This window comes from Kitasatospora sp. NPDC032757, assembly GCF_055579305.1.
In genome coordinates this window covers 56,050-139,603 of record NZ_JBVINN010000021.1, presented here as the reverse complement: position 1 = coordinate 139,603, position 83,554 = coordinate 56,050, and the positions used below count along the sequence as shown (strand labels likewise).

Annotated in this window: 81 protein-coding genes and 4 pseudogenes (1 of these 85 cut by a window edge); 41 read left to right on the top strand and 44 right to left on the bottom strand. The window is 74.0% G+C overall.

What is annotated here, in order from left to right; translation table 11 throughout:
- Positions 1-86, top strand: a pseudogene (locus ACZ5WK_RS23115) (transglycosylase family protein); the annotation flags it as partial.
- 272 nt (positions 87-358) lie between these two features.
- Complete coding sequence (locus tag ACZ5WK_RS23110; protein ID WP_465549567.1) at positions 359-988, top strand: DinB family protein; 630 nt, start codon at positions 359-361, stop codon at positions 986-988.
- Positions 989-1,008: 20 nt separating this feature from the next.
- Here the strand turns inward: ACZ5WK_RS23110 and ACZ5WK_RS23105 are convergent, their stop codons facing one another.
- Entirely contained in the window at positions 1,009-1,593 is a 585-nt protein-coding gene (locus ACZ5WK_RS23105; protein ID WP_465549565.1) for a pyridoxamine 5'-phosphate oxidase family protein, read from the bottom strand.
- 202 nt (positions 1,594-1,795) lie between these two features.
- On the bottom strand, positions 1,796-2,230 hold the full coding sequence (locus ACZ5WK_RS23100; RefSeq protein ID WP_396323446.1) for a CBS domain-containing protein: 435 nt from the start codon (positions 2,228-2,230) through the stop codon (positions 1,796-1,798).
- Between the two features lie 139 nt (positions 2,231-2,369).
- Between ACZ5WK_RS23100 and ACZ5WK_RS23095 the strand changes: the two genes are divergently transcribed.
- The 5 genes and pseudogenes from ACZ5WK_RS23095 (at position 2,370) to ACZ5WK_RS23075 (ending at position 6,190) form a co-directional block, all read left to right on the top strand.
- On the top strand, positions 2,370-3,254 hold the full coding sequence (locus tag ACZ5WK_RS23095) for a helix-turn-helix domain-containing protein (protein WP_465549563.1): 885 nt from the start codon (positions 2,370-2,372) through the stop codon (positions 3,252-3,254).
- A 45-nt stretch (positions 3,255-3,299) separates the two neighbouring features.
- A complete protein-coding gene (locus tag ACZ5WK_RS23090) occupies positions 3,300-3,722 on the top strand; it encodes a VOC family protein (RefSeq protein ID WP_465549561.1) in 423 nt (140 codons plus the stop codon).
- A gap of 132 nt (positions 3,723-3,854) precedes the next feature.
- Positions 3,855-4,154 carry an MmcQ/YjbR family DNA-binding protein gene (locus ACZ5WK_RS23085; protein ID WP_465549559.1) on the top strand — a complete coding sequence of 100 codons (300 nt, stop codon included), beginning with the start codon at positions 3,855-3,857 and terminating at the stop codon, positions 4,152-4,154.
- Between the two features lie 206 nt (positions 4,155-4,360).
- A pseudogene (ligD, locus tag ACZ5WK_RS23080) lies at positions 4,361-5,242 on the top strand (non-homologous end-joining DNA ligase); the annotation flags it as partial.
- 96 nt (positions 5,243-5,338) lie between these two features.
- A complete protein-coding gene (locus ACZ5WK_RS23075) occupies positions 5,339-6,190 on the top strand; it encodes an ATP-dependent DNA ligase (RefSeq protein ID WP_465549573.1) in 852 nt (283 codons plus the stop codon).
- A gap of 24 nt (positions 6,191-6,214) precedes the next feature.
- On the opposite strand, the gene ACZ5WK_RS23070 is transcribed toward ACZ5WK_RS23075, so the two are convergent.
- The 6 genes from ACZ5WK_RS23070 to ACZ5WK_RS23045 all read right to left on the bottom strand — a co-directional run bounded on the left by ACZ5WK_RS23070 (position 6,215) and on the right by ACZ5WK_RS23045 (position 10,161).
- Positions 6,215-6,865, bottom strand: coding sequence for a type 1 glutamine amidotransferase domain-containing protein (locus ACZ5WK_RS23070; protein ID WP_465549557.1), 651 nt, complete (start codon positions 6,863-6,865; stop codon positions 6,215-6,217).
- A 6-nt stretch (positions 6,866-6,871) separates the two neighbouring features.
- Positions 6,872-7,300: a hypothetical protein gene (locus ACZ5WK_RS23065; RefSeq protein ID WP_465549555.1), complete on the bottom strand. Its 429-nt coding sequence runs from the start codon at positions 7,298-7,300 to the stop codon at positions 6,872-6,874.
- A gap of 5 nt (positions 7,301-7,305) precedes the next feature.
- On the bottom strand, positions 7,306-7,755 hold the full coding sequence (locus ACZ5WK_RS23060) for a hypothetical protein (protein WP_465549553.1): 450 nt from the start codon (positions 7,753-7,755) through the stop codon (positions 7,306-7,308).
- 69 nt (positions 7,756-7,824) lie between these two features.
- Positions 7,825-8,307, bottom strand: coding sequence for a hypothetical protein (locus tag ACZ5WK_RS23055; RefSeq protein WP_465549551.1), 483 nt, complete (start codon positions 8,305-8,307; stop codon positions 7,825-7,827).
- Between the two features lie 281 nt (positions 8,308-8,588).
- Positions 8,589-9,188: a GNAT family N-acetyltransferase gene (locus tag ACZ5WK_RS23050; protein ID WP_465549549.1), complete on the bottom strand. Its 600-nt coding sequence runs from the start codon at positions 9,186-9,188 to the stop codon at positions 8,589-8,591.
- 298 nt (positions 9,189-9,486) lie between these two features.
- The gene (locus ACZ5WK_RS23045) at positions 9,487-10,161 is read right to left on the bottom strand and encodes a TNT domain-containing protein (protein WP_465549547.1); all 675 of its coding nucleotides are present in this window, start codon (positions 10,159-10,161) and stop codon (positions 9,487-9,489) included.
- 356 nt (positions 10,162-10,517) lie between these two features.
- On the opposite strand from ACZ5WK_RS23045, the gene ACZ5WK_RS23040 reads away from it, so the two are divergent.
- A complete protein-coding gene (locus ACZ5WK_RS23040; protein ID WP_465549545.1) occupies positions 10,518-10,916 on the top strand; it encodes a hypothetical protein in 399 nt (132 codons plus the stop codon).
- A gap of 15 nt (positions 10,917-10,931) precedes the next feature.
- Here ACZ5WK_RS23040 and ACZ5WK_RS23035 read toward each other — a convergent pair whose 3' ends face one another.
- Positions 10,932-12,254, bottom strand: a complete 1,323-nt coding sequence (locus ACZ5WK_RS23035; protein ID WP_465549543.1) for a geranylgeranyl reductase family protein — start codon at positions 12,252-12,254, stop codon at positions 10,932-10,934.
- 170 nt (positions 12,255-12,424) lie between these two features.
- The gene (locus ACZ5WK_RS23030; protein ID WP_465549541.1) at positions 12,425-13,438 is read right to left on the bottom strand and encodes an ABC transporter substrate-binding protein; all 1,014 of its coding nucleotides are present in this window, start codon (positions 13,436-13,438) and stop codon (positions 12,425-12,427) included.
- Between the two features lie 472 nt (positions 13,439-13,910).
- On the opposite strand from ACZ5WK_RS23030, the gene ACZ5WK_RS23025 reads away from it, so the two are divergent.
- Entirely contained in the window at positions 13,911-15,041 is a 1,131-nt protein-coding gene (locus ACZ5WK_RS23025; protein WP_465549539.1) for an LPXTG cell wall anchor domain-containing protein, read from the top strand.
- Between the two features lie 158 nt (positions 15,042-15,199).
- Here ACZ5WK_RS23025 and ACZ5WK_RS23020 read toward each other — a convergent pair.
- The 3 genes and pseudogenes from ACZ5WK_RS23020 to ACZ5WK_RS23010 form a co-directional block, all read right to left on the bottom strand.
- Positions 15,200-16,299, bottom strand: a pseudogene (locus tag ACZ5WK_RS23020) (calcium:cation antiporter).
- 134 nt (positions 16,300-16,433) lie between these two features.
- Positions 16,434-17,996, bottom strand: coding sequence for a serine/threonine-protein kinase (locus ACZ5WK_RS23015; protein ID WP_465549537.1), 1,563 nt, complete (start codon positions 17,994-17,996; stop codon positions 16,434-16,436).
- A 70-nt stretch (positions 17,997-18,066) separates the two neighbouring features.
- Entirely contained in the window at positions 18,067-18,903 is an 837-nt protein-coding gene (locus ACZ5WK_RS23010; protein ID WP_465549535.1) for a serine/threonine protein kinase, read from the bottom strand.
- A gap of 264 nt (positions 18,904-19,167) precedes the next feature.
- Between ACZ5WK_RS23010 and ACZ5WK_RS23005 the strand changes: the two genes are divergently transcribed.
- The 4 genes from ACZ5WK_RS23005 (at position 19,168) to ACZ5WK_RS22990 (ending at position 23,511) form a co-directional block, all read left to right on the top strand.
- A complete protein-coding gene (locus ACZ5WK_RS23005; protein ID WP_465549533.1) occupies positions 19,168-20,133 on the top strand; it encodes an SDR family NAD(P)-dependent oxidoreductase in 966 nt (321 codons plus the stop codon).
- 253 nt (positions 20,134-20,386) lie between these two features.
- Positions 20,387-20,797: a hypothetical protein gene (locus ACZ5WK_RS23000; RefSeq protein ID WP_465549531.1), complete on the top strand. Its 411-nt coding sequence runs from the start codon at positions 20,387-20,389 to the stop codon at positions 20,795-20,797.
- A gap of 434 nt (positions 20,798-21,231) precedes the next feature.
- Positions 21,232-22,371, top strand: a complete 1,140-nt coding sequence (locus ACZ5WK_RS22995; protein WP_465549529.1) for a polysaccharide deacetylase family protein — start codon at positions 21,232-21,234, stop codon at positions 22,369-22,371.
- A gap of 21 nt (positions 22,372-22,392) precedes the next feature.
- The gene (locus ACZ5WK_RS22990) at positions 22,393-23,511 is read left to right on the top strand and encodes a GNAT family N-acetyltransferase (protein WP_465549527.1); all 1,119 of its coding nucleotides are present in this window, start codon (positions 22,393-22,395) and stop codon (positions 23,509-23,511) included.
- 46 nt (positions 23,512-23,557) lie between these two features.
- Here the strand turns inward: ACZ5WK_RS22990 and ACZ5WK_RS22985 are convergent, their stop codons facing one another.
- The 5 genes from ACZ5WK_RS22985 to ACZ5WK_RS22965 all read right to left on the bottom strand — a co-directional run bounded on the left by ACZ5WK_RS22985 (position 23,558) and on the right by ACZ5WK_RS22965 (position 30,206).
- A complete protein-coding gene (locus ACZ5WK_RS22985; RefSeq protein ID WP_465549525.1) occupies positions 23,558-24,235 on the bottom strand; it encodes a hypothetical protein in 678 nt (225 codons plus the stop codon).
- 116 nt (positions 24,236-24,351) lie between these two features.
- A complete protein-coding gene (locus ACZ5WK_RS22980) occupies positions 24,352-25,485 on the bottom strand; it encodes an aminotransferase class I/II-fold pyridoxal phosphate-dependent enzyme (RefSeq protein ID WP_465549523.1) in 1,134 nt (377 codons plus the stop codon).
- Entirely contained in the window at positions 25,482-26,237 is a 756-nt protein-coding gene (locus ACZ5WK_RS22975) for a helix-turn-helix transcriptional regulator (protein WP_465549521.1), read from the bottom strand. The genes ACZ5WK_RS22980 and ACZ5WK_RS22975 overlap by 4 nt, the downstream gene beginning before the upstream one ends.
- Positions 26,238-26,327: 90 nt before the next feature.
- A complete protein-coding gene (locus ACZ5WK_RS22970) occupies positions 26,328-27,986 on the bottom strand; it encodes a YVTN family beta-propeller repeat protein (protein ID WP_465549519.1) in 1,659 nt (552 codons plus the stop codon).
- Between the two features lie 210 nt (positions 27,987-28,196).
- Positions 28,197-30,206 carry an NHL repeat-containing protein gene (locus ACZ5WK_RS22965; RefSeq protein WP_465549517.1) on the bottom strand — a complete coding sequence of 670 codons (2,010 nt, stop codon included), beginning with the start codon at positions 30,204-30,206 and terminating at the stop codon, positions 28,197-28,199.
- A 360-nt stretch (positions 30,207-30,566) separates the two neighbouring features.
- On the opposite strand from ACZ5WK_RS22965, the gene ACZ5WK_RS22960 reads away from it, so the two are divergent.
- From ACZ5WK_RS22960 to ACZ5WK_RS22950, 3 genes are all read left to right on the top strand, one after another.
- Positions 30,567-31,115: a hypothetical protein gene (locus ACZ5WK_RS22960; protein WP_465549515.1), complete on the top strand. Its 549-nt coding sequence runs from the start codon at positions 30,567-30,569 to the stop codon at positions 31,113-31,115.
- A gap of 217 nt (positions 31,116-31,332) precedes the next feature.
- Positions 31,333-32,958, top strand: a complete 1,626-nt coding sequence (locus ACZ5WK_RS22955; RefSeq protein ID WP_465549513.1) for an FAD-dependent monooxygenase — start codon at positions 31,333-31,335, stop codon at positions 32,956-32,958.
- Between the two features lie 601 nt (positions 32,959-33,559).
- Positions 33,560-34,021 carry a glycine-rich domain-containing protein gene (locus ACZ5WK_RS22950; RefSeq protein WP_465549511.1) on the top strand — a complete coding sequence of 154 codons (462 nt, stop codon included), beginning with the start codon at positions 33,560-33,562 and terminating at the stop codon, positions 34,019-34,021.
- Between the two features lie 157 nt (positions 34,022-34,178).
- On the opposite strand, the gene ACZ5WK_RS22945 is transcribed toward ACZ5WK_RS22950, so the two are convergent.
- Positions 34,179-34,385, bottom strand: coding sequence for a DUF397 domain-containing protein (locus ACZ5WK_RS22945; protein ID WP_465549509.1), 207 nt, complete (start codon positions 34,383-34,385; stop codon positions 34,179-34,181).
- Entirely contained in the window at positions 34,375-35,208 is an 834-nt protein-coding gene (locus ACZ5WK_RS22940) for a helix-turn-helix domain-containing protein (protein WP_465549507.1), read from the bottom strand. The genes ACZ5WK_RS22945 and ACZ5WK_RS22940 overlap by 11 nt, the downstream gene beginning before the upstream one ends.
- 142 nt (positions 35,209-35,350) lie before the next feature.
- On the opposite strand from ACZ5WK_RS22940, the gene ACZ5WK_RS22935 reads away from it, so the two are divergent.
- Both ACZ5WK_RS22935 and ACZ5WK_RS22930 read left to right on the top strand, forming a co-directional pair.
- Complete coding sequence (locus tag ACZ5WK_RS22935) at positions 35,351-35,587, top strand: hypothetical protein (RefSeq protein ID WP_465549505.1); 237 nt, start codon at positions 35,351-35,353, stop codon at positions 35,585-35,587.
- Positions 35,588-35,861: 274 nt separating this feature from the next.
- Positions 35,862-36,350 (top strand): NUDIX domain-containing protein, encoded by a 489-nt coding sequence (locus tag ACZ5WK_RS22930; protein ID WP_465549503.1) that lies wholly within the window; start codon positions 35,862-35,864, stop codon positions 36,348-36,350.
- 960 nt (positions 36,351-37,310) lie between these two features.
- On the opposite strand, the gene ACZ5WK_RS22925 is transcribed toward ACZ5WK_RS22930, so the two are convergent.
- The 5 genes from ACZ5WK_RS22925 to ACZ5WK_RS22905 form a co-directional block, all read right to left on the bottom strand.
- Entirely contained in the window at positions 37,311-37,661 is a 351-nt protein-coding gene (locus ACZ5WK_RS22925; RefSeq protein ID WP_465549501.1) for a hypothetical protein, read from the bottom strand.
- A 131-nt stretch (positions 37,662-37,792) separates the two neighbouring features.
- On the bottom strand, positions 37,793-38,431 hold the full coding sequence (locus tag ACZ5WK_RS22920; RefSeq protein WP_465549499.1) for a response regulator: 639 nt from the start codon (positions 38,429-38,431) through the stop codon (positions 37,793-37,795).
- Position 38,432: 1 nt separating this feature from the next.
- The gene (locus ACZ5WK_RS22915) at positions 38,433-39,620 is read right to left on the bottom strand and encodes a sensor histidine kinase (RefSeq protein WP_465549497.1); all 1,188 of its coding nucleotides are present in this window, start codon (positions 39,618-39,620) and stop codon (positions 38,433-38,435) included.
- Positions 39,621-39,625: 5 nt separating this feature from the next.
- Positions 39,626-41,827, bottom strand: a complete 2,202-nt coding sequence (locus tag ACZ5WK_RS22910; RefSeq protein ID WP_465549495.1) for an MMPL family transporter — start codon at positions 41,825-41,827, stop codon at positions 39,626-39,628.
- A gap of 365 nt (positions 41,828-42,192) precedes the next feature.
- Entirely contained in the window at positions 42,193-42,633 is a 441-nt protein-coding gene (locus ACZ5WK_RS22905) for a VOC family protein (RefSeq protein WP_465549493.1), read from the bottom strand.
- A 94-nt stretch (positions 42,634-42,727) separates the two neighbouring features.
- Here ACZ5WK_RS22905 and ACZ5WK_RS22900 point away from each other — a divergent pair, with 94 nt between their 5' ends.
- Both ACZ5WK_RS22900 and ACZ5WK_RS22895 read left to right on the top strand, forming a co-directional pair.
- Positions 42,728-43,138: a transposase family protein gene (locus ACZ5WK_RS22900; protein ID WP_465549571.1), complete on the top strand. Its 411-nt coding sequence runs from the start codon at positions 42,728-42,730 to the stop codon at positions 43,136-43,138.
- Positions 43,139-43,255: 117 nt separating this feature from the next.
- Complete coding sequence (locus ACZ5WK_RS22895) at positions 43,256-43,792, top strand: hypothetical protein (protein ID WP_465549491.1); 537 nt, start codon at positions 43,256-43,258, stop codon at positions 43,790-43,792.
- 61 nt (positions 43,793-43,853) lie between these two features.
- Here the strand turns inward: ACZ5WK_RS22895 and ACZ5WK_RS22890 are convergent, their stop codons facing one another.
- A complete protein-coding gene (locus tag ACZ5WK_RS22890) occupies positions 43,854-44,519 on the bottom strand; it encodes a hypothetical protein (RefSeq protein WP_465549489.1) in 666 nt (221 codons plus the stop codon).
- Positions 44,520-44,925: 406 nt separating this feature from the next.
- Between ACZ5WK_RS22890 and ACZ5WK_RS22885 the strand changes: the two genes are divergently transcribed.
- Together ACZ5WK_RS22885 and infA are read left to right on the top strand one after the other, a co-directional pair.
- Positions 44,926-45,723, top strand: coding sequence for a GNAT family N-acetyltransferase (locus tag ACZ5WK_RS22885; RefSeq protein ID WP_465549487.1), 798 nt, complete (start codon positions 44,926-44,928; stop codon positions 45,721-45,723).
- Positions 45,724-45,764: 41 nt separating this feature from the next.
- Positions 45,765-45,989 carry a translation initiation factor IF-1 gene (infA, locus tag ACZ5WK_RS22880; protein WP_396323412.1) on the top strand — a complete coding sequence of 75 codons (225 nt, stop codon included), beginning with the start codon at positions 45,765-45,767 and terminating at the stop codon, positions 45,987-45,989.
- A 285-nt stretch (positions 45,990-46,274) separates the two neighbouring features.
- Here the strand turns inward: infA and ACZ5WK_RS22875 are convergent, their stop codons facing one another.
- Positions 46,275-47,231, bottom strand: coding sequence for a helix-turn-helix transcriptional regulator (locus ACZ5WK_RS22875; RefSeq protein WP_465549485.1), 957 nt, complete (start codon positions 47,229-47,231; stop codon positions 46,275-46,277).
- Positions 47,232-47,350: 119 nt separating this feature from the next.
- Between ACZ5WK_RS22875 and ACZ5WK_RS22870 the strand changes: the two genes are divergently transcribed.
- Positions 47,351-48,439, top strand: a complete 1,089-nt coding sequence (locus tag ACZ5WK_RS22870; RefSeq protein ID WP_465549483.1) for a zinc-binding dehydrogenase — start codon at positions 47,351-47,353, stop codon at positions 48,437-48,439.
- An 84-nt stretch (positions 48,440-48,523) separates the two neighbouring features.
- Positions 48,524-49,621 carry a winged helix DNA-binding domain-containing protein gene (locus ACZ5WK_RS22865; RefSeq protein ID WP_465549481.1) on the top strand — a complete coding sequence of 366 codons (1,098 nt, stop codon included), beginning with the start codon at positions 48,524-48,526 and terminating at the stop codon, positions 49,619-49,621.
- A 71-nt stretch (positions 49,622-49,692) separates the two neighbouring features.
- Here the strand turns inward: ACZ5WK_RS22865 and ACZ5WK_RS22860 are convergent, their stop codons facing one another.
- Positions 49,693-50,250, bottom strand: a complete 558-nt coding sequence (locus ACZ5WK_RS22860; RefSeq protein ID WP_465549479.1) for a TetR/AcrR family transcriptional regulator — start codon at positions 50,248-50,250, stop codon at positions 49,693-49,695.
- Between the two features lie 128 nt (positions 50,251-50,378).
- On the opposite strand from ACZ5WK_RS22860, the gene ACZ5WK_RS22855 reads away from it, so the two are divergent.
- Positions 50,379-50,990 carry a DUF2867 domain-containing protein gene (locus ACZ5WK_RS22855; protein WP_465549477.1) on the top strand — a complete coding sequence of 204 codons (612 nt, stop codon included), beginning with the start codon at positions 50,379-50,381 and terminating at the stop codon, positions 50,988-50,990.
- A 111-nt stretch (positions 50,991-51,101) separates the two neighbouring features.
- On the opposite strand, the gene ACZ5WK_RS22850 is transcribed toward ACZ5WK_RS22855, so the two are convergent.
- Both ACZ5WK_RS22850 and ACZ5WK_RS22845 read right to left on the bottom strand, forming a co-directional pair.
- On the bottom strand, positions 51,102-52,265 hold the full coding sequence (locus ACZ5WK_RS22850) for a saccharopine dehydrogenase family protein (protein WP_465549475.1): 1,164 nt from the start codon (positions 52,263-52,265) through the stop codon (positions 51,102-51,104).
- Positions 52,262-53,332 carry an alpha/beta hydrolase family protein gene (locus ACZ5WK_RS22845; RefSeq protein WP_465549473.1) on the bottom strand — a complete coding sequence of 357 codons (1,071 nt, stop codon included), beginning with the start codon at positions 53,330-53,332 and terminating at the stop codon, positions 52,262-52,264. Before ACZ5WK_RS22845 ends, ACZ5WK_RS22850 begins: the two co-directional genes overlap by 4 nt.
- Positions 53,333-53,422: 90 nt before the next feature.
- On the opposite strand from ACZ5WK_RS22845, the gene ACZ5WK_RS22840 reads away from it, so the two are divergent.
- A complete protein-coding gene (locus ACZ5WK_RS22840) occupies positions 53,423-54,349 on the top strand; it encodes a PaaX family transcriptional regulator C-terminal domain-containing protein (RefSeq protein ID WP_465549471.1) in 927 nt (308 codons plus the stop codon).
- A 223-nt stretch (positions 54,350-54,572) separates the two neighbouring features.
- Here ACZ5WK_RS22840 and ACZ5WK_RS22835 read toward each other — a convergent pair whose 3' ends face one another.
- The gene (locus ACZ5WK_RS22835; RefSeq protein ID WP_465549469.1) at positions 54,573-55,697 is read right to left on the bottom strand and encodes a DUF3103 family protein; all 1,125 of its coding nucleotides are present in this window, start codon (positions 55,695-55,697) and stop codon (positions 54,573-54,575) included.
- A gap of 201 nt (positions 55,698-55,898) precedes the next feature.
- Here ACZ5WK_RS22835 and ACZ5WK_RS22830 point away from each other — a divergent pair.
- The 4 genes and pseudogenes from ACZ5WK_RS22830 to ACZ5WK_RS22815 all read left to right on the top strand — a co-directional run.
- Positions 55,899-56,087: pseudogene (locus ACZ5WK_RS22830) on the top strand (hemin transporter); the annotation flags it as partial.
- Positions 56,088-56,233: 146 nt separating this feature from the next.
- Positions 56,234-56,995 (top strand): (Fe-S)-binding protein, encoded by a 762-nt coding sequence (locus ACZ5WK_RS22825; RefSeq protein ID WP_465549467.1) that lies wholly within the window; start codon positions 56,234-56,236, stop codon positions 56,993-56,995.
- 20 nt (positions 56,996-57,015) lie between these two features.
- A complete protein-coding gene (locus tag ACZ5WK_RS22820; RefSeq protein ID WP_465549569.1) occupies positions 57,016-58,410 on the top strand; it encodes a lactate utilization protein B in 1,395 nt (464 codons plus the stop codon).
- Positions 58,407-59,072 carry a LutC/YkgG family protein gene (locus ACZ5WK_RS22815; RefSeq protein WP_465549465.1) on the top strand — a complete coding sequence of 222 codons (666 nt, stop codon included), beginning with the start codon at positions 58,407-58,409 and terminating at the stop codon, positions 59,070-59,072. Before ACZ5WK_RS22820 ends, ACZ5WK_RS22815 begins: the two co-directional genes overlap by 4 nt.
- Positions 59,073-59,078: 6 nt before the next feature.
- Here ACZ5WK_RS22815 and ddaH read toward each other — a convergent pair whose 3' ends face one another.
- Positions 59,079-59,906 (bottom strand): dimethylargininase, encoded by an 828-nt coding sequence (gene ddaH / locus ACZ5WK_RS22810; protein WP_465549463.1) that lies wholly within the window; start codon positions 59,904-59,906, stop codon positions 59,079-59,081.
- Positions 59,907-60,223: 317 nt separating this feature from the next.
- On the opposite strand from ddaH, the gene ACZ5WK_RS22805 reads away from it, so the two are divergent.
- Positions 60,224-61,006 carry an SGNH/GDSL hydrolase family protein gene (locus ACZ5WK_RS22805; protein ID WP_465549461.1) on the top strand — a complete coding sequence of 261 codons (783 nt, stop codon included), beginning with the start codon at positions 60,224-60,226 and terminating at the stop codon, positions 61,004-61,006.
- A 7-nt stretch (positions 61,007-61,013) separates the two neighbouring features.
- Here the strand turns inward: ACZ5WK_RS22805 and ACZ5WK_RS22800 are convergent, their stop codons facing one another.
- Positions 61,014-61,469, bottom strand: coding sequence for a ribosomal maturation YjgA family protein (locus ACZ5WK_RS22800; protein ID WP_465549459.1), 456 nt, complete (start codon positions 61,467-61,469; stop codon positions 61,014-61,016).
- Between the two features lie 147 nt (positions 61,470-61,616).
- Here ACZ5WK_RS22800 and ACZ5WK_RS22795 point away from each other — a divergent pair, with 147 nt between their 5' ends.
- Both ACZ5WK_RS22795 and ACZ5WK_RS22790 read left to right on the top strand, forming a co-directional pair.
- Positions 61,617-61,874, top strand: coding sequence for a LapA family protein (locus ACZ5WK_RS22795; protein ID WP_465549457.1), 258 nt, complete (start codon positions 61,617-61,619; stop codon positions 61,872-61,874).
- A 361-nt stretch (positions 61,875-62,235) separates the two neighbouring features.
- Entirely contained in the window at positions 62,236-63,696 is a 1,461-nt protein-coding gene (locus ACZ5WK_RS22790) for a DUF2252 domain-containing protein (protein ID WP_465549455.1), read from the top strand.
- Positions 63,697-63,842: 146 nt separating this feature from the next.
- Here ACZ5WK_RS22790 and ACZ5WK_RS22785 read toward each other — a convergent pair whose 3' ends face one another.
- The 3 genes from ACZ5WK_RS22785 to ACZ5WK_RS22775 all read right to left on the bottom strand — a co-directional run bounded on the left by ACZ5WK_RS22785 (position 63,843) and on the right by ACZ5WK_RS22775 (position 66,731).
- On the bottom strand, positions 63,843-64,541 hold the full coding sequence (locus ACZ5WK_RS22785; protein WP_465549453.1) for an alpha/beta fold hydrolase: 699 nt from the start codon (positions 64,539-64,541) through the stop codon (positions 63,843-63,845).
- Between the two features lie 79 nt (positions 64,542-64,620).
- Positions 64,621-66,171, bottom strand: a complete 1,551-nt coding sequence (locus ACZ5WK_RS22780) for an MFS transporter (protein WP_465549451.1) — start codon at positions 66,169-66,171, stop codon at positions 64,621-64,623.
- Complete coding sequence (locus tag ACZ5WK_RS22775; RefSeq protein ID WP_396323392.1) at positions 66,168-66,731, bottom strand: helix-turn-helix domain-containing protein; 564 nt, start codon at positions 66,729-66,731, stop codon at positions 66,168-66,170. The genes ACZ5WK_RS22780 and ACZ5WK_RS22775 overlap by 4 nt, the downstream gene beginning before the upstream one ends.
- A gap of 191 nt (positions 66,732-66,922) precedes the next feature.
- Between ACZ5WK_RS22775 and ACZ5WK_RS22770 the strand changes: the two genes are divergently transcribed.
- Positions 66,923-67,438: a ricin-type beta-trefoil lectin domain protein gene (locus ACZ5WK_RS22770; RefSeq protein WP_465549449.1), complete on the top strand. Its 516-nt coding sequence runs from the start codon at positions 66,923-66,925 to the stop codon at positions 67,436-67,438.
- Between the two features lie 143 nt (positions 67,439-67,581).
- On the opposite strand, the gene ACZ5WK_RS22765 is transcribed toward ACZ5WK_RS22770, so the two are convergent.
- Positions 67,582-69,006 carry an MFS transporter gene (locus ACZ5WK_RS22765; RefSeq protein ID WP_465549447.1) on the bottom strand — a complete coding sequence of 475 codons (1,425 nt, stop codon included), beginning with the start codon at positions 69,004-69,006 and terminating at the stop codon, positions 67,582-67,584.
- A 170-nt stretch (positions 69,007-69,176) separates the two neighbouring features.
- Here ACZ5WK_RS22765 and ACZ5WK_RS22760 point away from each other — a divergent pair, with 170 nt between their 5' ends.
- Both ACZ5WK_RS22760 and ACZ5WK_RS22755 read left to right on the top strand, forming a co-directional pair.
- A complete protein-coding gene (locus tag ACZ5WK_RS22760; RefSeq protein ID WP_465549445.1) occupies positions 69,177-70,178 on the top strand; it encodes an Lrp/AsnC family transcriptional regulator in 1,002 nt (333 codons plus the stop codon).
- 180 nt (positions 70,179-70,358) lie between these two features.
- Positions 70,359-71,642: a DUF5685 family protein gene (locus ACZ5WK_RS22755; protein WP_465549443.1), complete on the top strand. Its 1,284-nt coding sequence runs from the start codon at positions 70,359-70,361 to the stop codon at positions 71,640-71,642.
- 356 nt (positions 71,643-71,998) lie between these two features.
- On the opposite strand, the gene ACZ5WK_RS22750 is transcribed toward ACZ5WK_RS22755, so the two are convergent.
- From ACZ5WK_RS22750 to ACZ5WK_RS22735, 4 genes are all read right to left on the bottom strand, one after another.
- Positions 71,999-72,154 (bottom strand): hypothetical protein, encoded by a 156-nt coding sequence (locus tag ACZ5WK_RS22750; protein ID WP_396323389.1) that lies wholly within the window; start codon positions 72,152-72,154, stop codon positions 71,999-72,001.
- Positions 72,155-72,532: 378 nt separating this feature from the next.
- Positions 72,533-72,934 carry a pyridoxamine 5'-phosphate oxidase family protein gene (locus ACZ5WK_RS22745; RefSeq protein ID WP_465549441.1) on the bottom strand — a complete coding sequence of 134 codons (402 nt, stop codon included), beginning with the start codon at positions 72,932-72,934 and terminating at the stop codon, positions 72,533-72,535.
- A gap of 177 nt (positions 72,935-73,111) precedes the next feature.
- Positions 73,112-73,753, bottom strand: a complete 642-nt coding sequence (locus ACZ5WK_RS22740; protein WP_465549439.1) for an MBL fold metallo-hydrolase — start codon at positions 73,751-73,753, stop codon at positions 73,112-73,114.
- Entirely contained in the window at positions 73,750-74,835 is a 1,086-nt protein-coding gene (locus ACZ5WK_RS22735) for an S-(hydroxymethyl)mycothiol dehydrogenase (RefSeq protein ID WP_465549437.1), read from the bottom strand. The genes ACZ5WK_RS22740 and ACZ5WK_RS22735 overlap by 4 nt, the downstream gene beginning before the upstream one ends.
- A 491-nt stretch (positions 74,836-75,326) precedes the next feature.
- Between ACZ5WK_RS22735 and ACZ5WK_RS22730 the strand changes: the two genes are divergently transcribed.
- Together ACZ5WK_RS22730 and ACZ5WK_RS22725 are read left to right on the top strand one after the other, a co-directional pair.
- A complete protein-coding gene (locus tag ACZ5WK_RS22730) occupies positions 75,327-76,577 on the top strand; it encodes a cytochrome P450 (protein WP_465549435.1) in 1,251 nt (416 codons plus the stop codon).
- On the top strand, positions 76,574-76,867 hold the full coding sequence (locus ACZ5WK_RS22725; RefSeq protein ID WP_465549433.1) for a ferredoxin: 294 nt from the start codon (positions 76,574-76,576) through the stop codon (positions 76,865-76,867). Before ACZ5WK_RS22730 ends, ACZ5WK_RS22725 begins: the two co-directional genes overlap by 4 nt.
- Before the next feature lie 172 nt (positions 76,868-77,039).
- Here ACZ5WK_RS22725 and ACZ5WK_RS22720 read toward each other — a convergent pair whose 3' ends face one another.
- Together ACZ5WK_RS22720 and ACZ5WK_RS22715 are read right to left on the bottom strand one after the other, a co-directional pair.
- Complete coding sequence (locus ACZ5WK_RS22720; protein ID WP_465549431.1) at positions 77,040-78,287, bottom strand: phosphotransferase; 1,248 nt, start codon at positions 78,285-78,287, stop codon at positions 77,040-77,042.
- 280 nt (positions 78,288-78,567) lie between these two features.
- A complete protein-coding gene (locus tag ACZ5WK_RS22715; protein ID WP_465549429.1) occupies positions 78,568-79,452 on the bottom strand; it encodes a PhzF family phenazine biosynthesis protein in 885 nt (294 codons plus the stop codon).
- 589 nt (positions 79,453-80,041) lie between these two features.
- On the opposite strand from ACZ5WK_RS22715, the gene ACZ5WK_RS22710 reads away from it, so the two are divergent.
- The 3 genes from ACZ5WK_RS22710 to ACZ5WK_RS22700 all read left to right on the top strand — a co-directional run bounded on the left by ACZ5WK_RS22710 (position 80,042) and on the right by ACZ5WK_RS22700 (position 82,689).
- The gene (locus ACZ5WK_RS22710; protein WP_465549427.1) at positions 80,042-80,845 is read left to right on the top strand and encodes an MBL fold metallo-hydrolase; all 804 of its coding nucleotides are present in this window, start codon (positions 80,042-80,044) and stop codon (positions 80,843-80,845) included.
- A 6-nt stretch (positions 80,846-80,851) separates the two neighbouring features.
- Positions 80,852-81,283 carry a nuclear transport factor 2 family protein gene (locus ACZ5WK_RS22705; protein WP_396323378.1) on the top strand — a complete coding sequence of 144 codons (432 nt, stop codon included), beginning with the start codon at positions 80,852-80,854 and terminating at the stop codon, positions 81,281-81,283.
- 137 nt (positions 81,284-81,420) lie between these two features.
- Positions 81,421-82,689 carry an NAD(P)/FAD-dependent oxidoreductase gene (locus tag ACZ5WK_RS22700; protein ID WP_465549425.1) on the top strand — a complete coding sequence of 423 codons (1,269 nt, stop codon included), beginning with the start codon at positions 81,421-81,423 and terminating at the stop codon, positions 82,687-82,689.
- A gap of 115 nt (positions 82,690-82,804) precedes the next feature.
- On the opposite strand, the gene ACZ5WK_RS22695 is transcribed toward ACZ5WK_RS22700, so the two are convergent.
- Positions 82,805-83,554: the end of an alpha/beta hydrolase gene (locus tag ACZ5WK_RS22695; RefSeq protein WP_465549423.1), read on the bottom strand. Its footprint extends 840 nt past the window's final position; the window shows 750 of its 1,590 coding nt (coding positions 841-1,590); its start codon lies off the right edge, out of view; it ends in the stop codon at positions 82,805-82,807.

The following is an 83,554-nucleotide window of genomic DNA, read 5'->3' as shown; positions in this document are numbered from 1 at the left end:
AGCAGATCACCATCGGCGAAAAGGTCCTCGCCGCCCAGGGCCCCGGCGCCTGGCCCGTCTGCTCCATCAAGGCCGGCCTCACCAAGTAACCCCCCGCCGGCACCCGGCCACCAGGCCAGCCCGCCGCCCCGACGTCCACCCGACGTCACCCCCACGACAACGCCGCTGCACCCGACCGAACACCCACGGTCCGGGACAGCGGCGTCGCGGCGTTCCACCCACCTATCGCGCCGCACGGACACCGGCACCGGGCGAATAACCCGTCGCGGTGCGGCGGTTGCTGTGGCAGGGTGCGGGCGGGTCCCGGAATCGCCGGCCCCGGCCCGGAGCCGATCAGCGTCTACCGTGGGAGCGCCCGATGACGATGCCGCCACGCATGGTCCCCCTACTCCAGCAGTACGACTTCGCCCGCGGGCGCCTCGCCGACCGCCTGGCCGGACCGGTCGTGGACAGCGGCAACGGCACGGACGTCCCGGTCGGTGCGATGACGGACGACGAGTACCTGTGGGAGCCGGTCGCCGGCTGCTGGTCGGTCCGGCGCCACGCCGACGGTCCCGGGGCACGCGCGACCCTGCTCGTCGGCAAGGGCCCCTGGGGCCGCGACACCGCCCCCGCCCCGCACCCGGTGCCGCCGCCCTTCACCACCCTGGCCTGGCGGCTCAGCCACCTCACCGAGATGCTCGCCCTCCGGGCCGACCACACCGGTGGCAGCCGCGCGCTGACCCGCGACGACCACCCGGTGGCCGGCGACGCGGCGACCGCGCTCGCGGCCTTCGCCGCGGCGGCCGACGCATGGCGGTCGGTCCTGGTCGACGCCGACGACAAGGCGCTCGACACCATCGGCCACAGCGCCTACCCCTACGGCAGCGACCCGGAGGACCCGTTCCGCGAGACGGTGTGGTGGGTCAACCAGGAACTGCTCCACCACGGCGCCGAGATCGCCCTTCTGCGCGACCTCTACCGCGAGCGGACCCGGCCCGCGGTCTGACGGCCGGCGGGCCCGACCGGCTATGCCGGACGGGGCGGGAGCGGCAGCGGAAGGGCGGGCAGGCCGTCGATGCTGGTACCGACGTACTGCTTGCCCTCGCAGTAGGTGTTGAACTCCTCCTCCGACTTGCGGTCGAAGTACTGCACGTGCAGGTCCCGGTCCGAGCGGTACTCCATCAACGGCACCGCGAATCCGCAGGAGTCGCTCACCCGGTCGGCCTTCACCAGGACGATCGCCCGCAGCGCCGAGCCGTCCGCCCCCGGGTCGAAGTGCCCCAGCAGTCCGGCGAACCTGGTGTCGTCCCGGAACACCGCCTCGCCCTGGCCGTGGACGCGCACGACGGTCGGCGGACCGTCAAAGGAGCACCACATCAGCGTGATCCGCCCGTTCTCCCGGAGATGGGCAATGGTCTCCGCCGTCGAACCGCCGAAGTCCAGGTAGGCGACGGTGAGTTCATCGATCACCGCGAGCGTGCCCGACCTCCCCTTGGGCGAGACGTTGACATGGCCGTCGGCGGCGAGTGGCGCGGTCGCGACGAAGTAGACGGGCTGGCGCTCGATGAACTCCCGCAGGCGGCCGTCGATCTTCTCGTATGTCTTCCCCATGACGGCGATTCTTCCCCATCCCGGATAGCAAGAACACGTCGCTCGTATGCCGAGACGCGAGGCGGAGAGGCACCACCGGGACACGGGTCGGGGCGGGGTCGGGCGCCCGGGTCGGGATCCAGGCAGCGCCGGACTGGGGCGGGAAACGGCGAGTGCCCTCGCACGCATCGGCGCGCGAGGGCACTCTCACGAGCCCTGCCGGTCACCGCATCATGTACACGCTGTCCATGAACTCGATGATCTGCTGGTCCGTCAGGCGCTGGCCGTTGCGGTGGCCCATGGCCAGGTCGGCCTCGCTGATCATGCCGACCAGCCGTTCGCCGTCGATGACCGGGATACGGCGGATCTGGTGCTGCTCCATCTTCTTCAGCACCATGTCCATGCCGTCCTCCGCGCGGACGCAGTGCAGATGGCCGGCCAGCTCCATGGCCATCATGCCGGCCGGGTCCTTGCCCTCGGCAATACATCGCACGACGATGTCGCGGTCGGTGATGATGCCCTTCAGCTTCTGGTCGTCACCGCAGATCGGAAGAGCGCCGACGTTCATGTCGCGCATCATCATGGCGGCTTCGGCCAGCGTCTGGTCGGCACGGATGCACTGGGCGCCGGTGTGCATGATGTCTCGGGCAGTGGTCACTGGGACTCCTTGTCAGGTCCGCCCCCGAATACCGGGTGTTCCGGTGCGATCACCATAAGCAACACCTTCACCGCCCGCGAGCCCGCGAGCAGACGGGACGGCCGGGCCGGCGCCGTCCCGGGCGGCCGATACTGGGGAGGTGACGCAGGAACTCGCCGACACGGTCGACGAAGCCGTCCGGAGCCGGCCCGCCACGGCTCTGCGGCCGTACGTCGCCTGGTACTCCGGCTACCGCCAACGCGGCATCGCACCCGCCGTGCACCGCGGGCTGCCCTCGCCGTACCTGACATTCATCCTCACCCTGGACGAGCCGCTCACCGTCGCCGGGCACCCGGATCCGGCCCAGCCGGCCGACAGCTACGCGACCCTGCTGGGCGGCCTGCACACCTCCCCGGCGCTGATCACCCACGACGGCCGGCAGTCCGGCGTCCAGATCGCCGTGCACCCGCTGGCCGCCCGGGCGCTTTTCGGCCTGCCGGCCGGCGAGCTGGCCGGGGTGGACCTCCCGGCCGACGCGGTGCTCGGACGGGCGAGCGCACTGCTCCAAGAGGCGCTCCAGCAGGCCGGCGGCTGGCCGGAACGGTTCGCCGCCCTCGACGGCGCACTGCTGCGGGCCGCGCGCCCCACCGGGAACGTCCCGCCCGAGGTCGCCTGGGCCTGGCAGGCACTGCGGCGCAGCGGCGGGGCCCTACCGGTCTCGGCGCTGGCCCGGGAGACCGGGTGGAGCAGCCGGCACCTTCAGGACAGGTTCCGCCGCGAGACCGGGCTGACCCCGAAGGCCGCCGCCCGGGTGATCCGGTTCGACCGGGCCCGGCGGCTGCTCGGCGCGCCCGGGCCGGTACCCCGGCTGGCGGAGCTGGCCGCGCGCTGCGGCTACTTCGACCAGGCCCATCTGGCCCGCGAGTTCCGTGCGCTCGCCGGCTGTGCGCCGAGCGTGTGGCTGGCGGAGGAGGGCCCGGACGCGGCGAAGTTCCGAAACGTCCAAGGCGGGGCGGGTGGGGCGGCGCCAGAGTGGGAGCTGTGACAACCGCTCCGGTTCGCCACAGCCGCTCCGAGGAGGACTGCCGCTATGGACACGAAGACTCCCGCCCCGCAGGTCTGGCCCAGCCTGCGTGCCCGTGACGCCCGGGCCCTGATCCGCTTCCTCGTCGACGCCTTCGGCTTCCAGGAGGTGGTCGTGTACGGCGAGGGCGACCTCGTCGCGCACGCCGAACTGGCCTGGCCGGAGGGCGGCGGCGTGATGCTCGGCTCGGACCGCCCCGACCCCGAGGGCGCCGAACCCTGGCCGGGCCGGCCGGGCGGCTTCACGGCGTACGTGGTCACGGCGGACCCGGACGCGGTGCACGCGCGCGCCGTCGCCGCCGGGGCGCGGATCACGACGGAGCCCTACGAGACGGACTACGGCTCGCGGGACTTCGCGGCCGCCGACCCGGAGGGCAACCGCTGGTACTTCGGCACCTACCCGGGCGCCCCGCGCCCCTCGGCCGGCTGAGCCCCGTGCCCCGGCGCACGCGGGCCGGGACGCGCCCGGCGCGGCAGGATTCGCCCGGCCGGCCGGGCCCCGGACCCCCGGACCCCCTCCCCCGAGGACCGCGTCGAACGGCTGCGGGCGCTCTGCCTGTCGTTGCCGGAGGTGGCGGAGCGGGTGAGCCACGGCGAGCCGACCTGGTTCGCGGGGGCGGGGCGGCGGGCGCGGGTGTTCGTGATGCTCGCCGACCACCATCACGACGACCGCCTCGCGTTCTGGTGTCCTGCCCCGGCCGGGGCACAGCAGTTCCTGATCTCCGAGGACCCGGACCGCTTCTTCCGGCCCCCGTACGTCGGCCACCGCGGCTGGATCGGGGTCGACCTGGACGTGGCACCGGTCGACTGGGCCCGGATCGAGGACCTGGTGGCGGACGCACACGCCCTGGTCGTGGGCTGACACCGGCTTCGGGCGCAGGCTACCTTGCCCCGGCGAGGAGCCGCCAAGCCCCGCCCCGGGCCGCCCCGGCGCTGCTCGGGCCGTCACCGCCCTGCCGGGAGGACGGCCGGGGACGACCGGGAGGGCGGACTGCGGGGCAGGCGGGCAGACTGGCTGCGCGGGCCCGGCGAACAGGCGCGGCGGCCCGACGCAGCTCGGAGGCGGCCATGCCGCAGATGGTGGTGGACGGGCGCACGCTCGCGCTCTCGCACCTGGAGAAGGTGTACTACCCGGACACGGGCACGCTCAAGGGCGAGGTGCTGCGCTACTACGCGGCCGTGCACACCGCGCTGCTGCCGCACCTGCGCGACCGTCCGGTCTCCTTCCTGCGCTGCCCGGACGGGGTGGACGGCGAGGTCTTCATCGCCAAGAACCCGCCCGCCGGAACGCCCCCCTGGGTGCGCACCGTGGAGGTGCCGAGCAGCAGCGGGGACCTCCGGCAGGTGGTGCTGGACGACGGCGCGGCGCTGCTCTGGGCGGCCAACCTGGGCTGCCTGGAGCTGCACGTGCCGCAGTGGCACGCCGCCGCCCCCGCGCTGGCGGACCGGCTGGTCCTGGACCTGGACCCGGGCGAGGGCGCGTCCGTGCTGACCTGCCGGACGGTGGCGGTCCTGCTCCGCGAGCGGCTGGCGGCGGACGGGCTCGACTGCTGGGTGAAGACCTCCGGTTCCAAGGGCCTGCACCTGCTGGTGCCGCTGGAGCCGACGCCGAGCACCCGGGTCTCCGCCTACGCCAAGGCGCTCGCGGCCTCGCTGGAGGCGGCGCACCCGGACCTGGTCGTGCACACCATGGCGAAGGCGCGGCGCACCGGGCGGGTGCTGGTGGACTGGTCGCAGAACTCCGCCAAGAAGACCACCGCCGCCCCCTACACCGTGCGGGCGCGTGCCCGGCCGACGGTGTCCACGCCGCTGTCGTGGGCGGAGCTGGAGCGGGCCCGTTCGGCGGAGGAGCTGGTCTTCACGATCGCCGAAGTCCCGGGGCGGCTGGCGGAGTCCGGTGACCTGTTCGCCCCGCTGCTGGACGCGGACCGGGCCCGCCCCCTCCCGGCGGCGCCGACGCCGTCTCCCGCCGCTGCCCCGGCCCCCGCTGGCCCGGCCCCCGCGGCCGCTCGCTCGCCCCTGGTGCTGGACCCGCCCGTCGAGGTGATGCGCCCGGCCGCCGTCGCCGCCGTCCCGCCACCGGACGGGTTGGGCGGCTCGGGCGTGCTGTACGAGCTCAAGCTGGACGGTTTCCGCTGCGTGGCGTTCGCGCGTGGGGAGCGGCCCCCGTATCTCCAGTCACGCTCCGGGCGGGACCTCACCGCCGAGTTCCCGCCGATCGCCGCCGCCGTCGCGCGGCTGCCGGCCGGGCTGGTGCTGGACGCGGAGCTGGTCGCCTGGCGCGGCGGACGTTTCGCGTTCGAGGAGCTGCTGCGCACCCGGCAGGCCCGGACCGCCGACGACACGGCGCTCGGGCTGATCGCCTTCGACGTGCTGGCGCTGCCCGGGCGGGACGTCCGGAGGCTGCCGCTCACCGACCGGCGCCGGCTGCTGCTCGCCGCCCTCGCCGACGTGCCGCCGCCGGTCCAGCCGGTGATGGCCACGACCGACCGGGCCGAGGCGCTGGCGTGGATGGAACAGCTGGCCGACACGGGGGTGGAGGGGCTGGTCTGCAAGGCCGCCGGCTCCTCGTACCGGCCGCGCGGCGCCGGCCAGGTCTGGGTCAAGTACCGGCGCAGCGACACCCTCGACGCGACCGTCCGCGCCGTCGTCGGGACGGCCGCCCGGCCACGGGCGCTGGTCCTGGAGCTGGCCGACGGCCGGGTGCTGCTGTCCACCCCGCAGCTGACGCCGGCACAGGCCCGGCAGGTCGCCGAGGCGGCGCAGGGGCGGCTGGGCGCACCCGTCCGCGATCCGGACCACGGGACGCTGCGGCCGCTCACCGCGCTGCTGCGGGCCGAGGTGACGGTCACCGGCCGGCCGCCGACGGCGGCCTTCGTCCGCCTGCGCGGGGACTGAACCGGGCGAGCGTCCTGACGCTGCTCAGGGCTCCTCTGGACCGAGGGACCCGGAGACGTGGCGCGACGGTGCGGGCTCGTGCGCCGTGGGCCACGGCGGGCGGGACTTCGCGCGCGGCGCGTGCGCGGACTCCGTGACCAAGGCGTCGTTGAAGGCCGGGAGGTCGGCCGGCTTGCGGCTGGAGATCAGGACTCCGGGGCCGTCCCGGCAGATGTGCACCTCCTCGTCCACCCAGTGGGCGCCCGCGTTGACCAGGTCGGTGCGGATGCTCGGCCAGGAGGTCAGCGTCCGTCCGCGCACCGCGTCCGCCTCCACCAGCGTCCACGGCCCGTGGCAGATCACGGCGACCAGGCGGCCCGAGGTGCAGAAGGCGCGGACGAAGGCCACCGCGGCCCGGTCCGTCCGGAGGTGGTCGGGGTTGGCGACGCCGCCCGGCAGGACGAGGGCGTCGTACCGGCCGGGGTCCGCCTCACCCACGAGGTCGTCCACCGGAAAGGTGTCGGCGCGGTCCAGGTGCTTGAAGGCCTGCACCCGTCCGGGCCTGGTGGAGAGCAGCCGCGGCGTGCCGCCCGCCTCGGCCACCGCCTGCCAGGGCGAGGTGAGTTCGACCTGCTCGACGCCCTTCGGCGCGACCAGGAAGGCGACGGTGCGGCCGGTCAGGGTCACCAGTGGCATCGGCGCTCACCCCGCCGGGCGCCCGTTCCCTGCGTCGTGCCCGTCCCCTGCCAGGTGCCCCTTCCCTGCGTCGTGCCCGTTCCCTGCCGGGTGGCCGGTCGCCGCGAAGTGCTGGTCGAGCGCCGTGCGGCCGTGCGTGCCCAGGTCGCCCGGGGTCAGCTCGACGGCGGCGGGCGGCGGGGCGGAGCGGACGCGGGCGCGCGGGCAGTCCAGGTGGACCACCAGCTCCAGGTGGTCGATCCGGGCCACCAGCCCCACCGGGACCAGCAGCCGGGTGCCCTGCACCCACGGCCCGGCGTCGACCAGCAGGTGGTCGCCGGCGTCCTGCTCGACCCGGCCGAGCGGGCCGTCCGTCGCCTCCACCTCGTAGCCGACCAGGTTCAGGTCGGCGGCATGGTGGGAGCCCGGCCGGTACTCCCACAGGTCGGTCGTCATGGCACTCACGCCTCCGGTTGGTCCCACGGGCGTCGTTCCCCGTGTTCACCGCGTTCGGGGCGGTCACCGCGTTCGCCCCGGTCACGGCCCCCGCCGCCGAGGAGGTCCGTGCCCTCGGCGTCCAGCAGGCGGCCCGGACGGCGTCGGCGCAGCAGGACCGCCACGGCGGCCGCGATGCCCACGCTCGCCGCCCAGACCAGCGCGACGGCGGTCAGGACCGGCGCGGTCGGGGTGCGGACGCCGATGCTGAGGCAGATCGCGCTCATCACCAGCGCGGTCATCAGCACCCCCGGCGGGAGCTTGCGCGCCACGCGGCGCAGCACGACCCGGACCCGGCTCGGCTGTTTGGCCCCCATCGTGCTCAACCGTCGATCCAGACGCGTGTCCTGGCGCAGATCGGACTCGATCTCGTCCAGGAGCCGCCGTTCCCGGCCGCTCAACGCGGGTCCGTCCATCTCGGTCACCTCCGACCCGTCCGGTGACGTCGTTCTCGCATCCGGGCGGTTGCCCGGTTCGGGTGTGCCCTAACCGCTCCGGCCGGCCGGTACGGCCGGGGCCGTCGGACGGCAGCCGCCGAAGGCCCTGGGTCGGGCCAGCAGGCTGTCGTCGAGCACGTTCAGAAGGGCGGCGGTGTCGCGGTGCACCTCGGCCGCGCCGGCCGCCCGCAGTTCAGGACCGTTCGCGCCGCCGGTCTCCAGTGCGACGCACGGCACGGCGGCACGGCGGGCCGCCCGTACCTCGGCGACGCTCCCGGCGACGAACACCGCGTGTGATGCGGCACCGTCCACCAGGTCGAGGGCGGCACGCACGGGGTCGCCGCCCGGGGCGGTCACGGCGAGCACCGGCGCCCCGGCCGGACCGGGCCCGGTCAGCACCACCGTCCAGCCCCGCGCGGCGCACTCCCGCAGCAGCTCGGCCTCGCCCGGCGCGGGGGCGGGGCCGGTCGCGGTGCGGGGCAGCGCCCCGCGCCAGTCGGTACCGAAGAGTGCCGCCGAGATGACCGTCATGGCCCACCGTTCCCGTTGCCGTGCCACGCACGGGCGCGCTCTTCTAGACTAGGCCCCCACCCCCGTCCCGCGCCCGGCCACAGCGCCCCTCCCGGGAAGTCGGGCGGGGCCGGCGCCCCGGGCACGCGGGCCCCCGCCTCCGCCCCGGCCCCGCACGGAGCGGCCGGCTGTGCCAGGGCCCGTGGTGGATGCGCCGCGCCGCGCCCCCGACGGCTCGCAGCCGTGGGCACCGCGTCCTCGCCGAACCGCTCCGGGAGGCCCGCCTGCCCACGGCCGGCCGGCTACGCGGGCTCGGGGTCGGTGGCGAGCCGGGCGTGCAGGTGCTCGTCGTGGTACTTGCCGTCGCCGAACCGGTACGAGGCTCGCAGGGTGCCCTCGGCGGGGTAGCCGCAGCGATCGGCGACCCGGCAGGAGGCGTCGTTGCCCACCGCGTGGGCGATCTCGATCCGGCGGGTGTCGGCCGTGGCGATGCCCCAGCTGGTGACGGCCCTGGCCGCCCGGGTGGCGGCGCCGCGGCCGCGGGCGCCGGGCCGCAGCCAGTAGCCGATCATCGCGAGGCCGTCGGCCCGGTCGACCCAGCGCAGTGCGACGTTGCCCAGCAGTGCGTCGTCGGCGGCGTCGAGGACGGCGAAGGCGGCGGTGCTGCCGCTCTCCCAGCCGGCGTCGCAGCGGTCGAGGTACGCCTCGGCGGCGGCCTCGTCGGTCGTGCGGATCGGGTTCCACAGGGCGATGGCCGGGTCGGCCGCTGCGGCGACCAGGCCGGGCACGGCGCCGTCGCGGACGAGGGTCTTCCGCCCCCAGGGGCGCAGGACCAAGTCCCCCAGGTCGAGCGTGACGGGGACGAAGGAGCGCTGGTCGGGGGTGGATTCAGCGGTACTCATCCGCCTTTCCTATCCCGGCTCCCGGCGGGTGCGCCAGCGAATTACCCGAGCCGGGAGCGCGGCGGCGGTGGGCCCGCCTGGAGGGCGCGGCGACGGGCTTTCGGCAGGGCCGCGGCAGGCCTGCCGGGAGGCCACCGCGGGGCGGGCGCCGGCGCGCTCCCGTGCGTTCCCAGCGCGTGCCCGTGCTGGGCGCGCTCCCGTGCGTACCCACACCTGCCCGTGCGCTCCCCCTGGACAGGCCGGTGGCCGGGGACGTGCACCCCCGGCCACCGGCCGCACCCGCCCGTACGAACGGGCGTCAGATCCGGGCGAGGTACCCGTTGTCGACCAGCCAGAGCACGTTCAGCCGGGCCGGGCCGTTCGGCACCAGGACGGCGTCGAGCTGGTACTGGAAGCCGTAGCCGGGCTGGCCGAACCAGGGCGCGATCGGGCCGGCGTGCACCTTGAACGGCTTCAGCACCTTGTAGTCGTGGTAGTTGCAGCCGGCCGCCGGGTTGCTGTCGAGGCTCTGCGGCGGGATCGAGCGGCTGGCGTAGGGCAGGCCCTCGGGGGCGAGGAAGGAGCCGTACTCGCTGCCGAAGCGGTCGATGTTCTGGTTCGGGTAGAGGGTGATCTCGAACTCGATCGGGGTGCCGTCCGGCAGCGTGACGTAGCCGTTGGCCGGCGGGTAGATCCAGCCCGGGCTGCCGTTGTTGGCGGTGGGGCTGTAGTAGGTGGCGAGGAACTTGTCCTCCGAGAGGTTGCCGGTGCGGTTGTAGCCGATCAGCTCGCGGCCGACCGGACCGGTGGTCGGCAGGTCCTCGGGGCCGAGGCGGGCGTCGCCGTGGTAGTCGGCGGCCGAGCACTCGTCGGAGGGGGTCGTGGTGGCGGCACCGGCGGTGGCCGCGTCGGCGGCGGCGGCAGGGAGGGCCGGGGCGAGCAGGGCGACGACCGCGGCGAGCGGTGCGAGGAACAGGCGAAGGCGAAGGCGCACGATGTCTCCGTCGTATCAGCGTCATGGCGACCGGGGGATGATCCGTCACCCTCCGTGTCCAGGTCGGCACCCAGGCAAGCGGATCACCTGACCCCCCGTCAACAGGACGGGCCCGGAGGACCACTGCTTTCTCCCGTTTCGGCCGACCCGCCCATGCCCGACCCCGGAGGCGCACAGGATGGAGGGCCGCGAACCCTCCGGCGCGCGCGCCCTCCACCACGAGCCCCCGGCCCGACCGTAACGAAGCTGTTCCGGGTGCCACGCACCACGTTGACACCACGTCAGGCCGACCGGACCATCTCGGATACGGCCGGGCCGCCGGGTCACGGCCGTACCGAACCCGGGGGTGGTCAGTGATGGCGGACCAGATGCACCAGTGGAATTCCGAGCGGATGCCGAGCTCGATCAGGTGGGCGGTCGCGGGGGTCTGGGTTCATGCCGTCCTCAACGGCCTCGCCGGGCTCCTCCTCTTCGCCCTGATGAGCGGCGAGGACGGGGAGGGCGTCGGGCTGGTCCGGTTCGTCGCCGTCCTGTCGATCATGATCGCCGTCGTGCTCGGCTTCTGCGCCGCCCTGGCGCCGCGCCGGGCGGGCTGGACCAGGATCACCGTGCTGGTGATCGAGTGGCTCTCGATCATCTCCGGCATTCTCCAGCTCTTCTCCGGTACCACCGTCGCCCTGGCCGGCCTCGCCGTCGCCCTGCTGATCGTCACGGCCTTCATGTCACACGAGGGCAGGCGGTGGTTCAACGCGTAGTGACCTGGCGCCACGTCAGGACCGGCTGCTGGGCGCCAGCTTGCCGAGGACGTGCAGCAGCCGGTCCAGCGCGTCACGGGAGTTCGGCTCGGTCAGGTTGACCATCAGCCGGAAGGCCACCTTGAGCAGTGCCGGGTGGCCGAGGCCGAGCGCTCCGGCCGCGCCGAGCAGCCGGGGGCGGCCCAGCACGTCGGCGGCCAGCCGGCCGAGCGCGAAGTAACCGTCGTAGGCGGCGCGCAGCGCCTGCGGGTAGGCGCGCAGGGCGAGTTCACGGCCGCGGTCGGTGCGCCTGGCCAGGGCCTGGACGATCGTCTCGGCGGCGTACCGGCCGGACTCCATCGCATAGGCGATGCCCTCGCCGGTCGCCGGGCTGACCGTGCCGCCCGCGTCGCCGATCAGCAACAGGCCGTCCGCGTAGTGGGGTTGGCGGTTGAGGCCCATCGGAAGGGCAGAGCCGCGGACGGGCTCGGTGACGCCCTCGGGGGTGAAGCCGTACTCGGGCGGAAGGTCGGCGCACCAGCGGCGGAGCAGGTCCCGCCAGTCCACCTCGCGGGCCACGGCGGCGGTGTCCAGGACGCCGAGGCCGACGTTGGCGGTGCCGTCCCCCATGCCGAAGACCCAGGCGTAGCCGGGCAGCAGGCGCCGGGCCGGGTCCTTCGGGTCGCGCAGGTCGAGCCAGGCCTCCAGGTAGCGGTCCTCGTGGCGCGGGGTGGTGAAGTACGTCCGGTAGGCGACGCCCATCGCCCGGTCGGTGCGGCGGTAGCGCTTCATGGCGAGGGACAGCCGGGTGGAGTTGCCGTCGGCGGCGACCACGAGCGGCGCGTGGTAGCTGACCGGCGTCCGCTCCTCACCGAGGCGGGCGGTCACCCCGGTGATCCGGCCGGTCCGCTCGTCGACCAACGGGCCCGCCACGTTGGCCCGTTCGACCAGCCGGGCGCCGGCGGAGGCGGCCCGGCGGGCGAGCAGTTCGTCGAAGTCGGCCCGCCGCCGGACCAGTCCGAACGACGGGAAGGCCGAAAGCTGCGGCCAGTCCAGCTCCAGCCGGCGCTCTCCGGCGACCAGGCGCAGCCCCCGGTTGTGCAGCCAGCCGGCCTCCTCGGAGACGTCGATGCCCAGATCGACCAGCTGCTTGACCACACGCGGCGTCAGGCCGTCGCCGCAGACCTTCTCCCGGGGGAAGGCCGACTTCTCCAGCAGCAGCACGTCGAGCCCGGTGCGGGCGAGGTGGTAGGCGGCGGTGGAACCGGCTGGTCCCGCACCCACCACGATCACATCGGCGTGGTCCGGCCCGCGTGCGGGCTCGACGTCGGTGGACAACTGCTGCTCTGGGCCGGGCATCAGGCAACTCCCACGGGTCGGATCGGCTGCGGACTCGCGGTCACCGACGATAGGGACAGCAGCCGCCGCGCCGCGCCCCGACACGCGGACCCCGCCCCGATGACCGGTCGATACCGGCCATCGGGGCGGGGGTCGGCACCCGTGCGGGGTGCACGGAACGCCGGAGGGGGTCAGAGGCCTCCGTTGACGACCGCGCTGGAGACCGAGCCGCGGTGCAGGTTCCACTTGGCGAGAATCTTGTCGTACTCGCCGCTGTGGATCACCTCGTCGAGCGCCTTGGCGATGATGTCGCGCAGGGCGATGTTGTCCTTGGCGACGGTGATGCCGTACGGGCCGGCCTGCAGGAAGTTGGTACTGGCCAGCTGAAACGTTCCGGCGCGGCCCGGCTGGGTGGTGTTGTACTGGGCCACCGGGTAGTCGTTCAGATCGGCGGCCGCGGCGCCGGAGGCGACCTCGGCGAGCGCCTGCTCGTCGGTGTCGAAACGGTGGATCTGCACCTGCTTTCCGGTTCGCAGGCAGGCCGCCGTCTGCCGGGTGGCCAGCTCGTCCTGGACGGTGCCGCGCTGGACGGCCACGACCCGGCCGCAGAGGCTCTCCAGCGAGGAGAGGTTCAGCGGGTTGCCGGACTTGACCACCATCGACGTGCCGGAGCCGAAGTAGTCGACGAAGTCGACGCCCGCGTCGGCCTGGTGCCCGTCGTCGGCCGCGCCGAGCTGGCGCTGCTTGGTGTCGATGACGGCCGACATCGCCAGGTCGATCTGCTTGGACTGGACGGCCGGAATCAGCTTCTCGAACGGCATGTCGGTGAACTCAACCTTCACCCCGATCGTGGCGCCGAGCGCCTTGGCGAGCTCCGGGTCGAGGCCCTCGGGCGCGCCCGACGAGTCCTTGAAGTCCACCGGCGGGTAGTTGAGATAGGAGCCGATCTTGAGTACCCCGGCGGCCCTGACCGCTTTGGGGAGCCGGGCTTTCAGGTCGTCCTGGCTGCCGGGAGCCGGGGCGGCGCCGCTGCCGCAGCCGGTGAGCAGCAGCCCTCCGGCGCCGAGCGCGGCGGCGGCGCGCAGCGGCCGGCAGGAGCGCCCGGAGGGGGGTGCGGGGGTGTGCGGGGGGATGCGTCCGGAGGCGGGTCCGGAGACAGGTCTGGAGGCGGGTCCGGAGGCGGGGGTGATGAGGGTTCGGTGCATCGCGATGCGTCTTCTTCGCAGGTGAGGGAGTGCGTTCGGGGAGACGCCGCGCCTGAGGGCTGCCGGGGTACGCAGGGCGGACCACCTCGCCGTGTGCCCGGATGGGGCCGCCCCGGGGTGTGGGGGCGGCCGGTCGGCGGAGGTCCGCCGTCGAGGGCGGTCGGGGCCATCCTCGCACCCCTCGCCGCGGGCGGAGGAGGCGGGGCGACCGAGGGCCCACTGCCGTGCGGAGCGGCGCACGTCTCTCTCACAATCGGGTGATCTGATCGTTGCATGGGACTAAGTCGGACAATCACCCCGGCGGCATGGCAATCCGGCCAAATCTGCCTTGCGCCACCGCGGCGACTGCGGGACCTTAGGGCCTCTCGTGCGCCGTCACCCACCGTCACCGGCCGGGTCCCGGGCTGCCCGAGCGCTCCCCCCACCTGCCGTGCGGGCCCTCCCCTGCCCGCCCTCCACGATGGACACCAGCATGCGCATCCGCTCCACCACGGCGAGATCCCTCGTCGCCGTCCCCACCGCCGCCGCCCTGCTGCTGCTCGCGCCGACCGCGCACGCGGCCGCCGGAGGCAAGCCCCCCAAGGGCAACAACGGCACCGTCAAGATCCACGACAGCGCGACGGGGCAGGAGGACAATCGCAACGAGCCCAAGGTCTGCACCTTCTACCTGGACTCCTTCGGCTTCGACCCCGGCCAGGACATCATCTGGCTGATCGCCGACGTGCACGACAAGACCGAGACCGCGGTCGCGTTCGGCGACCTGCCGGTGGACGGCAAGGGCCACGTCCGCACCGAGGACATCAACCTGCCGGACGGCCACTACAAGCTGTACTGGGCCTCGGTCGAGCTGGTCGACGGGAAGCTGCCGGCCGAGCCCGAGCTGAACAACCCCAAGCACAAGGTGTTCAAGGTCGACTGCGGCGGCCGCACCCCCGCTCCCACCGGCAAGCCCTCGCCGAGCGCGACCCCGACCAAGACCACCTCCGCCTCGCCGAGCGCCACCACGACGCCGACCACGTCGCCGTCGCAGACGCCCTCCGCGACCACCTCCCCCAGCTCCACCGGCAAGCCGTCGCCGTCCGCCACGCCCAGCACCTCGGCCTCGCCGAGTGCGAGCGCGACCGCCACCACGACCCCGTCGGCCGGCCCCTCGACGACGACCCCGGCCACCCCGTCGGCCACCGCGTCGGTCACCCCGTCGGCGACCCCGTCGGCCGGCCCCTCGACGACGACCCCGGCCACCCCGTCGGCCACCGCGTCGGTCACCCCGTCGGCGACGCCGTCGGCCTCCGCGAGCACCTCGGCCACCGCCGGGACGGGCACCGAGGCCCCGGCTCCCACCGCCGGCCCGTCGACCGCCCCGACCGCGACCGTCCCGGTGCAGACCCCGCCCGCAGGCACCGTGGTCAACCCGGACAAGCCGCTCATCGTGCCCGCGAAGGCCAGCGTCCCGACCCCGATCCCCGGCACCGCCGCGGCCGGCAAGAGCCTCGCCTCCACCGGTAGCGACGGCAGCCTCCTGGTGGCCGGCGCCGGTACCGCGCTGCTGCTCGCCGGTGCGGGCGCCGTGGTCTACACCCGCCGCACCCGCCGGTCGTCCTGAACCCGCAGCGACCCGCACGGCCCCGGCACCGAACCGGGCCTGAGGGGGGCCTGAGCCGGGCCTGAGCCGGGCCTGAGGGGGCGGAGCCCGGACAAGCGCGGGGGCGGGCCGGTGACCGACGGGGTCGCCGGCCCGCCCGCCGCTTCCGGGCGCTCCGGTCAGGGGTTGACCGCCAGCACCACGTACGCCGCCAGCACCGCCAGATGCACCGCGCCTGGAGCGGGGTGGCCCGGCGTGGGATGACCGTCAGCGTGCCGACCGCGACGGTCAGCGCGAGCAGCACCAGGTGCGAGGGACCGAGCCCGAGGATCAGCGGGCCGGAGAGCCAGGCCGAGGCGACGGCCACCGCCGGAATGGTCAGCCCGATGCTCGCCAGCGCCGAGCCGAGCGCCAGGTTGAGGCTGGTCTGCACCCGGTTGCGCAGGGCCGCGCGCAGCGCCGCAATCGTCTCCGGCAGCAGCACCATCAGCGCGATCACCACACCGACCACCGAGGACGGCAGCCCGGCCGAGTAGACGGCGGACTCGATGGTCGGCGAGACGCCCTTCGCCAGGCCCACCACCGAGACCAGTGCGACACCGAGCAGCGCCAGGCTGGTCAGGGCCGCCCGGACGGTTGGCGGCTCGGCGTGGTCCTCCTCGTCGAGGACCTTGCCCTCCGGCGTGACGGGCAGGAAGTAGTCCCGGTGCCGGAAGGTCAGGGTGGCGACGAACAGCCCGTAGAGCACGATCGAGGCGGTCGCCGCGAAGATCAGCTGGGTGGACGAGAACTGCGGGCCCGGTGAGCTGGTGGTGAAGGTCGGCAGCACCAGGCTGAGCGTGGCGAGGGTCCCGATGCAGGCCGGCGCCGCGCCCGTGCCCTCGGCGTTGAACACCGCCACGCGGTACCTGAGCGCGGCGACCAGGATGGACAGGCCCAGGATGCCGTTGCAGGTGATCATCACCGCGGCGAACACGGTGTCCCGGGCCAGCGTGGCGGCCTTGTCGCCGCCGTCGGCCATCAGCGTCACGATCAGAGCCACCTCGATGACGGTCACCGCCACCGCCAGTACCAGTGAGCCGAACGGCTCCCCCACCCGGTGGGCGATCACCTCGGCGTGGTGCACGGCGGCGAGCACCGCGCCCGCCAGGAAGCAGGCCACCACGGCCACCACCCAGCCGGGCAGGTCCCGGTGCCAGGTCAGGACGAGAACGACGAAGGCCACCACCGGGACGGCGGCGGTCCACTGGGTGGCGGCCGCGCGGAGCTTCGTGATCATGCGGCCGAGCATCGCATCCCGGCAGCCCGGCGGCCGGGCAACGCCGCCGGGGCCCCTCGGCCGATGTGACCGGGCCGGTCAGGCGGGTGCGCGCCGGCCACGCCGGTCAGGCGGGTGCGCGCCGGCCACGCCGGTCAGCCTCCGTACTCGGCGAGGTAGCCGAGCACCCTGGCGACGTGCGCCTTCACCCGCTCGGGTACGCCGCCGGTGTCGGCGACGGTCTTGTCGCTGGTCCGGTAGCCGGCGGTGACGAGGGCGGGCAGGTTGCCCGTCAGCCCGCGGTGCTTGAACTGCTGGTCGAGCCAGCAGACGTAGTTGCCCATCGAGGCGATCGCGTCCGCCGGGTCCATGTAGTCCTTCACGCCGTCGTGGTCGCCGTCCTGCGCCCAGGCGTTGAAGACGGCGGGCGTCCACATGGCGACGCCGTACTCGCCGGACTCGGGGTGGGCGGCCTTCGGGTCGAACCCGCTCTCCGCCTTGAGCATGGCGGCCACCAGCGCCGGGGTGATCTCCGGCTCGGGGCAGCGGCGGGCGGCGTCCTCGATCGGGCCGCGCAGCGCGGCGGGCACGTCGGCACCGGGCGGGATCGCGCCTGCCGGGATCGCGCCTGCCGGGACCGAACCGGCCGCCGCCGTGCCCGCCGAGACGGCCGTGCCCGCCGAGACGGCCGGGACCGGCGCCGGGCGGGCGGTCCCCGTGGTGGTGGCGGGCTCCGGGGAGCCGGTGAGGGCGAGCAGGGCGGCGGCCACCACCGCCGTCCCGCCCAGTCCGCCCGCCCCGGCGAGCAGCCTGCGCCGGCGGGCCGGTCCGGTGGCGGCGTGCGACGGCCCGCCGGGACCGCCCGCTGCGGCCGTGAGCAGGGAGGCGAGGTCCACCCGGCCCCGCGCCTCCCGGTCCGCGGCGAGGCAGGCCGTCACCACCGCCCGCCAGCGCGCGGGCAGCGCGTCGTCCAGCCGCAGCGGCGCCGCGCCGCGCGCGTACGCCAGCGCGGCCAGCGAGCGGGCTCGGGCGGTGGCGCCGAGGAAGGGGTGCAGCCCGCCGGTGAGCAGCTGGTGGGCGAGGACGCCGAATGCCCAGACGTCGGCGCTGGGCCGCAGGGCGACACCGCGGGCGCCGGTCCGCTCCGACCACCACTCGGGCGGCACGTGGTCGGGCGAGCCGAGCGGCGGGGCGTAGGCGTGGGTGCCCTCCAGTTCGGCGGTGAGGCCGAAGTCGGCGAGTTTGGCGGTGCCGTCCGCCATCAGCAGGATGTTGCCGGGCTTGAGGTCGCCGTGCACCCAGCCCGCGCCGTGCATGTGGGTGAGGCCGGCGCCGACCTCCGCGAGGATCCGCTCGGCCCCGGGGACGGGCTCGTGCGGACGGGCCGCGGCCAGGACGTCCTGGAGGCTGCGGGCGGCGCGTTCCATCACCAGGGCCACCGCGCCGTCGAGCCCGGGGTGGGCGGGGTCGTCGACGGTCACGACGGCGAGGGTGCGGATCAGGTGCGGGTGGTCGGCGAGGCGGCTGAACCGCATCTCGCTGCGGGCGACCTGCGCCATGGTGCGGCGCTGGCCGGGGCTGAGCCGGGCGGGGCTGAGGAACTTGACGGCGGCGTCCGGGAGTTCGCCCTCCCCGTGGGCGGCGTAGACGCTGCCCCAGGCGCCGGCGCCGATCGGTTCGCCGGTGCGGTAGCCGGCCACGGGGTAGCCGGGCGGCACCGCGGGCGGCGGCTCCTCGGGCCGGTCCGGCCGTGGTGCGGCGGGCTGCGCGGGCGGTCGCACGGCGGGTTCAGCCGCCGCGCCGGGGCGGGAGCAGCGCCAGGTGCTCCTCCCGGACGAGGTCGAACCTCAGGGCCAGGGCCACGAGTTCCTCCCGCTTGCCGCCACCGCGGGCGGCCCCGCCCGGAGCCTCCTCCGGTGTCTCGCGCAGCCGGAGCTTGGTGGCCACCAGGTAGTCGATGTGGTAGTTGACGGCGGAGCGGGTGAGCCCGCGGCAGGACGGCAGGGCGCGCAGCCTGGTCACCACGTCGGTGGCGCCGGGGACGAGGGCGGCGGAGGGCGAGCGCAGCCGGGGTTCGCAGAGGGCCAGCAGGACGAGGAAGTACTTGGAGGTGGGGTCGAGGGCGAAAGGGCTCACCGTGCGCTCGCCTTCGCCGGCGCCGGACTCGCCGTCCAGGTAGGCGTGCTGCGGTGCGAAGACCTTGAAGGCGGCCGGTTCGCCGAGGGCGGGCAGCAGTACCCGGGAGAACTCGAACGGCACCGGCGCGCCGAGCCGGCCGGGCGCCACCTTGACGTGCTCCCCCGCGCCCTCCAGGTTCTCCACCACGTAGGTGGCGGAGGAGCTGAAGTTGGAGAGCCGCCAGTAGTCCTCGGCGGCGGTGATCTCGCCCGCGCGGCGCGAGACGCCCTGGTCGGCGAGGGGGATGGCGACGGGGCGGCCGGGCTCGCCGCGCCCGAACTCGGCCACCTCACCCGGGCCCAGGTGCAGCAGCGCGGGCCGGGTGGAGCTCGCGGGCCGGGTGGAGCCACCGGACCGGGTGGGCGGTCCGCCGGGCGCGGGCCCCCAGGAGGGTCCGCGGCGGGCTTCGGGGCGGGGTTCGGGCAGTTGCACGATGACCGTGTCCATGCAGGCCACCTCCGTGGTTCGCGTCGATCGTAGCCGTCCGAACGGCCTCACGCCGGTCCGCCACCCGTACGAGTGAACACCCGTGGCGGAGCGGCACCGGACTGCCGCCCGGGACGGTCAATCCGACGGTCCGGACGAGGAGTTGGCGGCCGGTCGGACGAGTCCGGCCTCCTCCTTGAGGCGGAGGCCGCTCCTCCTCCAGGCCGGAAGGTCGGGCCGGTCGGCCGAGAGACGCGGCGGCACCCGGCTGCCAGGGTTACGGCCATGGACACCACCAACTCCCCTGACCAGGGCATGACTTCACCGACGGCCGCCCCCGGGCGACGGGCCCTCCTGAGCGCCTCCGCGCTCGGGCTGGCGGCTGCGGCCACGGCGGCCGGCACGCTGGGCGCCGCCGGGCGCGCCGAGGCCGCACCGCAGGAGAAGCGAGCGCCGCGCCGGTTCGAGGGCCGGACGGTCCTGATCACCGGCGCCACCTCGGGCATCGGCCGGGCCGCAGCGAGCGCCTTCGCGGCGGCGGGCGCCGAGGTCGGGTTCTGCGGACGGCGGGCCGAACTCGGCCGCCAGGTCGAGCAGGAGATCCGCCGCAGTGGCGGAGAGGCCTCCTACTTCCCGGCGGACGTCCGCGATCCGGCCCAGGTCGAACGCTTCACCGAGCAGGTCGCGGCCCGGTACGGCGGGATCGACATCGCGGTCAACAACGCCGGTGTCGGCAGCGGCAAGCTGCTCCACGAGCTGACCGTCGCCGAGTGGGACGACGTGATGAACACCAACGCGCGTGGCGTCTTCCTCGCCGTCAAGTACCAGATCCCGCACATGCTGAAGGCCGGGCACGGGGTGATCGTCTGCACCGCCTCCTCGGCCGCCGAGCAGACCCGGCCGAACGGCGGCGCGTACGCGGCCAGCAAGCGGGCGATCCAGGGCATCGTCAAGGCGGCGGCCCTGGCCTACGGACCTCGGGGCATCCGGATCAACGCGATCCTCCCGGGCACCACCGACACCGCGTTCGTCCGGCCGCCGGGCATCCCGGACGGCGACTGGGCGCGGTTCAAGCAGGCGTTCGGCCCGCTGAACGTCGAGGGGCTGGAGCGGATGGCCGAGCCCGCCGAGATCGCCCGGGCGATCCTGGCGCTCGCCTCGGACGACTTCGTCTACCAGAGCGGCGCGTCCGTCCCGGTGGACGGCGGAGCGACGGCCGGGCGGCGGATGGTGCTGCCGCCGGCAGGCTGAACGGCCGGCCGAGCGGTCGGCCACGGGCGCACGGGAGGAGCGGACGCGGGGCGCGTGGGAGGAGCGACGCGGGGCGCGCGGGAGGAGCGACGCGGGGCGGCTGGGGCGACCGGGGCGGATGGTCGCCATGGTTGCAGCATGTAGTTGAACAGTCACCTGGAGTGTGATGCAGCGCACATATGGCATGTCCACAATCTGTGCAAGACTCATCCCACCCAGTGAGATTCCCTTGATTTCCAAGGAGGTTCCTATCATGCACGCTCGGATCGCAGCTCTGATGGTCACGGTGGCAGGGATCACGGCGGCGACGGCCCTGCCGGCCGCCGCAGCCACGGTCACCGACGAGTCCGGCAAGGTGGCCTGCGCCACCGTCGTCAACCAGCCGTGCGCCTGGCAGGAGCGGGACGGCGGCGGCTTCATCGGCGTCGCGCAGGTGTCGGCCGCCGACCCGGCGCAGCTGACGCTGGTCCGGGTCGAGATCCGGACCCAGCAGGCCTGGGGCAGCCCGTGGGTCACCGTGGCTTCCGCGACCACCGTCACCCACGGGTCCGCCAAGGCCGTCACGCCGCGCGTGGTCACCAAGGACCTGCGGATGATCTGCGCCACCGGCGGCCCGGCCCTGGAGGCCGCGCAGCGGGTCACCACCTGTACCAACCCGTTCTGATCCCGGCGGGGTTCTGAGCCCAGTGGGGTTCCGGGCCCGGCGAGGTCACTTCTCGGCGAGGTGCTGATCTCGGCGAGGTGCTCGAGGTGCTCGAGGTCTGCGGGGTCCGTGGGGGATCCGTAGACCGAAAGCGGTTCGGGGGGCACGGGAGATCCGCTCCCCCCGAACCTCCCCGGCTCCACCGGCAGCCACTCAGGAAGTTCCCAGCCCGCACTCTGGCCAAGGGCTCGCCGACAATGCGCCAACCTCCCGCCGAAACCCACCCGGAGCGTGCAACCCTCCTCGGAGCATGGGACTTTGCACTATCTTGGCAATTCGTGGAGCGGGGCGGGCCGCCCACCGGGCAGGCGCGCGCCGCACGGCGGAGTCTGACCACGCACCGCGCTCCACCCCCGCCACGGCAGCACCGACGGGGACGAAGGGGGAGCGTGTCGATGCCCGAGGGGACCACGCGTTCGACCGGGGCCGACGGCGGCCCGACCATCAGCACGACCGGCCCGGGCACCGGCCCGGCTGGTCCCGGCACCGCCCCGGACACCTACCCGGCTGCCTACCCGGCCGGCGGCCCGGCCGCCGGGAGAACCGCCCGGCCCCCCGCAGATCCGGACACCGCGGACCCGCGACCGGCCGCGGCACCACCACCGCGCGGCCGCCTGGCCGGCCGGCGCACCACCGTCGACGCCGTCCTGCGCAACTCCCCCGCGCAGCCGCTGTTCCGCCTCGCCGCCACCCGCCGGCTCGCCGTCCTCGCCTACCACGGCGTGGACGACCCGCGGACCTTCGCCCTCCAGATGGAGCGCCTCGTCCGGACCGCCCGCCCGGTCTCGGCGGCCGGGGTCGAGCAGGCCGTCCGCTCCGGACGGCCGCTGCCGCACCGCAGTGTGCTGGTCACCTTCGACGACGGCGACCGCAGCGTGCTCACCGAGGCCCTGCCCGTCCTCACCCGGCTCGGCATCCCGGCGGCCGCCTTCGTGGTCACCGAACTCATCGGCGGCGACCAGCCGTTCTGGTGGTCCGAGGCCGTCTTCCTGGCCGCCCACGGCGGCACCGCCCGCGCACTGGCCGGCTGCGCGCCCGGCGAGGTGGTGCGGCAGCTGAAGACGCTGCCCGACGCCGACCGCCGCACCGCCCTCGCCGACCTGCGCGAGAGCGCCCGCGCCCGTGCGCCCCGGCAGGAACAGCTCGGCCCGCAGGACCTGCTGACGCTCCGCCGGTCCGGCATCGCCATCGGCAACCACACCGCCGGCCACCCCTGCCTGGACCACTGCGACGACGACACCGTCCGGGACGAGATCACCCGCGCCCACAGCTCCCTGACCGGCTGGCTCGACGGCGAGGAGCCCACCGCCTTCGCCTACCCGAACGGCAACTTCGACCGGCGCGCCGACACCGTGCTTCGCCGGCTCGGCTACCGGGTCGGCTTCCTGTTCGACCACCGGCACGACCGGCTGCTGCCGCGCCGGCCGCTGCGGATCAGCCGTCTTCGGGTGAACTCCACCACCAGCCGGGACAGGTTCGACACAATTCTCTCCGGGCTCCATCCGGCCGTGCACCGACTGCGCGGCGGAGCCTGACGAGGGCCGAGGGGGTTCTGGGTGGCACCTGTCGAAGCTACTGCGGCCGAGGCCGGCACGGTGACGCGGGCGGCCGCGCCCGTGCGGTACCGGAGCGCCGCACTGCCGGCCGACGTCCTGGACGGCTGGCGGGAGTTGGCGGCCGCCGACCCGGGCGGTTCGTGGTTCACCACGCCCGAGTGGTCGCTGGCCTGGTGGGAGACGCTCGGCTCGAAGCAGGGCTCCGGCGAGATCACGGTCTGGCGCGAGCCCGACGGCCGGGTCTCGGCCGTCGTCCCGCTGCTGCGCACCTGGCGCCGGCTCCACCCGCGCGCGCCGCTCGCCGTGCCCTGCCTGACCGTGCTCGGCTCCGGCCCCGGCGCCGCCGACCACTGCGGTTTCACCGCCGCACCCGAGCGCCGCGCCGAGGTCGCCGCCTGGCTCGGCCGGCGGGCGCGGCGCGCCACGCTGCTGCTCAACGATCTCGACCCCGGGCAGGGCGGACTGCTGCCGCCCGGCGCGGTGGAGACCGGCCGCACCCCGTGCCCGCGCGCCGACCTCACGGCGGGGCCCGACGCGCTCGGCTCCCGGCAGTTCCGCGCCGACCTGCGCCGCTACGGCCGGAAGCTGGCCGCCGAGGGGATCACCTTCCGCTGGGTGGCGCCGGCCGTCGGGGAGGACGAACTCGCCGAGCGGGTCGACTTGTTGCACGCCGTGCTCAGGCTGCACCGGCAGCGGCGCGCCGCGCTCGGCCTGCCGACCACCTTCGACCCGGCCCGCGCACCGCTGCACCTGCGGCTGCTCGAACGCGCCGCCGCCACCGGGCGCGGCGAGGGCCCGGCCTTCCTGGTCGCCGAACGGGCCGGGGAGGTGGTCGGCGTGCTCTACGGCTTCCGGTGGCGGGACACCTTCGCCTACTACCAGATCGGCTGGGACCAGCGCTGGGCTCCGCTGCGGCTGGGCACCGCGGTGATCGCCGAGGCGATCCGGGCCGCCGCCGGCCAGGGCCTGGCCACTTTCGACTTCCTGCGCGGCACCGAGCCGTACAAGTACCGGTTCCATGCGGAGGACCGCGAGGACGTCTCCTGGCTGGTGCCGCACGGGCTCTCGGGCGCGCTGCTCGGCCTCAAGTACCGGGCGAAGGCGGCTCGTCAGGGCTGAGCACCCGCGGGGCCGGTGCTCAGCCCTCCCGATGCGGCAGATCCGGCTACGGCCGGCTGGTGCGCGCCGCCTGCGAGGCCGGTGCGGTCCCGGCCTGCCCCGCCGCTGCGGCCCGCTCCGCCTCCTCGGCCGGCCGCCTGGTCACGGGCGCGGGGCCGGAGCTGGTGCGGACCGTCTGCGTCGCGGCCGGCACGCCCGCCCCGGCGGTGGCCGGCCGGGTGGCACGGGCGGCCTGGATGGCACCGGTGGCACGGGTTGCCTGGATGGCGGCCGCCATCGGGGCGCCGACGCGGACTGCCGGTGACAGCAGCACGCCCGGGACGATCCCCGTCACCGCCGCGCGTCCCGTCGCCTCGGGCGCAGCACCCGCGGACTCCCCCGCCCGGGGGGCGATGGTCTCCAGCGAGTCCAGGCGCAGCACGAAGTTCGGATGGTCGGGGTGGCCGCCGGTCCAGTCGGCGTCCTTGCTGCGGATCTCGCGGGTGCGGGCGCCCGGGCCGAGGCTCTGCACCGGGCCGGGCCGCACGCGGACGTTGGGCCACCAGCGCCCGTCCCAGCTGTGCTCCAGCTCCAGCTCCCACTCGTCCTCCCGGACGTCCAGGAACTCGCCCACCCGACCGGACAGGATGCTGGTCCCGTACGAGGCCCGGATCACCGCCCGCTGATCGAAGGCGGCGTCCTTGCCGATGACCGTGATCCGCCACGGCCCGTCCATCCTCAGCACAGCCGGCCTCCCGAGGTCCTCCGCTGCACGGAGCCACCCGGCCCCGCACCTTCCTCAACGGGCCGGCGGCACCCACCGGTTCACCCCGTCCGGCCGCCCTCCTCCGGCGGGGACGGTCACCGCCGGCCCTTCAGCCAGCCGGCGAAGGCGTCCAGCGCGGGCTCCGGGTCCCGGCGGCCGAGACCGATCCGGAAGCGGTCGGCGGGGGTGGGGGTGAGGTCGGAGCGGTAGATGCTCGCCGGCAGCAGCAGGACGCCGGCCTCCTCGACCAGTGCGGTGCAGAACTCCTCCACCCCGTCCGGCCCGAGGTAGCGGGGGTAGGCGACGCAGCCGCCGTCCGGGGCCCGCCACTCGAAGAGGTCGCCGAAGGCGGCGAAGAACGCGTCGAAGAGCGGCAGGTTGGCGGCGATGACCGCGCGGTTGCGGGCCAGGATCGGCTCACGGTTGTTGATCGCGATCCGGGCCAGGATCTCGCTGGGCGCGGAGTTGCAGATCGTGGTGTAGTGCTTGGCGCGCTCCAGGCGGTTGCGCAACTCCCGGTCACGGCAGGCGATCCAGCCGATCCGCAGGCCCGGAAGGCCGAGCGACTTGGAGGTGACGTTGAGTGAGAGCGCCCGCTCGGAGAGGTCGGCGGCCTGCGGCAGGGTGCGGGCCGGGTCGCGCTCCAGGCCGCGGTAGACCTCGTCGCTGAAGAGGTGGATGCCGCGCTCGTCACAGATCCGGGCGAGCCGGGTGAAGTCGGCGGTGTCGATGACCTTGCCGGTCGGGTTGTTGGGGAAGTTGACGGAGACGACCCGGGTGTTGGGCCGCAGCGCGGCGGTCAGCTCGTCCAGGTCGAGCGCCCAGTCCCGGCCGGCGTCCAGGGCGACGCCGGTGACCTCGCAGAGGGAGAGCGGAATGGTCTCCGCGGACTGGTAGTTGGGGGTCACCACGACGGCGTGGTCGGCGGGGCCCAGCAACACCTGCATGGCGAGGTTGAGCGCCTCCTGCGCGCCGCCGAAGCAGATCACGTCGTCGGCGTCGACGTGCTCGTACATGCCCGCGACGGCCTGTCGCAACGCCGGGTCGCCGAAGGTCTCGGTGTAGCCGAGGGTGAGGGTCTCCCAGGCGTGCCGGTCCTCGGGGCCTGCCAGGGCGAGCAGTTCGGACATCGCCATGGTCTGCGCGTCGGAGGCGGTGAGGTGGTGGCGGGCGGTGAACTCCCAGCGGGAGAAGTAGGTTTCCAGCCGGAAGTCGGGGAGCCTGGTCATCGGTCGTTCCTCTGCGGTGCGTCGGTCGCTGTCGCTGTCGTGTTCTCTGTCGCGGTCGCGGTGTCTCTCGCGGTCTCTGTCACGGGCTCGTCCCCGGGTGCAGGTGCGACCCCTGGTGCGGCCCCGGGTTCGGCCCTGAGGTCGGCGAGAAGGCTGTAGACGGTGGAACGCGACACCTTGAGGGCGGTGGCGACGGCGGGAACGGCGCGGCGCACCGCGAGCACCCCGGCCCGGTCGAGTTCGCGCAGCACGGCGAGCCGGTCCTCACGGCCGAGGCGTTCCGGCGGGCGCCCGTGGGCACGGACGTAGCCGCCGATGGCGTCGTTCATCTTCTCGGTCCAGTCGCGTTCGAAGAGCGGCGCGGGGCGGGGCACGGTCGGGGCGGCGAAGCCGGCCAGCAGGGTGGCGGCGTGCTCCAGCGGTCCGCGGTCGAGGTTGACGCAGAGAACCGCCGAGGGCCGACCGTCGGTGTCGCGCAGCACGGCGCTGACCGAGGAGAGCCGCCGCCCGTCGGGGAGCAGCTTCTCGTAGGGCCCGTAGACGTCGGGCGCGGAGGGGTCCAGTTCGTCCAGCTCGCCGAGCAGGGACGGGTCGCCGGGGGCGCGGCTGCTCATCGGGTTCCAGAGGGCGAGCACCTCGTCCCGGGCGACGTCGTGCAGCACCACTTCGGCGTAGGGGCCGAGCAGCAGCGCCACGGCCTGGCAGACGGGCGCCCAGGCCTGGACACGCGGGTCGGGAGTCTCTGCGGTCATATTTGGACTGTACGTCCAGCCTGGACTGTTCGTCCAGTGGCGCCGGCACGAGGCCCCCGCCCCGGGCGTCGGGACGGGGGCCCGGGGGGCTCAGCGGCAGCTGATCAGCAGCGCCAGAGTGGCGGAGCAGGTGCGGGAGGCCCGGTCGTTGGCCGGCACCGGGTCGGCGGGCGTGCTCGCGGTGCGAACGGCCGTCACGGTGAAGTTGCGGCCGAGGTTGAGCAGGCCGACCTGGAGCGTCAGATGCCGGGTGGTGCTCGCCCTGGCGGCGAGCGGGCCGGCGACGGCGCAGGTCAGCTTGGAGGCCGCGATGGTGCAGTCGGTGGACGAGGCGGTGAAGCCGGCGGGCAGATCGGCGGTGACGGTGGCCGAGTCCACCGCGGCCGGGCCCTGGTTGGTGAGGGTCAGCGTGTAGTCGACCCGGCCGGAGAACAGCCCGCCCACCGGGTTGGCGCCGAGCGCGACGGCGAGGTCGGCGGTGGGCGCTGTGTAGCCGAAGCGGTCGGCGGGGGTCACGGCGCTGGTGCCGCCCGGGGTGGTGACCCGGACGTCCACGACGCCGGCGGCGGAGGCGGCGGGCGCGGTGGCGGTGCAGGCGGTCGCGGTGCACGAGAAGGTGGTGGCGTTCCCGGCGGCGCCGAAGCTGACCGCCGTCGCGCCGGCCAGGTCCGTCCCCGCGATGGTGACGACCGTCCCGCCGGCCTGCGGCCCGGACGCGGGGCTGACCCGGGTCACCACCGGCACCGGCAGCGGGAACCCGAGAAGGGTCACGGCGTCGCCGGTGAAGTCGGCCAGGTAGCCGCGCCGGCCGTCGGGGCTGAGCGCCAGGGTGAACGGACTCGCGCCGACCGGCACCGTCGCGGTGACCGCCCGGTCGGCGGTGGTGATCACGCTCAGCGTGTCGTCGGCGTAGTTGGACGCGTACGCGTACCGGCCGTCCGGCGACAACGCGACGGCGAACGGGTTGGTGCCCGCCGTCACGGTGCCGGCCACGGTCCTGCCCGCCGTGTCCACCACACTGACGGTGTTGTCGCCCCCGTTGGCCGTCCAGAGGCGGGAGCCGTCGGCGCTGAGCGCCAGGCCGAAGACGCCGTGGCCTACCGGGACGCTCGCGCTCACCGTGTTGCTCGCGGTGTCGATGACGTCCACCGCCTGGGCGCCCGAGGCGGCGACGTAGACGTGCGCGCCGTCCGGGGCGACGGCCACGCCGTGCGGTTCGGCGCCCACCGGGACGGTGGCGGTGACGGTGTTGGTCGCGGTGTCGACCACGCTCACGGTGGCGTCGCCCGTGTTGCTGACGTACGCGTGCGCGCCGTCGGGCGCGACCGCGACGCCGAAGGCCCCGGCGCCGACCGGGACGGTGGCCGTGACGGTGTTGCCCGTCGTGTCCAGCACGCTGACCGTGCCGTCGAGGTGGTGGGTCAGGTAGGCGTGCCGCCCGTCCGGCGTCCAGGCGGCGGCGTACGAGCCGGTGCCGGCCGTGAAGGTGCCGGTGACGGCGTTGGTCGCGGTGTCGAGCACGCTGACGGCGCCGGTGCTCTGGCTGGTCACGTACGCCCGGCTCCCGTCCGGCGCGAGCGCGACTCCCGCCGGGTAGGCCGCCACCGCGACGGTGCCGGTCACGGCGGGCGGCGGCGCGGCCTGCGCGACCGCCTCGGCGGTGGCGGGCTGCGACAACAGCGCGGCCGTGGCCGCACCGGTGGCGACCACGGCCGTCCAGGAGCGGCGCGGGGAACGACGTATTCTCACGGGGGTCTTCTCCAGACTCGTCGGACCATCGGGTCACGCGGGGCACCGGCGCCTGCCGGGGCCGGACGAAGCGTAGGAGATGGCTTGACGGAACGTCAGGAGTTGACCGGGATTGTCTCCAACTGTTCAGAACCGGTCACGCCCTGACAGTGAGCCCCAGGAGAACGCCGCCGGGTGGCCACGTCACCCGCCCGACGGGGCCTCCCGGCGTCAGGGCTGCTGCGGCGGGCCGATCAGCGGGGCGCAGACCGGGGCGGCGAGGCCGACGAACACGACCAGTTCACGGCCGCCCGGGTTGGTCTGCTGCGGGACGGTCTGCCAGTTGTTGGTGAGCCAGACGTTTCCCGAAGGGTCGATCTGCACGGCGGTGTTCCGGGACAGGCCGTCGAAGGTGTAGCCGGTGCCGGGCGGCGAGATCGGCTGCCCCGTCCGGTGGCCGGGCGGGCAGGCGGAGAGCCGGGTGCCGCAGAGCCGGGCGACCCGGTGGCCGCCGAAGTTGGCGACCCAGACGGTGTCGTCGCCGTCCACCGCGATGCCCCACGGCAGGAAGAGCCCGTCGTTCACGAAGGGCTGGTCCGGGGTGTTCCCCTCCGGGCCGACCATGGTCACCGAGGCGCCCGGCACCCGCTGCACCACGTCGCGGACGGTGTCGGCCAGGCCGGCGGCCGTGCCGTCCTCGCACGGGAGCGGAACGACACCGCTGTTGGCCACCCAGGCGTTGCCCCGGCTGTCGGTGGCGACGCCCAGCGGGTGGTCGATGCCGCCGCCGGTGACGGTGCGGACCGGCTCGCCCTCCGGTGACAGCTGAAGGACGCTGTCACTGCCGTTGCCCGTCACCGACACCTGTCCGTGCCCGTCGACGGCGACGTCGAAGGGCTTGACCAGGACGCCGTCCGGCGGCGCGATCCGGCGCGCGGCCTGCGGGTCGCCGTGCGGCAGGACGGTGACGCTCCGGCCGCCGCAGTCGGCGATCCAGATGTTGCCCTCCCGGTCCGAGACCGTGCCCTGCGGCTGGACGATGCCGCCGGAACGCCAGCCCTCCGCGGGGGACTTGGCCGCGCCGTCCGGGCCGAACTGCGAGACGCTGCGGTACAGCGGGCCCGGGTCGAGCGGGCAACCGGAGCCCTGGAAGCCGAAGTTGCCGACCCAGACGTCCCCCTTCGGGTCGAACGTGATGCCGTAACCGGCGCCGTAGAGGCCGCCGCCCCGGTAGGGCGCACCCGCCACGTCCTGGCCGGTCGGGGTGAGCCGCAGCAGGCTCCGGCCGCCGCACACGGAGGTCCGGGGGTCCGCGGCGTACTGGTAGTTGTTGGTGACCCAGGCGTTGCCGTCCGCGTCGAAGGCGATGTTGCCCGGACCGTCCAGCTCGTGGCCGTTGCCGGTGTACCGCAGCGCCAGCGTCCAGGCGTCGGGGGCGGCAGGCAGCGCCGGCCGGTAGAGCGGTCGCACGGCGGCCAGGGCGAACAGCTCACCGACGTGCTCGCCGGGCCCGTGGGCGATCGCGACGGCGGCCTCGAAGGTGTTGGCGGGCTCCGCCTGCCCGGGCTGCCGGGCCAGCCGGAACAGCTCCGCGCAGGTCGGCCCGTCCACGCAGCCGGCCAGGATGTCGGCCAGCGTGTTGAAGGCGGGCAGCGTGGAGGTCTCCGGGCCGTTGGGCGCGGTGGCGAGCATCCGGGCGACGCCCCCGTCCTCGACGTCGGCGAGGTTGTGCGAGATCGCGGCGGCGTTCTGCAGCCCCGGGTAGCCACCGGAGATGCCCTCCGGGCCGGCGAACCGGGCCAGGGCGTAGGCCGCCGCCACCGTCGTCCGCTCGTTGACCACCAACTCGTCCACCCGGGCCCCGTTGATCGCCCGCACGGCGGCGTGCTCGCGCGCGGAGCCGACCACGGCGGCCAGGCCGACCGGGCCGCCGCGGCTGCGTTCGGCGAACAGGTACAGCACCGCCCGGGGGTCGGCGGGCCGGTGGTATCCGAGGCGGAAGCGGCCCTCGGCGTCGGTCCGGCCCCTGGCGAGGACCTCCGCCGGCGCACCCGGACGGTCGCCCGCCCGGTACAGCGTCACGTCTGCCGCCCCGATCGGGGTGTCCCCGCTGCGGACGACGCCCCGTTGGACGTCCGGGCCGGCACCCGGCGTGTCGGCGGCCGAGGCGGTCTGGGTCGTACTGACCGTGAGTGCCAGGAGAGTGGCTGCGAGCGGGAGCAGGCTCCTGCGTCGGCGCATGGGATGGCTCCGATGGGGACGGTGGCGGAGGAGGTTTCGGCTGCCGGCGGGCCGACGACCCCCGGCCGGGCAGTAGCGCCAAGGTGGCATGCGGCCCCGCCCGGCCGGCGTACGGCGGCGGGGCGGATCGTCCGAGTCGCACCCATCGGGTGAGGGCGTACCGCCTCCCGGCCTCGTACCGCTCCGGCCTCCCTGCCCTCCCTGCCCTCCCGGCGTCCGCCCCCGCCGCCCGGCGGCCGCCCGTGGGCTCCGCCCCTCCCCCGCACGGGGGCTGACCCGCCGTGAGCCCAGGGTCCGATGGTCCACCCGCATCGGGCCCCGGAGGCCGCAGGCCATGCCCGCGGTGCGATGATCCACCGCATGGACTTCACGGAGGAACTGGCCGTACTGGCGACGACGGGGAAGCTGGGAGCCCTGTCCTACGGTGCCACCCTTCCCGGACTGGCCGCCGCCCACGGTGCGCCCGTGACCGGTGGGCGCGTCTACGAGCAGAGCCGCTGGCCGCGCTGGTTCCGTTACGGCAGCGTGCAGTTGGTCGTCTGCCGGTGCCGCCGACTGGACTCCATGATCATTCCGGCCTGGCACGAGGAGCTGGAGCTCCCCGGCCGCCGCCCGGGTGGCCTCCGCACCGTCGACTCACGCGTCACCGAGTCGGAGCTGACCGCCGCGCTCGTCCGGGCCGGCTGCCGATGGGAGACCGTGGAGTACGAGAACCTCACCGACCAGCGGAGTCTGCAGACCGGGCCGGACGACGACGTGCGGGTGAGCTTCACCTTCGTCAGCCGGGAGAGCTACGACTCCCCGCTGCTGGAGGACTGGATCCTGGACAAGGTCAACCTGTGGGGCCTCTCCCACGGCGAGTGCCCGGAGCCCGACCGCAGCCTGCCCGATGACGGCTACGGCAGTTAGCCTGCGGACCCGGCCGGGCGGGAGCGGGCGGACCAGGCCGGGTCGGGTCGCCGAGGCGGGCCGGGCCGGGCCGCGGCAGTCAGACCCACCGGGCCCCGGGCCTGACCTCCGAGGCGGGCCGGGCGCCCCGGGTGGCGGCCCCGAGCCGGTCGGGCGCAGCCTGGAAGAGGCCGCCGCGCACGCCCGGGAAGCGGTCGGGGCCCGTCGAGGAGCAGTCATGGACGAGATCGACGTACTGGTCGTGGGCGCGGGCCCGGTGGGCCTGACCGCCGCGGCCGAGCTGCGCCGCCACGGGGTCGGCTGCCGGATCGTGGACAGGCTGGCCGTTCCGCAGCACTACGCCAAGGCCGTCGGGGTGCAGCCGCGCACGATGGAGCTGTGGGACCTGATGGGCATGGTCCGCGCGGCGCTCGACGAGGCCATCCCGATGCGCGGTCAGCTCCTCTTCGCCGACGGCCGGCCCGGCCCGCAGATCGACCTCACCCTGCCGCCCGACATCCCGTACGGCTTCGCCGCGCTGCCCCAGTACACGACGGAACGCCTGCTCACCGAGCACCTCGCCGGGTACGGCACCCAGGTCGAGCGGGGCACCGAGCTGCTCTCCGTCCAGCAGGACGCCGACGCCGTCGGGGCTCTGCTCCGGACCACGTCCGGGCCTCAGGAGGTGCGCGCACGCTACGTGATCGGCTGCGACGGCGCGCACAGCCTGGTCCGGAAGGCGGCCGGCCTGCGGTTCGAGGGCGACGCCTTTCCCGAGCAGTACATGCTCGGCGACGTCGAGGTCGACTGGGACCTCCCCGAGGGCTACGGCATCCGGGCCATGCACCACGACAAGGCCGGCCGGGTGGACGACATCCTGGTCTGCATCCCGCTGCCGGGGCGGGGCCGGTACCGGATGTCGATGCTCGTGCCGGACGAACTGTCCGGCGACGGCCGCGCGGAGGACGCTGTCGCCCACGGATTGGAGGGCGACCGGGTACCCGAGCTGCGGCACATCCAGGCGGTGCTCGACCGGCTCTCGCCCCGGCCGGCGCAGGCCTCGGCGCTGCGCTGGTCGTCCACCTTCCGGATCAGCCACCGCCTGGTGGACCGCTACCGGGCGGGGCGTCTCTTCGTGGCCGGGGACGCCGCCCACATCCACCCGCCGACCGGGGCGCAGGGCATGAACACGGGCATCCAGGACGCCGTCAACCTGGCCTGGAAGCTGGCCCTCGCGGTGCGGGGCATCGGCGCGGCCGGGCTGCTCGACAGCTACCACGCCGAGCGGCACCCGGTCGGCGAGGAGGTCGTCGGCCGGACGGTGCGGCACGCGCGGGACGGCGTGCCCGGCGATGACGGGGACCTCGACACGGTGCTGCGGCGGGAGGCACAGCTGCTGGTCGGGTATCCGGACAGCCCCCTGGTGGAGCCGGTCCCCGCTGCCGACGGCACGACCGGCGGGCCCGCCCCCGGTGAGCGGGCCCCGGACTGCCGGGGGCTGGAGCGGGACCTCGCGAACTACCCCGTCCGCCTCTTCGACCTGCTGCGGAGCCCGCGCCACACGCTGCTGTTCCACGTGGGCGCCGGCACCCCGGACGAGCAGGTGACCACGTGCGCGATGGCCGCGCTGTCCGCCGCCCACGGCCTGCTGGACGTGTACGCGGTGCTCGCCCCGGACGCGCCGTCACCCCGGTGGCGCCTGCCGTCCGTGCGGGACGCCGAGGGTGGGTTCGCCGCCGCCTACGCGGCCCGCCCCGGTGAGGCCTTCCTCATCCGCCCCGACGGCTACCTCGCCGGGCGGTTCCACCCGCCCACCCCGGACGGCCTGGTGGGCGGCCTGCGCCGGACGTTCGACGCGGGGTGAGGCCCGCCGTCGGGCTGCCGTCGGCCGCCGCCGGGGCCGGCTCGACAGGTTGCGGCAGGATGACAAGCGCGGCAGGTGCGACAGGTGACGGATTGCGGTTCCGTCACCGTCCGTGCAAACGCCTCGACCGCCGGGTCAGCGTTCTTCCGCAGGCAATCTGACGGCGTTTCAGTGTCAGTCCCTGGGAGCATAATGAAGTATCGCCGCTGACGAGGGGACGTCTTGGCGCGGCTGATCCCGGATCCCGCGCAATCGTCACGACCGGCTCGCGGAAGCCATTCGGTCACGTTCCGCGATGCGCCTCGTCCGGCGCTACTGGGGGGAGTAGAGAGATGAGCTTCATAGGCTTGATCATCATCGGCGGAGTCATCCTGGTCGTCGTCAAGATCATCGCCTGGGCCGCGGGCCGGGACGGCGACAGCAGGAGGTCCCGTTACACGGGCGGGGACACCGGCGGCAGCGGCGGCTCCGGCGGGAGTTGCGGCGGAGGGGGAGGCGGCTGCGGCGGGGGCGGTTGTGGCGGAGGCGGCTGCGGCGGGGGTTGCGGCGGCGGCAGCTGAGCCCCCGGCTCGGCCACCCACCACCCAGAACGGAGAGCGGCGTGCTTTCACGAACGTTTTCACGACGGGTCGACCGCGTGCAGGCTGCGGTCGACGCGCTCGAACTTCCCCCCGCCGTCTACAAGACCTGCCCGTTCCAGCCGCGGGAGCTGGTCGAAACCGGGCTCCGGCAGTGGCTGAGGTGCTGCGGAGCGGCGATGCTGGACCAGCAGATCATCGGCATGCCCTCGTTCGCCGTCGACGAGGCATGGCACGGGCTGATCCTCTGCACCGAACGCTACGCGGCCTTCTGCCAGGCGGCCTACGGACGGTTCCTGCACCACCACCCCCAGGGCGGCGAGCTCCCGGGCAGCGCGCGACGCGCGGGGTCGATGCACGAACAGTTGCATCGCACCGCCGTGGCATGGTCGTTCGTGGCCCGGCCCGACGAGGAATGCGTCCTGTGGGACCTGGACGTCCGGGTGGGCGTGCCCGAACCCTGGGGCACGGACGTGCACCGGTAGTCGCCCACACCGGAGACGGTGCTGATGGCTTCACACGCGTGATCGTCGGCTTCGTGCGGATCCCGGCGGGCGGGCAAGGCTGCGGTACGCCGGCGGACAGGACACGCGAGAGCCCCGACCGGGATTCCGGCCGGGGCTCTCGGGCTGACGGGCGGGGTCAGACCGCGCCGAACTCGCCGGCCCGGACGCCGGCGATGAACGACTGCCAGGCCTCGGCGGGGAAGACGAGCGCGGGCCCAGAGGGATCCTTGGAGTCACGCACGGGCACGGCTCCAAGGAATCCGTCCGCGACCTCAATGCAGCCACCCCCGCCGTTGCTGTGCGAGCTCTTGCGCCACTTGGCGCCCGATAGGTCAACGTGCATGGCGTTCAAGTCCCTTCCGAACCTCACGGATCATGGCCAGGCTGTCCGCCCTGGGAAGTGCGTCCACCTGTAGCCGATCGTACTTTCCAGCCCAAGCGCCGACCGTATCGGCGTCCTGCTCCAGGTAGCCGCGCTGAAGCGTTTCGGTGTACCCGACCATCGTTCGATTGGGAAGGGTGAGGAGGGTCACCGAGTGTGACAAAGGTCGATCCTCGGCGAGGGCGTATGGGGCGACTTGAATGACGACGTTGGGCCGACCGGACAGATACTCGAGGTGGGAGAGCTGCCGCAGCATGACGCTCGGGCCGCCGATCGGACGGCGCAGCACTCCCTCGTCCAGGACAGCATGGATAGCCGGGGTCCGGTCAAGCAACTTCTGCCGCGCGGTCAGGAGGCTCAGCCGCTCATCGGCTTGCGTCCGACTGGCTTCGCCTCGCCGCACGATGGCGGCTTCGTAGGCGGCGGAGTATTCGTGGTGCTGCAGGATCCCTGGCACCATGCCAGTTTCGAACAGTCGCAGGCCGACGGCTTCGCGCTCCTTGGCGGTGTACTCGGGGAAGCCAGGGATCAGAGCCCCGTTCTTCCAGCTCCACCACAACAGCTCAAGAGATCCGCCGGCCACCAACACCTCGTCGGCCCGCTGCACGAACTTTAAGCTCGGAGCCTGCTTTGCCGTCTCCACGTTGGAGATGTACACGCTGGAGTACTGGACCAGTGCGCCGAATTGGACCTGTGTCAGCCCGTTCCCCTCGCGTGACCTGCGGAGCTGAACCGCGAAGGCAGCCAGTGGAGATGACGTTGGATCAAGAGTGCGACGATTCAAGGTCGTTCCAACTTAAAGTCTGGTGAACTAGAGAGTTGAAGTACTTCCGATGGTAGCCCCGCCCGCTCCACCATGAATACGGGTCGCGATGACCCGGACGCACAGAGCTACCACTGGAGCCGACATGCCCAGCTGCCCCCGCATGCCCGCCTACAGGCCCGAGGTCGGAGAAGTCGTCCGCGACCTCGCCCACCGCGCAGCCACCGGCGAACCCACCGAAGGCGTCTACATGGACACCCTCGCCGGCCTCGCCTACCTGCGCCCCGCCGGCGGCGGCTGCGAGTGGACCACCAAGCCCGAGCACCTCCAGCGGCTCGACCACCCCCGCCACCTCACCGTCCAGCACCCCAGCAGGCCCCGCGCGCACGACGCCGCGTGAACCCGACCCTCAGACTCCTCGCGGCCGTCACGGCCGTGCCCGCCGTCAGCGCCGGCGCAGCCGTCCTCGCCTGCTGGCCGATCCGCGACGGACCCTGCGGCCCGCGGCTACTCATCCTCGGCCTCATCGTCGCGACCGGCATCGTCGCCGGCCTCCCCGCCTGCTCCCCTGGCTCCCGGCGGCGACCGAACCCGACCGAGCCACCCCCCAACTCCCGCCCGGTTCACGAACCGGACGGGCCCATCGCCACCAACTCGACTCCAAGGAGCCCGACTTGCTGTACCCACTCCCCGAGATCCTCACCAACCCGCCCCGCCGCCGGCTCGGCCACCAGGCCCTCGTCCTCAACTCCGACGGAGCCGTCCTCCTCCTCGAAACCACCTACAAGAACGGCCACACCCTCCCCGGCGGCAGCGCCGAACGCGACGAACTCCCCCACCTCGCCGCCCGCCGCCACACCGAGACCCAGACCGGACTCGTCCTCCCCCTCCGCACCCTCCTCGCCACCGACTACACCGACACCCAACTCCTGCCCGAGGCCGTCCACTTCGTCTACTGGGGCGGCCGTCTCACCCGGGCCCAGGAGGTGACCCTCGCGCGCCACCTGCCACCCCCGCACGTCATCGGCCTGCACTGGGTCCCCGAGGCCCGGCTCCCCGACGTCATGGCCACCCACCAGCACCGCCGCACCACCCAGGCCCTCACCGCCCTCGCCCGCGGCGCCCACCTCCCCTTCCTCCTCCGCGGCATCCCCGCCGAGTAGGGCGGGGCGTTGCGGCAGGTGGCGGGGCCACCGGCAGGAGACCGATGACAGGTGCGCCTCGGCGCACCTGTATCGCACCCGTACCGACCAGGACGAACGGGCCGGTGGGAGGCTGCGGGGGCCCGGGGCCTGGGAGCATCCGCGTCCGGGCTGGTGCCCTGCTGGACCGGCTTGATCCGCTCGGCCTGGAGCACGGTGCACCGGAGAGGACGGCAGGCTGCGGCGGCGGTCGCACAGGACGCCAGTCACCGTCAGCGGGCCACTCTGCCGGAGCGGCTGCTGACGGAAGATCGACCGTGGTCAGGAGGCTGTCCCACGGGAGACTGTCGGTCCTCGTTCATAGAGCCTTCGCCATCTTCGAACGTGCTGGTCAGAGCCTCTGGCGTGGCGTTCGCCTGGGGTGCTCGTGCTGGTCGTGGGCGGGTGTCTGGGGCCTTGATCGTCCGCCAGCGGCTAGCTTCGAGGTTGGTCAGGACGAGCAGGGCTCGCAGGAGGACGGCGAGTTCGTCGCGCTCTGCCCGGACCTCCGCGAGCTGCTTGGCCAGCTGATCTTCAAGTTCGTCCAGTTCCGCGCGTCGCGCGGCGACCCGTTTCGCGATCTCGGACTCCCACCATGAACCGGATCGTAGGCGGCACCGGGCCCGGAACGCAGAGGAAGCGGGGAAACCATCCCGTCAGACGATAAGGACCGCAGACTCCCGCCCACCACCAGCACGAGCACGGTCAGGGACCGTCACGCCAGAGGCTCCGACCAGCACGTTCGAAGATGGCGAAGGCTCATTGTTCATCAGTGAGTTGCCCACGCGTCACAGCCACAGTCCTACTGGGTACCGCCCCCAGAAGAGGGCAGAACCCCAAGGCTGATCGCAACATCACACAGGCCGTAGCCCTCGGCGGCGGACGAAGCACTCGGGCACGGACATCCACGTGGGTGTCCGGGCCCGCGCCGGCTTCCTGGCGCTACGCGGAAACGGTCTTGATCCGGCGTACGTTCTCCCGGCCGCAGGCCGCGCAGACGATCCACTCGCACAGCCAGCCGTCCCAGACGAAGGCCTCGCTCGCCCGGTTGCAGTCCTCCCAGCCGCAGAAGACGCAGTCCCCGTCTTCGCCGGTCAGGTACCGGAACGGGTGAAGGATCGGGCGGCCTCGGAGATCAGGACGCCCCAGGAACCCGCAGCCGGGGCACGTCCACCACTCGTTGGTGCCCCCGTACGCCCCGGACCGGGTGGTCTCCTGCACCAGAGCCCGCGTGCACTGCGGACAGTGCCTGGGCGGTGCGTCGCCCGTACCGCCCGCATCCTCGATTTCCATGCCGCTCCCCCGGGCAATCCGACTGTGGCGTCAGCCTATTCCGCCGGCGGCGAGGGCGGCGTGGGTCCGGTGCGGCTGAGGGGCTGTCCGCATGTAGCCCCATGGGCGCCGCCGACCGGTATTTCTGCGCGCTAGCGTCTCTCCAGCAGCCCGCGATCGAGGGCCACGACCACCGCGTGCGTGCGGTCGCTGACGTCGAGCTTGGCGAAGATCCGTAGGAGATGGGTCTTCACCGTGGCCTCCGCGATGACCAGCCGTCGGCCGATCTCCACGTTGGACAGCCCGTCCGCGACAGCGCTCAGCACATCAACCTCGCGCGTGGTCAGAGCCACGGGGGCGGGCTTCCGCATCCGGGCGACGAGCCGCTCCGCGACCCTCGGGGCGAGGACGGTCTCGCCGCGGGACGCGGATCGGATGGCGTCGACGAGCTGGTCACGCGTGGTGTCCTTGAGCAAGTACCCGATTGCGCCGGCTTCGACCGCGCGCTCGATCTCTGCGTCGGTGTCATACGTGGTCAGGATCAGCACTCGGGTCCGCGGGCGGCCGGCGACGATCTCGGCGGTGGCACTCGCCCCGTCGAGGACGGGCATTCGCAGATCGATCAGCGCCACATCGGGTTCCAGGCGCTCGACGAGTTCGACGGCGGCGCGGCCGTCGCCCGCCTCGCCGACGATGTCGATGGTGGGCTCGGAGGCCAGCAGGGCGATGACCCCGGCCCGCATCACCGTGTGGTCGTCCACCACGATGATCCGGAGCTTGTCCTTCGTCATGTCACACCTGACCGTTCGTGGGAATCATGGCGAGGACGCGTGTGCCGTCGCCGACCGAGCTGGTGACCGTGAGTTCTCCGCCGAGGTCGGCGAGGCGTTTGCGCATGCCGTTGAGCCCGAAGCCGCGGGAATCCTCGACCACGAAGCCATGGCCGTCGTCGGTGATTTCCAGTTCGACTCCGTGCGCGTGCAGCGCGAGGACGACGTCCACCGTCGAGGCGGCCGCGTGCTTGCGGACGTTGGCCAGGGATTCCTGGGTGCAGCGCAGGAGTGCGATCCGGGTCGGCTGGTCGCACTCGACTTCTGGCAGGTCCGCGGTGACGGTGAGCCCGGTGTCCTCGGTGAACCGGTCGAGTATCCGGCGTAGGGTCCCCGCGACCGAGCCGGGGGCGAGACCGCTCTGCGGGGCGGAGCCGACGAGGACGCGCGCCTCGGCGAAGTTCTCGCGTGCGGTGTTCTCGATCGAGAGCAACTGCTGGGCGCTCCTGCCGGGATCGGTGTCGAGGCTGGAGCGGGCTGCCTCCGCCAGCACGATGATGGACGCGAAGCCCTGGGCGAGGGTGTCGTGGATCTCCCGGGCGAGCCTTTCGCGCTCTTCCGTGGCGCCCTGGAGCTTGTGGGCCTCGGCCAGACGCAGTTGGGTGCTCTCCAGTTCGGCACTGAGGCTGCGGGCGCGCTCGTCGCTCTGCTCAACGATCCGGACCACCCCCAGTCCGAGCAGCGCACCCGCGGTATAGCCGATGAGGGTGAAAATGATGTTGCCGGTGAAGAAGTCCGCGTTTGCGCCGCGATGGATGGTGATGCCGACCAAGGTGTTCGCGGCGGCGATCCCGCTGAACGCGATCGAGTACCGCGGGCTCTTGGCGAAGAGCCAGAAGAGCGGGAGCGACACGATGAACAGCGCCGCACCGTCGCCACGTGCGCAGGACATCCCGCCCAGGCCGAGGGTGAGCACACCCAGGAAGGTGTGCGGGCGCAGCACGGGATTGCCGGGGCAGGCCGCCACGATCGCGTAGCAGAGGGCGATCAAGGCCAGCAGCGCCAACGACCACCAGTACGTGCTCGTTCCGGTCTTGTCCATGACGGAGATGACCGGGGGACATAAGCCCAGGAGCACCCAGGAGACTGCGTACCACCCGTGAAGTGTCCGTATCCGGAACCGGTCGTCGGGCTGCGGCCGTTGACTCATGATCGTCAGCCTATGCTTTCCAGCGCGGCGGCGGCGGCGGGGACGGAGGTCCGCGCCCGTCGCGCCGGGCGGGACGGCCGCCATGCACGGTCGCCGAGGAGCAGCAGGAGCGACGGCAGGAGCAGGAGTCGGATGATCACGGCGTCCAGCAGCACGGCCACCGCCAGGCAGAAGCCCATCTGCTTCATCTCGGTGAGGTGCAGGGCGACGAAGGCGCCGAACACCGTCACCATCACGATCGCCGCGCTGGTCACCACCTTGGCCGACCGGCTGATGCCCTCCAGCACCGCCTCCCGTGCCGACATCCCGTTCTGCATGGCCTCTTGGATCCGGCTGACCACGAAGACCTGGTAGTCCATCGACAGGCCGAAGAGGATCACGAAGAGGAACAGCGGCACCCGGGACGCGATCGCACCGAGCGAGTCGAAGCCCAGTAGGCCCTCTGCCCAAGTCCCCTGGAAGAACACGACCAGCAGACCGAGTGAGGCCCCGGCGGAGAGCAGATTGAGTATGACGCCGACCAGGCCGATGACCACCGAGCGGAATGCCCACACGGTCATCACGAAGGTGACCAGCAGCAGGAACCCGATGACCAGCGGCAGCTTGCTGTTCTCGTGATCCACGTAGTCGCGGCCTCGGGCCACGTCACCGGTCACCGCCGTCTCCACGCCGGGCAGCTTGCCGACCGTGGCAGGCAGATGGTCCTTACGGATGTGGTCGAGTGATTGGATCGCCTGGGCGGAGTTCGCGGGGAAGGGGACGGCCAACTCCACTACGCTGATCCGGCCGTCGGGGGACGTACGCACCGTCGGATCGGCGTTCCTGGCGAACAGCGGGTCGGTTTGCGCCCGTCGGCCGAGGTCCGCCAGAGCATGCCGCACCTGCGCGGCCCGGTCCGGTGTGGAGCGGACGACGACCTCGTGCGTGACCAAGAGCTCCGGGAAGGCTGCGTTCAGCCGGTCGTAGGCCTGCATGGCCGGGATGTCGCGGGAGAAGGTGTCCTTGCCCGGGTCGACGAGCTTCAGGCCGAGCGCGGGCGCGGCCAGGGCGAGCATGACCAGCGTCGACACGCACAGCGTGCGGGCGGGGTGCTTCTGAGCGGGCCGCAGCAGGGCGCCGAAGACCCGGCCCGTTTCGGACTCCGCCCGCCTCGTACGGAGCGGCTTGCCGCGGCTTGTACGGCGGGCCGTACGGCGCTCGGTGCGGTGTCCGATCTTCACAAGGAGTGCGGGAAGTACGGTCAGGGAGCTGGCCATGGCGACCGCCACGACCAGGATCGTGCCCGTCGCCAGCGAGGAGAAGATGACGTCTGTGGCCAGATACAGGGTGGCGGTGGAGACGATCACTGCGAGGCCGGAGACCACGATGGCCCGGCCCGCGGTCGCCGCTGCCAGTTCCACCAGGGCTTCCGTGCGGAGGCGGCCGCCGGCGCGGGCTCGTTCCTCGCGTTCACGCTTGAGGTAGAAGAGCGTGTAGTCGACGCCAACCGCCAGGCCGATGAGCACGATCATGTTGGTCCCGACACCCGGATCGGGCAGGACATGCGACGCGACCATGGACAACCCCAGGGCGGCGGCGATCGAGGAGAGCGCAAGCAGCAGCGGCACACCGGCCATGACCACCGATCCGAAGACGATCAGCAGGGTGATGAGCGTGACCGGCAAGGTGATGCGCTCGGAGAGCGTGAGGTCCTTCCCGCGTTGGTCGTTGACGCCCTTGCTGATGGAGGGGGAGCCGGTCTCCTCCACGACCAGGTCCGGGTGCCCGGCGCGCACCTTCGCCGTCTGTTCGAGGAGCGGGACGACGTTCTTCCTACCGTCCAGCTCGGGGCCCTTCAGGACCACCGAGAGCCTGAGGACCTTGCCGTCCTCGGAGCGGACCGGAGCTGCCACGCTGTCCACCTGGGGCAGTCTCTGGACCCGCTCGGTGAGCTCCCGGACCACGGAGCTGACTGTGGCCATGTCCAGGGGTCCGGACTTGGCGTAGATCGTGATCTGTTCGGTGGGCCTGGCTTGCAGTCCTCCTTCGGTCGCCATCGCCTCGGCTCGCCCCGCCTCACCGACCCGGTAATCCTCGGTAGTGGCTGCGTGGGAGCCGACCGAGCTGCCGACACCAAGACACAGAATGACGAACGCGAACCAGCCGGCAATCGCGCGCCACGCATGCCGGGCGCTCCATCGGGCTATCCGTACAGGGAGTTGACTCATACCTGAGATCCTGGTCGGCTGGGTGGGGCGTCCGACACGCCCTGCCGGTTGAACCTGGGGTCCACCGGTCAGTGGACGGCGCCGGCCGTCCGGCCCCCGGCAGCAGCAGCCCACCGCCGGCAGACAGGACCGGCCCGCACCGACGGGAAGCTTGACCGGCCTGCAGAGCGCGCTTCCGGACGCCTCTACGGGCACGTGGCCGAGACCGTCGCCGGCTGACCCTGGCCCAGAGGTCATCGCCCTGCTTCAACACGTGGCTCTTGATCAGGCCGCGCGGGTCACGTCACCGACCAGCAGCTCCCGGCTGATCGGGCGGTTCGGAACCTCGATGGTCTCGTTCGGCTGCATGGTTCGGTTCCTCCTGCTCAGCGCAGTTGCTCGGCCAGTCCGACGATGATGCCCTCCGGGCCGCGGAGGTAGCAGAGCAGATAGCTGTCCTCGAACCGGGCGATCTCGCCGACGAGTTCGGCGCCGTGAGGGCGCAGGCGGGCAACGGTGTCCTCGATGTCGTCGACGGCGAACATGACCCGGTGCGTGCCCAGGACGTTGTGCGGCCGGTTGCGCGGCCCGGTGCTGATCACCGCGGGGCTGCGGTACTTCGCCAGCTCGAGCCGGCTGTGACCGTCCGGGGTCCGGACCATCGCGATGTCGCAGCGGACGCCGTCGAGTCCGGTGCACTGGTCGGCGAAGAGGCCCTCGACCTGCGCCCTGCCCTCCAGTTCCATACCGAGTTCCACGAAGAACGCGATGGCGGCATCCAGGTCCTCGACGACGATGCCGACGTTGTCCATCCGCTGAATCGCCATGCTGGTTTCTCCTTCTTCCTCGTGCGGCCGGTGGCCGCTGATGTCACTGGGACGGAGCCGGTGACACTACTCCGGCAAGCACCACCGCCACGGCCTGCACTTCCTCGCCCTGACCGACGAGAACGGCAAGCTGATCCGGATCTCCGCCGCCCGGCCCGGGAGGACCCACGACGCCACCCCCGCCCGCCACGACAAGATCGTCGAGCACCTGAAGGCGGCCGGTCTCGGCGCGCTCGCCGACCTCGGCTTTCTGGGCGTGGACAAACCCGAGAACGCCGATGACCAGGTCATCGTCACCGGCTACAAGGCCACCCGCGCCCGCAAGCTCACCCCAGGGCAGAAGCAGGCCAACCGGATCCTGGCCGCCGGACGCGCTCCGGTCGAACACGGCTTCGCGCACCTGAAGGCCTGGCGGATCCTCACCAAGCCCCGCACCGACCCCCGCGCTGCCACCGCTCTCCTGCGAGCCCTGCTCGTCCTGACCAACCTCGACGCCAGCCGCTGACGGACGGTCAAGGCCCCAGACACCCGCCCACGACCAGCACGAGCACCCCGGACGAACGCCACGCCAGAGGCTCTGACCAGCACGTTCGAAGATGGCGAAGGCTCATAGGATCACGGCATGCCTGATGCCTTCACCGTCTTGTGGACCCATGACACGTGCCGTGCCCTGCGCAAGGCGGGGCGCGTGGGCGAGCGACCGCAGGTTGCCTTCAGCGGGGTCCATTCCTCTCTTCCCGCCTGGTCGGGTGCCGGCGTCGGGGACGAGGTGTACGCACTGCACGTCAACCGGTGCGAGGTGTTCGTGGTGAGTCGGATGCGGGTGCCCGACACGGAGCAACGCGACTGCTGCGGCGCCGCGCCCGCGACGTGGCAGGATCCGGCGTTTCCCGGCCACCATGACTGGTCGATGCTCGGTGCCGGCGGTTGTGGCGCCGCGGCTGTGCACGTGGCCGTGACGCCCGTGCGCTTCGACGTGCCGATATCCGGCGATCTTCTGGAACGGCTCACCTGGCGCAATCGCCGCGGCCGGACCCGGGGTCCGAAATACGTGATGGATGGCCGCCTGGAGCGCGCGGTCAGCCTCCAGGGGTTCTACCGTCTGGCCTCCGAGCCGGCCGACGCCCTGGCGGAGGTCATGGGTAACGCCGGCCCCTGACGCAGATCCAGGGCGCCGGCCGGTCAGTCGTGCGTCATGCTCGTCCGGTAACGGCCCGGACTCAGGCGTCCGGGTTGGTGCCCTGCTGGACCCTCTTGATCCGCTCCGCCTGGAGAGCGGTGAACTGCTGGAGCGTCTTGTGGTCGCGCTCGTCCTCGTCGAGCTCGATCAGGACCACGACGGTGCCGACCCGCATGACCGTGGCCGAGGCGACGACCCCACTCGCGGAGTCACTCGAATCGGCCGGCCGCTCGAAGCCCTGCGACTGCTCGGCGGCCGCCTTCAGGTTGATCCGGCGCACCTTGTCGTCGCCCTTCTCCAGCGACGTCACCATCGCCTCGAAGGCCGGGCCCGCGTTCTCCACGGCGTCGAAGGCCAGCAGGGTGAAGCGGATGTCGTTGTCGGTATTGGAAGCCAACTCGTACCGGACGGTCCCGCCCAGCTGGAGACCGGAGCAGCTGATCGACAGCTTCTTCCGGCAGGTACTTGCCGCCTCGGCCTGCGCGATGGTCTGCGGCGGCTTCGCACTGGGGGCGAGCCGCCAGCCCGAGGGGAGCGAGGCCGGGCTGGGCAGCGCGTCCTGCACCTGGTCCGGATTCGACAGCACGACCCCGGCCCTGAACGCCGCCCCGCCGCCGTCGGAACTGCACGCGCCCGTCCCCAGGGCGAGCGCGGCGACCGTTCCCGCCAGGGCGAGAGTGCGCCCGTGCCGCTTCAGCTTGTCCACCGTGGTGCCCCCGTTTCGTCTTCACCTCGAAGATCAGCAGCGGACATCAAACCACATGATCACCTGGTGGTTCTGACTGTCCATCCGTGCCCGACCGGGGCCTGATCGGTGCTGAACGGCCTCCCGGCAACGGCTACCGCACCACCGCGGCGAGAGAGGGAACCCGGAGCGACCCAGGCCATCCGTGCCCCGCCCCCGGCGGCCTGCCGGCAGGGCGCCAAAAAGCGGTTGGGCGGGGACGATCCCGGCTGGTAGCGTTCGGGCGACCGTGAAGCCGTCATCAGGAGGTGAGACCCGTGAACGCTGTGTCCCATGGGTGCTCCCCCTTTTCCTTCATGGTCGGGCGACTGACGTAGGTGTCGCCGGGAGCGCCTGAACACAAGGCTTTCCCGAAAGGCAGACACCTATGAATTCTGTGCATTTCACTGCGGGCACCGACGAGCCCCCGGCAGTGGTCACGCGGGTCGCGGAACAGCAGTGGCACGCTCTGGCCGACGACCGGGTGGTCGGCAGCGGTGACGTTTCACACAGGCCCGACGGACGGATCTTCCTGAGCATCGACTCGTGGCACGGCGCGGTCTTCGACCGACTCGCCGAGGCCATGCTCGCCGACCTGCCGAGGCCGCTCTACACGGTGGTCGACGAGGCCGACGGCGACTTGACGTCCGCCTGGGAGCGGGTCGGTTTCACGGTCCGACGCCGCGAGTGGGAGTACGTCGTGCCCACCGACCCGCAGATCACGGGGCTCGACGCGGTGCAACCGCCGTCGGACGTGACGATCGTGCCCGCCGGCGAGGCGGAGGAGGGCCCTCTGCGCGCGTTGGACCGCGCCGTTCGCGAGGAGGTCGAGGCCACCGTCGGCTGGCAGGCGATGCCGGCCGAGGTGTTGCCCCGCCCGCACGGGACCACCGTGCTGGATCCGTCGATGTACGCGGTGGCAGCGCGGTCGGGCCGGTACGTCGGCCTGCTCAGGCTGGCGACGGTGACCCGGCGGCCACGGATCGGGCTGATCGCCGTCCGGGCCGACCAGCACCGCGTCGGCATCGCCCGGGCGTTGCTGGCCCACGTGCTGGGTTCGCTGCACCGCTCCGGAGTCGAAACGGCGTCGGCCGAGGTGAACGAGTCCAACGGGGCGGCGGCGGCGCTCTTCGAGGGCGTCGGCGCCCGGCGCGCGGGCAGCAACCTGGAGTTGGTGTGCCGCTGACGCCCCACCACATCACCACCGACCGAAGAACTGGGAGAACCATGGCAAGAACAGCAGGGGGCCTCGAAGTCGAAGGCACCGTCGTCGAGTGTCTGCGCAACGCCACCTTCAGGGTGGAGCTCCAGAACGGGCACAAGGTGCTCGCGCACATCAGCGGGAAGATCCGGAAGAACTACATCAAGATCCTCCCGTACGACCGGGTACTCGTGGAGCTCAGCTCGTACGACCTCACCCGTGGCCGGATCCTCTACCGCTACCGGACGTGACGGCACGTGGGCGCCGGCCAAGGTGAACCCGAAGGCCGCCGGGGGATGTCCTCGGAGGCCTGTGAGCTGATGGTGCATCCGATGACCCGGGTGCCGGCCGGACACCGGTAGGACGGCCGTCCTCGACCAATGCTCACCCGGCCTCCCCCTCCACAGGGCAGGCCCGGCCGAGATTCACCCGGGGGCCGGCCGCCGACCTCGCCGCGGGGCGCGGACGGCGGCCAGGCCCTCGCGGGCGCGGGCGGCGGCCGGGCCCCGCGGGCGGCGGGCCTCCGCCACCCGACATCACGGGCGGGTGGCACGGGTGAAGCGGGCCGCCCACTCCCGGACGAAGTCGACGAACTCGGGAGGGCCCAGCACCTCGAACTCCGCACCCACATTGCCCAGTGCCTGAGTCGGCCAGTCCAGGGTCTGCGAGGTCATCCTCACCCGGCACCGCTGCTCGTCGACCTCCTCGACCATCGCCCACGGGCCGACGCGCGCGCGAACAGCCGCTGCGGGGGCGTGCACAAGCGCTTCGACGGTGTGCGGAACGGCGACGCCGCCGCTGCCCGCACGGACGAAGGCCGCGGCGTCGTCGGCGGGCAGCTCGCGCGGGCGAAAGCGCTCTCCCGTCCCGCGCGGATCGTCGAGGCGGTCGAGGCGGAAGCTGCGCCAGTCCTGCCGGGTCAGGTCGTAGGCGACCAGGTACCAGCGGTACCCGAGCGAGACCAGCCCGTGGGGCTCGACATGGCGGGCGCTGCGCTCGCCACCGCGGGCGGTGTAGGAGAAGCGAAGCCGCTCCTCGTCCCGGCATGCCTGCGCGATGGCGGTCAGCACTCCGGCCTCGACGGTCTCCCCACCGCCCTCGACGGAGGGCACGGTCACCACCCGCAGGGCGTCGACCCGTCGACGCAGTCGCGCCGGCATGACCTGCACGACCTTGGTGAACGCGCGGATCGACGACTCCTCGATTCCGGTGACCGCGCCCTGGGCGGCCGCACGCAACCCGATGGCGAGCGCGACCGCCTCCTCGTCGTCGAGCACCAACGGCGGCAGGGCGGCGCCTGCCGTGAGCTGGTAGCCGCCGTCGACACCCCGACTGGCCTCCACCGGGTAGCCCAACTCGCGCAGCCGGTCGACGTCGCGCCGCAGGGTACGCGCTGAGACCCCGAGCCTGTCGGCCAGCTCGCCGCCCGGCCAGTGCCGGTGGGTCTGGAGCAGGGACAGCAGCCGCAGCGTCCGTGAGCTTGTGTTCGCCATGCCCTCCAGGATGGCGGCAATTGAGGCCGGAAAGTGACCGCTATGGCTCCTAGCGTGGGTCTCACGAGAACGGGACGTGCCCGGGCCGGGTGCGCCGACCGATCGAAACGAGGAGACCCATGACCGACAGCACGATGTCGACGATCCCCGCCACGATGGCGGCTCCCGCCACGACGACGAACCCCGACACGATGGCGACCCCCGCCACGATGGGGGAAGTACGGCTGGCCAAGCACCTGAAGGGAGACCTCGGGACCGACACCTTCGAGCTGGTACGAGTGCCCACGCCCGAGCCGGCGACGGGAGAGGTGCTGGTCCGCACGGACTACCTGGGTCTGTCGGTGGCCTACCTGGAGATGCTGCGGGCCGACTCCCGTCTGCCGATCCCGCCGTGGGAGGTCGGCCGGCGCATCGGCGGCGCCGCGGTGGGCACGGTCGTGCGGTCCACCAGTGCGGACCTGGCCGTCGGCGACCGGGTACGCACGATGGCCGGCTGGTGCGAGTACTCGGCCGGGTCCGCCGACCAGTACGCCAAGCTGGACCCCGACCTGTTCCCGAGCCCGGTGCACCACCTCAGCCAGGGGCCCACCGCCTACTACGGGATGTCCGAGATCGCCAAGGCCGGTGCCGGCGATGTCGTCTTCGTCTCCGGCGCCGCGGGCGGCGTCGGGTCGCTGGCCGGACAGATCGCCAGGTGCCGGGGCGCCGCGAAGGTGATCGGCAGCGCGGGCAGCCAGGCGAAGATCGACTACCTGGTTGGCGAGCTCGGCTTCGACGCGGCGTTCGACTACCGCGACGGACCCGTCCTCGACCATCTGCGGGAGCTGGCGCCCGAGGGCATCACCGTGTTCTTCGACAACGTCGGCGGAGAGCAGTTCGATGCGGCCGTCGAGGCGGCGGCTCCGGGGGCCCGCTTCGCGCTGTGCGGCGCGCTGGCCACGCAGATCGGCGACCACGAGGACCGGTTCCCCGAGCCGGACCTCACCGCGGCGGCCGCCAAGGGGATCGAGGTCCTGGCGTTCTCCACCCATCACACCCCCGGGCAGATCGCGGCGTGGACCGAGCACTTCAGCACCTGGTTGAGCGAGGACCGCTTCGTGTTCCCCCACACGATCGTGGAAGGCGGCCTCCCGGCAGCTCCCCAGGCGCTCGTCTCCCTGCTGAAGGGCACCTACCGGGGCAACGTCTCCGTCAGGGTCGCCGGCTGAGACACGAAGAGCGCCGCCCGTCACCCCCGGACGGGCGGCCCGCTCCCGGTGACGCCCCCACCATCCAAGGAGAACCGGCACCACATGACCGACGCCCCCGTGCTGTCCACCCGCACCCTGAACCGGACACTGCTCCAGCGGCAGTTCCTGACCGCCCGAACCTCCCGCCCGGCGCTCGACGTCGTCGAACACCTGGTCGCCCTGCAGGGGCAGGAGCCCAACTGGCCCTACGTGGGGCTGTGGACCCGGCTGGCCGAGTTCCGCCACGACGACCTGACGGCACTGCTCCGCGACGGGCGCGTGGTGCGCTCCGCAGCTCTGCGCAGCACCCAGCACCTGACCAGCGGCAACGACTTCCGCTGGCTGCGGCCCGTCCTCCAGCCCGTCCTGGACCGCACCGCCCGGGCGCGGTACTTCGCCGCGCAGACCGCCGGGTTGAGCATCGCCGAGCTCACCGACGCCGGCCGGGAGCTGACAGCCGGCCACATCCTGCCCCGGCGGGAGCTCGCCCTGTCGCTCGCCGAGCGCTTCCCGGGCCGCGACGGCCGCGTGCTCGCGGGGGCGGTGGAGCTGCGGGTACCGATGGTGCACGCCCCGGCCACCGGCGCCTGGGGCGCCTGGGGCAACCGCCCCAACATCGCCATCACCCTCGCGGAGGACTGGATCGGCCGACCGATGGCAGCGCCACGCGTCGAGACGGTGATCCGCCGCTACCTGGCGGCGTTCGGCCCGGCCGGCGTCAGGGACATCCAGACGTGGTCGGGGCTGACCCGCCTGCGGGAGACTCTCGACGGGCTGCGGTCACAGCTGCGCGTCTTCCACGACGAACGGGGCACCGAGCTCTTCGACCTGCCCGACACGTCGCTCGCCGACCCGGACCTGCCCGTCCCCGTGCGATTTCTGCCCGCCTTCGACAATCTGCTCCTCGGGCACGCGGACCGCACGCGAGTGATCAGCGAGGCAGACCGCAAGCTGGTGATGCCGGGTCAGGCCATGGTGCGGCCCACCTTCCTCGTTGACGGCTTCGTCCACGGCACATGGGCGGTGAAGGACTCCGTCCTGCGCATCTCCCCCTTCCGGCCGCTGTCGCGCGCGGGCACACAGGCCGTGCTGGACGAATCCGAGCGCCTTCTCGCCTTCGTCGCACCCGACGCGGCGAAGCGGGGGGTCACGTTCACCTGAGAAACGGGGGCGCCTCTGCCGCCGGTCACCGGAGCCCTGGCCACGGATCCCGGCGAGAGGACCGCCCGGCCCTACCGCGGCGGGTCGAACACCAGGTCGGCCGCGCGGGCGAGCACGTCGGCGCGGGTGCGGCCCTCGTGGTCGGCGGCGAGGGAGTGGTGGCCGATCGCCACACAGAAGGCGATCAGGCTGCGGGCCTCGACTTCGTCGGGATCGGGGCAGAAGGTGCCGATCGTCTCTCGCAGCAGGGCCATGCGCCGGTTGTCCACCCGGCGCAGGCGCTCGGCGACGACCTCGTCGCGCCGGGCCCAGTCGCGGACGGCGAGGTCGATGGGGAGCAGGCGGTCGTCGGAGAAGGTGAGCATGCCCGCGCGCCGCGCCCTGGTCTTCGGGTCGCCGCCCTCGCGCTCGACGCGGTCGATCACCTCGTCGGTGGCCTCCCGTTCCCAGGTGTCCAGCATCGCCTCCAGCAGCGCGTCACGGTCGGCGAAGTACCCGTAGAAACCGCCCTTGGTGACGCCGAGCCGCTTCGCCAGCGCCTCGATCCTGACGGCGTCGGGGCCGCCGCCGGCCAGAGCCCGCAGGCCTTCCTCGACCCATCGGTCGCGCGGTGTGCGAGCAGCGCCCACGGTGTGTCCCACCTCACTCGTCGCCCGGATATACGCAATCGTATATCCGGGTCTAGCCTCGTCTTGTACGCAAGCGTATAAAACGGGGGCGGTACACGGCGCCCCGAGCGGGAAAGGCGGCAGCAGCCATGAAACTTCCTCTCACAGCCCACACCCACCGGCCGTGGCGGAGCCACGAGTTCACCCGCGACTTCCGGACCGAGGACGTGTGGTCCTTCCGCACCCCCGGAGCCGGGCCGGACGACTTTCCCGTGATGCTCGCCGCGATACGGGCCGCCACCGGAAGCGCCGAGCAGAGCCCGCCGGCCCGGTTCCTGTTCGCGGTGCGGTGGAAGCTCGGCGCCCTGCTCGGCTGGGACAGGACCGACGCGGGGCTCGGGGCGCGAGTCCGGTCGCTGCGCGACCGCCTGCCGGACGACCTCCGCGAGAGCGCGGACGGCTTCGACTTCGACGGAATGCCGCTCACCCCCGTGTACCGGCTCGCCGACGAGGCCGTCCTCGAACTGGCGAACAGGACCGTCCACGCTCTCATGCACCTGGGCTGGGTGCCGACCGGCGACGGCGGTCACGAGCTGCGGATGGCGGTCCTGGTCAAGCCCAACGGCCGGTTCGGCCGGCTCTACATGGCCCTCATCGCGCCGTTCCGCCACCTGGTCGTCTACCCGGCGCTGACCCGCCAGTGGGAAGGCGCGTGGCGGGACCGCGCGCTTCTGCTCGGGGGCACCGGCCCTCGGCAGTGAGCACCGGCCGGGGCGGCTCACCCCCTCCGGCGCGGGCCTCCCAGCCGGCCGTCGTCGCCGGGCGGTGGAAGCACGCCGGTCACCCCTCCACCGTGGACGCCGAAGCCGGCCTCACCGTGCCGCGGCCTCATCGACCACCACGCCCGGGGAGTACGGCTCCAGGTCGCGGAAGAACCGCGCCGCGTCGATGACGGCCTCCGGCGGGTGGACGCCCGGGCGGCGGGCCGTCCCGTCCAGCACCTGGGCGAGGCCGAGGGCCAGCGGGACGCCCGTGGCGAGGGCCATGTCGGCGAGCAGGCGCGGCGGGTCCTCGGCGGGACGGGCGAGGACGGTGAGCGGGCGGCCGGCGCGCCGGCCGGTGGCGACGGCGAAGAACGGCGGCGGGCTGCCCGGGCCGCGGAACCCCGCCGCCCGGACACCCGCGGTCAGGGCACGGCCGAGCGGGGGGCCGGTCAGCAGGGAAGCGGCGGACTCGTTGTCCAGCCGGCCGCGGTCGAGGTCACGACGGAGCCCGTCCAGGAAGGCGACGGTGCCCCGGGTGACCACCATCAGGCAGGCCGCGTTCCCGGTGGGGGCGAGGCTGCGGCTCAGGGTGACCGGCTCGGGGTGGCCGACGGTGTAGGCCGTCCCGGCGCAGCCGCCCGGCAGGGCGAGCGCGACCGGCCGCAGCGGGGGCCGCCGCACCAGCTCCCCTTGCTCGACCACGGCGACGGTGCCGCTGATCTGCTCCATCCAGTGGACGGCGGCGGCCCCCACCTCTCCCAGCCCCGCGCCGGCGTCGGGGACGTCCACCGGCCAGGCCGTGTAGAGGTCATGGACGGTGTCGAGCCGTTCCGCCGCCAGCACGGCGAGCAGGCTGGAGATGCCGGGGCTGGCGCCCATGCCGAGCACTGCCGTGACGCCCGACCGCCTTGCCTCGCCGTCCAGTTCGAGCATCCGGACGGTCGGCTCCCAGTCGTCGCAGAGGTCCAGGTAGTGGGTGCGGGTACGGATCGCCGCCGCGAGCACGGCCGGGCCGAACCGGTAGTAGGGGCCCACGGTGTTGAGCACCACGTCGGCGGCGCCGAGCGCTTCTTCGAGCTCAGCGTCGTCCGTGACGTCGATCCGACGTGCAGACACCCGCAGCGTTCTGACGTCGAGTTCGGCGACGAGTCGGCGCGCCGCACCCACATCGCGGTCGCCGACGACGATGTCGCGGACACCGGGCAGCGCGACGGCCGCACGGACGGCGGCGGCGCCCATGGCTCCGGCACCTCCCAGCGCGAGGATCCTCATCGGTGCCCCCCGGTCCCGGCCGGAGGAACGGCCGCGACGTAGCGCCGGAGGTCGTCGAGATAGCCGTCGACGTAGATCGACCGGGGTGCGGCGAGCATGGTGAGCAGGCCCCGGGTCTCGTCGTCCTCGACCTCGGGCCGCACCAGGTTGTGGTTGGCGCCCGCGTGCCGGACGACGGTCAACTGACCCGGCCCGGTGAGAAGTCGGCGGTAGCCGGCCTCGGTGTCGGCCACGTCGACGTTGCGGTCCCGGCCGCCGAGCACCAGCAGGACGGGCACCTTGCGGGCGGCCAGCGCGGCCAGGTCGGCGCCGGCGTCGGCGGTGTGGTTCTTGCCGATGAACCGCCACCGCGCGGGCGTCAGGTCGCCGAGGTCGGGGCCGAGCGCGGCCCGCGCCTGCTCGTAGGTCGCACCCTGGCGCAGTTGCTCGTCGACCCGCTCGCTGCGGGCGACTTCCGCGTCGACGCGACTCTGCGGGGCATGGTCGTGGGCGAGTTCGGCGAGCAGGTTGTAGCGGCCCTGCCGGAGCCAGTTGACGGCCGGGGAGACGGCGATCACGAACCGGACCTCAGGCACCCGGTTGGCCACCTTGGGCAGCACCCAGCCGGCCTGGCTGATGCCCCAGAGGCCGATCCGGCCGGGGTCGATCCCGGGCTGCGACCTGGCCCAGGCGATGGCGGCGGCGGCTTCGGCGGCCCGGTCGTCCATGCTCTGGTCGAGCCAGTCGCCGGGGGCGCCGCCGACACCGGGCTTGTTCCAGGAGAGCGAGGCATAGCCGGCCTTGGCGAGGGCCTCCCAGATCGGGCGGTAGAAGGTGTCGCGGGTGGCGTCGGCGGGCCCGTCGCCGTGGACGAAGACGATCAGGCCGAACGGCCCGTCACCGCCCTCGGGCCGGGCGAGCACGCCGTCCAGCGGCTGGGCGCCACCGGTGATGGTGACGCGTTGTTCGCGCAGGTCGTAGCTGTGCTGGTAGGCCACCCAGCCGCCCGCGGCACCGGCCGACAGGGCCAGTGCGAGCAGGGAGCCGAGCAGGCACCGGAGCCAGGTGCGGGGTGTCCCTCGTGCCATCTCGCCACCATATCTATCGCAATTGAAACTATCGTTCTTCTCTCGATAGTTTTGAGCGTACTACACTCCCCGGAGGAAGGGAGCGGCACGATGACGGAGGAACTGCGGACCGAAGTCCCCACCAGGACGCTGGTGGAGGGGCTCGTCCGGGCGGACGGCACGGTGGACGCGGGCGAGCTGTACGAGGTGGCGGGCGCGCTCGGGATGTCCGACCAGCAGGTGCGGCTCTGCATCAAGCGGATGGCGGCGGACGGCCTGCTGGTCCAGGAGGGCCGCGGGCGGCGCGCCGTGCTGCGGGAGACGGCCGAGGCGCAGCGGGTGGCCGACCCCGAGGTCGACTTCGTCCGGCACATGTACGCCCAGGACGCCGGGCTCGCCCCCTGGGACGGCAGCTGGCACCTCGCCGCCTTTGCCGTGCCCGAGCCCGCCCGTCAGGCCCGGGACGCACTGCGCGAGACGCTGGTCCGGCTGGGCGGAGCGGCTGTCCAGGGTGGTGTCTACGCCTGCGCCAACGCGTGGGAACCGTACGTCGAGGCGGAGGCCGACCGGCTCGGCGTCCGCGGCCGTCTCACCCTCCTGACCAGCACCGACCTGCGGATCGGCGGCGAGTCGGACCCGATCGCCCTGGCCCGCCGGCTCTGGCCGCTGGACGAACTCGCCGACGGGCACCGCCGGTTGGCGGCCGTCGCACGCGCGCGGCTGACCCGGCTGACCGCCGCCGCTCCCCCGGGGCTCCCGGGCCGGACCGAACGCCTCGCCATCACGGTCGAGTTGGCCGCCGAGTTCACCCGGGCGACGACCCTCGACCCGCTGCTGCCTCCGGAGCTGCTGCCCCGGCCCTGGCCCGGCGCCGAGGCCCGCGCCCTGACCGCCGACTGCTGGCGGCTGCTGCTCCACGCCGAACGGTCCGACCCCGCGCCCGGGCCCCGTCTGTTCCACCGCTACGACGAGGTGGTTCGCGAGATCACCGGGGCCGGGGGTGAGGCCGGGGGTGAGGCCGGACGCGGAGCCGGCTGATCCCGGGCCGCCCCGACGCCCGGCGGTGCACAACGGCGGCCGCCCCCGTGCCGTTGCGGGCGCGGGGGCGGCCGTCGTACCCGCGCCGGGCCGGCCGTGCGTCCCGTGCCGGGTCGGCGGGGCGGTCCACGCCGCGGGCCCGCAGACCGGCCGGGGCGTGGGATCACCCGGCATCACCCGGCCGGCAGGTCGACGCGTCAGCCGGTGGGCGGGATCAACCGGCTCAGAACTGCTCCACCCAGTACGGCGCGACGGTCATCCAGCCGTTGCCCGTGGCTCCGTTGAGCCGGCCGGAGCTGGTCCGGGCCAGGGTGTACCAGGACTCCACGTAGTCCGGGTCGTCGGTCCACCAGGAGGTGGGCAGGGCCGCGAGCACCGCGTTGACGAGCGGTATGTAGGCGCCCTGGTCGGCGATGGTGAGCAGGACGGCGGCGACGGCCTGGGCCAGGGCCAGGTAGTTGGTGTCGCCGTCGTCCTCCATCAGGACCACGTCGGCCAGGTTGTACTTGTAGTTCGACCAGTTCACCAGGATCTGGTTCGGGTTGTACACCGTGCCGTCGTAGCGCAGGTAGGGCATGGCGACCGAGTCCACCCGGACCTTGCCGTCCTGCCCGAACCCGGTGACCAGGCCGAACATCTCGGCCGCGCCCTTGAACCAGGGCTCCTGGTCGTCGGACACCTCGATGCTGTCGATCTTCGTGGCCCACCAGCCGCCCGCGGCCTGCGCACCGGCGAGGCCCTGCGCGGCGAACTCCCGGCGCAGCACCTCGGATCCGGCCGCCATCGCCTTCGCGGTGTCGATGTCGACCAGGTAGACCGGCTGCCCCGGCACCCGGGTGGCGTCGAGCGTGTGGACGTGCCCCGCGGTGTCGTAGGCGCGGACGGTGCGGGCGCGGTCGTCGGCCACGGCGGTGGCCACCAGCGGCGTGGCGCCGGCGTCGAGGGCCGCCCGCATCGACGGATCGGCCAACTGGACGCGCAGCAGCGGGCCGAGACCGGCGTCGAGGCCCTTCGCCGTGGCGATCTTCCGGTCGGCGGCGGCCGCGGTCTCGGCGAGGGCGTGAGCGGCGGGCGTGCCGGAGGCGGCGGCGAGCGGGGCGAGCTCGGTGCCGGCGGACCCGGCCGCGGACTGCACCCGGGAGCGCCAGGCGGGGTCGGCGAGGGATCTGGCCAGGTCGCGGGCGACCTGGTCCTCGATCGTGGCGACCCGGCCCGCGGATTGCGGGGCCGGGGCGGGAGCGGGGGCGGGGGCGGGCGCCGGAGCGGCCGCGGCCTGGCCGGCCGCCAGGGCGGCGAGCGACAGGGCCGCGACCGCCACGGTGGCGCGGCGGAAACGGGAGAGCGCCATGCGGGTGTCCTCCTGAAGCGGAAGGTGCAGGGAACCATGCGGAACCATGCAGGGAACCGGCCCCGCCTACGACGGAGCCATGTCAAGTAAAGTCAGCAAGTGACTCACCATCAAGAAGTGGTCCGGAAAACACTTTCCATCGCCCGACGGGCCGGCGGGGGGTCCGGCCGCGTCTTCTACGAGCAGCCGCTCGGCGACCGGCCGCGAGAACGCACCGGCCTGGTCGACCTCTCGACCGTCGCGGTCCCGGCCGGCACCACCGCGTACCTGTGCGGCCCGCTGCCCTTCCTGCGCTCGGTGCGCACCCAGCTGCTCGCGGCGGGCGTTCCGGCCGCGGCCATCCACTACGAGGTGTTCGGCCCCGACCTCTGGCTCGGCCAGGACGCCTGAACGGCCACGCCGCGCCGGACCCGGAGCCCCACCCGGGCCCGGCGCGGCATCCTCCCGCCCGGCAGGCCCGCTCGGTAGCATCGCTGCCGCACGATCACCGGCGGGCCGGCCGACGGCTCCCCCGACCACCGGCGCAGGGAGGGACGATGCGGGTCGCGCTCTTCGCCACCTGTGTGAACGACGCGCTGTATCCGTCGACGGCGGTCGCCACCGTCCGCCTGCTGGAGCGCCTCGGGGTGGACGTCGACTTCCCCGCCGGGCAGAGCTGCTGCGGGCAGCCGCAGTTCAACACCGGCTACCGGCGGGCCTGCGAGCCGCTGGTGCGCCGGACGGCCCGGGTGTTCGCCGGGTACGACCACGTGGTGACGCCGTCCGGGTCCTGCGTGGCGATGATCCGCGACAACTACCCGCGGATCGGGGCCAGGGCCGCCGCCGAGGGCCGGGGCACCCGACTGGCCGACGTCGTCGCGCAACTCGGGCTGCGGGTGTACGAGTTGACCGAGTTCCTGACCGACGTGCTGGGCGTCGAGGACGTCGGCGCCCACTTCCCGTACCGGGTGACCTACCACCCGTCCTGTCACGGGCTGCGGGTGCTGGGCCTCGGCGATCGGCCCCGGCGGCTGCTCCGGGCGGTCCGCGGGCTGGAGTTGGTGGAGCTGCCGGGCGCCGAGGAGTGCTGCGGCTTCGGCGGCACCTTCGCCCTGAAGAACCCGGCGGTCTCGGCGGCGATGGGCGAGGACAAGCTGCGGAGCGCGCTCGCCACCGGCGCCCGGGTGCTCTGCGGCGCCGACAACTCCTGCCTGCTTCACCTCGGCGGAATGCTGCGCCGCCGGGGCGGCGCGTTGCGTCCGCTGCACCTCGCCGAGATCCTGGCGAGCACCGAGGCCGAACCCTGGAGGGCGAGTTGAGCGGTAGCACCTTTCTCGGCATGCCCGCCTTCCCGGAGGCCGCCGCCCGCGCCATCCGGGACGCGACGCTGCGCGCCAACCTGCGGCACGCCACCCACACCATCCGCGACAAGCGGGCCCGTGCGGTGGCCGAGCTCGCGGACTGGGCCGAGCTGCGCGCCGCCGGCAAGGCGATCAAGGACCACACGCTGCGCCATCTCGACGGCTACCTCGTCCGGCTGGAGGAGGCCGTGACGGCGGCGGGCGGCACCGTGCACTGGGCCGCCGACGCGGACGAGGCCAACGCGATCGTGACCCGGCTGGTCCGCGCGACCGGCGAGCGTGAAGTCGTCAAGGTCAAGTCGATGGCCACCCAGGAGATCGGGCTGAACGAGGCGCTCGCCGCCGCGGGCATCACGGCGTACGAGACCGATCTCGCCGAGCTGATCGTGCAGTTGGGTGACGACCGGCCCTCGCACATCCTCGTCCCGGCGATCCACCGCAACCGTGCCGAGATCCGGGAGATCTTCGCCGGGCGGATGGCCTCCTGGGGGCGCCCGGCGCCCGAGGGGCTGACCGACACGCCCGCGGATCTCGCCGAGGCGGCCCGGCTGCACCTGCGCGAGAAGTTCCTCCGGGCCCGGGTGGCCGTCTCCGGAGCCAACTTCATGGTGGCCGAGACCGGCACGCTGGTGGTCGTGGAGTCCGAGGGCAACGGCCGGATGTGCCTGACCCTGCCGGACACCCTGATCTCGGTGGTCGGCATCGAGAAGGTGGTGCCGACCTGGCGGGACCTGGAGGTCTTCCTGCAACTGCTGCCGCGCTCCTCCACCGCCGAGCGGATGAACCCGTGCACCTCGCTCTGGACCGGCACCACCCCGGGCGACGGACCGTCGGAGTTCCACCTCGTCCTGCTCGACAACGCGCGGACTGCCGCCCTCGCCGACGAGGTCGGCCGCCAGGCGCTGCGGTGCATCCGCTGCTCGGCCTGCCTCAACGTCTGCCCGGTCTACGAGCGGGCCGGCGGCCACGCGTACGGCTCGGTGTACCCGGGGCCGATCGGCGCCATCCTCACGCCCCAACTGCACGGCACCACCGGCAGGGTGGAGGCCTCGCTGCCGTTCGCCTCCTCGCTCTGCGGAGCCTGCTACGAGGTCTGCCCGGTGGCGATCGACATCCCCGAGGTCCTGGTCCACCTGCGCGAGCGGGTCGCCGGGCAGCGCGGCCACCCGCTGGAGCTGGCGGCCGTGGCGGCGGCCGGATACGTGCTCGATCACCCGGGGCTGCTCCGCGCGGCCGAGCGGGCTGCGGCCCGGGCCAGGCGGTTCCTTCCGCGCCGGCTGCCCGGGCCGGGCCGGGCCTGGACCGACACCCGGGACCTCCCGGAACCACCCGCCGAACCCTTCCGCGACTGGTGGCGGAGGAACCGCCGATGACCACGCACCGCCCGCCCGGATCCCGCGAGCTGATCCTCGGCCGGATCCGCGCCGCGTTCCACGGCCGCACCGCCCCCGACTCCGACGAACGGCCGCTCCCCCGGGGCTACTCGGCGAGCCACGCACCGGCGGACGACCCGGCCGCCCTGCTCGACCTGCTGCACCACAACCTGGCCGACTACCGCGCCGAGGTCCACCGCTGCACGGCCGCCGGACTGCCCGCACTCGTCGCCGCGCTCCTCACGGCGCGCGGCTCCGGAAGCGTCGCCGTCCCGGCCGGCCTGCCACCGGCCTGGCTCTCCGCCGCCACCGTCGAACGGCGAGCGGACGACGGCACCCTCACCGCCGACCGGCTGGACCGGACGGACAGCGTGCTGACCGGGTGCGCGCTGGCGATCGCGGAGACCGGCACCCTGGTCCTGGACGCCGGCCCGGCCCAGGGCCGCCGCCTGCTCAGCCTCGTCCCCGACCACCACCTCTGCGTCGTCCTGGCACCCGGGCAGGTGGTCGCCTCCGTCCCGCTCGCCCTCCCCCGGCTCGACCCCACCCGTCCGCAGACCTGGATCTCCGGCCCCTCGGCCACCAGCGACATCGAACTCGACCGCGTCGAGGGCGTCCACGGCCCGCGCACCCTGGAGGTCCTGCTCGTCACGGAGCACTGACCGCGGTCAGACCGGCCGCAGCTCCAGCGTGCAGCACTTCGCCCCGCCACCGCCCTTGAGCAGCTCGGAGACGTCCACCGGAACCGGCTCGTACCCGTGCTCGGCGAGCCGGCCGGCCAGCGCCTTGGCGGCCTCCGGCAGCAGGACGTGCCGGCCGTCCGAGACGGCGTTGAGGCCGAACACCTCGGCGTCGGCGCGGTCGGCGAGGATCGCGTCCGGGTAGAGGCTGCGCAGCAGTGCCTGGCTGTCCGGTGAGAAGGCCGCGGGGTAGTACATGACGTGGTCGTCGTCGAGGACGGCGAGCGCGGTGTCCAGGTGGTAGAAGCGCGGGTCGACCAGGGTGAGGCTGAGCACCTGGACGCCGAACAGCGCCCGGGCCTCGGCGTGCGCGGCCGCGTCGGTGCGGAACCCCGTCCCGGCGAGCACCCGGCGGCCGGCCACCAGGTGGTCGCCCTCCCCTTCGTTGACGTGGCCGGCCCGGTGAACCTCGCGGTACCCGTGGGCCCCGAACCACTCCTGGTACGCCTCCGACTCCCCCGCCCGCTCCGGGTGCCGGAAGGTGGCGACCAGCGCCCTGCCGTTCAGCACCGTCGCACCGTTGGCGGTGTAGACCATGTCGGGCAGGCCGGGCAGCGGGTCGATCAGCTCGACGGTGTGGCCGAGCCGCCGGTACAGCGTGCGGAGGCGCTCCCACTGGAGGAGGGCGAGCGCGGTGTCCGTCGGGCGCCCCGGGTCCATCCAGGGGTTGATCGCGTAGTCGACGGTGAAGTGCGTCGGCCGGCACATCAGGTAGCGCCGTGGCCTGGCCGTGCGCTCCGGGGTTCGGTTCGGCATGCGGCAACCTCCGCCGTCCGGTTGTTCGGGGGATCGGGATCACGGGCGTACGGGCCGCGGTCGCACGCGAGCACGGCCCAGAGGGCGGCTGCCCCGCCCGCGCCGTTCGCACACGCGCGCGGACGCCCCCGGCCGACGCACCACCCCGCGCACCCGGCGCGGCCCCCGGCGCACGACAGCACCCCGCGCGCCCCGCGGCCTCTCCCCGTCGCCCGCGCACCTCCCCCTCGCCCACTCCCCCACGTGGCCGATCTCACGTACCGCCACGGGCCACCTACGGTGGCGTAAGTCACTTCAGACAGTGAACTATCTCCTACATGCCGAACCTCCAGGAGACCCTTGACCTCAGTTCGTACGCCGCCCTCGGGGACAGCTTCACCGAGGGCCTGAACGACCCCGGCACGGCCGGTGCATTCGCCGGCTGGGCGGACCGGCTGGCCGGGCTGCTCGCCGACGGACAGCCGCCGGGCGGATTCCGGTACGCCAACCTCGCGGTACGCGGCCGGCTGCTCGACCAGATCGCGGCCGAGCAGGTGCCGCAGGTCCGACGCATCCAGCCCGACCTCGTCACCTTCTGTGCCGGCGGCAACGACATCCTGCGCCCGGGCAGCGACCCGGACGAGGTGGCCGAGCGCTTCGAGGCGGCGATCACCCAACTCACCGACTCCGCCGGGACGGTGCTCATCTGCACCGGCTTCGACACCCGGGGCGTGCCGCTGCTGAAGCACCTGCGCGGCAAGATCGCCACCTACAACGGCCACATGCGCGCCGTCGCCGACCGCAACGGCTGCAAGGTCGCCGACCTCTGGTCGCTGCGCGCCGTGCAGGACCGCCGGGCCTGGAGCGACGACCGGCTCCACCTCTCCCCCGAGGGGCACCAGCGGGTCGCCCTGCTGGCCGCCCGCTCGCTGGGCCTGCGCACCCAGCAGGACCCGGAGGCGCCGTGGCCCGCCCTCCCCGTCCAGTCGGCCGCCGACCACCGCCGGGAGAACCTGCAGTGGGCGCGCGAGTACCTGCTGCCGTGGGTCGGCCGGCGGCTGCGCGGCGAGTCCTCCGGCGACCACGTCGAGGCCAAGCGCCCGGAGCTCATACCGCTCTGACGACACGTCAGCGGTCCGACGGTGCGGGCCCCCCGGGAGAACCGAAGGGGCCCGCGCCGGGCCGGCGGGCCGGCCGCCCGGCGCCCGCGTGCAGCGCGGCGGCCAGTGCGGCGCCGACCAGGTACCAGAACAGGTCCGGCGGGTTGAAGGTGGAGCCGAGGACCAACCGGGCGAGCGTGCTCCGGCGGCCCAGCTCGTCGGGCACACCGGTGAGCTGGAACAGCTCCACCGCCCAGCTCAGCGCGGCGGCCAGGCCCGCGGCGGGCAGCGGGCGCAGCCGCGGCGCGGCCAGCAGCACCAGCGCGTACACCAGCACCGTGTACAGCGCGTCCCCCGCGTACTTGGCGAACTCCCCGCCGCCCACCGCCCGCACGCCCAGCCCGGCCACCACCGTCAGGACCGCGGCCGCCAGGGCCGCCGCCCGGACGGCCCGGCGGGCCCGCCTCCCCCGAGGATCTTCCATGCCGGCCAGCCTAGGGGGTTCCCGACACCCACCCCGGCGATCACCTTACGGCCCGGATCACGGGCATGCACGCCGTCCCTGGGGGCGAGAACCCCGCGCCCGCCCTTCGGACAGGCCCCGGCCCGCGGAACGCACCATACTGGGGAGATGGCGAAGAAAAATCCCCCGCCGCAGCGTCCGCCGACCGTCACGGTCAAGGGGCGCGACGTGCGGATGCGTACCATCGGGGTCGCCGTCCTCGCGGTGCTCGCCGTGTGGTTCATCGCGGCCAACACCGGATCGGTGTCCATCACCCTGTGGGTCGCCACCGTCACACTGCCGCTCTGGGCCGTCCTCACCGTGACGCTGGCGACAGGCCTGGTCATCGGCTACGTCGTCGGCCTCCGCCGCCGGGCCAGGAGCTGAGCACGGGCAGAGACCAGGGGCTGAGCACGGGCAGGGAGGAGGGCAGCGGCCGCCTCGACGAGGCGGCCCGATCCATCGATTCACCGGTCACGGTGCCGAACATCCCGGTCGCACGGTGCTGACCGTCCTGGTCGGCGCCGCCGACCCGCTCGCCCTGCCCGGGGCGGCCGCCCACCCGCCCCCGGAACCGCCGCCACCCGATCGGCGTCCCTCCCTCCCGACAGGCCCCGCCCACAGGCCGTGCCGGCAGGCCGGTCCGAACGCCGGCCCCCTGGCCGGGTAGCCTGCTGCCCGGCCCGCCGAGGGGCCGGGTCCGCGCAGGTCGCGGGCGGGAACGACGGACAGACGGGGGCGGGGCGCAGTGACGCAGCTGACCGAAGCGGTGGAGGGGTCCGGCCTGCGGGCGGACGCGGTGGGGCACGGCCGGGGGCCGGGGCGGCGGTTCGCCGTGGACGGGTTCGCGCCGCGCCACGACGGCCGCGCCCGCGAGCGCGGCAAGGCACTGCGCGAGCGCACCCCGCGCGAGCGGCACGCCGAGTTCGCGCTCGGCGCCGACCGGCCGGGCGCCGTCGAGGCGATCGAGGCCTCCAACGCCGGCCGCCTCACCGACCTGGTGCCGATCCGGCTCGGCCGGATGGCGGCCACGCCGTTCGCCTTCCTGCGCGGCTCGGCCGGCCTGATGGCCGCCGACCTCGCCGCCACCCCGGCCACCGGGATCACCGCCCAGCTCTGCGGCGACGCGCACGCCGCCAACTTCGGCCTCTACGGCGACGCCCGCGGCCGGCTGGTCATGGACATCAACGACTTCGACGAGACCGTGCCCGGCCCGTGGGAGTGGGACCTCAAGCGGCTCGCCGCCAGCCTGGTGCTGGCCGGCCGTGAGATCGGCGCCGACGAGACGACCGCCCGCCGGGCCGCGTTCGACGCGGCGGGCTCCTACCGCCGGACCATGCGCACGCTGGCCAAGCTGCCCGCGCTGGACGCCTGGAACGCCGTCGCCGACGACCAGTTGGTCTCCTTCGCCCAGGCGCACGACTTGGCCGAGGCGCTGCAGAAGGTCGGTGCCAAGGCGCTCGGCAACACCGGCGCCAAGTTCGCCGCCAAGTCCACCGTCCGGACGGAGGACGGGGGTTGGCGGTTCACCGCCGCTCCCCCGGTCCTCAGCGAGGTGTCGGACTCGACCGCCGGCGCGGTCGCCGCGTCGCTCGGCCCCTACGTGCAGACCGTGCCCGCCGAGTTGCACCCACTGCTCTCCCGCCACCACGTGCAGGACGTGGCGTTCCGCGTGGTCGGCACCGGCAGCGTCGGCACCCGCTCGTACGTCGTCCTGCTCACCGACCACCGCGAACAGCCGCTGGTGCTCCAGGTGAAGGAGGCGCGCCCCTCGGTCCTGCTGCCCCACCTGGCCCGCGCGGGCTTCGCCACGGCGGCGCCGGCCTCCGACGCGCACGAGGGCCGCCGGGTGGTGCTCGGCCAGAAGCGCATGCAGGTGGTCAGCGACACCCTGCTCGGCTGGACCACCGTGGACGGCCTGCCCTACCAGGTCCGGCAGTTCCGCAACCGCAAGGGCAGCGTGGACCCGGCGGCGCTGCTCCCCGGCCAGCTCGACGACTACGCCCGGATCACCGGCGCCCTGCTGGCCCGGGCCCACGCGCACACCGCCGACCCCGGCGTGATCACCGGCTACTGCGGCAAGAACGAGGCGCTGGACGAGGCGGTCTCCGCCTTCGCGGTGGCGTACGCCGACCGCACCGAGGCCGACCACGCCGACCTGCTCGCGGCCATACGGGCGGGCCGGCTCCCGGCCGAGCACGGCATCTGACGGCCCGCCACTCCAGGCCGAGCGCGGCATCCGACGGCCCGCCGCCCCGGGCCGAGCACGGCGTCCGAGGGCCGCCACCCCGGGCCGAGCACGGCATCCGACGGCCCGCCGCCCCGGGCCGAGCACGGCGTCCGAGGGCCGGCCCGTCACTCCCGGCCGGCGGGGTTCAGGAACGGCGCGACCGCCGCGACGAACTCCGCCGGCCGCAGGTGGTGCACCAGGTGCCCGGCCTCGACGGTGACCACCCGGCAGTCCGGGATCCGGTCGGCCATCTCGGCGATCCGGTCCTGCGGCACGTGGCTGGCCGGGCCGCCCGCCACCACCAGGGTCGGAGCCGTGATGGCCGCCATCCGCTCCAGCCAGACCGGTGCCGGGGTGTCGAGCTGTCCCTTGATCGCCCTGACCACCGCCCAGTCGAAGCTCACCGGCTCGGTGGGAGCATCGGCCACCGGGGTCGCCGGGCGCGGGTAGGGCGCCGGGATGTCCTCCAGCACCAGCCGGCCGATCCGCCCGGGGTGCTCCTGCGCGAGCAGGTACGCGACCACGCCGCCCATCGAGTGGCCGACCAGGTCGACCCGCTCCAGCCCGAGCGCGTCCAGGAAGCCGAGGACGTCGTCCCGCATCAGCTCGAAGCCGTACCGGCCGGGCCGGCCGCTGTCACCGTGGCCGCGCAGGTCGAGCGCGTAGACGTGGTGCTGCGGGGCGAGGCCCGGCAGGACGCCGTCCCAGTCGGTGGCCCGCTCGCCGAGCGCGTGCAGCAGGACGAGCGGCGGGCCGCCGGGAGTGCCGTGCTCGCGGTAGGCGAGGGCGACCTCGGGAAGCTCCACGATCCGGTGATCAGTCATGCCGCCCACCGTATGCCGTGGCCGCCGCACCCGGGCCGTCCGTTCGCCCACCGCTCAACGGTTCGCCGCTGCCCGCGACCTACTGCTGCGTCCGTGCCTCGGCCGGGCCGGGCACGGCCGGTCGAGCCTCCGCTCCCCGAGCGTCCTCCTGAACGGCCTCGTCCTGGCCCGCCGCTCCTGCGGCCGCCGCCTCGGCCTCCCGCGCCGCCGACGCCCGGCCCGCGCACACCGACGCCAGCACGGCCAGCCCGGCCACCACCGCGCACACCGCGCTCGCGTACGTGTACGCCGCCCGGTGCCCGCCGCCGCCCCCGGTCGCCCGCAGGTAGACGCCGGAGAGCGCCGAGATGCTGACAGCCGCCGCGATCCGCTGCGTCATCTGCAGAATCGCCCCGCTCACCCCGGCCGCCTCGGCGGGCGCGTGCCGCAGCACGTACGCCTGGTTGGTGGCCCCCATCACGCCCACGGCGGCGCCGCCGAGCAGTTGCAGCGCGGCGAGCAGCCAGGGCAGCGCACCCGTCGGCGCCCAGTGCACCACCAGCCCGCTGGTGAGCATCACCAGGGCCGAGAGGGTCATGCCAGCGGTGACGGTCCGCCGGCCGAACCGCTGCACCACCCGCCAGGCGAGCGCGGAGGCGACCCCCATGGACACCGCCGAGGGCAGTGAGACCAGCGCCGCACCCATCGGGGAGAGCCCGAGGCCGTCCTGCAGGAACATGGCCAGCACCAGCCCTGCCGCGAGCGAGGAGCCGAACTGGGCCATCGCCACCGCCGTCCCCAGCGCGTACGGCGCGGAGCGGGTCAGGGCCGGATGGATCAGCGGGTGGCCGCCGGCCCGGGCGTAGCGGCGCTGCCACCAGGCCAGCGCGCCGAGCAGCAGACAGGCGCCGGCGGCGAAGCCGAGCCAGCCGGTCCAGGCGGGCGGCTGGACGAAGGGCAGCATCAGCGTCAGGGTCAGCGCGCCGACCAGCAGCAGTCCGACCAGGTCGAGGTCGGCGTGCCGGGCGCTCGGGCGCGGCCTCGGCAGGTGGCGGGCGGCCAGGGCGACGGTGGCCAGCCCGAACGGCACGTTGAGCAGGAAGGTCAGCCGCCAGCCGTGCTCGGGCCCGACGGCGGCCAGCACCGCGCCGCCGACCGGCGGGCCGAGCGCGAACGCGAGCCCGCCGGTCACGGCGTACATGCCGAGCGCCCTGGCCCGCAGCTGCCCGCTGAAGACGTCCTGGATGGTGCCGATCATCTGCGAGTTGACCAGCCCGGCCCCCGCACCCTGGAGCAGCCGGGCGGCCACCAGGACCCACGGCTCGGTGGCGGTCGCCGAGAGCAGGCTCACCACGGTGAACAGTGCCAGGCCGGTGACGAAGAACCACTTGCGGCCCCGGACGTCCCCGAGCCGCCCGCCGGGCACCAGCGCCAGCCCGAAGGCGAGCGAGTACCCGGCCACGATCCACTGCAGGTGGGCCGGCTGGGCGTGCAGGCTCTCGCGCAGGGCGGGGATCGAGGTGTTGAGCACGGACTGGTCGAGCAGGGTGGTGAACCCACCCGCGACACAGACCAGCAGCACCCGGCGCCCCGCGGCGTCGAACCGCTCCCGGGGCGCCGCGGCTATCGAACCGGCGGAGGACGGCTTCACGGGACGACCACCACCAGCACGTAGCGGGCCTCGCCCGGGCCCGGGCACCGGAACCGGGTGGTCTCGGCGACGAAGCGCAGGCAGTCACCGGCCGCGAGCAGCTGCGGCTCGCCGTCGACCGTCAGCTCCAACCCGCCCTCCAGCAACCAGAGATGGTGCTCCAGCCCGGGGACGGACGGACGGTCGTACGCGATGTCGGCCCCCGCCGGCAGCCGGCCCTCGACGACCTCCGCCCGCAACGACCCGTGCGGCGGCGACACCGACCGCCGGACGAACCCGGTCGCCTCGTCCCGCCACACGGCCTGCTCCCCCGCCCGCACCAACCGCGCCGGCGCCGACTCGACCTCGGCCAGCAGCCGCGACATCGTCCGCCCGTACACCGAGCAGAGCCGCCCCAGCAACGCCGCCGTCGGGCTCACCTCCGCCCGCTCCACCCGTGACAGCGTCGACCGGCTCACATCCGCCCGGCGCGCCAACTCCTCCAAGGTCCACCCGCGTTCGAGCCGCAGCTCGGAGAGGCGGGCTGCCAGCCGCTCGTCGGCGGCCGTGTCGATTCCCATATTCGCGATGCTATCCCGGATGTGAGATCAACTGCAGGGGCCGGCCCTTGGGCTTGTCCGACCAGCCCTAGCCGGAGCCCGTAGACGACCCGTCAACGCCCGCGTCCACCGGACGTGCACGGGCCTCGAACACAATCCTCGTCGAGCGCCGGCGACACGTCGGCGCAAGGTTCGAGAGAGGACTGAGAACCATGAGGAACCTCATGCGGAAGAGCCACGCGTGGGCCGCGCTGGCGGCCGCGGCGATCGCCGTCGCGGCCCTGCCCGGGACGGCCGGCGCCAGTACGATCGGCACGATCAGCGTCTTCGACAACAGCAAGTGCATGGACGTCCGCGGAAGCGACAGCACCAACGGGACTCCGGTGCAGATCTACTCCTGCAACGCCTCGGGCGCCCAGTGGTGGACCGGGACCGACAAGCAGGACGGGATCGGCATGACCCTGTCCGCGCTCGGCAAGTGTCTGGACGTCTCCGCGAGCGGCACGACGGACGGCACCAAGGTCCAGCTGTGGGACTGCAACGGCACCGAGGCCCAGCGGTGGGTCCGGTACGAGGGCAACGTCCTGATCAACCCGCAGTCCAACAAGTGCCTGGACGTCCCCGGCGGCAACGCGCAGGACGGCAACCAGCTGCAGATCTTCACCTGCAACTACACGCAGGCCCAGCAGTGGTCCTTCGCCCCGCCGCGCATCCCGCACAACGGCTAGAGGGCTTGCCGGAACGGAGAAGCCCACGCCGAGGGGTGGTCGCGGACGGCCTGGCAGTCCGGAGGGCTCTCACCTCCGGACTGCCGACGGGACTGCCGACCGGCCGTCCGGCCCGGCCGCCGGCCCGGCCCCGCCGAGGGCCGTCAGCGGCGGGCGGGGCGCGCGGTCATCACCGCGGCCGCCGCAGCCGTCGCGACCAGGATCGCCGCGGCCACCCACAGGGCGTGCTGGGCCGCGGTCCGCGCACTGCCGGCCGCCCCCAGGTAGACGCTGCCGACGACCGCGACGCCGAGGGTGCCGCCGAGCTGCTGGACGGCGTTGAGCAGGCCCGCGGCCGAGCCGGTCTCCTGCGGGCCGACACCGCTGAGCGCGGTGCCGAAGAACGGCGGGGTGAACAGACCGGTGCCCAGCCCGGCGACGGCCAGGGCCGCGGGCAGCGCGGCCGGGTAGCTGCCGGGGCCTGCCGCCCGGTACGCGAGGACGGCGGCCGCCAGGCCGACCGCGAGGACGACGATGCCGGCGTGCATGACGCGCGTCCCGTACCGGGGGACGAGGTGGGCGCCGGCCGCCCAGGAGCCGACGGCCAGTCCGGCGGACCACGGCAGCAGGGTGAGCCCCGCGGTGAGCGGGCCGTCGTGGAGGCCGAGTTCGAGGTGCAGCACGACGGTGATCATGACGCCGTTCATGACGGCGAAGAACAGCGCCGAGGTGGCCAGCGCGGCGGGGAACGCCCGGCCGCGCAGCAGGGCCGGTTCGATCAGCGGCGCGTGGCCGCGGCGGGCGGTGCGGCGCTGGTGGGCGACGAACAGACCCAGGATCGCGGTGCCCGCGGCAACGACGGCCCAAGCGGCGGGCGAGTGGCTGCCGGTGGCCGGCGGGCACACGACCAGGGCGGTGCCGAGCATCGCGAGGACCGTGCCGGCCGGATCGAGGCGGGGCCTGGTCGGTGCGCGGTCCTCGGTCAGGTACGGGCTCGCGGCCAGGACGGCGGCGGCCAGCGGGAGGTTGACGAGGAAGACCGCGCGCCACGAGGAGCCGAGCAGGTCGGCGTGGGTCAGGACGCCGCCGAGGACCGGGCCCAGCACTGCGGACAGGCCCATGACGGGCCCGATCATGCCGAGCGCCCGGGAGAGCTCGTCGCCGTCGTACATCGCGCGGATCAGCCCGAACGTCTGCGGGATGATCGCGGCCGCGGCCGCGCCCTGCACGGCGCGCACCGCGATCAGCGCCACGGCGCCGGGTGCGAGCGCGCAGGCCAGGGAGGCGGCGGCGAACGCGACGACGCCGACCCGGAAGACCCGCCTGCGGCCGGCGAGGTCGCCGATCCGGGCGCCGGTCAGCAGGCCGAGGGCGAACGCGAGGGTGTAGGCGGCGCTGAACCACGGGATGGTGGCCGCTGCCCCGCCGAGGTCGGCGTGGATGACGGGCCCGGCGACCTGGACGATCGTGGCGTCGAGGAGGTTCATCGCCTCGGCGGTCAGCACCGCGGCCAGGGCGAGCCCGTGACGGCGCGACCTCGGTGGTGTGGGCCGGGCCGGGCCGGCGGTGCGGTGCGTGGTGTGGGACATGGGTCTCCCCCGGGGACGGCGCGGGTGCGTGGTGGCGGCCGGGCCGCGGACGACGTGGTCGCGGTGCGGCGGGCGGCCGGTGACCACCGTGCCGCCCGACCTACCCGTACTTCCACTTCTTCGGCCGTCACCGGTGATTACTTCCATCGAGGTCGGCTAGTTTGGTGATTGTGCTCGAACTGGATGATCTGGACCGGGGCCTGATCCACGCCCTGCAGGTGGACGCGCGGGCGCCGTTCACGCTCATCGCCGACGTCCTCGGCTCCTCGACGCAGACCGTCGTCCGCCGCTACCGCCGCCTCCACGCACAGGCCGGACTGCGCGTGGTCGCCCTGCCCACACCCCGCAGCTCCGGCCTGCACCAGTGGTTCGTACGGCTGACCGCCGCGACGCGCAGCGCGCACGACATCGCGCTGGCGCTGGCCCGCCGCCCCGACACCTCCTGGGTGCGCCTGACCTCCGGCGGCACGGAGATCGTCGCGATCATCCACACCGCGCCCGCGGGCCCGGACGCGCACGCGCTGCTCCTGCGGGACATCCCCCGCACGGCGGGGATCACGGCGGTCTCCGCGCACCACCTGCTCCACACCTACCTGGGCGGGCCGACCGCGTGGCGCGGGCGGATCGACGCCCTGGACGCCGGCCAGGAGGCGCGGCTGCGCGCCGAGACCGGCGCCCCCGACGCCCCAGGCACGGCGGGCACCGACGCCCCCGACGCCCCCGTGTACCTCCTCACGGACGCGGACCGCGTGCTGCTGTCCGCGCTGCGCGAGGACGCGCGCCGCAGCTACGCGGACCTGGCCGCCGCGACCGGCACCACCGCGGCCACGGCGGCCCGCCGACTGGCCGAACTGCGGGCGCGCGAAGCACTGTTCTTCGACGTGGACATCGATCCCGGGCTGCTGGGCGTGACGGTGTCCGCGCTGCTGTGGATGCAGGTGGCGCCCGCGCACCTGGATGCGGTGGCGACAGCGCTGGCGGGGCACGAGGAACTCGCGCTGGTCGCGGCGACGACCGGCCCGACGAACCTGGTCGCGCACGCGCTGTGCGGGGACGCGGAGGCCCTGCACCACTACCTGACGCGGCGGGTGGCCTGGGACGCGGTGACGCGGATCGAGACGGCGCCCGTGCTACGCACCTACAAGGCGGCGACGACGCTGCGCGCGGGCTGAGCCCGCCCGTGGGCGGCCGGGCCGCCGTAGCACCGGGCCGCCGGACCTCACGCCGCCGAGTGCGTCATCGTCCCTCGCACCCTCTTGGGCCCCCTCGGGGCCCCTCGGACCCCCGGCCAGCTGGTCATATGATGTCCGCGACCAGGGGCCGGCCAAGGCCCAGGCAGTCAAGGGGGGATCATGTTCGGCATCATCAGGCCGTGTCGCCACCGGCTCTCCGAGCGGTTGCAGAGCTCGTGGATGGCACACCTGTGCGGGCTCTGCCTCGCCCTTCGGGACGACCACGGACAGCTGGCGCGGACCGCGACCAACTACGACGGTCTGATCATCTCGGTGCTGGTCGAGGCCCAGAGCGCGAAGGACGACGCCTCCTGGCGCCGCACCGCCGGGCCGTGCCCGCTGCGGGGGATGCGGACGGCGTCGGTCGCCAAGGGCGAGGGCGCGCGGCTGGCGGCGGCGGTCTCGCTGGCACTCGCCTCGGTGAAGATCCGTGACCATGTCGAGGACGGGGACGGCGTGTTCGCCCGCCGGCCGGTCGCGGCCGGGGCGCGCGCCGTGACCAGGCACTGGGACCGGAAGAGCGCGGGCAGCGCCTCGGTGGTCGGCTTCAACACCGCCGTGCTCCTCGACGCCGCCGCCCGCCAGGGCGAGTTGGAGCGCGGGCTGGGGCCGGGCGGGTCCGTCCTGCTGGTTACCGAGCCCACCGAGAGCGCCACCTCAGCCGCCTTCGCGCACACCGCCGTGCTGGCGGGGCGGCCCGCCAACGCCACGCCGCTGGCCGAGGCGGGGCGGCTGTTCGGCCGGCTCGCCCACCTGCTGGACGCCGCCGAGGACCAGGCCGAGGACACCTTGACCGGCGCTTGGAACCCGCTCACCGCGACCGGCACCGACCGGGCCGAGGCCGAGCGCCTCTGCCGCGACGCCGTCCACGGCATCCGGCTCGCGCTGCACGAGGTGGAGCTGACCGACCGGGCGCTGGTGCACGTCCTGCTGGCGCACGAGACCGAGCGCGCCGTCGAGCGGGTCTTCGGCCCGGCCTCGCACGCCGCGGCCTGCAAGACCCGGGCCGTGCCCGGAGCGGCGCCGGACGCCTCCAACCCCTATCGAACGCCGCCCGGGTACGACCCCAACCAGGCGCCGCCGCCCGGTCCGGGCGCGCCCGTCCCGCCGTGGGTGCCCCAGGGGCCGGGCTTCGACCCGCCCGGCGCCCGGCCGCCGCACCGCCGCAACCTGCTCGCGGGCTGCGCGGTCTGGGCGCTGATGGCCTGCACGTGCCAGCTGATGTGCTGCGACCACAACGACCCGTTCTCTCGCGAGCACCGCCAGGGCTGGTGCGTCCGGAACGACTGCGACTGCAACTGCGGGGACTGCAGCGGCTGCGGGGACTGCTGCCAGTGCTGTGGCGACGGCGGCTGCTGTGACGGCTGCGGGTGTGACGGCTGTGACTGCGGCTGCGACTGCTGAGCGCCCTCCGCACGCCTCTCCCGGGAGCTCCCCGAGTTCGAAGGGAAGCTGACGCGACCGCAGGCGGAGCCGGGCTCGTCCGAGCGGCGAGCCCGCCCGCGTGGCGGGTCCCGAGCCCACTGCCGGACCAGCCGTAGGCGGCCTACCCGTAGGCGGCCTGTCCGGAGGCGGCCTGCCTGAAGCAGCCCACGTTTCCGTCCGGTTCGGCCCGCTCCGGCCCCGGGCCGGGCGCGCCGTCACCGGCCCACGCCGGCGAGGCCGGGGGACGAGCCGGCAGCAGCCCCGGCGCCGGGCCGCGCTCCCACAGTGGCAGCACCTCGACCCTCCGCAGACCGCCGGCTCTCGCCGGGTCGGCCTCAGGCATCGGAGCCCGTCTCCGCCGCCCGCCGGTCGGCCATCAGCGAGCTCTCCAGGCGGGCCAGCAACACCCGGAACCTTTCCGTGTCCTGCTCCGTCATCCGCCCCTCGGACAGCATCCGCACGCTCTGTACCTCGGTCGTTCCCTCGTTCATGTGCCCGACGTTAGGCTCCGACGATCAACACCCGATAAACAAGGCAGCCGCTGACCGACCGCACCACCGGGGCCGGGTGGAACGCACCGGTCCCACGGCGGGGCGCGGGTCCCATCGGGCCATGGCGGCCCGCTGGTCGAATCGTCACAGATCACCTACTGCGGGTCATTCGCCGCGAAACGCCGTGCCATGTCGATCCGTTGACGGAGTAGCCCGGCCTCGCCCACCTGCTGACCGCCCCCGCCCTCGGAACGGGCGACTGGGCGGTCCACTCCTCCGACGACACCGGGGAGCTCGTCAAGGACGGCGACTGACGGACTGCGGGTGGCTGACGGCGGGCGGCTGACAGCGGGCGACCCCGTCGGGGGCCGGTCCGGCCTACGCCCGGCCGAGCACCCGGTCGACGGTGATCTCGATGACCACCCGGTCCGGGTTCACGCGCGGCTCGCGGTACCGCTCGGTGTACCGCCGGACGGCCTCGGCCACCGCCTCCGGCTCGTCCCGCACCACGGCGACGCCCTCCAGCGTCGACCAGCGGGCCCGGTCCACCTGGCAGACCGCCACCCGCATACCCGCCGGGCCGGCCGCGAGGACGTTGCGCACCTTGCGGCTGGTCCGGCTGCTGATCACCCGCGCGGTCCCGGTCTCCGGCTGGTACGTCACCCCGACCGGCACCACGTGCGGCGAACCGTCCGGCCGCTGCGTGGTCAGCGTGGAGATGTGCCGCTCCTGCCAGAAGGCGAGGAAGGCTTCGTCGAGTTCGCGCGGATCATGGGCCATGCCCGCGATCGTACGACGCCCGGCCCGGTGCCGAGGCGCCGGGCCGGGGGCAGGTCAGGGTCGGGTCAGGTCAGGCCAGGTCAGGCCAGGCCAGGCCGGGGCCTGACCCGACCGGTCCCCGGCAGGGCCGGGCCTGACCGGGCCCCGGTCGGACCAGGCGTCCGACGCACCGCGCCGTCAGTGGCCGCGCGCGATCCACTCCGGCAGCGCGGGGGCCTCGGCGCCGATGGTGGTGGGGTCGCCGTGGCCGGTGCGGACCACCGTCTCCGGCGGGAGCGAGAGCAGCCGGTCCCGGATCGAGTCGATGATCGTCGGGAAGTGCGAGAACGACCGGCCGGTGGCGCCGGGGCCACCCTGGAAGAGGGTGTCCCCGGTGAAGACCGTCCCCAGCTCGGGCGCGTGGAGGCAGACCGCGCCCGGTGCGTGGCCGGGGGTGTGCAGCACGGTCAGCGCGGTACCCGCCACCTCGATCCGCTGCCCGTCGGTGAGTTCGCCGTCCGGCAGCCGGTCGGGGTGGGTGAGCTTCCAGAGCGGAAGGTCGTCCGGGTGCAGCAGGATCGGCGCGCCGGTGCGGGCGGCGAGCGCCGGGGCCGCGTCGATGTGGTCGTTGTGCGCGTGGGTGGAGACGATCGCCACCAGGCGGCGCCCGCCGAGCGCGGCCTCGATGGCCTCGGCGTCGTGGGCCGCGTCGATCACCACGGCCTCGGTGTCGTCGCCGACGATCCAGACGTTGTTCTCCACCTCCCAGCTGCCGCCGTCGAGGTCGAAGGTGCCGGCGGTGACCAGCCGGTCGATCCGTGCCGTGGTCCCCCCGCTCACAGGACCACCACCGAGCGGAGCACGTCGCCCTCGTGCATGCGGGTGAACGCCTGCTCCACGGCGTCGAGTTCGATGGTCTCGGTGACGAAGGCGCCGAGGTCCAGGCGGCCCTGGAGGTAGAGGTCGATCAGCATCGGGAAGTCCCGCGAGGGCAGGCAGTCGCCGTACCAGGAGGACTTCAGCGCGCCGCCGCGGCCGAACACGTCGAGCAGCGGCAGCTCCAGCCTCATCTCCGGGGTCGGCACGCCGACCAGGACGACGGTGCCGGCCAGATCGCGGGCGTAGAACGCCTGCTGGTACGTCTCCGGACGGCCGACCGCCTCCACGACCACGTCCGCGCCGTGGCCGCCGGTCAGTTCCCGGATCGCCTCGACCGGGTCGGTGGTACGGGAGTTGACGGTGTGGGTGGCGCCGAGCTTCTCCGCGGTGGCGAGCTTGCGGTCGTCGATGTCCACCGCGATGATCTTCGCCGCGCCGGCCAGCCGCGAGCCGAGGACGGCCGCGCCGCCGACGCCGCCGCAGCCGATCACCGCGACCGAGTCGCCACGGCCGACGGTGCCGGTGTTGATCGCGGCACCGATGCCCGCCATCACCCCGCAGCCCAGCAGGCCCGCGACGGCGGGCTCGGCCGCCGGGTCGACCTTGGTGCACTGGCCGGCCGCGACCAGCGTCTTCTCCGCGAACGCGCCGATGCCCAGGGCCGGCGACAGCTCGGTGCCGTCCAGCAGGGTCATCTTCTGCTTGGCATTGTGGGTGTTGAAACAGTACTGCGGACGCCCGCGCTTGCAGGCGCGGCACTGGCCGCAGACCGCACGCCAGTTGAGGATCACGAAGTCACCGGGCCCGACCTCCGTCACCCCCTCGCCGACCGACTCCACGATGCCCGCCGCCTCGTGGCCCAGCAGGAACGGGAACTCGTCGTTGATACCGCCCTCGCGGTAGTGGAGGTCGGTGTGGCAGACGCCGCAGGCCTGGATCCGGACCACCGCCTCGCCCGGCCCCGGGTCGGGTACGACGATCGTCGTGACCTCCACGGGCGCGCCCTTGGCACGCGCGATGACTGCCTTGACCTGCTGGGCCATCCGATTCCACCTCCGTCGGCCGATGCGGCTCTGCACCGGCATGACCTGCTCAAACGACTTGCCCACGAAGCGTATCGTCCACGCCGGTCCGTGCCCGGCGAACGGCTCCGGTGATCCGGCTCACCCGGGGCGGCCCACGTGCCCCCGAGCCGCGAGCCGCGCACCTCTGCCGGAGCCGCCCGGCCCCGACGGAGCCACCGGGCCCCGACGGCCGGCCAGGGGCGCGGCCTTGCCGAGCGCCCGTCATCACCCCGGCAGCCACCCGGCGTTGGCTGGAATCGTTGCTGACTGTGCCGCGCCGCCCACGTACGGTCGTACCGAACCCGACCCGTCCGACCCACCCGTCCCGCCGGCTCCACCTCTGCCCCTGTCCCTGTACACGCCGTACAAGCCCCCGCCCGATCGCACCTCCCCGTCCCCGCGCACCTCCCCGGATCCGCCCCCCGCCGGGCCGCCTCGCGCCGCCCACCGCCCTGGAGTCTGGAGTACGGATGTCCGCCGAGAACAGTGCCACCCGCGCCGGCACCGGCAGCGGCCAAGCCGCCGTCGCAACCGCCACCGCCGAGCCCCCGCTCCCCCCGCTGCACTGTGTGCGCCGCCTGGCCCCGGGCCCGCCCCGGCTCGGCACGCTCCCCACCGGCACCCCGGTCTGGCTGGTGAGCCGCCACGCCGACGTCCGGCAGGTGCTCACCGATCCGCGGCTGGGCCGCGCCCCGCTGCTCGCCCCCGACGCACCCCCGGTCTCGCTGGTCCCGAACCTCCTGGACGACCCGCAGGGCCTGCTCAGCCTCGACGGCGCCGAACACCAGCGGCTGCGCCGCACCGTGCAGCGGGCGTTCACCCCGCGCGCGATCGCCCGGTGGCGGCCGTGGGTGGCCTCGGTGGTCGAGGGCCTGCTCGACGATCTGATCGACCAGGGCTCGCCCACCGACATCGTCGCCGCCTACACCCGCCCGCTGCCGACGGCCGTCATCAGCCGGCTGATGGGATTGGACGGTGAGGACGGCAAGCGCCTCGAACACTGGAGCGACCACGCGCTCGCCACCACCGCGTACACCGCCGAGGCGATCCGAACGGCGCTGGCGGAGTTCGCCGGCTTCAGCGTCGAGCTGATCGCCGAACGCCGCGCCGACCCGGGCGAGGACCTCGTCAGCAGCCTGCTGGCGGCGGCCGGGGAGAGCGACGACATCACCGAGCCGCAGCTCGTCTCGCTGGTGATCGGCCTGGTGGTGGCCGGGCACGAGACCACCATGACCGCGCTCGGCAACGCCCTGGTCTACCTGCTCGGCGACGGCCGCGAGGCCTGGCAGCGGCTCGCCTCCGACGAACAGAGCGCGGCGGCCGCGACCGAACAACTGCTGCGCGCCATCCCGCTCGCGGACACCGCGCACCTCCCCGGACTCCTGCGGCGCAGTACCGAGGACGTGGAGATCGGCGGTGTGGTGATCCCGGCCGGCAGCGTGGTCGCCGCCGACACCCGCACGGCCAACCAGGACCCGGAGATCTACACCGGTGACCTGCTGACCGAGCTGTTCTCCCCGCTGGCCGCGCCGATGCTGACCTTCGGCGCCGGACCGCACCACTGCCTGGGCGCCTGGCTGGCCCGGATGGAACTGGAGCTGGCCCTGCACCGCCTGGCCCGCCGGCTGCCGGCGCTGCGGCTCACCATGCCGACGGACGCCATCGACTGGCGACGCGGCCTGGTGACCCGTAGTCCGCACACCCTCCAGGTCGCCTGGTGACGGCCGACCCGACGCGGCCCGCTGGGCCGGCGCTCAACGACCCGGTGGTGGTCCGGGTCGACCACGGGCGCTGCGTCGGCTCGGGCATGTGCGCGCTCGCCGTGCCCGGGTCGCTGGTGCTCGGCGCCGACGGACTGGCCCACCCGGTGCGCACCCCGCGGCCGGCCGGCGCGGACCCCGTCGGGGAGCCGTTGACGGCGAAGCTGGCCGAGGCGGTCGACTTCTGCCCGGTGGAGGCGCTCGCCCTGTACTCCGCCCGCGACGGCCGCCGGATCGCGCCCACCGGGTGAGGCCCGCGCCGATGCGATCCGGATGAGGCCCGCCCCCGGGCGCCCGGGTGAGACCCGCCTCCGGGCGCCCGGGTGAGAGCCTCGTCGGCGCCGCTCCGCACGCCGGGGCGGCGCCGGCGGCCGGGGCGGTCTGTGGCGCGGCGGCGCGCACCCCGCCCCGACCGGCGGGCCGTCAGACCCGGTCCGCGCAGGCCAGTGCCGCCCGAAGCTCGCTCACCGGGTCGCCCTCGTGGTACGGCCGCTCGCCGGCCTCGATGTGGTCCAGGAACTCCTGGTACCGCACCGCGTACGCGAGGTGGTAGAGCGGCTCGACCAGCTCCAGCGCGCGTTCCGGCGACGACCCGGGGACGTGCTCCCGCCACGCCCGCGCCCACACCTCGGCGGCCTGAGCCCACCGCTCGTCGTCGACGTACTGGCGCGGGCGCAGCCCGTCCAGGGCCGGGTGGCCGAGGCAGGAGTCGGCGTAGTCGACGACCACCGAGCGGGTGCCGTCGGAGCGCCAGTTGCCCGGGTGGAAGTCGCCGTGCACCAGGGTCTCGGGCAGCCCGCATACGGCCAGCTCCGCCACCAGCGCGGGCAGCCGCGCGGCGAGCGCCCGGGCCGCGTCGAGTTCACCGGCGGTCAGCTCGGGGCCGGGATCGGCCGCGAGCCGGTCGAGCAGGTCGTTCACCTGGCGGACCAGCGTGGGCAGGGTGCGGTCGCGCAGGCCGGCCGCGGCGGCGCGGCCGTCGGCGGCCAGCGCCGCCTGGGCGGCGACCAGCCGGGGTACCACGTCGGCGATCTCCTCGGCGGACGGCCCCCAGCAGTCCTCCCCGGGCACGTGGTCGAGCAGCAGACGCCCGCGCTCGGGGTCGGAGCCGAGCACCGGCGGCACCAGCGTGGGGTCGACGGAGCCGAGCAGCGCGATCACGTCGCCCTCACGGGCGTTGAACGTCGGGTTGGTCGCCTTCAACCAGGCGTCGCCGCCGGTGGCGGTGCGGTAGCGGAACAGCCCGGAGAGGTTCCACGTCCGGACCTGCTCGACCGGGCCGGTCGCGGGGCGGCCGGCCCGGTCGAGCGCCTGCTCGGCCCAGTCGAACGCCTCCCGCAGCCCGGCGGGCGTGGCCCAGCCGGCCCGCCGCTCGGCCGGGCCGAGCAGAGCGGCGGTGTCCGGGCCCGCCTGACGCGGCACCAGCCCGGCGGGCCGCTCCAGCGCCTCGACGTGGTAGACCACATGCCCGCCGTGGCCGCCACCGCCCTCCGCCACCTCGGCGAGCCGGAGCACCACCACCGGCACCCCCAGCTCCTCCGACAGCCGCTCGACCACCGGTGCGGCGGCCGACCACCACCCCTCGCTCACCTCGTACGGGCCCTGCGGCCCGAAGTACTCGTCCCCGTAGGTGAGGTGGGCGGTGACGGACCGGCTGCTCGCTCGCTTCATCCGGGCAGACTCCCCTATCCGCCCCGCAAGCGCGACCGTTTTTCCACGTACCGCACCCCGGCGCGTCCCGCTGACCGGACGCCCCGGGAGGTGACCCGACGGCAGCCCCGCCGGTCCGGCTGATCCGTCCTCGTCGTCCCCCTTCCGAGCGAGGGGGTCTCTTCCTCCCGCTGCCGTGCGCCCCTGCGGACGGACGCGGCCGCCGGGGCCGCGCGAGCCCGGCCGGCGCCCGCGGGACCGCCGCGGGCGCCGGCCGGCCATGGTCCGGCCACGGGATCGGCTACGGGATCGGCACCGCCGTGCCCGAGACCCGGATCCGGGCGTCGCCCTCGCGGAGTTCGACCTTCAGCACGCCCGGCCGGCCGAGGTCCTCACCCTGATGGAGGGTCAGGGTGGCCGGGGCGGTGACCGCACCCCGCTCGCGCAGGTAGGCGCCGAAGGCGGCAGCGGCCGCGCCGGTGGCCGGGTCCTCCACGACGCCGCCGACCGGGAAGGGGTCGCGGACGTGGAAGACGTGCTCGCTCTCCCGCCAGACCAGCTGGAGGGTGGTGAGGTCCCGGGCCGTCATGTAGGAGGCCAGGCCGTCGAAGTCGTACTCCAGGCGGGCCAGCCGGTCGCGGGTGGCGGCGGCCAGCACCAGGTGGCGGGCGCCGCCGTAGCCGATCCGGGGCGGCAGTGCGGCGTCCAGCTCGTCGGCGGACCAGCCGAGCAGCGCGAGCGCCTCGGCGACGTCCGCCTCGCCCACCTCTTCGACGTGCGGCTCCACGCTGGTGAGGGTGGCGCGCAGGACACCGTCCGCGCCCTTGTCGACCTCGATCGGCACCTCGCCGGCCTGGGTCGCGAAGACGTACCGGCCGGGACCGGTCCGCTCGGCGAGCGCGACGGCCGAGGCGACGGTGGCGTGGCCGCAGAACGGCACCTCGGCCAGCGGGCTGAAGTACCGCACGGTGTAGGCGCTTTCGGCGCCGCCCGAGGCGTCGGGTATCAGGAACGCCGTCTCGGAGTAGCCGACCTCGGCGGCGGCGGCGAGCATCTGCTCGGCGGAGAGGCCGGAGGCGTCGAGCACCACGCCGGCCGGGTTCCCCCCGGCCGGGTCGGTGGAGAAGGCGGCGTAGCGCAGGATGTCGGTGTCGGGGGTGGCCACGGCCACGGCGTCGCTGGTCATGATCGCTCGAACACCATCCCTCCGCCCGGTGTTCCCACCCGCCCGTACCGGGTGGTGGTGCACACCGATGACGCGCCCCCGCAGACGCCCCACGCGCCCCGGCTCCCCTGCCGCACCGGGCCACCCGGGCCCCGCGCCACCGCCGCCCAGCTCCCCAGCTCCCCGGCTCCACCCCGTTCCCACCTGCCGCAGCGACCCCGCCCGCACCCCCACGGCGACCTCCCGCAACGACCACGCACCACCGGTGCGATGATCTTCCCCATGGCCGTCACCGCGTACCAGGAACAGTTCCGCGACCGTTTCCTCACCGCGCCCGTCGTCGCCCCGCCGCCGCCCGGCCCGCAGCCCGCCGGCACCACCCGCCGCCCCCGCCCGACATGCGGCCGGTCCGCCGGTCGCCGATGCTGGGGCCTGTCTGACATCTCCCAGGCGGCGGCACGCGCCCGGCGTCACGGAGCCCGGGCCGGCGCGCGGAACGACGGCCGGGACGGCCCGAGGAAGGACCACCCCGTATGAGCGAGCAGAGCGAGCGAGTCATCGACGGGCGCGCACGGGCGCATGCCCGAGCCGAGGGAAGCGGGGTGGGGGCATGAGCGCGCTGGACTTCGAGGTCATCGACAGCCCCGACAGCTCGCTCAACAAGACGTCCGTCCTGGTGACCGGGCCCGACGACGCCCTGCTGGTGGACGCCGGGTTCACCCGCTCCGACGGACGCCGGCTGGTCGAGCGGATCCGGACCTGCGGCAAGCGGCTGACCACGGTGTTCGTCAGCCACGGCGACCCGGACTTCTACTTCGGCGCGCAGGAGGTGCAGGACGCCTTCCCGCAGGCGCGGTTCCTGGCCACGGCGACCACCGTCGAGCACATCCAGGAGTCCTACGAGGGCAAGCTGAAGGCCTGGGCGCGCCTCGGCCCCGAGCTGCCGACCCGGCTGGTGCGGCCCGAGGTGCTGCACCGCGACGAACTCGTCTTCGAGGGCCACCGGTTCGAGCTGCGCGGCGCCGACTTCCACCTGCCGGACCGGCACTACCTCTGGCAGCACCACCACCGCACGATCCTCGGCGGCGTGCTGCTCTTCGAGGGCCTGCACGTCTGGACCGCCGACACCCCGACGCCCGAACAGCGGGCCGCCTGGATCGACCTGCTGGACGGAATGGAGGCGCTGCAGCCCGGGTTCGTGGTGGCCGGCCACCGGACGGCCGGCGCACCCACCATCACCACCGCGATCGACCACACCCGCGCCTACCTGCGGGCGTTCGAGACCGAGATCGGCCGGGCCACCGACGCGGCCGCCGCCAAGGCGGCGCTGGAGCGCCGGTTCCCGGACCTCGGGATGAAGCTGGCGGTCGACCTCGGGACGAAGGTCGCCATGGGCGAGATGACCTGGGGCTGAGCCGAGATGATCGAGATCCCGAGGTCCGCCGCCTCCTTCGCCGAGTCCGACGCCCCCGCCGACGTGGTCCGCCGCCAGTACCTGGCGTCGGCGCGCGGCGACCTGGGCGCGCTGCGCGCCACGCTCGCCGACGACGTCGAGTGGACGGAGATGGCCGGATTCCCGCTGGCCGGCACGTACCGCACCCCGAAGGGCGTCACCAGCGGCGTGATGGAGCGGCTGGCCGCCGAGTGGGACGGCTGGACGGCCCACGACGACAGCTACGTGGTGGACGGCGAGAACGTGGTGGTGCTGGCCCGCTACACCGCCGTGCACCGGACCACCCACCGCCCGCTGGCGGTCCGGGTGGCGCACCACTTCACCGTGCGCGGGGGCCGGATCGTGCGCTTCGAGCAGTTCGTCGACACCGCCCTGGTCCGGGACGCCATGACTCCCTAGCAGGCGGCCGCCCCGTACCGCCGGCCAGCTTCACCCGTTCGGGGGAGCCTGTCGCGGCGCGCCTGGCGTGGCCTCGACAGGTCCCCCGAACGGCGGCAGGCTGTCCGTGATTCCGGCCGGAGAGCGAGGAGTTCAGCATGGGCACGGGCACAGCAGGAACGGCCGACGGCGGCGGGCGCGAGCGGCCCATCGTCATCGTCGGCGCCTCCCTGGGCGGCGCCAAGGCCGCGGAGGCACTGCGCGAGGCCGGGTACCGCGGCGGCATCGTCCTGATCGGCGACGAGCACGAGCGGCCGTACGAGCGGCCGCCGCTCTCCAAGGGCTATCTGCTCGGCAAGACGCCGCGCGAGAAGATCTACGTCCATCCGCCGCAGTGGTACGCCGAGCAGGACGTCACCCTCCGCCTCGGCACCCCGGTCGTCGCGGTCGACCCGGCCGGGCACACCGTCACGCTCGCCGACAACGGCCGGATCGAGTACGCGAAGCTGCTGCTGACCACGGGTTCGGTGCCGCGCCGGCTGCCGGTGCCGGGTGCGGACCAGGACGGCGTGCTCTACCTGCGCCGGGTCGGGGAGAGCGAGCGGCTCCGGGCTGCGCTGAAGCCGGGTGCCCGGGTCGCGGTGATCGGCGCGGGCTGGATCGGCCTGGAGACGGCGGCGGCCGCCCGGGCGGCGGGCGCCGAGGTCACCGTGCTGGAGGCGGCCGAGCTGCCGCTGCTGCGGGTGCTGGGCCGCGAGGCCGCCCAGGTCTTCGCCGACCTCCACCGCGACCACGGCGTGGACCTGCGGTTCAACGCCAAGGTCGAGGAGCTGACCGGCGAGGGCGGAGCCGTCACCGGTGTGCGCCTCGCGGACGGCGCGACGGTGGCGGCGGACACGGTGATCGTCGGCATCGGCATCGCCCCGCTCACGACGCTCGCCGAGTCGGCCGGCCTGGAGATCGAGAACGGCGTCAAGACCGACGAGCACCTGCGCACCTCGGACCCGGACATCTACGCGGCGGGCGACGTCGCCAACGCCTTCCACCCGATGCTCGGCCGCCACGTCCGGGTCGAGCACTGGGCCAACGCGCTCAACCAGCCGCAGACCGCGGCCCGGGCGATGCTCGGCCAGGACGGCCCGGACGCGGTCTACGACCGGGTGCCGTACTTCTTCACCGACCAGTACGACCTGGGGATGGAGTACACGGGCTACGTCGAACCGGGCGGCTACGACCGGGTGGTCTTCCGGGGGGACCGCGCCGCCCGCGAGTTCATCGCCTTCTGGCTGTCCGGCGGCCGGGTCCTGGCCGGGATGAACGTGAACGTCTGGGACGTCACCGACCCGATCCGCGAGCTGGTCCGCTCGGGGCGCCCGGTGGACCCTGCGGCCCTGGCCGACCCGGGCGTCCCGCTGAACGAACTCTGACCGCCTCCCTGCCGCTGCCCCGCCACCGTCCGCACAGGGCCGCCCCGAGCACCGTCGCCCGGGGCGGCCCTGTCGTCCGGCCGGCGGCCGAGGGCCGACGGTCAGGCTCCCGGCGTCAGGCGACCGGCGGGAAGGCCTCGGCGTCCGGCTTGAGCAGCCGACCGGGCGCGGGCACGGCCTTGTCCACCAGGTAGGAGGTGACCAGCTTGTTCAGCTCCTTGCTCCGGCCCACCGCACAGTGTTCGATCACGTCGACGCTGACCAGCACGGCGCTGCCGAGCTGGCGCTGCATGTTCTGGGCGAACTTGTACTGGGTGGCAGGGTCGTAGAGGTTGCCGATCACCATCACCGGGTTGGCGGTGCGGCGGTTCCACGGGCCGGTGTACCGGTCGGAGTCACGCGCCGGGGCCGGCCAGGTGGCGCAGGCGGGCGCGTCGAAGGCCTGGTAGCGGCCGAAGGTCGGCGAGTCCTTCTCCCAGGCGCGGGCCAGGTTGGCGAAGACCCGCGGGTTCGACGGGTACGGCTTGTCCTGGCAGTTGACGCCGTAGTAGGAGTCGTCGGAGCTGTACGGGGTCTCCGGCAGGGCCTCGCGCAGGGCGGTGGGGACGGTCACGGCCAGCGTGTTCGCGTCGTCGGCGGCCTTCGGGGCCGTCAGCGAGGGCGCGCCCTGCTGCTGGAGCACCTCGTGCAGCGCCTGGAGCGACTTGGCCAGCGGCGCCTGCCGGGTCTGCGCGTAGAGGGCGTCGGCGACCTGGCTGGTGAAGCTGGAGAGGGTCACCTGGGTGCCGTTCGGCAGGGTGACGGGGCTGGTGCGCAGGTGGTCGCGGATCGCGTCGAACTTGGCCCGGGTGTCGCCGTCGCCGAA

Coding starts and splice junctions, on each gene's coding strand:
- ACZ5WK_RS22800 (WP_465549459.1), bottom strand. CDS start 61,469: ATGGAAGATCCTCGGGGGAGGCGGGCCCGCCGGGCCGTCCGGGCGGCG.
- ACZ5WK_RS22910 (WP_465549495.1), bottom strand. CDS start 41,827: ATGAGTCAACTCCCTGTACGGATAGCCCGATGGAGCGCCCGGCATGCG.
- ACZ5WK_RS22820 (WP_465549569.1), top strand. CDS start 57,016: ATGCCCGCCTTCCCGGAGGCCGCCGCCCGCGCCATCCGGGACGCGACG.
- ACZ5WK_RS22730 (WP_465549435.1), top strand. CDS start 75,327: ATGTCCGCCGAGAACAGTGCCACCCGCGCCGGCACCGGCAGCGGCCAA.
- ACZ5WK_RS23105 (WP_465549565.1), bottom strand. CDS start 1,593: ATGGGGAAGACATACGAGAAGATCGACGGCCGCCTGCGGGAGTTCATC.
- ACZ5WK_RS22745 (WP_465549441.1), bottom strand. CDS start 72,934: ATGGCCCATGATCCGCGCGAACTCGACGAAGCCTTCCTCGCCTTCTGG.
- ACZ5WK_RS22710 (WP_465549427.1), top strand. CDS start 80,042: ATGAGCGCGCTGGACTTCGAGGTCATCGACAGCCCCGACAGCTCGCTC.
- ACZ5WK_RS22945 (WP_465549509.1), bottom strand. CDS start 34,385: ATGCACGTTGACCTATCGGGCGCCAAGTGGCGCAAGAGCTCGCACAGC.
- ACZ5WK_RS23055 (WP_465549551.1), bottom strand. CDS start 8,307: ATGACGGTCATCTCGGCGGCACTCTTCGGTACCGACTGGCGCGGGGCG.
- ACZ5WK_RS22795 (WP_465549457.1), top strand. CDS start 61,617: ATGGCGAAGAAAAATCCCCCGCCGCAGCGTCCGCCGACCGTCACGGTC.
- ACZ5WK_RS23060 (WP_465549553.1), bottom strand. CDS start 7,755: ATGGACGGACCCGCGTTGAGCGGCCGGGAACGGCGGCTCCTGGACGAG.
- ACZ5WK_RS22835 (WP_465549469.1), bottom strand. CDS start 55,697: ATGGCGCTCTCCCGTTTCCGCCGCGCCACCGTGGCGGTCGCGGCCCTG.
- ACZ5WK_RS22875 (WP_465549485.1), bottom strand. CDS start 47,231: ATGGCGAACACAAGCTCACGGACGCTGCGGCTGCTGTCCCTGCTCCAG.
- ACZ5WK_RS23075 (WP_465549573.1), top strand. CDS start 5,339: ATGCGCCCGGCCGCCGTCGCCGCCGTCCCGCCACCGGACGGGTTGGGC.
- ACZ5WK_RS22825 (WP_465549467.1), top strand. CDS start 56,234: ATGCGGGTCGCGCTCTTCGCCACCTGTGTGAACGACGCGCTGTATCCG.
- ACZ5WK_RS22845 (WP_465549473.1), bottom strand. CDS start 53,332: ATGGCACGAGGGACACCCCGCACCTGGCTCCGGTGCCTGCTCGGCTCC.
- ACZ5WK_RS22775 (WP_396323392.1), bottom strand. CDS start 66,731: ATGGGAATCGACACGGCCGCCGACGAGCGGCTGGCAGCCCGCCTCTCC.
- infA (WP_396323412.1), top strand. CDS start 45,765: ATGGCAAGAACAGCAGGGGGCCTCGAAGTCGAAGGCACCGTCGTCGAG.
- ACZ5WK_RS23035 (WP_465549543.1), bottom strand. CDS start 12,254: ATGCCCGGCCCAGAGCAGCAGTTGTCCACCGACGTCGAGCCCGCACGC.
- ACZ5WK_RS22935 (WP_465549505.1), top strand. CDS start 35,351: ATGCCCGCCTACAGGCCCGAGGTCGGAGAAGTCGTCCGCGACCTCGCC.
- ACZ5WK_RS22700 (WP_465549425.1), top strand. CDS start 81,421: ATGGGCACGGGCACAGCAGGAACGGCCGACGGCGGCGGGCGCGAGCGG.
- ACZ5WK_RS22895 (WP_465549491.1), top strand. CDS start 43,256: ATGCCTGATGCCTTCACCGTCTTGTGGACCCATGACACGTGCCGTGCC.
- ACZ5WK_RS22925 (WP_465549501.1), bottom strand. CDS start 37,661: ATGGAAATCGAGGATGCGGGCGGTACGGGCGACGCACCGCCCAGGCAC.
- ACZ5WK_RS23030 (WP_465549541.1), bottom strand. CDS start 13,438: ATGCACCGAACCCTCATCACCCCCGCCTCCGGACCCGCCTCCAGACCT.
- ACZ5WK_RS22980 (WP_465549523.1), bottom strand. CDS start 25,485: ATGACCAGGCTCCCCGACTTCCGGCTGGAAACCTACTTCTCCCGCTGG.
- ACZ5WK_RS23040 (WP_465549545.1), top strand. CDS start 10,518: ATGGCGGACCAGATGCACCAGTGGAATTCCGAGCGGATGCCGAGCTCG.
- ACZ5WK_RS22840 (WP_465549471.1), top strand. CDS start 53,423: ATGACGGAGGAACTGCGGACCGAAGTCCCCACCAGGACGCTGGTGGAG.
- ACZ5WK_RS22850 (WP_465549475.1), bottom strand. CDS start 52,265: ATGAGGATCCTCGCGCTGGGAGGTGCCGGAGCCATGGGCGCCGCCGCC.
- ACZ5WK_RS22770 (WP_465549449.1), top strand. CDS start 66,923: ATGAGGAACCTCATGCGGAAGAGCCACGCGTGGGCCGCGCTGGCGGCC.
- ACZ5WK_RS22755 (WP_465549443.1), top strand. CDS start 70,359: ATGTTCGGCATCATCAGGCCGTGTCGCCACCGGCTCTCCGAGCGGTTG.
- ACZ5WK_RS22735 (WP_465549437.1), bottom strand. CDS start 74,835: ATGGCCCAGCAGGTCAAGGCAGTCATCGCGCGTGCCAAGGGCGCGCCC.
- ACZ5WK_RS22915 (WP_465549497.1), bottom strand. CDS start 39,620: ATGAGTCAACGGCCGCAGCCCGACGACCGGTTCCGGATACGGACACTT.
- ACZ5WK_RS23090 (WP_465549561.1), top strand. CDS start 3,300: ATGGACACGAAGACTCCCGCCCCGCAGGTCTGGCCCAGCCTGCGTGCC.
- ACZ5WK_RS22750 (WP_396323389.1), bottom strand. CDS start 72,154: ATGAACGAGGGAACGACCGAGGTACAGAGCGTGCGGATGCTGTCCGAG.
- ACZ5WK_RS22920 (WP_465549499.1), bottom strand. CDS start 38,431: ATGACGAAGGACAAGCTCCGGATCATCGTGGTGGACGACCACACGGTG.
- ACZ5WK_RS22870 (WP_465549483.1), top strand. CDS start 47,351: ATGACCGACAGCACGATGTCGACGATCCCCGCCACGATGGCGGCTCCC.
- ACZ5WK_RS22955 (WP_465549513.1), top strand. CDS start 31,333: ATGGACGAGATCGACGTACTGGTCGTGGGCGCGGGCCCGGTGGGCCTG.
- ACZ5WK_RS22815 (WP_465549465.1), top strand. CDS start 58,407: ATGACCACGCACCGCCCGCCCGGATCCCGCGAGCTGATCCTCGGCCGG.
- ACZ5WK_RS23000 (WP_465549531.1), top strand. CDS start 20,387: ATGCACGCTCGGATCGCAGCTCTGATGGTCACGGTGGCAGGGATCACG.
- ACZ5WK_RS23025 (WP_465549539.1), top strand. CDS start 13,911: ATGCGCATCCGCTCCACCACGGCGAGATCCCTCGTCGCCGTCCCCACC.
- ACZ5WK_RS22715 (WP_465549429.1), bottom strand. CDS start 79,452: ATGACCAGCGACGCCGTGGCCGTGGCCACCCCCGACACCGACATCCTG.
- ACZ5WK_RS22905 (WP_465549493.1), bottom strand. CDS start 42,633: ATGGCGATTCAGCGGATGGACAACGTCGGCATCGTCGTCGAGGACCTG.
- ACZ5WK_RS23110 (WP_465549567.1), top strand. CDS start 359: ATGACGATGCCGCCACGCATGGTCCCCCTACTCCAGCAGTACGACTTC.
- ACZ5WK_RS23005 (WP_465549533.1), top strand. CDS start 19,168: ATGGACACCACCAACTCCCCTGACCAGGGCATGACTTCACCGACGGCC.
- ACZ5WK_RS22965 (WP_465549517.1), bottom strand. CDS start 30,206: ATGCGCCGACGCAGGAGCCTGCTCCCGCTCGCAGCCACTCTCCTGGCA.
- ACZ5WK_RS22805 (WP_465549461.1), top strand. CDS start 60,224: ATGCCGAACCTCCAGGAGACCCTTGACCTCAGTTCGTACGCCGCCCTC.
- ACZ5WK_RS22995 (WP_465549529.1), top strand. CDS start 21,232: ATGCCCGAGGGGACCACGCGTTCGACCGGGGCCGACGGCGGCCCGACC.
- ACZ5WK_RS22885 (WP_465549487.1), top strand. CDS start 44,926: ATGAATTCTGTGCATTTCACTGCGGGCACCGACGAGCCCCCGGCAGTG.
- ACZ5WK_RS22975 (WP_465549521.1), bottom strand. CDS start 26,237: ATGACCGCAGAGACTCCCGACCCGCGTGTCCAGGCCTGGGCGCCCGTC.
- ddaH (WP_465549463.1), bottom strand. CDS start 59,906: ATGCCGAACCGAACCCCGGAGCGCACGGCCAGGCCACGGCGCTACCTG.
- ACZ5WK_RS23010 (WP_465549535.1), bottom strand. CDS start 18,903: ATGGACACGGTCATCGTGCAACTGCCCGAACCCCGCCCCGAAGCCCGC.
- ACZ5WK_RS23065 (WP_465549555.1), bottom strand. CDS start 7,300: ATGACGACCGACCTGTGGGAGTACCGGCCGGGCTCCCACCATGCCGCC.
- ACZ5WK_RS22865 (WP_465549481.1), top strand. CDS start 48,524: ATGACCGACGCCCCCGTGCTGTCCACCCGCACCCTGAACCGGACACTG.
- ACZ5WK_RS22720 (WP_465549431.1), bottom strand. CDS start 78,287: ATGAAGCGAGCGAGCAGCCGGTCCGTCACCGCCCACCTCACCTACGGG.
- ACZ5WK_RS22765 (WP_465549447.1), bottom strand. CDS start 69,006: ATGTCCCACACCACGCACCGCACCGCCGGCCCGGCCCGGCCCACACCA.
- ACZ5WK_RS22705 (WP_396323378.1), top strand. CDS start 80,852: ATGATCGAGATCCCGAGGTCCGCCGCCTCCTTCGCCGAGTCCGACGCC.
- ACZ5WK_RS22855 (WP_465549477.1), top strand. CDS start 50,379: ATGAAACTTCCTCTCACAGCCCACACCCACCGGCCGTGGCGGAGCCAC.
- ACZ5WK_RS22785 (WP_465549453.1), bottom strand. CDS start 64,541: ATGACTGATCACCGGATCGTGGAGCTTCCCGAGGTCGCCCTCGCCTAC.
- ACZ5WK_RS22960 (WP_465549515.1), top strand. CDS start 30,567: ATGGACTTCACGGAGGAACTGGCCGTACTGGCGACGACGGGGAAGCTG.
- ACZ5WK_RS23070 (WP_465549557.1), bottom strand. CDS start 6,865: ATGCCACTGGTGACCCTGACCGGCCGCACCGTCGCCTTCCTGGTCGCG.
- ACZ5WK_RS23050 (WP_465549549.1), bottom strand. CDS start 9,188: ATGAGTACCGCTGAATCCACCCCCGACCAGCGCTCCTTCGTCCCCGTC.